We start from the raw sequence: 115,343 nt of genomic DNA on the forward strand, positions 1-115,343 counted from the left end.
TTTATTCAGCGCCTCTTCGTACTGGTATACTCATGTTAGATTGTTTATAAGCTTTTTTGGTTTGTGCCAGATCACGGAGTTTTGGTTTAATTAATTCCTGGAAAGCACAACATCAAGTTTTAACCCCTATGTCAAATGGCATGCGTAGCTATAGAGGTGCGTAAAGCATGTTAAAAAATGCTAAATCTTCAGCCTAATTATAATAAAACCGTATAATTGTATTTTACGTTTATGTATTAGAGGATATTGATAATGAAATTGAACAGAATACTGCCTTATATAATCTTCTTGTTTTTTAGTGTAAATGCTTTTTCACAAAGCAAGGATATTAAATTGCCACCCAACTGGTATAACCTTGATCTTTTGCAGAACGGTTTCTTTGGTATCAGTACTGAAAAGGCTTATAAAGAGTTATTGTCTGGCAAGCAACCTAAACAAAAAATTGTTGTGGCTGTGATTGATGGGGGTGTAGATATTAAACATGAAGACCTAAAGGATGTTTTATGGACAAATAAGAAGGAAATTCCCGGAAATGGTATCGATGATGATGGAAATGGATATATTGATGATGTTCATGGCTGGAATTTTATAGGTTCTAAGAAGGGTAACCTGGCTTATGACAATCTTGAGATGACCAGGATCAGAAGGGTATATTTGCCAAAGTTTATCTCCACTACTAAAATGACCGTACTTGATAGTGCAGAAAAGGAAGAGTTTGCTATCTATCAGAGGGCAACTAAGGAATTTGGTGAGAAATACAATGAAGCAGACAGGACCTTTGCAATCATAAGCATGATCAATAAGGTACTTGACTCTGTAGCGGTGGTAAATAAAAAGAAAATTCCATCCCTGGAAGATATAGATAAATATGAGGCTGAGAGCGAGGAGGAAGAACAGATTAAGAAGATCATCCGGGGCGGTGCTAAAGACAGCAAGGGGATTGATAAGTTTTATGAGGAAATGAAGGATGCTTATAAGCAATACGATGTAATGCTTAAGTATAATCTTAATATGGATTATGACCCCAGAAAAGAACTGGTGGGAGATGATTATTCCAATTCTTATGAGCGTAATTATGGAAATAGTGATGTTATGGGACCGAATGCAGATCATGGTTCTCATGTGTCTGGGATAATAGGAGCAATGAGGGAAAATGGAATAGGTATTAACGGAATTTCCAATAGTGTGAGTATCATGGCTATTAGGGTTGTACCTGAAGGTGATGAGCGCGATAAGGATGTAGCTAATGGGATAATATACGCAGTTGACAATGGTGCCAGAATTATTAATATGAGTTTCGGCAAGGGATTTAAATGGGATAAGAAGGCGGTTGATGCTGCCGTAAAATACGCTGAAGAAAAAGGTGTTTTGTTGGTTCACGCAGCGGGGAATGATAATGAAAACAACGATATAACAGACAATTTTCCAAATAAGTATTTCGAGACATCAGAAGCTATAGCTTATACAAAACAAAGAAAGGCTGCTGACCTGAAAGAACTGGTTGATAAAGCGAAGGATATTCAGCAACGAAATAACAATATGTATGGGCAGATGGGGAGAGGGCCTGTTTCATTTAAACCCAAACCTATTGATACAGCTAAATTTAAGTTGCCTCATGCTACTAACTGGATAGAGGTGGGCGCTAGTGCCTATAAAAATGATGCTGATTTAAAGGCTTCATTTTCTAATTACGGTAAGTATACAGTCGATGTATTTGCTCCGGGCTTTATGATCAACTCAACAATACCTGGTTCTAAATATAAAGAATTCGACGGGACGAGTATGGCTGCTCCGGTAGTTTCTGGATTAGCTGCTTTGATATTAAGTTATTATCCTGATTTGAAACCTCATCAGGTGCGGGAGATTATAATGAAGTCAGTATCAAGGGTGGCCCAAAAAGTTAAATATAAAAACGAACGTGATGAGACGATGAGAGTGCCATTTTCAGATCTTTGCGTAAGCGGAGGTATAGTGAATGCTTATCAGGCATTAAAAATGGCTGAGGGGTATAGCGGAAAATAAGCTTAGATTATGTAGAACAATCAACGCCCATTTTCGCCAAAATACCTAGAGTAGCTAAAGGAAGTATTAGAAAAAAACTAAATTAGCGGAATTTATAATACTTTTGGGAATTTAGTTCATGGATAGCTATAAAGAACTCTTGGATGCACAACTTATTCGCTTGCTGAAACAAGGAGATAAGGTTGCGTTTGCTGAGATATACGATCGTTATGCTATTATGGTCTATTATAAGGTAAATCAAATGCTTAAAGATGAAGAAGCTTCAAAGGATCTGATCCAGGATTTGTTTACTTCAATTTGGGATAAAGCTGACCATATTCGGGAAGAAGCCAATTTTGCAGGATATTTATATATTGCCTCAAGAAATCGCGTCTTAAAGTTGATTCAAAAACATAAAACTAAAAATGATTACCTGACAGAATTAGGGAAGTACAGTTCAGATATCAGCTATGAAACAGTGCATAAGCTGGACGAGAGGGAGATGATGCTCATCATATTAAATGAAATAACGAAATTACCGCCAAAAATGAGGGAGGTCTTTCAATTGAGTAGATTGGAAAACCTATCTCACAAGGAAATTGCCGCCAAATTGAATATCAGTGAAGCAACTGTAAGAAAGCAGGTCCAAAATTCACTCGGTATTCTTAAAACTACATTGGGAAAATATAGTCCATTGGGTGTGCTATTCCTTGCACTATTCAAAGAATAACTCCTTCCAAAAAATATTTTTATTTTTTTCTACCCCATAAGTTCTCCTCAGGGGTATTATTATTATACAGCTTAAATAACATATGCATACCCCGCTTGGAAAGGAACTTCTGAAGAAATATTTTGATGGCACGGCAACGGATTCCGAAAGGATGATTGTAGACCAGTGGTATGCGCAACGCTTGTTCACAAACTTGACTGAACCTAAGGAAGCAGATTATGAAAAGATCAAGTCTGAAGTTTGGGCATCGATAAAGATTGATGATAGAAACAAAATCAGACACTTTGATGTGTGGTTTAAGTACATCTCAGTGGCGGCTGCAGTAGCTTTGGTCGTTTTCGGCGTTTACTTTTTTAGCTATAACCCAACCGACGCTTTGAAGGATGTTGCGGAATCAGGTGTAGATATAGCACCAGGTAGCTATGGCGCCACACTTACATTGGCCAACGGAAAGAAAATAAGGTTGTCGGATGTTTCCGCAGGTGAATTGGCGAAGGAGTCTGGTGTATCGATCACAAAAACTGCAGATGGGAAACTGGTATATTCGATCGAAGAGACAATCGCAAACCCGAACACTGTAAATACATTTTCTACCGACAAAGGTGAGACCTACCAGGTGCATTTGCCTGACGGTTCAATAGTACATTTAAATGCTGCTTCAAGCTTAACCTATAAAACCTCTTTAATGGAAGAGGGTAAACGCGTAGTGAAACTTAGTGGTGAAGGCTATTTTGAAATTGCAAAGCAAACAACTGCAAAAGGCAGAGTGCCTTTTATAGTGGAAAGCAGAGGACAAAAAGTAGAGGTGCTTGGAACGCATTTTAATATAAATGCTTATCCCGAAAGTAATCAGATTAAGACAACTCTACTGGAAGGTTCAATAAAGTTAATCAAAGGCAAGTCCAGTCGCATATTGGTTTCCGGTGAGGAAGCCAATATAGATACTGTTACAGATAAGATCACAGTAGAGAGGTCCCCTGAACCCGAAATGTCAATAGCATGGAAAAATGGAAGGTTTAGTTTCGATATGACAACCATTAAAGAAGCCATGCAGCAAATTTCCCGCTGGTATGATGTAGAGGTAAATTACAAAGGTGATTTTTCTGATGTGCTGTTGACCGGAGATATAGCCAGAACAGAAAATGCGAGCGAGATATTAAAACTGTTAAAAGGTACTCACCAGGTAGATTTTATCATTAGCGGAAGAACAATAACGGTCATTCCTTATCCAAATAAATCAAACTAACCCAAGCTTTAAACCACAAACCAACAACTTATGATTCAACTTAGACTTTAACCTCATCCATCAACGTGAGCTAATGAAAAACGAAACCCGACGGACATCGGATTTCGTCAAGTAGTTAAGGTTCACCGAAAAAACGACATGCTAACATCTTAATTTACTAAACCTCAACTAATACAAAAGTATGCAACTTATTACGTATTGCAAAGCTTTGCGTGAGCAATGGTTTTTGCTACGCAACCCCCGAAAGGGAATGGGATTGGGAAATGTAGTGCTAAGCGGACATTTCCACAGAACGATATTGATCATGAAACTTACTTCTATTCTTATACTCGTTGCTTTTTTACATGTTAACGCCAGCTCTTTCTCCCAGAATGTTACAATAAAAGGAAATAACTTATCTCTTAAACAGGTATTTAAACAAATTGGCGAGCAGACCGGCTATGGATTTTTGTATAATCCAAAGCTGTTAGATGCAAATGCGAGAATAACACTTAATCTTAAAGATGTGCCTTTAAAGGAGGCGTTATCCTTGTCTTTAAAAGGAAAATCTTTAAACTTTTCTATTGAAAACAAAACCATATTGATCAGCCCTACACTGGATTTCAATAGCCCGGTAAGTCGTGCCCCGGCTGCTTTTGTGGTCAGAGGGATAATAACCAATGAAAAAGGGGAACCCTTAGTTGGTGCGAGTATTCAAGTGAAAAATACTAAAATCGGAACCAAGACTGCAGAAAGGGGAGCGTTTGAATTAACGATTCCCGATTCGACCAGGATTTTGGAGATCAGTTACCTTGGTTATGAAACACAGGAAGTTTTACCGAAGAGAAATATGTTGATTAAACTGCAGCCTAAAGTTGCAGGCTTAAATGATGTAGTGATCACAGGTTACTTCAAGAGAACAAAACAAAGTGTCACGGGCTCTCAGGTGGTCGTACAGGGTGACGATTTGAGAAAGGTGGGATCTCTGAACCTTATGCAGGCACTAAATGCATTTGACCCATCAATCCGAATGACGCCAAATTTAGAATTTGGCTCTGACCCAAACCGCGTACCTGAGATTACTGTCCGAGGTGAAAATGGCTTTGACTTGAGGTCAAGTGCCGACGATTCAAGAAGTAATCCCAATGCGCCACTATACCTGTTAGATGGTATTGAAGTAACAGCGACCCGCATCTATGACCTGGATATGAACCGTATTGAATCTTTCGTGATTCTAAGGGATGCTTCTGCAACCTCTTTATACGGATCTCGTGGGGCCAACGGGGTAATTTTGATCACGACTATTCCGCCTAAAGTGGGAGCTGTTCGTATATCTTTTAGCTCCAATGCAACCATTTCCGTACCAGATCTGAGGGATTATAATTTAATGAATGCAAGAGAAAAACTAGATTACGAGCGTCTTGGTGGTGTTTTTACCAGTCCTTCCAATAATCGCGAGGAACAAATTTCATTAGACATTAAATATAACGATAGGTTAGCTGAAGTGGCTCGGGGAGTAAATACTTATTGGCTGTCCAAACCCTTGCGTACAAGTGTTAATCAGCGTTACACTGCTTTTGTAGAAGGTGGGGATAGAAGTTTCCGATATGGGGTTAATTTAAATTACGACACAGATAAAGGGGTGATGAAAGGATCAGGTCGTGATCGTTATGGAATCAACGTAAGCTTTAACTATTACGTACGACCTGATTTTCTGATCAGGAATGATGTGACAGTCAATAACGTAAAAGGTTTCAATTCTCCTTACGGCTCATTTTCTACCTACGCGAGACAAAATCCTATTGAACGGTTGTATAATCCGGAAACTGGTGCGTTGATTCGTTCTTACGAATTCAATAGTGCAATTAATCCGCTGGTTAATGCATCATTACCCAATACCGATTTCAATCGCTACACAGAGATTCAGGACAACTTTAATATGGATTGGCGAATTAATTCTAATTTTAGAGTGACTGGTAGAGCCTCTCTAAGTAAGAACATAAGTAAAGCAGAAAAGTATCTGTCTCCGCTTTCCTCTGCATTCGATAAAGAAACGGAATCCAAAAAAAGGGGTAGTTACACGGTTTCTGATCGCGATGATTTGAACTTTGATGGTACTGTTACAGCCTCTTACAATAATGTTTTTTGGGATAAAGTAGCAACCAATGCTGGTTTAGGTGCCAATGTAGTGACAGTTAGAGGTATAGGTGAAGGCTATACAGCAACTGGATTCTTAAGCGATAACATGAATTTCGTTCAATATGCGCAGCAATTCCAGGAGAATTCCAAACCAACCGGCTATTTTGATAAATCCAGAATGATTGGGGTTTTTGCTAATGCCAATATCGGCTACGATAGCCGTTACTATCTGGATCTTTCCTTCCGTACCGATGGCTCCAGCCGATTTGGTAAAGAATCACGTTTTGCACCTTTCTGGTCTGTGGGAGTTGCATGGAATGTAGATAGAGAAGGCTGGTGGAAGAGTGACGTAACTTTGAAATTGAGAGCCTCTACAGGAAGTACGGGTTCGGTTAATTTCTCTGCTGATCAAGCGATCACCAAATACAATTATAACTCAGAATACGAATACAATGGATATTATGGTGCACAATTGCTGGGCTATGGTAACCCTGCGTTGAAATGGCAAAATACTATACAGAATAATATCGGCGCCGATTTGACAATGTTTAATAATTTCCTGGTCTGGAATATTGATGCATATATCAAACAAACCCAAAATCTACTGTTGCCTATTGATGTGGCTCCTTCTACAGGATTCTCCAGCTATACCGAAAATATGGGGTCAATGGAAAATAGGGGGATGGATATGCGTTTGCGCTTTAATGTACTTCGTGGTCAGAATAATTCTTTAAACTGGAATTTCACCTTAGGTGCAGCGACCAATAAGAACAAGATTAAAAAGTTATCCAATGCATTGGAAGCATTGAATGAGGAGGCAAATTCAACTGCTAACGTGACAGGTCCTAAGCCATTGCGTACTTATCAAGCGGGCAGATCGCAAAGTGCTTTGATGGTGGTGGAGTCCCTGGGGATTGATCCAATGACAGGTAATGAAGTTTATAGAAAATTAAATGGGGACCTGACCTTTGTATACGATCCCAAAGACAAGATCATTGTAGGTGATGTAAATCCTACGTGGATGGGAACTTTCCAATCTAATCTCCTTTATAAAGGACTTAATTTGTACTTTATTTTTGCCTATGAATATGGTGGTAAGATCTATAACTCAACATTGGCACAGAAAGTTGAAGGTTCAGACCCTCGATTCAATGCCGATAAACGTGTCTTATCGGATAGGTGGAAACAACCTGGAGATGTAGCGCTATTTAAAAGAATTGATGATACCACACCTCCATATCAAACTACGCGTCTGGTTCAAAAAAATGATTTCCTGCGACTTCAGACCTTGTCTTTATCATACGATTTACCAACCCGTACTTTGGAACGCCTAAAGATTGAGAGGGCAAGGCTTATGCTCTCGAGCAGTGATTTGTTTAGATTCTCTACCGTAAAAATGGAAAGAGGTACAGCTTATCCATATGCGCAGACATTTACACTTGGACTTAATTTGACATTCTAAAAATATTGCTATGAAAATAAAGTTTTTTATGATGATATGCTCGGTTATACTTTTCAGCTCTTGTAATAAGTGGCTGGATGTGGATCTGGCAGATAAAGTAACTGAAGAAAAACTCTTTAGTACACCTCAGGGCTATCAGGAAGCACTGGCAGGCGTTTATAGTTCGATGGCTTCTCCGAATTTGTACGGAAAGAAATTGACTATGGAAGATATTGATATCCTGGCTCAATATTATAGCTATGATGGCATATCGGCAAACTACGTAAAGTGGAAAATTTATGATTATGAAGATGCTGGATCTCAGGGCCGGATTTTAGCAACATGGAGAGGGATGTATAGTGCCATAAGTGGCGCTAATAATATTATCAAGTGGGCTGGCAAAGATGTTCAGGTACTGGATGCGGATACTAAAAATCAGGTTTTAGGTGAAGCCTATGCCTTGCGTGCTTATTTACATCTCGATTTGATACGCATGTTTTGTCCCGATGTCAAAAGATCGCCAAAGACCACTGGTATTCCTTACAACCTCGAGTTCGGCGTATCGCTACCACCGGTGTATACAGTAGAAGAAAACGTACAGTTGGTGGTCGATGATCTGAAAAAAGCAGAGGTTTTATTGGCTAAAGATCCCATTACATCAGCAAAACCCTACCAAATGGCGAGCAAAGACATGGCAGACAAGTATGTGGCCAGGATCAATCTCTTTGGGGTCAAAGCATTGCTGGCGCGTGTAGGTTTGTTGCGCGGCGATAAAGTCAGCGCCATTAAATATGCGAAGGAAGTTGTTGAATCCGAGCGTTTCAGGTTGCTGGATTTTGCTAGTGCAGATAAACCCGATAGTGAGATTGATATGCTTTTTTCAGATGAACATATTTTCTCCCTGAGAAATAAGAACCTTTCTGAATATACTATCGAATTGCATTATCCGGAGGTCACCGCAAATTCTACCCGGTTTGCTTATTTGCCCTTTGTAAATGTTTCAACAATGTATGAAGGTAATAATGATGATATCCGTTACAGCAAGTGGTTCTCCACTGTGAATGGGAACTTTGTGAAATTCAATGTAGACAACAAACTGAAATTCTTTTCAAAGATGCCTATGATTAAGCTTTCTGAAATGTATTTGATCCTGGCAGAATGCTATTTGGGTAAAGATGACCAACTTTCACAGTCTTACATCAATGCATTGAGAGACCATAGAATCCGGAACAACTCTCATTGGACCTACCTGACAATGGATTACATCATGCAGGAAAGTAAAAGAGAATTTGTAGGTGAAGGACAATTGTGGTATGCTTATAAAAGATTAAACCTGGGCGTGCAGACCAGTAGCGGGACTATAGGTTTAATTCCTCCAAGCGACAAAATATTCGTTTTCCCTATGCCTTTAAAGGAAATAGAAACAGGTAACCGTAACTAAAAACAAAGATTTTATGAAAAATAGAAATATTTTGATGTTGTGGTCATTTATGCTTGCAACAATAGCTTTATCCTCCTGCGATCAGGAAATTGATCATATGTACAAGGAGAAGGCAAGAATCCAATTTAAATACTATACGCTGGATTTTAATAAAAAGATGATCGTTAATGATAAGACTACCTTCTCATTCGGTATGAAAGACGATAAGATCATAAAGGATACTGCAAAGATTGTTGTTGAGTTTTTAGGCAGTGCTTCAGACAAAGACCGGACTTACAAAATTAAGGTAGTCGCCGATTCTACCACAGCTGTAGCTGGTATACATTATGAGCCTGTTTCCAATACACAGATTTTTAGAGCGGGCAGGTTGAAAGATACCCTGAAGATTGTGGTTGACCGGACTAAATTGAGCACCAGTTTTACAACTCCGGAAAATAAACGTTTGACGCTGGAAATGGAACCTAGTGAAGATTTTAACCTGGGTATGAAAGATGGTCTTAGAACCAATTTATACATTAACAATTATTTGTCTGAACCAGTTTGGTGGAAGGATGGATTGCGTTTGCCATATATCGGTTTTTATCATCCCAAGAAATGGAAGATTCTAATTTCTTTTAATGCGAGTTTCTCTAATTCAGAGACATGTGAATTTAATTATAATAATCAAGGAAGGTCTTATTTTCAAGGACTGGCCAGTTATCTGAACGCCATTCCCACGTTTGATGATGAAAGCGGTGCCCGGATCTATATTGACAGACTTGTACCTAAGATATAATTATTAACAATTTAAAGAACAAAACATGAAAAAGTGTAATATAATAATATTCATACTTTCGGGATTCCTCCTAAGTTCTTGCTATAAAGACTTGGGTGCCCCTGAGAGCCAATATCATGAGATAAATGAGCTTACAATTGAAGGCGTTAACGAACAATACGCAAAAGATGTAGATGATAGTTTGTCTATCCATCCCGGAGTTAAAGGTACCCTGTACAGTGATACCAGTAAATTCAGTTATGCCTGGGAGTTTAATAACAATATAGTTTCCAGAAAATTGAATCTCGATATAAAGGTAGATATGACTCCTGGAAACAAAATATCAAGGTTTATCATAGAAGATAAACAGACCGGGGTGAAAAAATTTGTAAGATTTAATCTGAATGTATCGTCTTCTACAGCCGGTAACCTGATTATGGTATTGAGCAAGTCGAAAGGTAAAGCAGAGCTTTCTTACCTGCGTCTGGATAAGCCAGCCAACTGGGCCGTGAATTATTTCGAATCCCGATATGGGTACCCACTGGGTATTAATCCACAACAACTAGGGTTTGTAATGGCAGAAGCATCAAGTGCAGCAAATGCACCTTTTGTAAATGGTTATGGAAGAATTATGGTGCTGGCAGACGATCAGCTAGCTTTAATCGACAAAAGAACGCTGGCTCCTGATCCGGTCCAGACTTTAACAGGAGCAGCTTTTACCGGAGTAGCATCTTATCCACCGCCGAATACATCAGGTTATAAACCGGAATTTTTTACTCAGGGAATCAGTATCTGGCGCAGTAATGCTTACGGAACTGGATTTCAGCATATGGTCGAATTTCCGTTAATATCAGGTGGAGCACTTTATTTTGCAACCCTGGCACCTTCCGTTTGGGCACCAAGTTTCTACTACAATAAAAAAAGTGTGTATGGCGAAAGTGGTTACTTTTCTCCTTTCGGTTATTATGATACCATGACTCCTACAGCCAATGGAAATCTTTTTCAACATGGTTATACTTTAGGTAATTTTATGGTCTTTGATAGGGTATTTGGACGCTTCGCCTATTCCAGTTATGGAACAAGCTATAATATCCCGACTACAAATGTAAAAGCATTCCCAGGGCATGATCTGATTTACGGATCAGCTACCAGTCAATCCGGAACTTCTTTTGCAGTATTAAAAACCTCAGCTAATGCACTTCGTTTTTTACTATTGGGTAAAGTCGGTAATGTATATTCACTTCCAGGTGAAGTAAGTGGCGGAGTAGCTACAGACAAGAGTAAGTTTTACAATATGAAAACTTCACCTTATCTATTCTTCACCGCTGGTAATAAATTGTACAAATACAATATTTTGGATATCATGTCTAACAACGTCCCTAATGAAGGTCATGCCGTGATATCTCTAACAACTTTAGGCTACTCTGCTGATGCCGTGATTACCAGTATGACTGTCTCCAGGACTGAAAAAAGTTTAATTCTGGGTGTGTCCAGGTATGGGACAGATAAGGACGGTAATGGCGAAGAGAATAAAGGTGATGTGCTGGTGTTCAATTTGGACAAAACGGGGTTGGGATTGACATTGAAGGAAAAGTATGTGGGCGTATCCGGAATACCAGTTGATGTGAAAATTAAGTATCAAACGCATTGGAGAGACGGTAAAGCTAACGGTGGATTGGTAGAATTGGACAATATTTAATTAAAAAAGTAGAAAAGCTATGAAAATATATTTTTCACTACTATTGCTGTCGCTTATTATCTTTTCTTCCTGTGTAAAGGATAAAAGCAGCTACCTCAGGCAAGAGAAGAAAGAAGTAAAGGTAGATGGTTATGAAGTTGATGGTAACCCTCCAGGTGAGGCTGAGGGCATATTATTGCCAGGGATTCACCAGATCAAACTAAAGCTAACCACCAATGGCGTAGAATCAGATAGAAGGTTCACGTATTTTATGCCGGTTTCGATCAATAAATCGAAACCTATATCTTTGATTTTTAACTTTCACGGGAGTTATGGCACTGGTGTAGACCCATTGCAGGATGTGTCGATGAACCATCCGCTTTCACAATTGGCGATCAAAGAAAACTGTATTGTTGTCTTTCCTGCGGGTGAGGATACAGGTTCGGCCGTGAACTGGCAGAATTCAGCTTATCATTTGCCTTTTGTAGATGCCATGGTGGACTACTTCAAAACGCATACACCTATGGCTGATGCAAACAGAATCTACACCTGTGGTCATTCCAGTGGAGCTATATTTTCCTTTGTCCTGGCCTATTCTCGTTCTGAAGTATTTGCAGCAGCGGTTCCGGTTTCAGGGCAGATGAAATTGTCTGCGCCAGATGTTCCGTCACGGGCAGTACCAATCAGGGCTTTTAATGGCACCACTGATGCTACGGTTATATATACTGCGGCTGTGGAAAATATAAAAGCCTGGTCCAATACCATTGGTGGATATTTCGCTACGGATGCGATGAACAGTGATACCTTAAAGATCGATAACTATAAATCTTATCTGACCACAAAATGGGGAGGTGGCAAAACTGACATTGAACTCTATTCCATAATAGACGAAGGACACGGTGTGAGCTGGTTTTACATTATGCCTTTGATGTGGGAGTTTATGAATGCCCATCCGAAAAATAAGGCTTCATCAGGTTTGTATTTGTCATCTCAGCTCAAAAAATTTGATGCTCAGGAGGGCCAGACTTTTAGTTCGGAAATCAGACTTACAGAAGGAGCTACGGTAAGTGTTGTTTCAGCACCCTCCGATTGGACGGTGAGCTATAGTAATAAAGTCCTCACCGTAAAGGCACCTAATGATTTTTTTGGATCGACTACCATCAACAGAAAAGGTAATATTAAATTAAAAGCAGAGCTAAACGGTACTTCTGCTGAAATTACGCTTCCCTATACTTTAAGTGCCCCTAAAACCTATTATGAAGTAGGCGATGTGATTTACGATGCGGCTTACAAGCCGACTGGTATCGTGTTCTGGGTAAATCCGGCGAACATCAAAGAAGCAAAAATCATTGCTTTAGAAAATGTGACCAGGAAGTTTGGACCTGTTGGTACTACTTTCTTTACGCCTGATTATAACGATGGTTATGGAAATACCCTTGCTTTGGTAGCACGTAATAAAGCGCTCAATCTGGGCCTTACATCGGCTACCAGTGCATTTATGTATGCTTACGAATATAAAGCAAGTGCCGGCACAACAGCGGGCTGGTATTTGCCAGCTATAGATGAATTGAAGCTGGCGGATGCAAATTTAGCAATTGTGAATGCGGCTTTGGCTAAAAACGGTACGGTTTTAGAAACGGCAAATTCAGCAAGTTCTTACCATATGTCTTCCACTGTGATAAGCCAAAGTGGTAAAAAGTTTTATACCTACGACTACCATACGAATGTAAGTTTTCACGGTTATTATGTAGTGGCAGAGCGGTCGGATGATACCGCTTTGATTTCGACAAGACCGGTAAAAAAAGTAACCAAACCATAAGGACAAATTTTTTAAGCCATTAGATATGAAAAAATTAAGTTTAATATTAATGATCCTTGTCGCATTTAAAGTAAATGCACAAGAGGGGATAAAATTTAATCAGACCAAAACCTGGAAAGAAAGTACTGAAGCAGCTACAAAAACGGGCAAATTGATATTTGTAGACTGTTATACGGATTGGTGTGGCCCATGCAAATGGATGGACCAGAATGCATTTACAGATGCAAAAGTTGCAGCGTTCTACAATGAAAATTTTATCAACGCTAAAATTGATATGGAAAAGGGTGAAGGGATAGAACTGCGTAAAAAGTATGGTGTGCAATCGTTCCCTACCTTTTTGTTTATCAACGGCAAAGGAGAAGTTGTACACAGAACCGGATCAAGGATGCCTATTGAAGAGTTTTTGGAAGAGGGAAGAAAGGCTGCAGATCCTAAGAAAAACCTTTCTTATTTAAACAAGAGATATGAAGAGGGTGCACGTGACCTTCCTTTCCTGCTGGATTATTATCTTGTATTAAACAAATCGGACCGCACAAATGCGGAAAAGATAGGCAGGGATATCGTTAGCGGAATCTCTGCAGCAGAATTAGGTACTGAATTGGGCTGGAAAGTGATCAAAGCGCTGGCAAAAAACGAAAGCGATAAGCTGGGTGCACATTTTATGGCAAACGAAAATGCCTATAATAAATGGAGTACAGCCGAAGAACGTGACCAGCTTAAGGATCGCCTGATTACGTATACTATTTACGGTTTAATGCGGGGCAGCAGTGAACAGGCTTTTATGGACAAGCTGGCCTATTTCAAAAAGTCAGATAAAATCGACCGCAGAAAACAGGGCGTAATGCTGGAGGCAGATTATTACCTGGGTGCGGGGAGGACGGATGATTATGTAAAGTTAACCAGTGCAGCCCTAAAAAATGAGTTAAAGGATGAAGCAGAGAAGCTGAGCTTCCTTGCCAGAAGGGCATCGGGCGGGAAAAGTTCGAATGAGCAGGTTTCACCTGCAATTATGCAGCAAGCTTACCTGATGGCAAAGAAAGCAGTTGAACTTGATCCCGAAGAATACAGTATCCAGTCTACCTTTGGATATGTATGCCTTGCAATGAAGAAGAAAGAAGAAGGACTAAAGGCAGCAAAGAAAGCTAGAGTTTTGGCAGATGCTGAGACTTCAAAGATCCAAAAGCTGGCCCAAGACCTTGTAGACAAGGTAGAACTTTTATAGCTCTCCTTAGCCAGGGTTATCCAGAGGATAATCCTGGCTAAGATTTTAAGACCAAATGTGCACTCCGGGTATTACCTCTATATCAGGATCATGCTGTCTTTTATTCGCAAATTTCCTCGGCTGGGAAAAGCGGTTTCAGGTATGTTCTGTCCAGGCGGGAACGCGAAGATATTGCACCGTCTTTGTTTAGCATAAAAGATTAGCCCTTGTGAAATAGAGGTGATGACGGGAAGCGTAGTCGAACCAAAATTATACTTTTTGTAAAATGTTTTTTGATAACTTTTAAGTGTAAGTGATTCAAAATCAAGATAGTAAAAGAAAAGCCTTGAAAGATTGTGCTTTCAAGGCTTTTTCTTGTTCTGGTAGCGGGGAGCAGGATCGAACTGCCGACCTCAGGGTTATGAATCCTGCGCTCTAACCATCTGAGCTACCCCGCCGAAGGGTCTTTTTTCTAAAGAGTTGCAAATATAGAATAAATTACTTTTCTTTAGAAACAAATGTTAAAAAATTGTCTAATAATTGAAGAAATAAGTGTTTAACGATGTCAGAGAAGAAAAAATTTACGTTGGAATATGAGTTGAGGTCGTCTCCGCGTATTTTGTTTAGTTTTATTAGCGAACCAAATGGTTTATCTCAGTGGTTTGCCGATGATGTAGTTTTCCGGGATCAGGTTTACACATTTACATGGGATGATGAAGTTCAGAAAGCAAAGCTGCTGAGCGTAAAAGAAAACAAGTCTGTAAAATTCAAGTGGGTCGATGATGAACCACATTGTTATTTTGAAATGGAGATCGTGCAGGATGAATTGACAAATGATGTCGCACTTTCTATAACAGATTTTGCTACGGATGATACCAAAGCCGAGCGTACTTTAATTTGGGATAATCAGATTAACTATTTGCATAGTGTAATTGGTGCTTAGTTTTTCGACTGCTTTGCCTACATTTGTATATTGAAAAAGATTCATTTACTTCTGCTCAAAGCATTCATAAGGCCTTTTTTCGTCACATTCTTTATTGTGATGTTCATTCTGCTTATGCTTTTTTTATTTAAATACGTAGATGATTTAATAGGAAAAGGATTTGAATGGTACATTATACTTGAGTTGATGTATTATGCATCGGCAGCGAATGTGTCTATGGCACTGCCATTGTCTATACTTTTGTCTTCTATAATGACATTTGGGACATTGGGAGAGAACTACGAACTGGTAGCTATCAAATCTGCAGGGGTCTCTTTACAGAAGGCGATGATGCCATTGCTGACGCTCATAATATTCATCGCAATAGGTTCCTTTTTCTTCTCCGATTACATGCTGCCAAAGGCTAATTTGAAGTATGGGTCTTTGCTATGGGATATCACCAATAAGAAATTATCGTTTTTGATAAAACCCGGTGTATTTAATAACAGCATTAATGGTTATTCGATCAGAGCAGATAAAAAAGGAGAAGACGGTACCTTGTATGATGTGATGATTTATGACCATACCAATACGAGTGGAGGATCAAAGATCATTCTTGCAAAGGAGGGAAAGATGTCAGGAGATGATAAATACCTGTTGCTGAAGCTTAAAAACGGCGTCAGGTATGAAGAATCGAGTGGTAGAAACAATTATAATCCACGGCAGGAGCTGACCCGAATGAGGTTTGAGGAGACGGATCAGAAATTTGACATTTCCAGCTTTAAGATGAGCAGGACCAATGAACAAGAGTTCAAAGGCAATACTCAGATGCTGAACTTAAAGGGATTAAAAAAGAAGGAAGATTCCTTATCAAAGGAGCTCGATAGTATTAACAAGTTCGCTGCTGTCAACGTTAATAGTTATTATAAACAGAATAACTATACAAAGGGATATACCAAAGTAAAGGCTCCTGTGAAAACTATCAAAGGTGAACTGGTAAAAGAATTACAGCCGACTCAGAGGCTATCGGTAATTCAAACTGCTTTGGATCAGGCAACCACAATTAAACAGACGACAGCGGGAAGAATTACTGATTTTGAAGACAGGACAAAGAATATCATAAAAGTCCAGATCGAATTTCAGAGGAAATTTACCCTGGCGGCCTCTTGTCTGTTGTTATTCTTTATAGGAGCCCCACTGGGAGCCATCATCAGAAAAGGTGGATTAGGGCTGCCCGTAGTGATGGCCATTGTATTTTTTCTTCTTTATCATATTATAGCAACGGTGTCCGAGAAATCGGCGACAACAGGATCGCTCCTGCCTTTTTTTGGTATGTGGCTGGCTATTTTTGTATTGTCTCCATTGGGGGCATTCCTCACTTACAAGGCAACGGTCGATTCTGCATTATTTGATATAGATTATTTCAAGCAATTGGCTGTTGGCTTTTTCAAAAAGAAAAAAACTGGTCATTCAAAGAATCTTCCTGCTAATTAGCAGCATCTTTTCATTACTTATTTATGATATTTAAAAGGTGATATTGAGCACGAAGGTTGTAACTTTGTATTTTAATTGTATAGTTGAAAAACCTGCAATTACTTTATAGACAATATTCTTAAAATGGAAATTAAACTAGATGCAATAGAAGATGCTATTGCTGATATAAAAGCTGGCAAAGTTATCATCGTTGTAGACGATGAAGATCGTGAGAATGAAGGTGATTTTTTGACAGCAGCGGCAAATGCGACTCCAGAGGTAATTAATTTTATGGCTACTTATGGCAGAGGGTTAATTTGTGCTCCTTTGACGGAGCAGAGATGTGACGAACTGGGTCTGGAGGCAATGGTTGGTAAAAATACAGCGGTTTATGAAACCAACTTTACTGTTTCCGTCGACTTACAGGGTTACGGCTGTACTACCGGTATTTCTGCATCAGACAGATCTAAAACTATTCAGGCACTTATAAATCCTAATATTGATCCCGCCGAATTAGGAAGACCGGGACACATTTTTCCATTGAGAGCGAAGGATGGCGGCGTTTTAAGAAGAGCGGGACATACTGAAGCGACAGTTGATCTGGCCAGGATGGCTGGAATGGAGCCTGCTGGTGTGCTGGTAGAGATTCTGAAAGAAGATGGTGAGATGGCCAGGTTACCGGACTTGATCAAAATTGCAGCTCAGCATCAATTGAAGATAATTTCCATTAAGGATCTGATTGCTTACAGATTGAGTAAAGAAAGCCTGATTAAGGAAGAAGTTACTGTAAACCTACCTACACAATGGGGAGATTTTAAAATGACCGCTTATACTCAGCTGGATACTGGTGCAACTCACCTGGCAATCAGTAAAGGAGAGTGGAAAGAAGATGAGCCGGTTTTAACCCGTGTTCACAGCTCTTGCATGACCGGTGATATATTTGGCTCTTGCAGGTGCGATTGCGGACCTCAATTGCATAAGGCGATGGAGATGATTGATAAAGAAGGTAAGGGCGTAATTGTATACATGAATCAGGAAGGCAGAGGTATTGGTCTTGTCAATAAACTACGTTCCTATAACCTGCAAGATGCTGGTTTTGATACTGTTGAGGCGAATATCAAACTTGGTTTCAAAGGTGATGAGCGCGATTATGGTGTAGGAGCACAGATATTGAGGCATCAGGGCGTTACAAAAATGAAGTTAATGTCTAACAACCCTACTAAAAGAGCGGGCTTGATAGGTTATGGTCTTGAGATCGTGGAAAATATTGGTATTGAGATAGAAAGTAATGTTCACAATGAGACTTATTTAAAGACTAAAAGGGACAAAATGGGACATCATATCATGAAGGGGTAGTTATTTTTTCTTAGACGATTTTTTGTCTGAGATAACACCTTCTTTATTCGATGAAGACTTAGTAGCGGGTTTGGATTTTTCCTCATCCGCTTTCTTTTTTTGTGCCCTTTTATACTCACCAGTAATTTTCTTCAAAAACTCGCTAAAGCTGTCGAACTGCTGAGTATATATTAATCCGAATGAGGTAACGTTATTGTTCTGACTCAATCCTGTGTTGAAGAAGTTAGTTTGCTGAGTAGGAGGTTTGTTCGCAAGTTTTCCAATTAATGTCCCATCTTTTTTAATAAGTGCCAGAACTTCAACTTCTCCACCCACATTATTTTTTGTAAAACCTATCGGAGAGAGATCGTTTGTGCTTCTCCTGTCTACTATTCCTGCATTCAGGATCACCCTGTCATTAAAAAATCTGAAAGAGGCATTGGCTTCGCTCAATGATTTGATGTTGATGTCTACAAAGTCGAGGTTTAGAGAAGAAAGCACATTGTTGAACTGATTAAATAAAAGTTCTGTAGCTGTACTCGCTACGCCAGAGGTCAGCTGCTTACCAAGGCCTTCTTTGCCAGTTCCGGGAGCAAAACTTCTCCTGATGATCAGACTTAGGGCCTGTAAGTTCCTATTATTGTCGTCATTAAAGTAAGATTGCATCTCCTCTTTAATAGCTGGGTTAGAAGGGAAGAAAATGTCTAGCTTGATATCCGGTTTTAATAACAAACCAGTTAACCCCATTTCTACTTCAGTAAGCACACGTTCATTGGCGTTTGTACCTCCATCCCGATTGGCAGCAGTATATAAATCTGTAAGGCTGGCTCTTAGTGCGTAGATGGCTTTTAGGTTGATCTGGGCTGTCGTCGGATTGCCCGTCCACCTGATCGTTCCGCCCTGCCGGATGTTAAATTTCTTATTGATAATTTCCTGAGCGGTGAAATCAAAACTTCCGGATTCAATGATATAGTCACCCGACATTTCAAAATCTCCCAGACTATTGATGTTTAAGGTTAGATTCTTGGAGTAACCTTTTCCGCTTAGATTGCCCAGCGTTGTAAAAATGTTTGCCGTACTGTTGGCATCGACGACAAGTTTCAGGTTCATGGTCAATCCATCGAAGCTTGTCTGTTTTTTAACAACGGCTGCAGTATCTTTACTAACGAAGGTGATGAAATCTTTACTTGAAACGGTCTCTGAGCTATTTAATGGTAGATTGAATACTGTGCCTTTTTCCGTCTTGGCATCTATATCAATAGACATTTTGTTTGTTGGCCCTTTAAATTTAAAGGTACCTGTCCCGTATGCCTTACCGAAGTATACGCTATTGTCTTTTTCGGTTGTATTCAAAGCCATGAAGTCAGTTGCTTTAACAATGACATCCAGCGTTGGATTGTTTAAATTGTTCAGATCTACTGTACCATTTGCTATTGCCTCATTGCCGTCTACATCTTTTAGCTTAAGGTCGTCAATGTTGATCACACTATTTTCCACAGCAACTTTATCATTTAAAGTATATGTTGTCTTTAAATAGTTAATGGTCATTTGTCCCTCATCAAATGATACTTCACCATTAATTGAGGGCTTATTGAAAGGGCCTTTTATCTCAAGATCGGTTGATATATGCCCTTTAAGGTTAGAAACCAGCTCATTAACGAAAGGTTCTAACACAGCCATTTCACTTTCATCCAGTTTGACATTAAGGTCTATTTCTTTCTTTTCAAGATCCAGATTTCCCTGGACTTTTAAGGTTTCCTTGTCAAATGCCCGGATGTTGGTATAAATATTAACCAGATTATTGGTGCGGTCATAAGACGATGTGTCTGTCAGGTTACCTATATATGTATTGTTGAATGCTAATGAATCGATTTTTAGGTTATCTGAAATCCTGGGTGATTTTAATATGTTGTAAAGCTTTGTTTCGCCATTGATATTTCCGGCTAACTTGATTCCCATCGCTTTTACAAAAGGATTAATGGTCGTCAAACTGAAATCTTTAAAACCTATGAGCAATAAGTCTTCGGGGTCATTTGAAAGTGTCCCATCAAGAGTCAGTAGCTGTTTTCCGTTGCTTAGATCAAAATTACTAATCTCTGTTTTACCCTGGTGGAAATTGATACGCACTTTTTCCTGTATTTTCCAGTCTTCACTGTTGATCTTAAGAATGGAAGGAAGAATACTGACGCGCGCTGTTGTATCATTTGCAAATTCTATTAAGCCATTTAGATCGAGTTGATTGGCGTCATCAGAATTTGATAATTTTACGTTTAGTGAAAGACTGTCGTTTCTAAGTATGTTAGATATATTGACATTCTTCATGTACAGGGAATCATTCAAATCAACCCTGTCAGATGTAATAATGGCCTGCAACTGATTTGTAGAGGTATTTTCATCGACAATAATGTTATTTACAATGATGCCTTTGTATTTGAGTTTTTTTACAAAACCGTTGACTGTAGCAATGTTGTTAGGAGAGTCAAAGTTTCCAATAAAAACTGCCTGATCTTCGATCTCAAGCCCGGGCATAATTAGTTCGGCAATGGGTTCAAATCTTTTAATCCGCAGGTCAAACTTAAAAATCTGATCTCCAAATGCTACGATATCTGTTTTAAGTGAAGGAATATACTTTTTTGCGAGTGCCTTATAGTACGAGGGAATGGTATTTAAATCATACTGGCCACTGATACTGGCATCGAGTATATCAGAATTGATGGTCAGGGTTCTGTCTCTTCCTATGCCATTTGCCTTGAGCTGAACGGAGTCGATGTTATAAACCCCTTTTACATTGTCCAGCCTGATCTGTTGGATCAGTAAATTGCCTTGAATGTTATTGAGATTATTACCGGAAAAATTGGTGCTAAACTTAGCATCGATCATTAGCGAATCCTTATATAATTTGAGGGCCTTAAGTTTCGCGTTGTTAATCGTCGCAGTAAAGTTAAATACCGGTAGTTTGGGATTTAAGTTTACTCCTCCGTCAAAGACCAGTTGTACATTTTTGTCATTTATTTTTAAGCTACCGTCAAAATACTTTTTGTCAAATGTCCCATCAATCTTAACATTCCTGTATCGATAGTCATTGAAGTCGATATAACTGATATCGCCGTTTATATTTTCAGAAAGGTTATTGATCTCTGTTCCCCGGCCTTTAACATATAAAGATGCAGATAACCTGCCTAAGCTCTTTTCATTAATTAATGTACCTAAATTAAAATCATAAGTTTTAACATTCCCGGTATAGGATGGAGTGCCTTTTTTGTCGATTTTCATGTTTACATCCGAGACGACTCTGCCAAGTTTGGTTTTGAACTCCCCATAGGCAATGAAATCATTTTGAAAGCCGGTAAAAGAACCATTGAAGTTGATGTTTCCAAACTTGTTGATGATTTCGGGAACTATCTTTTTCTTTTTGCCGGTAAAGTCGGTAAGGATTTCATCCAGGTCTTTTTTATTAGTGCCCGCAAGTTCAATCTTCAGGTCCATGAAGGTTTCTTTTAAATTGGGAAGACCCTGTAAGATAAAATCACCTTTTATATGTGTGGCCTTTCCGGCCTTGATCGAAAGTTTTTTTGCTTTCAGGTTATTTACCAGGCCTGTAACCTGACCGTCAACATCAATATTCAAATTCATGTTGTCCAGTTCAGAGGTGAAATAAGCAATGTCTCTGGAAGCAAGAAAACTGTTTTTAAATACAGCTTTCATTCTTACTTTATTGACATAGTCATTGAAATCCTTGTAGCTGTGGAAGCGCATTTGAAAATAGTCGGACAATCTGCTTTTGTTCGTTTCCAACATCAGGTGTTTCAGCTCGATCTGATTGGTGTCTACAGTGGTAAAAGCGGTTAGGTTTTTAAGATAGAAACCGCTTTTTTCTTTAAAGGTCAGGTTTTTAATGTCGGCCTGTATGATGTGATCTGTCGTATTTAGTTTTTCTAATATGCCGTTAAGACTGGTAAGGTGAACATCATCGAAATTTACCCCTTTAATAACTGTATCGACCTTAAAGTTTTTATATCTGAAAGCGAAGTTGTTCATGATCACGCGATCAAAAGAAATTTTATAAGGTTTTTTTTTCTTCTTAACTGTAGGTGCTCCGGAATCAAAGTAATCAATAATAAAGTCTATGTTTGTTGACTCATCTTGATATGATTTTAAGTAGAATGAACCATTGTTGATCTGTACTGTATTGATGTCGACAATTCGCTGATCAATAGAAAGCCGGTTAATGTCGACTATTAATTTTGGCGTATTTAATATCGTATCTTTCTGGAGATCTAAAACCAGCAGGTTTTCCAGTACAATGGATTTAAAAGGTTTTATATATAGACCTGTTAATGATATGGTTGTATTTAGCTCTTTAGATAGGTATGCGGCCGCTTTTTTTGCTACAAAAGTCTGTACCGGTTTAAATTGAAGTGAAAATAAAATGACAGCAAACAGTAATAATACCGATGCAATCACCCAAAGAAGTATTTTTAATAGTTTTTTAATAATTTTGTAGCTTAATAATAATAAACGTGTCTGTAATACTTGCTATTGAATCTTCCTGTGATGAAACTTCTGTTGCCATATGTAACAACGGCAAAATTACTGCCAATGTTATTGCAAACCAAACAATTCATCAAAATTATGGTGGTGTAATTCCGGAACTTGCTTCGAGAGTACATCAGCAGAATATAGTGCCGGTAATTCAACAGGCATTGATTGATGCTAAAGTTACTAAAAAGGAACTGAATGCAGTCGCTTTTACGCAGGGGCCGGGCTTATTAGGCTCATTGTTGGTTGGTGTGTCTTTCGCTAAGTCATTTGCGCTGGCATTGGATCTCCCCTTAATCTCGGTGAACCATATGCATGCTCATATATTGGCGCATTTTATTGATGATCCCAAGCCTGCATTTCCTTTTATTTGTCTTACTGTATCTGGCGGACACACTCAAATTGTGGTAGTCAGAGATTATTTTGACATGGAAATAGTAGGAGAGACCCTTGATGATGCGGCAGGAGAGGCATTTGATAAGACGGCAAAGATTTTAGATTTGCCATATCCGGGCGGACCTCTGGTAGATAAATATGCCAGGGATGGAAACCCTTTAGCATTTAAATTTGGAGAGCCTCAGATCAAGGACCTTAATTATAGCTTTAGCGGATTTAAGACATCCATTTTATATTTCATTAGAAATATGCAAAAGGAAAACCCTGACTTTGTTACTGAGCATCTAAATGATATATGTGCATCCGTTCAGCACAGTATTGTCAATATTTTACTAAATAAGCTTAAAAAGGCCGCGAAACAGTATGGCATTAGGGAAATAGCAATAGCGGGGGGAGTATCGGCTAATAGTGGGTTAAGGCTCTCTTTGCAGAAATTGGCAGAGGAGTTGAATTGGAATGTTTACATTCCTGCATTTCAATATTGCACCGATAATGCGGCAATGATCGCTATTGCCGGATATCATAAGTATTTAAATGAGGATTTTGTGGGGCAGGATGTTGCGCCCCTTTCCAGAATGGATTTTTAAAAATAAAGCTAGATAATATGACTACAATGAGTTTTGTGTTTTTTGGATTAATGTTGATACCATTGATTATTTTTCTTGTTTGGTTAATTAAGAAGGACAAGAAGAAAAATTATCTTGGACTTCTGGTTTTAGCCATCATGGCTATTGTTGCTTTGGTTGTTATCGTTAGGTTTGACTCACTTTTTCTAAAAGCTCAATCAGGAATATCTACAAAATCTCAGTCACCTAGTTATAGGTAATTCTGTTTTATAAATAAAAAGGGCCTGCTTTATTTAAAACAGGCCCTTTTTTTAATGTTGACGATATTTATTATAATTTTTCTTCTAATTTTTCACCTGTCACTTCAGCACGAATTTTTGCTTCTATTTCTTCAGATAATTCTGGATTGTCCATAAGCAATTGCTTAACTGCATCTCTGCCTTGTCCAAGTTTAGTATCTCCGTAAGAGAACCATGAACCTGCTTTTTTAATGATATTGAAATCAACACCAAGATCAATGATCTCTCCTGTTTTAGAAATTCCTTCTCCAAACATGATGTCAAATTCAGCTATTCTGAAAGGTGGGGCTACTTTGTTTTTTACGATTTTAACTTTTACCCTGTTTCCCGAAACTTCATCAGAATCCTTAATTTGAGAAGTTCTGCGGATGTCTAAACGTACAGAAGCATAAAACTTCAATGCATTACCACCAGTAGTGGTTTCAGGATTTCCAAACATCACACCGATTTTTTCACGCAACTGATTGATGAAGATACAGCAGCATCCGGTTTTAGAAATGGTTCCGGTTAGTTTACGCAATGCCTGTGACATTAAGCGTGCATGCAGCCCCATTTTAGAGTCACCCATTTCTCCTTCAATCTCAGCCTTTGGTACTAAAGCTGCAACAGAGTCAATTACGATTACATCTATAGCTCCCGACCTGATCAGATTATCGGCAATTTCCAATGCCTGTTCACCATTGTCCGGTTGGGATATCAATAAGTTATCTACATCTACACCAAGTTTTTTTGCATAGCCTTTATCGAAAGCATGTTCCGCATCAATTATCGCAGCCAATCCGCCTTTTTTCTGCGCTTCAGCTATAATATGCGTTGCCAGAGTCGTTTTACCAGAAGACTCAGGGCCATAAATCTCTATGATCCTTCCTTTTGGTACTCCGCCAATTCCTAAAGCAATGTCTAAGCTTATAGATCCGGTAGATATAGATTCAATCGGTTCTACAGCATTATCTCCAAGTTTCATTACAGTACCTTTACCGTATGATTTTTCTAACTTATCCAGCGTAAGTTGTAGTGCCTTTAATTTGTCTGCGTTTGCGCTCATATCTTAATTCTGTCTTGAGATAAATGATGTATTTATCTGTGTGCTAATTACGTTAGCAAATGTATTAATATTTAATTCAAAAAAACAAATAAAAATTATTGTTTTTTGATTTTCGTTTCTTTTTCGCTAAATATTTTAGTTTGTTTTTTAGTGTTTTGGAAATATTTGCAGAAATCTGTTATCTCGCATATTCCGCATTTTGGAGATCTTGCAACACAAACATACCTTCCATGTAGTATTAACCAATGATGGGCTACGTGTATCACTTCTTCAGGCAAGTATTTTACCAGCTCCTTTTCAACAGTCAAAGGCGTCTTTCCATTTGCAAGCCCAATCCGGTTGGCTACTCTGAAAACATGGGTGTCTACAGCCATTGCCGGGGCATTATAAATCACCGATGCAATTACATTGGCCGTTTTTCTGCCTACCCCAGGCATTTTCTGAAGGTCGTCTATGTCTGAAGGAACTTCATTATTAAACTCGTTTAGCAACATGTTGGCCATCCCTACAAGGTGTTTCGCCTTATTATTAGGATAGCTTACGCTCCTGATGTAATCAAAGACTATATCGGGGGTGACTTCTGATAATGCTTTGGCATCAGGAAACCGCTGAAAAAGTGCAGGTGTCACCTGGTTGATCCGTTTATCTGTACACTGTGCAGATAGTATGACTGCAACAAGCAATTGGAAAGGATTATTATAATGAAGTTCCGTTTCAGCATCAGGCTGCCTGGCGGAAAAGTGGGACACAAAAAGTTTATAGCGTTCTTTTTTGAGCATAGGCAAACTTAGATATAAACTAAGGAAATAAAAAAAGCCGCCAGTTTTTTTGGCGGCTTTAAATTCCGGAATTTAAATTACTTGGCTTTTGAGTAGGCTAAAATCTTCGAAATGGTTTCATCTGAAGGGTTTTTAGTTAATCTATTCAATTGTGGTTTAATGCTGTCATAAAACATTAAATCATTTGCTTCCACATCTTCCGCAGGATTGTTTTCCTGGTTTTGTTGTGTGTAATTTACTTTGTTAACTGAGGTAGAGGTTTTTATCATAAGCAATAAACGTATATTAGTTTTACTAATTAACGATATTGTTATTAATTTATTTTAACCCTAACTATAATTAATTGTAAATTATTTTTTACAAATGAAAAGATGTACAATAACAATAAATTTATAAAAGCGCTAAGATATTTCTTTGACTTTCATCATCTTACGAAGATTGCTAAGTGCATACCTCATACGACCCAGTGCCGTATTTATACTCACATCTGTTAAATCCGCGATTTCCTTAAAGCTTAAATCTGCATAGTGCCGCATAATCAAAACTTCTTTTTGATCATCGGGCAATAAATGGATCATAGCCCTCAGGTCATAGTGTGTTTGCTCTCTGAGTATCCGGTCCTCTGTACTTTCTTCCTGAAACTGCAGCAGGTTAAATACATCAGTACCATCGGCACTGGTAATTACCGGGCCACGTTTTTCGCGTCTGAAATAATCGATTACAAGATTATGTGCGATTCGCATAACCCATGGTAAAAATTTTCCCTCTTCATTGTATCGTCCGGATCTGAGGGTATTAATTACCTTGATAAAGGCATCCTGAAAGATGTCCTCTGCCAAATACTGGTCTTTAACCAATAAGTATATTGAAGTATAAATTTTTGATTTATGCCTGCGTAAAAGTTCTTCCAAAACGGCTTCATCGCCATTAAGGTATAATTTTACCAATTCCTGATCACTGTGCTGTTGTAATTTCATAGGAGTATCCTTACTAAATTCCCTTTCTGCTGTTGCTAAAAAATACTTAGTAGATGTTTGTTTCGATATCTTTTCTCCTATTAGTTTTTTGAGTGGTGGTGTAATCTGTTAGTTAACAATTCAAAAGAAGCATTTTTTTATTACAAATCAATAGAAAAAGTGTTAAAAAAATTCAAAAGTGACCTGAGAGCCTTATTTTTGCATTTCTCCAGAAAACTCAATATGTGTTTTTTGCGTTATATTAGCAGTATTCTATCAAGAAATCAATGAATAAGGAAATCGATAAAGATCCACATAAGAATATAATCATAAAGGGTGCCAGAGTTCACAATCTTAAAAATATTGATGTAGCCATTCCAAAAAACAAGCTGGTGGTAATCACCGGTATGTCGGGTTCTGGTAAGTCGTCGCTGGCATTTGATACGCTTTACGCTGAAGGTCAGCGACGTTATGTTGAGAGCTTATCTTCCTATGCAAGACAGTTCATGGGGAGAATGAATAAGCCTGATGTAGATTACATCAAAGGTATTGCTCCGGCTATTGCAATAGAGCAAAAAGTGATCACTTCAAATCCGAGGTCAACTGTCGGTACATCTACTGAAATATATGATTACCTCAAGTTGCTGTTTTCAAGGATCGGCAAAACGATTTCTCCGGTTTCCGGAGAGGTTGTAAAAAAAGATACCGTAAGCACTGTCGTAGATTTTATTTCGGGGTTAGGCGAGGGGAGCGTGGTTACCATATTTTGTCCGCTTTTCCCGCACAATAATCGCTCAGTTAAAGAAGAGCTTGCTGTACTTCTCCAAAAGGGTTTTTTAAGGGTTTCTTACCTGGATAAAATTGAAAAGATAGAGAATATCCTGGAAGACGAATCTTTTAAAGATTTTGAACTTACAGATGAGCATACCATCAAAATCCTTATCGACCGTATTGTCGTCGCTTCTGATGATGAAACACTAAGCCGGATCGCTGATTCGGTTCAGACTGCTTTTTTTGAAGGTAAAGGCGATTGTTTTGTTGAGGAGAACGAAAAATCAAATCACTTCTGCGACAGGTTTGAGCTTGATGGAATTCGTTTTGAAGAACCTACACCAAACTTTTTTAGTTTTAATAATCCTTATGGGGCTTGTAAGCGATGTGAAGGGTATGGAAATGTAATAGGAATTGATGAGGATTTGGTTATTCCGGATAAAAGTAAAAGTGTTTATGATAATGCAATCGCACCATGGCGCGGAGAGAAAATGCGGATCTGGCTGGAGAAGTTGATTGCTACTGCCAGTAAATTTGATTTCCCCATTCACAGACCTTTTAGTGAATTGACTGAAAAACAGCAGCAGGTACTATGGACGGGCAATAAATACTTCGCCGGACTCGATGCTTTCTTTAAAGAATTGGAGGAGCAAACCTATAAGATACAGTATCGTGTAATGCTTTCAAGATACAGAGGCAAAACAAATTGTCCGGATTGTAAGGGTTCAAGACTCCGCAAAGACGCATCTTATGTAAAGATAAACGATAAATCAATTATTGATATCGTATTGATGCCATTGTCTAAGATCCTGAATTTCTTTGATAACCTTAAACTGTCATCAAATGATGAAAAGATCTCAAAACGTTTGTTGGCAGAAGTTTCCAGCAGGGTTTTGTACTTAAATAACGTAGGATTAGGTTACCTGACCTTAAACCGTCTTTCTAATACACTTTCAGGTGGAGAATCCCAGCGTATCAACCTGGCCACCTCTTTAGGGAGCAGTCTGGTTGGATCTGTATATGTACTGGATGAACCGAGTATCGGCTTACACCCAAGAGACACCAATAAGCTGATAGAGGTATTGTTGTCGCTGAGAAATGTGGGTAACACCGTTCTTGTAGTCGAGCACGAAGAAGAGATGATGAGGGCTGCAGATCACATCATTGATATTGGCCCAGAAGCGGGAACTCATGGCGGAAACCTTGTATTCAGCGGAACATATGATCAGATTATTAAAGATAAAAAGAGCTTAACAGGCAAATATCTCTCAGGTGCAGAAAGTATTGCTTTACCGGGGAAGCGAAGGAACTGGAAAGATCACATTTTAATTAAAGGAGCCAGAGAAAACAACCTTAAAAACATCGATGTCAAATTCCCTATAGGTGTCTTTACCGTTGTAAGCGGTGTTTCAGGCTCCGGCAAGACCAGTTTGGTTAAGAAAATATTGTATCCGGCATTGCAAAAAGCGATAGGAAACTATGCTGGCGAGCAGACTGGAGCATATGATGGCATATTTGGTAATTATGAGCTGATCAGCCAGGTAGAAATGGTTGACCAAAATCCAATAGGTCGGTCATCACGATCCAATCCTGTAACCTATGTGAAAGCATGGGATGATGTAAGGGCCTTATTTGCTGCTTTACCAGCTTCAAAAGCCGGCGGATTAAAACCTGCGGCATTCTCTTTTAACGTTGAAGGAGGAAGGTGCGATGTGTGTCAGGGTGAAGGCGAGGTAAAAATCGAAATGCAGTTTATGGCAGATATCTATCTTCCATGTGAGGCCTGTGGCGGCAGGAGGTTCAAACAACAGGTTTTGGATGTTACCTACCAGGATAAAAATGTGGCAGACATTTTAGACCTTACCATAGAAGAAGCTGTTGAGTTTTTTAAGAGCGAACCAAAGATCCTGAACAAACTTCAGCCCCTGGTGGATGTTGGTCTTGGTTATGTTCACCTCGGCCAATCCTCAAATACCCTGTCTGGCGGAGAAGCTCAGCGGATCAAGCTTGCCTCTTTTCTGATTAAAGGTAATAATGCAAATAAGACCTTATTTATATTTGACGAACCGACTACCGGGCTGCATTTTCATGACATTAAGAAATTGCTGATTGCTTTGAATACATTGATAGAACAGGGCAATACCATCCTGGTGATAGAGCACAATATGGACATGATCAAGTCTGCAGACTGGGTGATTGACATCGGCCCTGAAGGTGGGGATATGGGAGGCAATATAGTTTTTGAAGGTACTCCTGAAGATCTTGTTGAGGTAAAAGCATCTTATACCGGTAAGTATTTAAAAGCTCATATGAAATAATTGTATCTTCGCGCATGCTTTTTTTAACCCTCTTTATTGGCATCATACTAAATGCCATTGGCTATATACCGCCAGGAAACATCAACCTGACAGTTGCGCAGCTTACCATTAACAAAGGTATGCGCCAGGCCTGGTCGTTTATCCTGTCTTTTTCCTGTGTAGAGGTTTTCTTCACCTTTGGAATGATGCGTTTTGCCCGTTGGCTCTCAAGCGATGTAAGCCTCGATTACAAAATCTATGGTTTTAGCATCAGTACCTATATAGATGCATTTATGGTGATGCTGTTCTTGATTATGGGAACGATTACCTGGATGCAGCGAAATAAAACGCCGAAAGCGAAGGATAGTAATTCAAGCAAAGGAGGGAGCGTATTTTATGGGATGTTGCTGGGTGTTTTAAACCCTGTACAGATTCCTTTTTGGCTGTTTTTTGGCAATTATGTGATCCTGCACGAATGGATTGAAATAGATTATCTTTCCCTGGTTATCTTTAGCTTGGGCTCCGGTATGGGGTCAGCTCTGGCGCTTTATGGTTACGCGCATTTCGCACGTTATATCCAGGAAAAATTTGCCTTAAGCAGTTATTTGATCAATAAGTCTATTGCTATCTTCCTTTGGGTGTTGGCATTGTACCTGATTGTCAAGCAAGTGGTTATCTACTTAAGATAAATTACTTCTTCAGAAATTCCAGGTTCCAGATTTTTTCAGCCCTGCGGCCTATCAGCCAAAAGGAAGCAGCCAATACGCAGAAGAATATGGCTTTATGCCAGGTGTCCCAGAAATACTCAAAATACCTGGTGTACAGGTTGATGAATAAAAATGTGATTCCAAATTCACGGGCAATGGGATCCCTGTATTTTAGTCCTACGAATATACTGGCGATGCATACTGCAGCAGAGATCAATCCCCAGTAGAACAGATGTAGCTGTTTGATGTTATACCATTCCTCTAGTGTGCCAAAATTGCCAAATACGGATAAAAGCCATAGGGAGATAAAAAGATAGATCATTCCGCAGATATAATTGGTTTGATAGAAGATGTCAAGTCGTTTGCTACGCTTCAGGAAAAAGGAAATTCCCGTAACAAAGGCACCAAAAAGAACGAAACGAAGCGGGTAATTCATTCCAAGGAAGTACCAGTTCCACCTGGATAAATACCCGGTTTCTGTGCCAAACCAGGCGCCTAATGAAATCAATACAAATGCCCAGATTAACCTTGATCTAAAGACATAAGCCAATGCCCCATAAATGATTACCGATCCGAGAATTAATAAAGAAAAATGTCCGCCTCCATTGTCCAATGCCTTACCAAGGTAGGCAATGGCATTTGCTGTGAGCATTACAGCTGTAAAGACCATCGCTTCATTACTGAAAACCTGATGAGCTTTAGATGCTTTCCTTTTAAATGCGAAAAAGTACAGGACAGCGGCACCTACAGCCGATAAGGCACTAATCATAAAATCAGAGGCATCAAAAAGCTGTTCCAGATAGGTCAAAATCTTCTTGTCGATCAGCAATGCACCGAGCGAAATCACTCCACAGGCCATAGCTATCCAGAAGGAGTACTGAGCCAGTCTGCGCCAATCAAATGATTTTGTTTCATAGCTGTTTCGAAGTTTGTCTGCATCTTCAGCTGAAAGCAGATTTTCTTCTTGCCAATGATTCAGCATCTCATCTAAAAACTCACTTTTTTCCTGATCTATCTTCATTACAGAATAATTGGGCTTAGATTACTTTAACAAATCTGGCACCTTTTTGTTGTTGCCCACAATCCAGACAATATCTTCATTTTCAAATACCATATTTGAATCAGGGTTTAAGATTCTCTCGCCTTTTCGTTCTATACCAACCACAAGGCCCTGAGTAGTTTCTCTGATGCCTGAATTCCGGATACTTTGTCCGAATACAGGAGAGTGACTATTGATCACCACCTTTTGAAGTGTCATGTCTTGCTTTGGAAAGCTGGAAGTATTATTTTCTTCAATGCTGCCTTCAAATAATTGTTTTACTGCAGCAAGCTGGTCATCAGTCCCGATGATTAGTACTTTATCATTCGGATAAAGGCGCTCATCCCTGCCAGGAGTAGGTATCATGATCTTACCTCTTTCGATCAAGGCGATATTGATTCCGTACTTTTCTCTCACTGATAATTCTACCAGTGTCTGACCTACCAGCCTCGATTCCGGTGCTACGGTTAATTCTGTAAGGTGCGTATCCCAGGGCAAAATTTCCGGTTGCGCGTTTTGGGCTTCCCTGGCATTTAAATTCAGAAGGAACCTGCTTTCCAGCCTGTTGTAGAAGCTTTGAAGTTTTCTTGAGAAAATGACCATACCTGAAACAATCAAGGCAAGTGCGATTAATATGGCTACCCAGGTGCTATAAAATTGATAGATGAGGAAACCGACAAAGAAGATTGCCAATGCAATTCGCACAACCTCCAGGGCAATTAGTGGTCCCCGTGTATATTTTTTATTGAGCCATAAATGGGTATAGGCTTTTCGCTCTATCCTCCTTATCGCAAGCGCCCATAAAAAAGGGGTCATGATTACTAAGGTGACTACCAGGCTTATGACGATACCATTATTGCCATTGATGATATTTTTAGTTACAAAAGGTTGCAGGTATCGTGAGCCTAGGAATGCGAGTGCTATTAATATCACCGAGTGGATGATGATGTTGAAGGTATAAGACTTAAGGAGTACTTTCCAGTCACTTAATGTGGTGATCCCAGCGGTACTTGAACTATAGCTGTTGATGCCCTCTACCCATTTTTTAGGAAGTGTACGTTCTAAAAACAGGTAAAATGGTTCGGAGAATTTTATTAAATAAGGGGTAGTAAAGGTTGTAATCGCTGATACCGCTACAGCGATAGGATATAGGAAATCACTGGTCACTTTCAGCGTCAAACCCAGCGTAGCGATGATAAACGAAAACTCGCCTATTTGGGCCAGGCTCAGGCCTGTTTGCACAGAAGTTTTTAAAGGCTGTCCGGATACCAGAGCTCCTAAACCGGAGCTGATGAATTTGCCAAATACCGTGGCTAGTGTAATGACCAGAATAGGAACAGCATAATCTACCAATATTTTTGGATCAATCAGCATTCCGACCGATACAAAGAAAATGGCTGCAAATAGGTCTTTTACAGATTTTGTCAGGTGTTCAATTCTTTCGGCCTGGGTAGTCTCAGCCAGGATAGAACCCATGATAAAGGCTCCTAAAGCAGGGGAGAAGCCTACTTTTACAGCAAGCAGCACCATGATCAGGCATAGCGCAATCGAAACGATCAGCATGGTTTCATCATTCATCAGTTTCTTGGTGGCTTTCAGGAATGTGGGAACCAGGAATATGCCTCCAATAAACCATAACACCAGGAAGAAACATAGCTTGAGTATAGAAATGAGCATTTCAGAACCGGCAAATTGTTGGCTTACAGCCAAAGTTGACAGCAAAACCAATAATAATATGGCCACTAAATCCTCTACGATGAGCACCCCGAATACCAGTCCGGCAAACTTCTTGTGTTTTACGCCCAATTCCTCAAAGGCCCTTATAATGATGGTCGTGGAGGATACTGATAGGATGCCACCCAAAAATATACTGTCCATGGTAGACCAGCCCATTGCCATTCCGGCTACGAAGCCAATAAGCAGCATAAATACAACTTCTACAATAGCTGTTATAGAAGCGGAGCCCCCAACTTTTACCAGTTTTTTAAAACTGAATTCCAGTCCTAAACTGAACAAAAGGAAAATAACACCTATTTCTGCCCATATATGAATACTTTCATTGTCCGTTACCGTTGGGATGAATTTTATATGGGGCCCAACAAGGAGACCGGCCAAAATATAGCCAAGAACCAGTGGTTGTTTTATTCTTTTGAAAAGTAAAGTAGTTATCCCGGCAGCGGCAAGTATTAAGCCCAGATCAGTAATTAAGACTGGTAAATGTATCATAGAAAATATGGGTTTCTCGTAAGATACGAAAAAAAGAGGCTTTTTTCCTAATTAGGAGGCATATTTGATGCGCAGACCACTGAGTCATGCTGTAGTCCGCTCGTCATCTCGAACGCAGAGAGAGATCTCTTGAACTATACTCAACCATGAGATCTCTCACTGCGTTCGAGATGAAGTGGCGTATAATTGACGACCGATGCAAACGCTAAAATCTTCTTACAACTTACTAAAATAACTCAGCGTATTTTCCTTGTCTTTTTGCAATTGCAACTTGAGTGCTTCCAGCCCCGTAAACTTAACATCATGTCTCAGAAATTCAAGGAAGGTCATGGTGATATCCTGCCCGTAAATCTCCTTATTAAAATCGAATATGTTTACCTCAATATTCCTGGTCATGCCGTTTATAGTTGGGCGCTGACCAATATAAGCCATTCCTTTAAAAAAGCCTTCTTCCATGCGCACTGTTACCGCATAAATGCCATCTGAAGGGATTAATTTATAAGTTTCTTCTACAAAAAGATTCGCTGTAGGGAAGCCGATCGTCCGCCCGATTTTGTCTCCTTTGATTACCCGGCCACTAAGAGAAAAATTATAGCCAAGATATGTCGCCGCTAAACCTACTTCTCCGTTTAACAATGCCTTTCTAATTTTGGTAGAGCTTACCGCAACATCATCAATATCCTGTTCAGGAATCTCTTCTATTTTATACTCAAGCACCTCCGAAAGATCTTCCAGCTCTTTTAGCCCACCCTTTCTGTCTTTTCCAAAGCGATGATCATAGCCAACAATAAGGTGTTTGATGCCTATGGTGTCAACGAGAATATTTTTAATGTACTCTTCCGGACTAAGGTTGGAAAAATCACGGGTGAAAGGAGTGATGATCAGGTGGTCAACTCCAAGTTCTTCCAGGATTTTTGCTTTTTCATGGATGGTGTTGATCATTTTAAGATCCTGATTCTCGGGATCAATGATCATTCTCGGATGAGGAAAAAATGTCAGGATTACACTTTCACCACCAGTAGTTTTGGCCAGCTCACAAAGTCGCTTAATGATCTTTTGGTGGCCATAATGCACCCCGTCAAATGTGCCTATAGTCGCTACCGCATTGTTCAGCTTCTTAAATTCAGAAAAGTTATGATATATCTTCAATATGAAATCAAATTAATGTAACGTTTGGCGTTTTACGACGCCGCCTTTAATATCAGCTATTTGCTGTTGGACGACAAAAGCATCAGCGTCAATTTGCCTGATTTCTGTTTGCAGTTTGCTCATCTCCAGCTTTGTAACTACAGTGTATAAGATGTCTATATCTTTTTTTATACCATAGCCACCCTCACCCTTGTATATGGTCACTCCCCGCTTCATCTTGTCGATAATAAACGCTTTTATCTCCTCATTCTTATCAGAGATAATCGTTACACCGGTATATTGCTCAAGTCCGTTGACTACAAAGTCTACAGTTTTTGAAGCCGAAAGGTAAGTAAGTATGGAATACATGGCAGTTTCTATTCCTAAAAAGATAGCAGCAAAGCCAAATATGATAATGTTTAGGATCAGGATAATATTGCCTACAGTCAGCATACTGTTCCTGCTGATGTATAATGCCAATACTTCGGTCCCATCTATGACACAGCCGCCGCGCATAGCCAATCCAATACCGGCTCCAAGAAACAACCCTCCAAATACAGCGATCAACAGTTTTTCATGCGTTATTGGTTCGAAAGGTATTACACTCAATGACACCGCAAGCACAACGATCGCAATCGAGGTTTTAATGGCAAAACTTTTACTGATCTGTTTATAACCCAATATAACAAAAGGAATATTGATCAGAATGATCAGATAAGAAAGGTTGTAGCCGGTAAGGGTTCTTATGGTCAAAGATATACCAGTAACTCCTCCATCGATAAACTCGTTGGGCATCAGAAAGCTTTTCAATCCGAAACAAGCAGATACAATGCCGCATGTAATCAGCAATAGATCTCTTATGAACCGTGTTTTTTTGCTTTTCAGATGGCTTTGCATATCATTTAAAAAGTGTTAATTATTGTCCTGATGTGGTGGCAATTCTTTTTTACTCCGCAAATGGCCTACCAAATCTGATACCTCAAATGCATTTTTTAATAAGAAATTTCCGCTTCTGGTCCTGGTAAGTTTTGAAAGATAAGCACCATTGTTCAGTTGTTTCCCAAAATCAGAAACTAAAGACCGGATATAGGTTCCCTTACTGCATACAATTCTAAAATCGATCTCAGGAAGGGCAATCCTGGTGATCTCGAATGCTGAAACCGTAACATCTCTTAAGCGCAGTTCAGTTTCTTCGCCTCTTCTTGCTTTAACATACAGGCGTTCACCATTTACTTTGACCGCAGAATGTGCCGGTGGGTATTGTTGTATGTTTCCTGTGAAGGGTTTTACAGCCTCGTATATAGCCTCGTCAGAAATGTCCTGGATCGAAAATTCCTCGTCTACCACGGTCTCCATATCAAAGGATGGGGTAGTGGCACCCAGGATCATTGTTCCGGTGTATTCCTTCTCTTCAGCCTGAAAAGTATCTATTTTCTTAGTTAACTTCCCTGTACAGATGATGAGCAGTCCTGTTGCCAGCGGATCCAAAGTACCTGCATGGCCAACTTTCAGCTTCAGTGGCTTTAACGAATTACGGATCTTGCCTACCACATCAAAACTTGTCCATTTGTATGGCTTATTGATCAGGAGTAATTCGCCTTCCGCAAAATTGAACTCAGGAAATTCAGGGGTTTTAGTTGATTCTTCGTGGTCTGTCATTACAATACATTCATTTCAACTCCCGAATAATAAAGTGCGATCAAAACTACGCCTATGATGATCCGGTACCAGCCAAAAATGCGAAAGCCATGTTTGGATAAAAATCCTATAAATGATTTTATGGCAATGATGGCGACTATAAATGCTACGATATTGCCAAACAGCAGGAGCTTAACATTCTCAGTGTTCAGCAAATGATACCCTTTCAGTAATTTATATCCTGTTGCAGCACACATAGTAGGCACAGCAAGAAAAAAGGAGAACTCCGCAGCTACATGCCTGGTTAATTTCTGCTGCATCCCACCAATAATAGTGGCAGCGCTTCTGCTCAATCCCGGAAAAACTACAGCAAGGACCTGAAAACATCCGATTTTGAATGCATTCATATTCGTGATGTCATGTTCACTTTCGATGGTTTGGGCTTTGAAGAATTTGTCGATAAACAAAAGGACTAATCCTCCAATGAGCAGCACTACTGCGATGAATAATGGATTGCCTAGGGTATTGTCAATAAAGTCATTTAGTAAAAAGCCAAAGAATAGGGCGGGTATAACCGCTATGATGAGCTTAATATAGAACTGCCATTTACTGAAGTCAAAGAATTTCTTCCAGTACAAAACTACCACAGCTAAAATTGCCCCTAATTGTATGGCTACTTCAAAAAGTTTTACGAAATCATCGTTGCCAATTCCCATAAAAGAACTTGCAATAACCATATGACCGGTCGATGAAACCGGTAAAAATTCAGTGAGCCCTTCTATTATCGCTAGAATAAGGGCCTGTAAATAATCCATGAAGCGCTCTTATTTTTTTAATATGGCATAAACGCCAAAACCGAACCCGGCCAATACAACCATAGGGGCCAGTAAAGTTTTTCTGAAATCGTAGATGTCAGTAGTACCTATCATTAAAATAAAGCCAAGCACTACTATCGCAATGCTGATCAACAATAACTGATAATTCTTTTTAGTGAATACCAGTTCATTTTTTGCTTCTTCTTTTATTGGACTTGTTTTTCTTTCTATCATTATCTTATCTGTAAAGATCGTAAATTTTTAAACGCAGATACCGGCTTACTGCAAAAGATGTACTGATACCTGTTATAAAGATACCCACACCTATTAAACCAAGTAAGACAAAACCAAATTCTGTATAGTTTCTTAAAAAAACTATTTCAGGAATTTCCCTTTGTACATAATACAATATACCTAATAATATCAATATTGCTATGAATGCAGCGATAAGACCGTGCAGGGCGGCAATCAAAATGAAGGGCTTGCGAATGAAATTTCTGGTAGCACCTACTAATTGCATGCTTTTAATCAGGAAGCGTTGAGAATAAATCGCCAGTCTGATGGTGTTGTTGATCAGGGCAACAGAAATGATCAATAAAATAGCCGCAAATCCTAAGATAATCAAGCCAATGGTATTGATGTTTTTGTTTACCATATCAATCAAAGAGCTTTGGTATATGACCTCTTTAACTACAGGGTTTTTTGCAATGCTGGCTTTAAGGGCGTCTATGCTCTTATTGTTGGCATAATCTGCTTTTAAATAAACATCAACGGTTGAAAGCAATGGATTATAGCCTAAGAAATTGACAAAATCTTCCCCAAGATCATTGGTTAGATTTCTCGCAGCCATCTCCTTATTTACGTATTGCGTATTTTTTACAGCGGGATTTAAGTTCAGCTCTTTTTGGAATTGCAGGACATCCGTTTCCTTTGCACCTTCATCCACGATGATGTTCAATACGATATTTTCTTTAACATAATTGGAAAGGTTTTTTGCATGTACCAGTATAAGTCCAAGCATACCCAGCATCAATAACACCAATGCAATGCTAAATATTGTAGAGATATAAATAGTTTTTGTCTTCTTAGAAGCATCGCTAACTTCAAATTCTTCCATAGCTTGTATTTATGTTTTGCGAAATTAAAAAAATATAAGCATATAATGCTTTAATGTATTTAAAATATAAAGCCTGTAGCCGTTATAACGGATTTGAATGGCAATTAGTTCAGTGCACGAGATATTTAATTCAAGAAAAACATAAAATTAAGAGGCATTGATATGTTTGTACCAAAACAAATTTTTATTCGTTAATTTTTAAAATTAATCATTTCTATTCACCTAAATCCCCCGAGTGGGTACATTTTTTTATGAAAAAACAATTATTTTTAGCATTCGCATTATTATTTGCCGTTGCAGTCGTTGGTTGTAAAAAACAGAATGAGGCAACCAAGCCATTAAGAACTAAAGCTATAGGCAGATGGGAAGCGGTAAAAATTGAAACTACAATTGGCGGAGCAGCTCCTGTTACCGTTACCTACACCTCGTCAGATTATTATGACTTTAAAGACGGAGAAGAAGACATCTTAGAACGTAAACTAGGTGCTGCAGTTCAGTCTGGTAATTATGTTTTTCTGTCCGGCAATAACTTCAACATCACAATTGATGGCAAAACTTATAATTGTGTAGCTAATACCATCACTGCCAACCAATTTGACTTTACTGCTAAAGAAGGCACCACTACTTTAAAAATATACCTGAAAAGGTAAAAAAATCTTATGTTTGGCATTTAAATCATGCAGCGTTTAAATGCCAACATTTTTTTTCTCTGTAAATGGGGGATATTGCTCCTAATCGTGGGCGGGGTATCCGGCACGTTGTCTGCACTTTTTTTAACTCTTTTAAATTTAGCTACTAATTTCCGTGTAAGCCACAGCTGGATGCTTTATCTATTGCCGTTGGCCGGTTTATTGATTGGCTGGTTTTATCAGCATATGGGAAAAGGTATTGAAAGGGGCAATAACTTGATTTTTGATACCATTCATAATCCGAAAGACATCATCCCTTTTAAAATGACTCCTATGGTGCTTGCCGGAACCATCCTCACCCATTTATTTGGAGGGTCTGCAGGAAGGGAAGGCACTGCGTTACAAATGTCAGCTGCTGCGGCAGACCAGCTGCATAAACCATTCCGGTTGTCTCCAAAAGAAAGAACGATCTTATTAATCGCAGGATTAAGTGCGGGTTTTGCATCTGTATTTGGTACGCCGCTTGCCGGGACAATTTTTGGAATAGAAGTATTATTGATCACAGGGATCCCATTTGTTTCTATTATCCCTGCGCTAATTGGCGCTTACCTGGCATCTTATGTCACTGGACTATGGGGCGTGGGACATACCCATTACCAAATTGACCTTATTCCTGCAATGAACTTAGTCGGTGCTGGATATACTGTTGTTGCCGGAGTGTTTTTTAGTATCGCTGCAGTCCTTTTTGTCAAATTTACACATCAGATTGCTGCTTTTTCGAAGAAAATTGACTACGCGCCTTTTCGCCCTTTAATAGGTGGCGTAGTGATCATTTGTTTGGTGCTGGCCCTTGATACCTATAAATATCTCGGGCTGGGTATCCCTATCATTGTTGATGCTTTTCAGCATCAGGCTTTGCCGCAGGATTTTATTTTAAAAATACTATTTACAGGTATCACACTTGGCGCAGGATTTAAAGGAGGAGAAGTTACGCCATTGTTTTTCATAGGGGCTACGCTTGGCAGTGCCTTGTCATTTATCCTGCCGCTTCCTGTCGGACTATTGGCTGGAATGGGATTTGTAGCTGTATTTGGTGCGGCGGCAAAAACACCCCTTGCATGTATCGTCATGGCCATGGAGCTGTTTGGTATATCATGCGGCCCTTATATAGCCATAGCCTGTGTCATTTCATTTTTATTTTCCGGCAGTTACAGCATCTATAACATCGCCGAAAATAAAACCCCTAAACACCTGATTTTTGGCAAATTTTCATTAACCCCTTTATTTCTTTATTTTCGCGCTATATTAAGGAAATAGCAGTAATGGACTACCAATTTAAAGAAATAGAGCAAAAGTGGCAGAAACACTGGGCTCAAAACCAAACTTTTAAAGCAGAAAAAGACAGTACAAAGCCTAAGTTCTATGTGCTGGATATGTTTCCATATCCTTCAGGAGCTGGATTGCATGTTGGCCACCCGCTCGGATACATTGCTTCAGATATATTTTCAAGATACAAAAGGTTAAAAGGATATAATGTCTTACACCCCATGGGGTACGATTCATTTGGTCTGCCGGCCGAACAATATGCTATCCAAACAGGGCAGCACCCGGCATTGACTACCGAAACAAACATAAATACGTATAGAACACAACTGGATAAAATTGGGTTTTCATTTGATTGGAGCAGGGAAGTGCGTACCAGCGATCCATCTTACTACAAGTGGACCCAGTGGATCTTTATGCAGTTATTTAATTCATGGTACAATCTGGAAACAGATAAAGCCGAGGACATCACAACCCTAATTGAGAAATTTAACGCTGCAGGAAGTGCAGATGTAAGGGCGGTTTGTGATGAAGATGTAAGATCCTTCCTTCCGAGCGACTGGGCTACGATGACTGATGAACAGAAGCAGGAAGAATTGTTGAAATACAGGTTGACCTATTTGAGAGAGAGTACTGTAAACTGGTGCCCGGCATTGGGAACTGTACTGGCCAATGATGAGGTGAAGGATGGTTACTCAGAGCGTGGAGGTCACCCGGTGGAGCAAAAGAAAATGATGCAGTGGAGTATGCGGATTTCTGCCTATGCGGATCGTCTGCTTCAAGGTTTAAATACCATTGACTGGCCGGAACCTGTAAAAGAAATGCAGCGTAACTGGATAGGCAAGAGCGTAGGTGCTTCAGTTAGATTTGCTATAGAAAATGCACCTGCAGGTATCGCAGATTATATTGAAGTGTTCACAACACGTGTTGATACCATATTTGGGGTTTCTTACCTCGTTTTGGCTCCTGAACATGAGTTGGTAACAGCGCTCACTACACCTGAACAACTCGATACTGTCAACACCTATATCACTCAAACCAAGAAGAAATCAGAGCTGGACCGTATGGCCGATACAAAGACAGTATCAGGTGCATTTACAGGAAGCTATGTGATTAATCCCGTAAGCGGAGAGCGCGTTCAATTGTGGATTGCCGATTATGTCCTCGCGGGATACGGTACAGGAGCAGTAATGGGCGTTCCAAGTGGTGATCAGCGTGATTGGTTATTCGCAACTCATTTTGGTCTACCAATTGTACAGATTCTGGATGCGCAGACGGACATCGCAACACAGGCAGATCCTACAAAAGAAGGTAAATACATCAACTCAGGGTTTATCAACGGCATGAATTATAACGAAGCTACCACTACGTTGAATGCCTGGCTGGAAGAGAAGAGCGCAGGAAAAGCAAAAGTGAATTACCGCATGCGCGATGCTATTTTTGGTCGCCAGCGTTATTGGGGCGAACCTATTCCTGTATATTTTAAAGACGGACTGCCTTATCTCATAAAAGAGGAAGAATTGCCTTTATTACTTCCCGAGATTGATAAGTATTTGCCTACAGAAACAGGAGAACCTCCATTGGGAAGGGCAGAAAACTGGAGTTATGATGATCAATATGAGTATGAATTGAGCACAATGCCTGGTTGGGCTGGTTCCAGCTGGTATTGGTACCGCTATATGGACGCAACAAATGATTCTGATTTCGCTGCCAATGAGGCAATCGAATACTGGAAAGATGTTGATCTATATATTGGCGGTGCAGAACACGCTACAGGACATTTGTTGTACAGCCGCTTCTGGAATAAATTCCTGAAAGATCTCGGTTATGTAAAAGAAGAAGAACCTTTTAAAAAGCTGATCAATCAGGGGATGATCCAGGGCCGGAGTAACTTTGTCTACAGAGTTGTAGATGAAGAAGGCAGGGGCACAAATACCTTAGTTTCTTATGGATTAAGAAAGGATTATAAAACTTCAGCATTGCATGTTGACGTAAATATAGTGGAGAACGAGGTCTTGAATATAGAGAAGTTTAAGCTATTCAGACCTGAATTTGCTAATGCAGAATTTATTCTTGAAAACGGTAAATACATCTGTGGTGTAGAAGTTGAAAAGATGTCAAAATCTAAGTTCAACGTGGTGAATCCTGATGTGCTGATTGAGAATTATGGAGCAGATACATTGCGTATGTACGAAATGTTTTTAGGTCCACTGGAACAAAGCAAGCCATGGAATACCAATGGTATTGAAGGCGTGTTTAAATTCCTGCGCAAGTTCTGGCGTTTATTCCATAACGAACAATGGGTATTTCACGTAACTGATTCAGTTCCTTCAAAAGCGGAACTAAAGGCTTTGCATAAAATTATTAAAAAGGTCCAGGACGATATTGAGCGTTTTTCATTCAATACATCAGTATCGAGTTTCATGATCGCCGTTAATGAGTTAACCGACCTGAAATGCAAAAATCGCCAGGTGCTGGAAGATTTGGTAATTGTGCTATCTCCTTATGCACCTCACATCTGTGAAGAGCTATGGTCATTATTAGGCCATGAAGGTGGAAGTCTTTCTTATGTTGAGTACCCTAAATTCAATCCTGCTTATCTGGTTGAAGATGAATTTAGCTACCCGATTTCAGTTAACGGAAAGACCCGTTTGAATCTGAACTTAAGTTTGGCTTTACAACCTAAAGAAATTGAGGAAACAGTGCTTGCAAATGAAGATGTTCAGAAATATCTGGAAGGAAAAGCCCCTAAGAAAGTAATAGTTGTTCCGGGAAGAATCGTCAATATTGTTATTTAGTAGGAGGATAGGCTGAGTTTGGTCTGTGCTCGGTATGCGTTCGTATCAACTAGGGTATTGGTTCGGTGTTGCTAGGGTGTTGGTTCGGTTCCAGTCGAACCAACACCCTAGCTGGTACGGAGTGAAAACGTAGTTGATATGAATGCACACCAAACACAAGGTAAGTCTTTTGCTATTTGTCCATAGGCTGATGGCTCAGAAAAAAATACCGCTATGCCTAATAGTCCCATTTTTTCATTAAAATATAAATTTAGCATCAGTAATTTTTAAAACTCCGGTTCATCTGCTTTTCCGTTTCCCGGTAAATCTTATTCATGATACTCTGGTGCCTGTCCGCTTCGGATTGCGCAGCCGGTCTGTAACCTGCCTGGGGAATGTTATTATTCGGCATCGGCCTGCTGTTCTGCGTACCACCTCTGCCATAAGTTTTCTCCCACCACTCGTTATATGCCGCATTTTCAGCCGTATAATCCCGGGCTTCCTGCTTTTCTAACCTCTGCTCCTTATAATCCGCATCAGGAAAACCATAATCCTGCAGTGTAATCCGTCTTGGCTGCGTATCATCTATCCTTTTCAGCTGAAGTAGTGCAAGGTCCCTGTCGTCATATAACAGCCAGTTGTCCAAGGCAAGTGTGTACCATTTTTTTGCTGCCGCTTTATCAACAGGAAGTCCCCATCCATATTGATACAACATACCCATATGAATCATTCCCCTGGCATCACCCGCTTCAGCTGATTTGGTCGCACAATACAGCGCTACTTTATAAGGACTTTCCGCATTAAAAAAAACATTCATAGCCCTGCCACATCCCGCATTTGCCGCCATTTTGTAATAAGCCAATTTTATATTGGATAAACTGTCATAAACTTTGATCAGTCTCGCTCCACTGTGATAGATATCATTAGCCGCATTGGCCTGCTTGTAATAGGCTTCCCCCATCCCATACATGGCAAGCCCGCTGCCAGCATCGATCCCCTTTTGAAAATAATATTTTGCCGTATCGATATCCACTCTGGCAACGACATCATGATAATTATCAAGCCATTGCCAGCCGATATAGTACCAGGCATCCGCATCACCTTCCGCTGCTGCTTTCAGAAACTGCGGATGCGACTTTTTAAAATCAATGTCTTTCCAGGCTTTCAGCCCTTTTTCAAAATACTTGCTGTGCTGCGCTGGTTTTTTACGTTCCACGAGCACCACATCATTTGCAGCTGCCTTTTTAACCTCCTGGCTACGACCCCATAAATTATCTGTTTTTATACCCGGCTCCTGTGCTGCCACCGAATTTTGAACCACAGCAGCACCGGTTTTCCCGGCAGGTATCGGTGCATTCTTACTATCCAAAGGATCCAATACTTTACCAGTTTTATCAATATGATAATACCCCTTATCAGTACTTACCATTGCAACACCATCCGAAAACGAATAAACAAATTTATACTGCACCGGGATTACCATTTTTCCATCTTTGTTGATGTAACCATATCCTGCACCCCATACGGGAGCAACCGAGGCCATACCCTCACTAAAATCATCCACTCTGTCATAAACAGGCGGTACAATTACTTTACCAACATGATTGATAAAGCCCCATTTTTTATTGAGCCTCACCTTAACCAAACCTTCATGAAACACCTTTGCTTCTTCGTAAGTAAACGGAATGACCTGCTTTCCGTTTTTATTGATAAATCCCCATTTCCCATCCAACTGAACCGCCGCCAGGCCTTCGCCAAATGCTTCTGCCCATTCATACATGAATGGAATTACGGCTTTATCATCCTTATTAATAAATCCACTTTTTCCATTTGCACTAACTGCACCCATTCCCTCCGAAAAATCAAGTGCAAAAGAATATTTATAAGGAATTACCAAATTGCCTTTACTGTCCTTATAACCGTAGCAATCGCAATCCTTATTCCATATAGCTTTTAAGTCTTGCGCCATTAGCGATGAGCTAAATACGACCAACAGTATGGTTAGTATTGGTTTTATCATCTTGTTTTTATTTTCCGTAAATAATGATCGTAAAATTACTTTTCCCTGCTTCTTCACTATTTCTATAGTAAATCGTTTGAAAAACAAGTAAGGGTTTGTTGGCGCCGAGGCCATAAACATTGGTAGTAATATCGCCTTCCTCTTCTGTGCCATCACTCACCGTTTTATATAGCTTGAGGTCAGCGAATTTCACTTTAATAAACTCCTTTACAGCCACCTGTACTCCCTTTGATTGTGCCAAAGGAGTGATCCAGTTTAAAGTGGCGGTATTTGGGAATATACCGATTTTTACTTCGCCGACATCAGCTTTGAGTTTGGAAGGATAAAATACTGAAGTTGTGTCGGTCTGTTCTCCTTTGATATCTGCAAAATTATTCCTGGCATTCAGACAAAATGTCCCGAGCAGGACTTTGTAATCCTGCGATTGTGCATATATATTAGTCGCAGTTCCTACAAAGAGGAACAGTAATAAAGAAAGTACTTGTTTCATCAGTATATAATTGTTGATTCTATTTTATTAGCCATCTGGTTAAATTTCAGAGCTATAATTTTTTTGCTGTAAAAGTACCTGAACCTTCTACGCCCCTTCTTTTCATGGTCCCGGTAAGCGTGCTGCCATCGCTGCTCAGTGTGCCGGTATTGTCCCAGAAATAATCGCCGCCTGCAGTATGCTCTTTAAACACGAAATTTACAGTACTGCCCTCTTGCGTCCAGGAGCCTGAATAGGTGTTGCCCGCTGCAATATGCCAGGCGAAAACGTTTCCATTTCCGCCAAATTCAAATATGTTTTCGGTAAATGAAATGCCGGTTACATTCATCGTAACGTGCCAGTTGGTGTTGTTTACCGATGCCTGCGCAGGAACAGCCTCTTTCTCTTTTTTGCAGGACAATAATGCAAATACTATAGCCGCTGCTATGAATAATCTTTTCATTTTATTTACGAAGGTTTACCGATAATTTTGCATGTGAGTTTGCAAAATTACCCTCTCTAAACATGTTTATATTATCGAATTTGACCTCTAATGTTCCGTTGGCAAATATTACCTGAATGGTTTGGTTCTCCTCTGCCCAGTGGATAACATCAATATTAGTGTTTGAATTTGTAGTAGAATTGATGGCTACTGCATTTTGCACCCTGGCCAGGTTGTTGTAAGATGTTACAGTATATGTTCCGCTGGGTGGTGGGCCTATGGTGTTGAAGTAAATTCTAAGCCAGCAACGATCTAATCCTAAATTATCATCGCCTTTCATGTCGAGCAACTGATACCCCTGTGTACTGAATGTACCTGATATTTGTGTATATACTACTGACGATTTCATAGAGCTGTTATCTACATCAATGCGCCAGGTATTAAGTGCTAATGATGATTTGCCTTTGTCGTCTTTTTTACAGGCATTGATAGACAACAGCGTAATCAATCCGAGTGTTAAATAAATAATTTGTTTCATGTAGTGTTTCTATTTTATTATGGATTAAGTTTTACAATTTCCAATCTGAACCTGGGGTCGTTAATGCTAAAGAGATCTTCTCTTTTTTGATAGACTACGGCATAATAAGCCCCGTTATAATACTGGCAGGTGGCCAGGCCTATCTGTTCATACTGCTGGTTTGGATAATCGGCTGTTGCATATTTGCCTACTGTTTTGGCGCCCTGTGCATTGACGATGGCTAATGCTGTATATTTACTGCTTTGGATGCTGTTGTACAGCATATAAGCAGAATAATCAGGGGTAAACTTTACGGCAGCATCGGCCCCCTCTACCGGCCGGGTACCAATAGCTGCCCTGCTCATAAAGCTGCTGCCTATATCGGCAGGGAGGGCAATGTCACCGTAAAGTTTGGTAAACTGTGTAGTCCCCTTTTGCCATTGGTAGCAATGTACTTTGTTAAAACCTAAACCGGCTCCTCCAGGCGCTGTTTCACCTATCAGCACCGTGTACTTGTCATTTACCACAGTGCTGGCAATAATCATGTTCGCACTTGTGAAATTAGCTGCGTTTAAACCCGGTATTTCCTGCCTGGTCAAGGTGAAAAAACTTTGCTCCATACCAGTTCTGGATATAAAGTCAGGATTGTTCTTAAGAATGGAGAAGTAGACTTTAGCGCCTTCTGTAGACACCAGGAACTGATTGATTTCTCCGCCCGAAAGGCGCAGCGCGTCAAAGGCTTTCCAGTTGGTAGGATCAAGACGCCATACGTTTTCAGTAACTGAAAAATTGCCGGTATTCGGAAAAGTATAAGAAAGCACATATGCCTGTTTATTGCCTCCCGGGACACTCATCGTTAATCCGCCATCACCATACCAGTTGATGGGCCTTATAGCAGGTGTTGTGTAATCGGTGTTATTACCAGCAATAAGTGCATCATCAGTATATATAGATACAGTATAGTTACTGCCCTCCATTTTCATATAAACCGGGGTAAAAGTCCCTGGAATAAACCTGGTGCTGTAGAAAAATGCCCAGCCGCCCCTTTTTAGCGGAATGCTTGCGGGAATTGCAGATCCGGGAGTAAATTTAACCTTGTAGGTTAGCGTGCCTTGTACTCCGGTCATTTTGTAATCTTCGCTGTAGAGCAATGCCAGCTGATTGTCTACCACTGTAAGGTCGTAAGGGGTTATTGCATTTGAGCCTGCAAAAGCATACACTGCATGAATGAAAGGAATAGTGCCCACTTTTTTCCAGCCAGTTGATTCGTTGATCAATGAACCGGATGATGCGTTTTCGCCTTCACCCGAAGCATTGTTTTTTTTACAGGCGCCTGTAAGCATCAAAACTGCAAGCGCGGCATAAGCTATATTTTTATTTTTCATCTGTTTGGATTAATCATTTTTGGCAAATATCCAGGACATGTTGAATGAAACATTCCTGGTTTTTATGTTGGGGTCGGCAACCTCGTATTGAACATTGGCCAGGCCCCAGTCGTACTTAAAATGGAAACCTAATTTTTTGCTAAGTCTGAATCCGATGAGGAATTGCAGTCCTGCATCCATTTTCTTAAAATCGGTACTGTTGAATTTTCTTTCAGAAGTACTGTCGTCAAACTCTACCGTTTCGCTTTTTCCGCCTGAGAGGTATCCCAGAAAGGGAGCAGCTCCAATCTCAAAATCATATTCATCATTTACTGGCAAAGCCACTATAGCCGGTATGGTAAGCTGAATGTAGTTGAGGCGATTGAGGCGTTTCATAGGGCCTGTAAAGCCAATGGGATAAATGTAATAGATTCTTGTGCCCTTTACCGTATAACTTAATTCAGGTAACAGGTACAATTTTTCAGTGAGCGATTTCTTGTATTGCAAACCAAAATTGTAAGACATGATGGTTTTTCGCTCTACATCAAATGTCGTTTCGGCATATTTATACTTGGCCAGGTTTACACCGGCATCGATACCCAACTGTGCGAAAGCACCAAAGGTGAGCCCGATGAGAGAGATTGTTAAAATTAGTTTTTTCATCTGTTTAATGGTTTTAATAAACAGCTGTAAAATTATCTCTATCTACCTCAAACCATGTGTGATATTGCCCGATACATGTCTCATCTTGCTGGATATTTGTCTCAATAAACGGGTTTGAGCACAGTGCAGCTATGAATTTGCAGAGAATAAAATGCTTGTGGGCTGGCTCAGGTATTCAGAGGGGGTAAGTGACGTACATTTTTTAAAGGCCCGGTAAAATGATGCCCGGCTGTTAAAGCCAGCTTCGTAAGCAATAGCCTCAATCGTGAGGAGGTTTATTTTGTTCCCCAAAAGTTCTTTGGCCTTATCAACCCGTTTTTCATTGATCAGGTCGAAGAAGTTTTTATTCATCTCTTTGTTGATCGCTGCGGAGATCTTTTCAGTTGAAATGTGCATTTCCCTGGCCAAAATTCCAATCGTGAGGTCTGGGTTGGTGTAAATGCCGGATCGCATTAGATGTTCTTCAATGCACCCGGCCAAGACCTGTAGCTCAGACCCTGGAACCGTAGTCAGTTTTATTTCATCCATTTTCATTTCCTCACTGGCCGGCAAAGTATCCTTCAAGAACTGCCCGTAGGTTTCAGTAGTAAAAATGGCATGGTGCCGAAAAGTATAAAATAAAATGAAAAAATAAATACAGGTGATCAGGCAGGGTAGGTATAAATACTCTACCAGGTATTGCGGTAAGATAATGTATAGGACGATTGTTGCTGTGGTAAGTACAAAGCCGAGGGCTACAAACTGGGTAATAAAAATTAACTTGGTTTTTTCAAGGTTAGATACAGTACTGATCAGCCGCTTTTTGTATTGAACCAGCTTAGAAGCTGAGGCAAACATACTGGATAAAATCGTCAGCATTCCAAATATATTGATTACTGTCATTTGCCAGGGCAGGGGTTCATTTAGTAAGGATGTGACAAAACCCGGACGCTCCGTTAACGGAAGCATTAGGTAAGTTGCAGGGAATGTAAGTCCAAAAGCCGATAGGAGGAAGCCAATAATCCAGATTGGATGTTTCAATTTTAAATGGGAGCCGGTAAACAAACAAGTGTAGGTAAAAAATAACGGGCCGAAATAGGAAGATGTGCACCAGGAGAGAAAAAACAGGTAAGGGAAATCTGTAAAATAGCCGCCTACAATTGTCGCATTACCAAGAAAGGAAATGGCTGTATCCAGTAAAATAAGTGCCAGTATTTTATTGGGCAGGGTATTGTTTTTTCTGAAAAAGAACGCAACAAATAAAATTATTAAATTAAGCGCAAGACAGATGTTTAGAGCGAACATATTTTATTTATTTGCCGATTTTGATAATGGTACAATAATGTATGAAAGGGATTCCCTAACATTCTCCCTTTCAAAGCAAATATATGCTATCTATCATCTCATCAGGAAAAAAAAATGTTTAAGTTTATATTCATGACAGATAAAAATAAATCAAACATACTTCCTTGTGTAGTATTTATCCTATGGATTTCTTTGTTCAATATTTCTTCTTATGCTCAGGTAGTAAAGCCAGTAACCAAATCTAATGACAACCAAGCTGATAAACCCTGGGTATCGACAGGAAATATTGAAAATGAAGAGTGGCATGGGTTTAAGATACATAAATTCCATATCGATAAGTTTATTATTCAGATAGCTGAACCGAAAACACCTCTTAAAAGTAAAGTTTGGGTGATGAGCATTGGTGAAATTGGCGATGGTTTTCATTGGGAAATCGATGACCGACTATTAAAATCAGGCGCTTTCGTCGTTGCTATAAATTCTTATAATACCTATGGTTCAGATTATGGTCTGAACCTTATGGATAGTGTGTATAACCTTGCTCGCAAAAAATTTGAATTACCCGAAAAATGTAATTTGTTTGGTGTTTCCAGAGCCGGGCTTTCGGTCTACCGTTGGACCATACGCCACCCAGAGCGCGTAGCATCTATTTACTGTGAGGGTCCGGTGTTGGATTTTAAAACATGGCCTATGGCTTGGCAGCCATCAGCCGCTAACTGGACTGAATTGAAGCAATATTATGGTTTTGCGAGTGACGCTGAGGCTATGTCGTATACAGGGAATCCTATTGACAATATGAGTATTATCGCAAAAGCAAAAATACCTATCAGGCACGTGATTAGCCTTACGGATGACCATGACACGAAAATTGTTCCAAATGAAAAGAATACGCTGAAGGCTCAGCAATATTTGAAAGAGAACGGACATGCTATGGAGGTTATAATTACACCTAAGGATATGAAAGTTCCTTACGCATTCGATAACGAGTCGGTGCGATTTATGATTTCAAATGGATACAAAGATGTTTTGGGCCTTGAGAAGAAATAGTAAGCGGGACTTTCGGCGAAATACCACACAGTCTAGTTAAAATGTATTCTTTTTATGAAAAAAAGATGATCACTATCAACATTATAAAGAAAGCCACCACCTGAATTTTCCAATCATAATGGTTTCTATATGTTGTCCAGGGATGGTTTTTCCAGTCCTTCTTTTGCTTATTCTCCATACATAAATATACAAAGTTTTTCTTAAAGATCTAAATATGAACCATTATCGATTATCCTGCTTGTTTTATTATAGCAGGACTGAAGCGGTGTACAGGGCAGGATGTGCTTTGATGTATGTGTTTCTGTGATTCTGAAGATAGGTCGGAGGTAGCGGATATTAGGTGTTTGGAGAGGTTTGTGGTTTAGTTTACATAAGGGGCTTTGTGCAAAACGAAGGCGTTTTTTGAAAAATTGCTTACCTTGCGAGAGCGGGTTCCGGAAGACAAAAAATAGCGTGTGAAGGATTCCCGATAAATCGCGGCAAGCTCTGAAACAAGTTCAGGATTATGAAGGAAAAAGAGACAGTGATATAGGCATAGTATAAAATCATGAAGAAAAACATCGTAAGCAATATTATTACAGGATTACTTATCGTATTCGCCTTGATCCTGGTATTTAGCCCTGATGCAAAAGGCTGGATGATCCAGAACCTAATGAAAATTGGTCTTTTTCAGCCGGAAGTGCCATCAAAAGTGGTGACTGAACAATCAGATTTAACCAATGGCACAGCCGTGTTGTTTAAAGATGCTAATGGAAAAGTGATTGATTTGACTTCACTGAAAGGCAAAGTCGTGTTCATTAACTTTTGGGCAACCTGGTGCCCTCCCTGTATCGCAGAAATGCCTTCCATCAACGGACTTTACAAGAAATATAAGGACAATACAAGTGTGGTATTTATTATGGCAGATGTGGATGGTACCATAAACAGTTCAACTGCATTTATGAAGAAAAAAGGATATGTTTTGCCAGTTCATATACCGGCAAGTAGTATGCCCAGAGAATATTTCTCAGGTTCCATGCCCACTACAATTATTCTTGACAAGCAAGGAAGACTATCATTTAATCATGTAGGCGGTGCAGATTACAGCAATCCGGAAGTAGCAGCATTTATAGATAAACTGCTGAAAATGAATTTATAGTTTAGCATACCCTAAGAATTCAATCTCTTTGATGTCTTTGGTCAGATGTGTTCGCCCCTCTGTCAGCAGATAGAGATCATCGCTGACGTCAATGATATCTCGAAACATATGATCAGTAACCAGAAGTCCCTTTGCTTTTTTCGTTTCCACTAATAATTCTTTTACTGTTTCAATCATTGCCGGACTCAGGTGTGAAAATGGTTCGTCAAGCAGGGCGAATTTAGAGCCAGATTTTAGTACAATATAGATTTCCACTAATCTGCGTTGCCCTCCCGAAAGATTTTTGATCCGGCTATTGTATTCTGTTTTAAACTCAGGGAATAAGGCTTCGAACTCGTTATACTCAAGATTGAAATCTGAAAATATGGATTTTAACTTTAAAAATTTAGGGATAAAATTGAACTGCGGTAAATAGAGTAATATTTCAGGCTTTTTGTACGCCTCAAGCAAGGGCAGTCCATCTAATCTGATTGATTTATCTGTGGTGTTTAGCGTTCCGTAAATGATGTTCATCAGGCAAGATTTGCCATTTCCATTTCTACCCAGCAGGCCTGTTATTTTTCCTGTTTCACATTTGAGATAGATGTTTGAAAGAATTTTTCTGTTCCCAAATTCCAGATTGATTCCGTCAGCTTCTAAAGTATGCTTCATATTGGCAGTATGGCTTGTAAGTATGCTTGATTTTGAGTATATATGAATATAAGCAGCAGGTAAACTATCATATCTAAAGCCATGGTATACCACCACAGTGTTTTTTTAGAATATCCGAGGTTTTGGTAATAGTAAAAATCGCTCTTCTTGTACTTGCTGAGGTACAAATAAATTATACCCAGGGTGGCCGCTTTAAACCAAAATGCGAACGCAAACCCTTTCAATCCTACCATCATGACAAAAAATGCACATACGTTGGAAATGATCAGCGAGAGCAATGCAAAGTTTTGATAAAAACGATAGAGTATGTTTATAGTCTTCCGGTTCATGAGTGCGCGTGGACATTTGGTTCTTGTGATGTAATGATAGTGAAATTTGACCGATAAAAAAATGCATTCTGCCGGCTTCAGTTGGTGTATGATCAAAATAGTATAGGGCAGGGGCTGTAACAAACTTAGCTTTACATCGACTAATTGTAGTAAATAAAATTTATGAAACGAATATTACTATTGCTGGCAGGTGTCGGGTTAATGTTGAATACTAAAGCTCAGTTTCCGATTGGTGGACTGGCGCCGGCCAAGTCTAAAATAACAGGCCGTATTACCGCTTTAATTCTTGATTCAGCTACAAAAAAACCAATTGATTACGCCAGTATATCTCTGACTAAAGCAAAGAAATCTGTAAATGGTGGCGTAAGCGATAGTAAGGGTAAGGTAACATTGCAAAATGTAACACCTGATGAATATAGCTTTGTGGTGGGTTTTTTAGGATATAAAACAAAAATAGTTACTGTAAAAACGACACCTGAAAAGCCCGATCAAAATCTGGGAACAATTTATTTGACCTCAAGTACAGGAAGCCTGAAGGAGGTGGAGATTTCCGGACAGAGAGCATTAATTGAAAATAAGGTAGATAAGCTGGTGTATAATGCAGAGGCGGATATCACTAATGCAGGAGGTGATGCGTCAGATGTGATGCGTAAGGTGCCTATGCTTTCGGTTGATATTAACGGCAACGTACAACTTCGCGGAAGTTCAGTCAGGGTATTGATTAATGGAAAACCTTCGGGTACTATGGCGAATAGTGTTGCCGATGCTTTAAAAATGATTCCGGCAGAACAGATCAAAAGTGTAGAAGTAATTACGAGTCCATCAGCGAAATATGATGCAGAAGGTTCAGGTGGTATTATCAATATCATCACTAAAAAAAATACAGCAGAGGGAACAAGTGGTAGCGTTAATGCTTCGGCCGGAACGCGTTCGAATAACGGGGCTTTTAATCTGAATGTTAAAACCGGACGTTTAGCTGTGACAACAAGTTTAGGGGTAAATCATGCCTATCCGCAGAATTCCAGTGTGGTCACGCTAAATAATTCGGTGGTAAACGGGGAATCAAATACAATTTCTCAAAATGGTTTTTCTAAGTGGTCGAGGCTGGGGTATAACGGTAGTGCCGGGTTGGACTATGACTTAAATGGTTATAATAACTTCAGCACTAATGTTAAAATCAATAATTTTTCCAATGGAGGTCCTGGAAGTTCTGATGTTTTGGTGAATGGTGTTTTTTCGCAGAATATCAGGGATATGGATATGAGTTTTAATAACCTGGACTGGAGTGCCGACTACAGAAAAACGAGTAAACGCGAAGGGGAGGAGTTTAGCGTATCTGCCCAGCTTTCTACAGGAAGAAACGGGAGTGATTTTTCTAACAGATTTTTAAGTCCTGGCATTGCAGATGTGATGGTGCTCGGAAGCAATACCGGTAAAAACAACGAATATACATTTCAAAGTGATTATACCTATCCGTTTAGTAAAACGACGACATTGGAGACTGGGATAAAAGGAATATTCAGGGATATTTCCAGTGACTATGATGTCAGCACGCAAGATTTTGACTATAATCAAAATGTCGCATCTGCTTATGGAGTTTTGGGTTTTAAGCTGACAAAGAAGATTACTGCTAAAGCCGGACTAAGAGCTGAGTATACCAAAATTGATGGGCTTGCCGGCAATACGTTGAATTTTGATAATGATTATTTCAACTTGTTCCCAAGTTTGATTTTGTCTCAAACACTAAAAGGCATGACTACGGTTAAGTTAAGCTATAACCGTAGGATACAGCGTCCGAGTTTATTTTACCTGAACCCATTTAGAAATGAGAGTGACGTGTTTAACCCGATGGAAGGAAATCCCAAATTGTCTCCTGAACTTACAGATAACATAGAACTTGGTTATTCAACTTATATCAAAGGATCGGTGATCAATGCTTCTGTGTTTTACAGGAATACAAGAGATGTAATTGAAAGCGCTATCCAGCCTTTTGTCGATGATCAGGGAGTGGGTAAAAATCTGACTACTTACATAAATGTCGGGACAAGTCAATCTTATGGATTTAATGTTTTTGGATCATATAATCCGAAGCCGAAATGGACGCTGATGGCAAACTTCGGGCTGAATACTTATGAAGTGAACAATGCAGAAAGCGATTTGAATACTGGGACATTCTTGAATTATAATGCATTTGCACGATCTGCTTATTCATTATCGGGTGGTTGGAGCACTGAGTTATGGGGAGTTATCAATTCACCAAAACGGACTTTTCAGGGTAAAACAGATATGATGTATTTTTATGGGGGTGCAGTGAAAAAAGAGATCCTTAAGAAAAAAGCGACAATTGGTGTGAATGTATTGAATCCCTTCAGCAGAGATTTGAATATTAAAACAACAAATAAAACCGCTACTTCTTTGCAAAGTACGAATATTCACTATCCGCTGCGGTCATTCGGTCTGAACTTTAGCTATAACTTTGGTAAACTGAAGTTTACACAGAAAAAGTCAATTAAAAATGATGACCTTAAGAAAGAAGAAAATCAGCAGCAAGGAGGGGGAATGGGAGGTTTACAGGGAAACTAGTTTTTAAATAATTCATTATAATTTGTTGCCATCAACTCAGGAATACTAATTTTGTCAAAATAGTAAATAAACAGGTATGACTTTTTTTGATGCAGTTATAAGCAGAGTTGAAGATTTGGTGGTTCGTGAAGAATTGCAGGAGCGGGTAGATATTGTTCAGCATAAAATTAAGTTTATGGATAAAGTACCTGTTGTGTGCATGTCTTCGGACAATGAATATCAAAATGAACTCGAAGATGTTATCACAGCGGCGGGAGGTATTTTGGAAAAGGATGTGATGTTGGCCAGGGTTTTAATTTACCATGAAAGAGATACGAACATGTTGCAGCTGATGGGGTCTGTGCCTTCATTACTGCAAAATGAATGGCCATCTGTAGCCTACAACAGGGTTTATTTATACGATGACCGCCCTGTGATTGCAGATGCTGTAACTGCAGTTGATGCTTTAGAAGATCTGGCCGAAATGCTTTATCCTGGTTTTTTTGTTTTTGGTAATGAAGGGAAAACCTGGATGAGTTTTAAAACGCAATAAACTTATCCATTTGCTGGTGGGTAAATTTCAAAGTGTCTTCTTTATGCAGATCGCCATTTTCATCCAGTTCCAGTTTTATTGAAGAAATGTGGATTCTTAAAGGCAAAACGTTTAGGTGCAGATAACTACATACCCCTCCGAAATGATCGATGCCTCTTATGTTTCCGTACTTTCCTGACGAGAGGCCAACAAGGGCAGCCTTCTTGTCGTAGAAGCTTTCAGGGAAATTGCAGGCGTCAATAAATGTTTTGAGCACTCCGGGAAAACTTCCATTGTATTCAGGGATGATAAAAAGGAATTTGGAGGTCTCAGCAACCATTTGCTGTATTGGCTCAAAAAGAGCGGATCTTTTTCCATAGAGATCTGTTGCAATTAGGGAGGAAGGTAATTCTTCCAGGCTGAAAAGATTGGTTTCCAGGCCTTTTAATTTCAAAGTTTTCTGATAATATTTGGCAACTTTCAGCGTATTACTTGCAGGTCTGTTTGTGCCTGATATGATGGTGATCATTTGTAAATTGTTAATAAGATGTGTAAAACACTTATGGCTTTAATACTAACTTTGCCATTTAGTTTGTATCTTAGCTATTCGTTAAAATATGCCTAAATCCATACAAAAATAGCATTTTTTTATAGATTTACGTCGAGTAAAAACAAGCCTTAAGAGATTAATTGTAAATATTAATAAGATAAATGAGTAAAATTATCGCATTGGCAAATCAGAAAGGTGGCGTAGGTAAAACTACATCATCCATCAACTTAGCCGCAAGTTTAGCCGTATTAGAATATAGAACGTTATTAGTAGATGCTGATCCTCAGGCCAATTCAACTTCAGGTATTGGTTTTGATCCAAGAAGTATAAAGAATAGTATTTATGAGTGCATTATCAACGATATAGATGCTGTAGATGCAATTCAAAAGACGGAGACGCCTAACCTTGATTTGCTTCCGGCGCATATAGATCTTGTTGGTGCTGAGATTGAAATGATCAACCTGAACAACAGAGAGTATAAAATGAAGGCTGTGCTGGAGAAGGTGAAGGATCAGTATGATTTTATCATCGTTGATTGTTCGCCGTCACTTGGTTTGATTACGATCAATGCTTTGACTGCTGCTGACTCTGTAATTATACCGGTACAATGTGAATATTTTGCATTGGAAGGTTTGGGTAAATTGCTGAATACGATAAAAATTGTACAAAACAGGTTGAATCCCGATCTTGAAATAGAAGGTATCTTGCTGACGATGTATGATGTGCGTCTGCGTCTTTCTAATCAGGTCGTTGAAGAAGTAAAAACTCATTTCCAGGAATTGGTTTTTGATACCATTATTCAACGGAATACACGTTTGAGTGAAGCGCCAAGCTATGGTGTATCTGTAATTATGCATGATGCAAATTGTAAAGGAGCAATTAATTATCTGAATCTGGCGCGCGAGATTGTCCGTAAAAACGGCATGGTGAAAGAAGAGGCGACAGAAACTACAGCAATTATATAAATTATTCTTAATGACATCTTTTCAGCGAAAAACAGGTTTAGGTAGAGGATTAAGTGCGCTTTTGGATGACACTGAGGCAGCGAACCCACCTAAAAACGGAGTAAACCCTGTAAGCGAAACCAGGCAGGAAGGTAATACAAAAAATAATATAGGTCATATCAATATCAGTGATATTGAAACCAATCCTTACCAGCCCAGGACTGAATTTGACCAGGTGGCTTTGAATGAACTTTCGGAGTCTATAAAAGTACAGGGACTAATTCAGCCGATTACTGTAAGGGCGCAACCTAATGGAGGTAAATATCAACTGATCTCAGGAGAGCGCAGACTGAGGGCATCTAAGCTTGCAGGTCTGACTGAAATACCGGCGTATATTCGTACCGCCAATGATCAGCAGATGCTGGAGATGGCATTGATAGAAAACATTCAGCGCGAGAATTTAAATGCAATTGAGATTGCATTGAGTTTTCAGCAGATGATGGATGAATGTAATCTTAAGCAGGAACAGCTTGGCGAACGTGTAGGTAAGAACCGGACAACGGTGACGAACTACCTGAGGTTGCTGAAACTTCCACCAATTATCCAAATCTCTATAAGAGACCAGAAAATATCTATGGGGCATGCCAGGGCATTGATCAATGTTGACCAGGCGGATAAACAGCTTTATATTCACGACGAAATCATCGAAAAAGGACTTTCTGTTCGCAAGGTAGAGGAGTTGGTAAGGAGCATCAATAGTGTTCAGGTTAAAGCTAAACCAGCCAAAAGAATTCCTGCAGCTTCTTTCGAGTATCAAAAACTACAAAAAGACCTGGCTTCCAAATTTGCTACCAAAGTAAAATTGAAAGTCGGTGAAAACGGAAAAGGAGCCATTGAGATCCCTTTTGTATCTGAGGATGACTTAAGCCGTATCTTAGAGCTATTAGACTGGTAATGTATAGAGCTGTCCTTGTATCGGTACTGTTTTTATTTACTGTATTTACTGCGGTAGCCCAGGTTCCTGTGAAGGATAAAAAGGATAGCCTTAATAGCCTGAAGGATACTACTGAAAAGGCTAAACCGATGGTTCTTAATGCAGGTAAGCAGGTCAAAATAGCAGTTGATACAGGAAAGACGAAGTATGTAAACCAGGGGAAGATAGCAGGTAGAAGGGCGGCCATTAGTTCAATGATGTTGCCGGGCTTAGGCCAGATTAGAAATGGTGTAACTGTATATCGTTTGGCTAAAGTTGCGGGTATATATACGGGAGCGACTTTTTTAACACTTTCGTATATTGACAATAACAAAATGTATAAGGTTTTTCTGAAAGAACTTCAATACCGCAAGGACAATCCGGGGAAAACACAAAACGTTGATTATGCACGCGTTCCAACAGATGGAATGATCCTGGCAAAAGATAATGCAAGAAGGAACAGAGAAGTAGTTACTTTTTCTTTTGTAGGTTTGTATTTACTGAACGTAGTTGAGGCGTATATAGACGCAAGACTAAAGTATTTTGATGTTGGTGATATCGCTGGGATTAAGCTGTCTCCCGGATTAATAAATACAAATGACATATATGGGTTTAATCAGGTTACGCCAGGAATCAAACTTAGCATGTCGTTTTAGGCAAATAATGGATATCAATATATATTCATTACAATTAAAAAATAATAGATACTAAATGAAACCTGCGCAGCAAGCTTCATTACAAAAAAGCAATAAATACTAAATGAAAATAGCATTACTCGGTTATGGTAAAATGGGGCAAATCATAGAACGGTTTGCGCTGGAAAGGGGACATGAAATAGTCCTGAAAATTAGTATTGACAATCGCGAGGATTTAACTACATCAAATCTTCGTAAGGCAGATGTTGCAATTGACTTTAGTTCGCCTGATGCTGCAATTAGTAATATTTATGCTTGTTTTGAAGCAAATTTGCCTGTTGTAGTTGGAACCACAGGCTGGTATGGTCAGTTACAGGAAGTGAAGAATGAGTGTCTATCCCGTAACAATTCATTGCTTTATGGATCAAACTTTAGTATTGGAGTTAATTTGTTCTTTCACATCAATAAGATAACGGCCAGATTAATGAATAATTTCCCTGCTTACGAGGTTCAGGTGGAGGAGATACATCATACTCAGAAGCTGGATTCGCCAAGTGGTACCGCTATGACATTAGCAGAGGGCATCATTGATAACCTGGATAGAAAGTCGGAATGGGTAAATGAATTGGTAGGAACGCCATTTGAAGATGTTGTAAAGAAAGAACAGCTGCTGATTGAGTCTCATAGAATTGAGAATATACCAGGAACACATACTGTGGTTTACAGTTCAGAGGTAGATGAGATTGAGTTGAAGCATACTGCGCACAATAGATCTGGTTTTGCGCTCGGCGCGATAGTAGCTGCAGAATGGCTGGAGAGAAAGCAGGGTTTTTACAATGTAACCGATATGTTTGATTTTAAATAACGCAGATCATCACGATTTTTAGACCATGCAGTGGGATGAGCAAATCTGATGACTTCATCAAAATTGAAAGACAGTATATATATAAACGAAAAATATGAGTTGGAAATTCTGGCAAAAAAATAAGGATGCCGAGCCAAAGAAAAAAAAGACTAAAACAAGAGAATGGGTAGATGCTATTCTTTTTGCGGTTATTGCAGCAACAATTATCAGGGTATTCTTTATAGAAGCATATACTATACCAACCGCTTCAATGGAGCGCTCGTTGTTGATCGGTGATTTTCTTTTTGTAAGTAAAGTAAATTATGGTGCCCGTATCCCTATGACACCTGTGGCATTTCCATTTGCACATCATACGATGCCTTTAACAGGTACCAAAGCATATTGGGATGGCGTACAATGGAAATATCGCAGACTGCCAGGAACTTCTGACATAAAAAGGAACGATGTAGTGGTTTTCAATTATCCGCAGGGAGATACAGTTGCTTTGGAGCAACAGGATGCTGATTACTATCAAATGGTGAGGAATAGTAGTTGGAAATCAGTCAACACTCAATACACTATCATCAGCAGGCCTGTAGATAAGAGGGAAAATTACATCAAAAGATGTATCGGAATAGCTGGTGATGTAATTAGTATGAAAGGTGGTCTTGTTTCTGTAAATGGAAAGCAGGAAAAATTGAAGAATACCGGGCAAATGACTTATGAAGTTGTTTTTAAAACAACGGACATAAATTTCTCTCTATTTGAAGATATGGGCTTTAACATTCAGGAAGACATTTCTCAAAGAGGAAGTTTGTTCTTCTTTAACGCTACAGAGGACATGATGGTTGATGTGAAAAAGCTTGATTTTGTTCAATCTGTAAAGCTGGATGTAAAGGCTGAAGGCGAAAGAGAATCAGATGTTTTTCCTTTTGACCCAAACAGAAATTGGAACGTAGATAACTTTGGACCATTCGTTGTGCCGAAAAAAGGCTGGACAGTAGCATTAGACAGCGCCACGATGCCGCTTTATGAAAGAAGCATCAGAATTTATGAGGGTAACACGGTTGTGAAATCTGGTAATGGATGGCTGATTAATGGTAAGCCTGCAACCAGTTATACTTTTAAAATGGATTACTACTGGATGATGGGGGACAACAGACACAGGTCACTCGATTCCAGGTATTGGGGATTTGTTCCAGAAGACCACATTGTTGGAAAGGCACTGTTTATCTGGATGAGTTATAATACCAACGGATCATTCTTTAACAAGATAAGATGGAACAGATTGTTGAGAGGAATTAAATAGTCTTATTTACTTTTTTTTGAGAATGGATATATAAAAATATATCCATTTTTTTTTGCGTCAGATATGTGCGTAAAACACCTTTTTCTTTAAAGGAGCCGAAACTTTAAAATTTTTTTAAAAAGCATTGTATTTTGTGGTAAATAAAATTTAAGTTTATACTAATTAACGTATTAAGAGGTGTCAGCTAGCAATAAAAAATATCACCAATTAAGAAAAGAAGTCATTAAGCAGCTGTATTTTAACAAGATGCTTACTTTGACTGAGCTCAGTACGCGTACGCACAAAAGCCTTCCTCTGGTGACGAATACAGTTGGCGATCTTGTTCAGGACGGTTATGTAGTTGAGTCAGGTTTAGCGCCATCTACCGGAGGAAGGAGAGCATCTACTTTTTTATTGAATTCCCAAAAAAAACGATTTGTTGTGTCTGTAGCAATGGATCAATTAACCACACAGGTTGTTATCTATGACCTGATGATGAATAGGATAAAGCAACCTGAAATTCTTGAATTCCCATTGACTGAAGATTCTGCAGACTTAACAAAACTCGTCGGTTTTTTGAAAAACTATATCTCAGGTTCAGGAATCGCTGCGGACGAGATTTTGGGAGTCGGAATTGGAATGCCAGGTTTTGTAAACTCCAAGCAGGGGATTAATTATACTTTTTTCAAGTTAAAAGGAAGTGCCACTTTACGGGGATACCTTTCTAAAGAGCTAGGTTTTCATGTATATATAGATAATGATTCAAGTCTTATTGCTTTAGCAGAGTTGAAATTCGGTGCTGGTGCGGGTTTAAAGGATGTACTGGTTGTGAATATTGGATGGGGAACCGGGTTGGGTATGATCATTAATGGCAGTATCTTCAGAGGTCACAGTGGCTATGCTGGTGAATTTAGCCATATTCCACTGTCTGATAGTAACAAACTGTGCTCCTGTGGAAAACGGGGATGTTTGGAAGTAGACACCTCTTTACTGGTGCTGGTTGAGCGGGCGAAGAACGAAATGGCAGCTGGCGTGAGTTCTAAATTAGAACATTTATTTAAAGATATAAGTAAACTACCTGGAGACCATTTTCTGGAAGCAGCCCAGGCGGGAGATCCTTTAGCAGTTTCAATACTGTCTGAAGCTGCGTTTTTAATTGGTAAGGGACTGGCGACTTTAATCCATATCATGAATCCAGAACTAATTGTTTTGGGGGGAAGGGGCTCTATAGCGGGCAAAATATTGATGGCGCCAGTACAACATGCAATTAATGAATTTTGCATTCCAAGATTGGCAGAGCAAACTACGATAGCAATTTCTACCCTTAATACATCTTCGGAACTTCTCGGTGCAGCAATTCTCGTAGTGGAGAACTGCGAATTTGCTTAGCACCTGTTTTTTAGTATATAGAACTATTAATAACTACTAATAATTACTAACCTAAAAACTAATCAAAATGAAACAATTTTACTTGAGGTGTTTTACAGTACTGTTATTTAGCCTAATAGCAGTTGCTGCTTATGCACAGAAGAACGTAACCGGAACGGTAAGAGATCCGGAAGGGCTGCCCGTGCCAGGGGCTAGTGTCCTTCAAAAAGGCACTAATAATGGTACAATAACTGATGCTGCTGGAAAATTTGCTATTACGGTTCCAGAAACGGCAACTCTGGTTGTAAAATATGTGGGATATCTCACTAAAGAGGTAAGTGTTGGGGGTAGTGCCGTGATTAACATCCAGTTGGTTGCGGACGAAAAAGCACTAAATGAAGTTGTAGTGACAGCCCTTGGAGTGAAAAAAGAGAAAAGGGCACTTGGTTATGCCTCAACAACAGTTAAAACAAGTGAGCTGGAGAATGATGGTTCTCCATTGAACAGCTTAAGTGCTTTATATGGTCAGGCACCGGGTCTAAGGCTCAGTTCTACAGCTCTTGGGCCATCAGGAGGATTAAATGTCAATATTAGAAATGCTGTTGCCCTTATTGAAGGATCTTCAACCAAGCCTTTGTTCGTAATTGATGGTATCCCTATGTTAGACGGACCTACCGATATCAACAGAAGTACTGGTAATGGTTTAAATGATCTGAACATGAATGATATCGAATCATTCGAAGTATTGAAAGGCGCTAAAGCATCAGTATTGTATGGTTCAGAAGGTGCAAATGGGGTAATCTTAATTACCACAAAGAGTGGGGGTAAAAAAAATGGCTTGGGAATTGATTTTAGCTATAGCAGGTCTTTTGATGATCCATGGATCATGCAGGAATTTCAAAATGAGTTCGGATCCGGCTTTCCGGCGCCGTGGAGCAATCCTGGAACCGTCGATGCTGAAGGGTTTTTCATAAGAAATAGTCAGCAGGCATATTATGCGACTAACTATAACTTCGGGCCTAAGATGGATGGACGTGAAATTTTGTGGTATGATGGTGTCAAAAGGCCATACGTTGCTCAGCCAGATAATATAAACGCTTTCTATCAAAATGGTTTTACAAATAATGTGAACGTATCGATACAAGGTGGCGGAGACTTGGGTAATTTCAGAACATCATATAGCAGAAATGACTATAGAGGTATTTTTAAAGGATATGACCTGAATGACAATAAATTTATGTTTAGTGGTGATATCAAAGTAACAGATAGGGTTAAATTTAAGTTGGTGAGTACCTACGTTAATACATTTAGTCACAATTCCCCTAGTCAAAACCAGGATGCTTTTGTAACCTATGGTATACCCCGTAATTTAGACGTAGAACGTTTAAGTAAAGAGCAGATTGTTGATCCTGAGACCGGATATTTTTGGTGGTATGTTAATAATCGACAAGCACAGAATCCAACAGGAGGAATTGTAAGAGATCAGTTGGCATTGAATTATTTCTGGAAGCAAACGATGAATTCTTATGATAATACACGCGAACATTTTATCAATTCTGCAACAGTAAGCATTAATTTAGCCAAAGGTTTAAGCCTTGAAACTCTTGGCGGCTTCGATTTAGTTTCAAATCATGGGGAGACCAAAGAAAGGGTGACCCGTCCTTTAATTGAAGCTGCAGGTGGATATTATGGCATTAATAATAATAAGGAAATGAGAATTAATGCTCAAAGTTTACTACACTATGATAAACAGCTTACTGAAAATCTTGCATTAAATGCATTTGTAGGTGGTGTAATTCAGAGAAGAACCTATGAATCCGTTGGCAGATTTACCCGCGGTGGATTTATCACAAGAGACTGGTTCTCATTGAATAACAGTAAAAATGATGAGTTTTATAATTCGGGTGACAGAGCATATAGCAGAAGGTTGAGTAGATTAGTTGGGTTATTAGCTTCAGCTCAACTAAGTTATAAAGATTGGTTGTACGTTGAATTACAAGGTCGTAGAGATGCATCCTCTATCCTACCACCCGCAAACAACGTTTACTTCTATCCTGGTGTAAGTGCTTCATTTATATACTCGGACGCACTTAAATTGCCAGATTGGCTTAGCTATGGTAAATTAAGGGCTTCATGGGCAGATGTTGGCAGGCCAGGACCTGAGTATTTCTCGAATGTAATATATGGAATTGGCAATTATGGTGGTGTGATTACCAATAGTCCTCCTGGAGACCTTCCTCCAATTAACTTACAGCCTGAAAGAAAACGAGAGTTTGAAATAGGGCTGGAGAACAGGTTCTTGAAAAACCGTGTTGGGTTTGAATTTAACGTATATCATGCCTCTACTTATAATCAAATTATGGGATTGAGCGTTGCGCAGGCAACAGGAGTAGGTTCTCTAAGAATCAATGCCGGAGAGATTACGAATACTGGATTTGAGTTGAACATTTACGGTACGCCAATTCAGACCAGAGATTTTAGTTGGAATGTGGTGTTTAATGCCAGTCAATCAAAGCCTATGGTGAAAAAATTGGATAAAGGAGTTGATGAACAAATTTTATGGGGTGCTCAGGGAGCCACTGTAGTTGCTTATAAAAACGAGCCTTATGGTCAGATTAAAGTGAATTCTTATACTACAGATCCGGTAAGTGGCAAAAGAGTTGTTGGTGCAGATGGGTTTTACAGTAACGATGCGACAAAAAAGGATGTTTTAGGAACCGTTATCCCAACTGCAGTCGGCGGATTAAACAATACCTTATCTTATAAAGGAATATCACTAGATTTTAATTTAGATTATTCGTTTGGAAGTAAAATGGTCTCTCAAACCAACATGTACATGGTAGGTAATGGTTCTGCTAAAAATACAGTAGAGGGTAGAGATGAGGCTCATGGTGGACTTCCTTACTATGTTAGAAATGACGGAAAATTTGTTGGGTTGCCAAGTCACAGCAGTGCCCTTCCGGCTGACTCACAATATCCTTTCATCATGCACAATGGTGTTATACTTGATGGTGTTAAAGCAGACGGGTCACCTAATGACATTATTATTACTGCTGAAGATAAATATGCATACTATTGGAGAAGCTTTATGGATATTCAACCTGATATTGTTTACAAAAACGATTATATCAAGTTAAGAAACATAACTGTTGGTTATACTTTACCTAATAAACTTACCAGCAAAATGAAAATCCAAAAACTAACCGTCTCTGTGTACGCAAATAACCTGGCATACCTTTATAAAACTATGCCAAATGTTGATGCGGAGTCTCTTAATGGTACAAATGCATTCTATGAAAATAATGCGTGGCCTGCAGTGAGAAGTTTTGGTGCAAGCGTTAGGGCATCATTCTAAAATCAGTAATAATTAATTATGAAGTTGTCATAATAACTAAAAAATATTCTAATGAAAAGTACATATTTTAAACCTATAGCGAGGAAATCTGTGATTATTGTAGCAATAGTCTGCAGCATATTCACCTCGTGTAAAAAGACGCTTGAGAGCGACTATCTGAATCCGGATGGCTTTACAACTCCTACACCTGAGGGATTTTACACTAATATTCAACAGGAGCTTGGTATATTCAGAACCAGTTATGGAGAGTACTTCCATAATTTTGAAGCCTTTAACAGAACACTGGGAAGTGGTGGTACTGTTAATGATGGTGCCGCAAATACCTATGGATGGGGACATTCTCCATATGGCGACGTTTATAGTAAGCTAAGATCAATTAGAGCAATGAATGATGCGCTTGCAAAATTGCCTGCTGATCAACAAAAGGAATATGAGGTATTTTCCTGGACAGGAATTGTAATTAAGGATTACTTATTTTATCAACTTGCTGATGCGTATAACGATGTGCCTTATACAGACGCAATGAAAGCTCAGGACAATAATTTCTTCCCGAAATTTGATAAACAACAGTTTATCTATACATCTATATTGGCTGATCTAAAAGATGTTTCTGCAAAACTGAAAAACTATACGCTTGGCACAAGTGCTATACAGCAGCTAATTAAGAAAAATGACATATGGTTTGCTGGAGACCTTATTAAATGGCGCACATTTATCAATAGCTTGAGATTGCGATTGGCTATGCGTCTCGCTCTTGCAGATGCTCAGTTAGCTAAAACAACCATTCAGGAGGTATTGCAGGATGGGGTTTATGCAAAAGACAGAGCTAGCTCTATAACTTATGTCGATTTGCAACAAGACAGGGCATTTGAGTTTTTAATAAACCGAGCCTTAGAGGAACTAAGGACAAGAGGTGGTGGTTATTTATGGCTTCCTCAAAATATGATGAATGTATTGAGAAAGGCAGGCCAGCCAGATGATCCCCGTATCAAAGTATTGTTTCAGCCTGATAAAAACGGGAATTATACACCAATGCCGGCTGAAGCAAATGATGTTTCGACAATAAGAAATCAAATTGATCAGACAAACTTGGCAGCAACGTTTCCTTCGTTGTACAATAGAACAACGTTTGAGCGAAATACAGCATTTCCAGCTATGGTGTTAACCTCAACGGAAGTACATTTAATTTTGGCAGAAGCAGGACTTCGCTGGGCAGATCTGGGAATTTCAGTAACAGATCAGCTTAGAGCAGGAATACAAGAATCTATAGATATATATTATGAAATAAATGATAAGAATAAAGCCGCTGTATACACTGGAGTTATGCCTGCAGCTGCACCTGCAAAACCTAATCAGGTAACTATTGATCTTTTTTTAGCTGCGAAAATTGCCGAATTTAATATTGCAAGTAGCACAGAGAAGCTTGGATTGATTTATGACCAGCGCTATGTTCATTTCAATATGTTAAAGCCGTATGAGTTATGGGCGGATACCCGTAGGCTTACTAAAGAGCTTGGTACAAGAGTTAAGAAATCTGCAAGTAACTTTTTGTTAATGGAAAGAACGGTATATCCTAGTACTGAGGAATCAAATAATAGTGAGAATTTTCAAGCTGTTCGAGCTCAGAATAATTATACCAGTCCGGTATGGTGGACAGGTAGGTAAACAAAAAAAGCGCACGAAGTGCGCTTTTTTTTGCTCATTAAAATAACCAAATTTTGAAAAGAAGCTAGATGTAATTGGTAAAGTGCAGTATACTTAAAAAATAAATTAAAAAGTATTATGTTTTTTAATATTATTATTTTAAGTTTATACAACTAAACCAAATAAAGTGTCAGCAAGTCATAAAAAATATCACCACTTACGTAAAGAGGTTATTAAGCATTTATACTTTAATAAAATGCTGACACTAACTGAGCTAAGTGCGTTTACTCATAAAAGCTTGCCGTTGGTAACCAATGTTGTCAATGATTTAGTTAATGATGGTTATGTTATAGAATCTGGACTTGCGCCTTCTACTGGGGGCAGAAGAGCATCGACATTCTTATTGAATCATGAAAAGCAGCGTTATATTGTCGCTGTTGCGATGGATCAACTGACCACTCAGGTTGTAATCTATGATTTACTAAGTAATATTAAAACAGAACCAGAAATTCTGACATTTTCTTTAAGCGAAGAGCCTGCTGATTTAAAAATGCTTATAGAATTTTTAAAAGATTACATTCATCGTTCAGGACTTCCCTCAGATAAGATATTAGGCATCGGTATAGGAATGCCTGGTTTTGTCAGTGCAAAACAGGGTGTTAATTATACTTTTTTTAAACTTAAAGGTCATAACAGCTTAAAAAGTTATTTGGGTAAAGAATTGGGCTTCCCTGTGTTCATAGATAATGATTCCAGTCTGATTGCATTGGCTGAATTGAAATTTGGTGCCGGCAGAGACCTTAAGGAAATACTGGTTGTTAATGTGGGATGGGGAATAGGGCTTGGGATGGTCATTAACGGCACATTATTTAGAGGTCATAGCGGCTATGCAGGCGAGTTTAGTCATATTCCATTGTCTCAAAGTAATAAGTTGTGTTCATGTGGTAAGCGTGGATGTTTAGAAGTAGACACTTCTTTGCTGGTGTTGGTTGAACGCGCAAAAAATGAGATTGCCGCCGGAGTAAGTTCTAAGTTGGAACATTCATTTAAAGATTCAAGTAAGTTACCTGGAGATCATTTTTTGGAAGCTGCAAAAGAAGGAGATCCTTTAGCGGTTTCTATTTTATCGGATGCTGCTTTTTTGATAGGGAAGGGTATAGCTACGCTTATTCATATCATGAACCCGGAGGTTATTGTAATTGGGGGACGAGGTGCGACGGCGGGGAAGATATTAATGGCCCCTGTGCAGCACGCCATTAATGAATTTTGTATACCAAGATTAGCTGAGCAGACAACGATTGCTGTTTCACAGCTGGCTAGTGAATCAGGATTGCTGGGGGCAGCAATTCTTGTGATTGAGAATTGTGATTTTACTTAGCAAGTAAGAATCTCTTTTAATATAAACTACTAAACTAAACAAACACTAACAACTAAATTTAAAAACCATGAAACAGATGTACTTAAAGTGTACGGCTCTGTTGTTATTTAGCCTAATAACAATGTCAGCCTATGCACAAAAAACCGTTACTGGAAAAGTAACCGACGAATCTGGAGCACCCTTGCCGGGAGTGAGTGTGCTTGAAAAAGGAACAAAAAATGGAGCTTCTACGAATGCCAGCGGAAGTTTTAGCATTTCAGTGAAGGAGGGGGCTACACTTAGTTTTACCTCTATTGGATTGATCACCAAGGAGATTGTTGTCGGAAGTTCAACGAGTCTAAACGTAGTTTTGAAATCTTCAACGAGTGACCTTGATGAAATTGTAGTAACAGCTTTGGGTGTAAAAAGAGAAAAGCGGGCTTTAGGCTATGCTACTCAAACGGTGGAAGGAAAAGACCTTACGATTGCCCAGGCACCTACTATTGCACAAGGTTTAATGGGTAAAGTTGCCGGCTTGATAATTACCCAGGCTGGGGGTGGTGCAGAAGGCGGGTCGTCTAGAATTGTAGTGCGTGGAAATACTACGATTACTGGCGATAATAGGGCATTGATCATCGTGGATGGAGTTGCAATTAATAACGACCCTATAAATGTAAACAACAATTCAGGCGGTGGTAGCGTGTTAGGTGCTGTAGGTGCTGATGTTAGTGGCTATAAAGACTGGGGTTCCGGTATGAACATGGTCAATCCCGAAGATATTGAAAACATAACCGTTTTAAAGGGACCTGCAGCTGCAGCTTTATACGGAGCGCGCGGAGGTAATGGTGTTATTTTAATTACACGCAAAAAAGGAAGCAATCGCCAAGGACTTGGCGTGGATTATTCTTTTTCTACCCGTAACACAGATGCGTTTTCGATACTGGATTTTCAAAATGAATATGGTCAGGGTGGTGTGGCGTCTATGACTTCCTCTGATCAAACCAAATGGTTTCCTAAAAACGGTGCAGGTCAGCGTATGCAAGTAGGTAACAACACGAATTCTGCTGGTAACTATACCAACAACTCTCATGGCCCAATGCCTTATCCTAATGCACAAGATTTTTACAGTTATTTTAGTTACCCGGGTAGTTACTCATGGGGGGCACGTTTTGATAACCAGCCAATTATGTTTTACGATGGAGTACAAAGACCTTATGTTGGAAAACCTGATAACTGGAAGGCATATTTCCCTGAAGGCTCAGTAACCTCTCACAATATTGCAGTTAATGGTGGTAATGAAATTGCGACAGCACGTCTTTCATATACAAGGAACGATACAAAGCCTAATATGATTAACAGTAATATACAGAGCAATAATTTTAATCTTGGCTCTACATTAAAAATCAGCAGTAAAATGTCAGCGGAAATTACTTCCAGCTATACTAATTTCAAACGTCTGAATGCAGCAGGACAAGGTGCAGGCTGGCAGGCGGCACCTGTTTATTCTATGGCGAGGGATTATGATCCTGATTTGGTTTTCTCGCAGCAATTTGGTCCAAATGGCGAACGTGTTGATTTTGGAGCGATCCCTACCTTGGCCAATGGGCCAGCATACCCTTGGTCTACAGGGTACCTGAATAACCAGTACTGGCAGTTGTTAAAAAATAATGCAGATTATACACGTAACCAGTTCGTAAGCAGTCTTAAACTTACAGCAGATGTAACAAGTTGGTTAAACGTAACAGCGCTAGGGGGTTTAGATAATTCTAATGATGTGCTTGAGGTAAGAAATACACCGATAGATGTTCTTGGTCAGATTGAGGGTAAATATGCGCAGACATTGTCGAAATATTTGAGTAGAAACTTAAATGCCTTTGCTCGTTTACATAAAGATAACCTGTTTAAAGATATTAATGCCAGCCTTACTTTAGGTGGGGAATCTTTTTACAGAAATGATTATGCAGTGAGCAATTCAACTTCTGGAAATTTTGTTAAGCCATTTATTTATGCATTAAATAATGGAGCGACTGCACCAGCTGCTGGAGATGAAGTAAGATATACTAAGAAAATTAACTCGGTATTTGGATTTCTGAATCTTTCTTATAAAAATTATTTGTTCTTAGAAGGTACCTTAAGAAAGGATTGGTTTAGTACATTGCCAATGGCAAACAATAGTATCGCTTACCCATCAGTTAACCTGGGATATGTATTTACTGATCATATTGAAGGGCTGCAAACCAGTATGCCATGGTTAAATTTTGGTAAGCTTAAACTTTCTTATGCAGAAACAGGCAGTGATGGTTCAATTGATCCTTATTCTATCTTTAATACGCTTGACGGAACAGTATATAATGGATCACAAGCTCAAAGTCTTCCGTCAAATTTGAAAATTGATGGTATTAAGCCAGCAAAAAGCAGGTCTTTTGAAGCGGGCATTAATCTGGGGTTATTTAATAATCGCTTGAATATTGACTTAACAGCATATTCAATGAAGAGCTTTAACCAGATATTGGGTAATCCACTTCCATTATCATCAGGATATAGTACCATTACAATTAATACCGGCTCATTGGGAAATAAAGGTCTCGAGTTTATTGTTGGTGGTTCACCTATTAAGACTAAAGATTTTTCTTGGGATATATCGCTTAGCGGAGCTAAATCAAGCACAAAAGTATTGGGGCTTTCGGATGGAGTTAATGAGTTAAATCTTGGTAATTATTTTGGAGGAGCAGGCGTATCGCAGCGTGTTAAAGTTGGTGAAAGCTATGGTACTATCTACGGTAGAGATTTTGTTTACGTAGATGGCCAGAAGGAAGTAAAGCGTGCTTTGGGTACAGACGGCTTACCGGTAACATATTCAGTTGGTGGTAAAACCTATTATGCAGGTACACAATGGGCACTTACTGCCGCTGAAGTTCCAATTGGAAATTCGCAACCTTTTATGACAGGAGGTATTTCTAATACTTTCCGTTATAAAAACTTCTCATTGTACCTGTTGGCTGATGCCAAAATAGGCGGCGATACTTATTTCGGATCTTATGCAGCAGCTATGGGAAGCGGTACGATTAAAGAAACATTGAAAGAACGTAATGGTGGCGGTTTGCCATATACTTATCCAGATGGAACAACAGCGAATGTTGGTGTTGATTTTGGAGGTGTTTTTGTTGCACGGGATAATACTGGCAAAATACTAAGTACTACTCCAAATACTGATGTTGTGCATTACCTCTGGTATTATGCAGGCACTTATTCAGCATGGAACCATTTGGGCAGACCAACTTCAGCAAGTGTGTTTGAAAACTCATGGTTGAAAATGAGAGAAATTGCGCTTACTTATAGGCTGCCAGAAAAATTAATACAGAAGACAAAAGTATTGCAGAACCTTTCTGTATCGTTGATTGGACGTGACCTGTTTTATATCTTCACCACAATACCAAAGGGGTTGAATCCTGAAGGTGTAAATGGTATCGGTAATATTCAGGGTATTGAATATTCTTCTATGCCGAGAGTACGTTCCTTTGGTTTCAGTATAAAAACTTCTTTATAAGCTTTTATACATTTTCAATTATGTGTTAAACTAAAAATATAAGCGTTATGCAAATACAACATAAAATTATACAGGGTATGCTTGGGCTTACCATGATAATAACGGGTGTTTCGTGCACCAAGGATTTCAAAGATTTAAATACACCGTACAAGGATGTTTCAGTGTCAACTGCTTCACCCGCTGGTCTTTTTAATAACCTGGCTAGCCATGCAACCGATGAGGATTATACCTTATACACGGGTTTATTTATGCCTATTACTAATCAAATGGGTACACAAAATGTAGTAATCAATACAACCAATTACACACGTTCGTATTGGAACAACTATTATCCTGATCTGGCAGACTATAAACTATTACTCAAACTAGTTGCAGCCAGTCCTAGCCCTGCATCCTATGACAATGTGAAATCGATGGCAACTATTTTAATGGGATATAAAACATTACAGATGCTCGATAGATATGGTAGCATACCTTATTCAGAAGCAGGAATAGGAAGTGAAGGGCCAAGCAAATACCGTCCTGCTTATGATGACCAGGCCACTGTGTATAAATCAGTTTTGGCAGATCTTGAAACGGCAGTGAACACGATGAAAACAGGTGGTGCCGCCAGCTCACAGGTTTCAATAGGCGCTAATGAGTCTTTACTGAACAATGATTACAATGCATGGGTAAAGTTTGGCAATGCCATCAGATTACGCTATGCCGTTCGTTTGTATCTTAAGGAGCAGGCTTTGGCATCGGCAATTATTGCAGATATTGTAGGTGGTAATAAGCCCCTGCCGAATGATATGTCATACGGTAATGATCAGATTAATATGCGGAAAAACAATTTTGGTACCTACCCGAAACTCCTTACCGGCAATTTGCCTAGCGGTTGGGGTGATAGGTTTTTTTATGCATTCCGTGAAAAGTCGGTAAGCAGTATCAGGCTGAGCGATAATGTATGGAACCAGATATCATCAAGCAATGCCGACGATGGTTCAGGTATATTTGATCCTCGTAGTGCTGTTTGGTTTATGCCCAACAATTTTGGTAAATGGGTGCCGCAAAAACAAGACAAATCTCAACAGGAAGGGGAAACTAATATTTATGTCAATGCCGATGTTCCTTTGGCGCCTAATACTGCTCCCGATAATAAATTTGCCGGGTTTAACTGGTATATCATGCGGGATTGGCAACAATTTCCATATATCCTGATATCAGAGGCAGATGTTCATTTCCTGAAATCGGAAATATATGCTAAAGGAATGGGTGTTGCAGCAGATTGGGCGAAAGCTGAAGTTGAATACAAGGCAGGATTAACCTCTTCTGTTAACTATTGGTATAGTTACGTGGCGAGTAATTCCGGCTCTATTTGGCCTGCTGCTAATAGACCTACATTAGCCCCAACCGCTATAGCCACTTTCCTGGCAAATCCAAAAGTGGCGTTTGTACCAGCTGACAATACAGGGAATCTTCAAAAGATCATCACCCAGGCATGGCTAGCAGCTATTTTTGAAGCACCGGAGGCTTGGGCAATCGTAAGAAGAACAGGAATGACTCCAAGGACGATACCTGCGACTACGAAGTATAATAAATTGCCGTATCCGACTGATGAAGAAACAAATAACCGTGAGAATTGGCTAAAAGCAAGTGGTGGTGCTGATCCTGATGCTGAAATGTTGAAAAAAGTTTATTGGATGCCATAAATTAAAATTCCTAATTTATAATCCTATTTTTAGCTTTAAATCCCAGTTGCAGGTCAACTGGGATTTTTTAATAAAGCAGAATGAAAACCATGGTGATTTTGCGATCACACAGATAAAAACAAATTATATGCAGATGAAAACCAGACTCCTTATTTTTTTTAGCGCTATTTTTCTTTTCATTGATTCCAAGGCTCAGGACAACGGGGTTCACCAGCAATCCACCATATACGAGTGGCCTACTGACCCGCTTGTAAAACAAAAGCTCGACAAGTGGCAGGATCAAAAATTCGGAATGATCATTCACTGGGGACTATATGCGGTACCCGGAATCATGGAATCCTGGAACCTGTGCTCGGAAGACTGGATCTCTAGAGACAGTACCATTACCTATGAGGATTACAAAAAATGGTACTGGGGATTAAATGCCAAATTTAATCCAGTCAATTTCAATCCTGAACAATGGGCTAAAGCGGGTAAAGATGCCGGTATGAAATACCTTGTTTTCACGACGAAACATCACGATGGCTTCAATATGTTCGATACCAAAGAATCAGATTTCAGCATTGCCAAAGGTCCTTTTAAGGATAATCCAAAAGCAGATGTGGCTAAATATGTGTTTGATGCTTTCCGCAAACAGGACTTTATGATCGGTGCTTATTTTTCTAAGCCAGACTGGCACTCGCAGTACTACTGGTGGTCTAAGTATGCAACTGCAGACAGGAATAACAACTACGACATCCGCAAAAATCCATGGCGCTGGAATCAGTTTAAGCAGTTTACCTTCAATCAGATTAGCGAGCTGATGCACAACTATGGTTCGGTTGATATCCTATGGCTTGACGGAGGATGGGTGAGGCCTTTGGAAACTGTAAATGCTGAAGTGCTATCCTGGGGTGCAAGAATCCCCGAATGGAGTCAGGATATCAATATGCCTAAAATAGTGGGTATGGCACGCGAAGCGCAACCAGGATTGTTGGTGGTAGACCGCACGGTACATGGCCCTTATGAAAACTACCAGACACCCGAACAGCGGGTACCTGAAAAGCAATTGGATCATCCCTGGGAAAGTTGCATGACCTTAGGCGGAGCATGGGGCTTTGCGGCAGGCGATCAATTTAAAACAACTGCCAAGGTAGTTCATACACTTATAGAAGTGGTTGCCAAAGGCGGAAGTCTGTTGCTGGGTATAGGCCCAAAACCGGACGGAACGCTTCCTCAGAATGCCATCGCAAGATTGGAAGATATAGGCAAATGGGTAAACAAAAATGGCAAGGCACTGTATGGAACGCGCATCACGAAAGATTATCATGATGGAGACACCTGGTTTACGCAAAGCAAGGATGCCAAAACAAGATATGCGCTAACTTGTATTAAAGAAAAAACTACAGTTCCAGAATATGTGATATGGAACGGGAATGTCCCAGCTAAAGGAGCTAAAATGACATTATTGCAAACAGGGAAAAATGTGAAATGGGAAAAAACGGATGCAGGAGTAAAGGTATGGTTGCCTAAAGGCCTGCCGTCAGACTTACCTGCACTTGCATTCTCATTTACAGCCCAATAATTAGGATAGGGGAGCGATTCCCAATTTAGCTGCCAGTTCATTCAGGTCATTCACCACAACATCAATGAGGGGAATGCCCTGAATTTTTCTTTCCTGCTCAAAATTGTATTCAGGTTCACCTGGAATGATTACTTTTTTATTTTCATCTATTGTCTTAGCATTTTTAAAGCGGGTGATCCAATTGTCCAGATGGTCTTTAAACTCCTGTGCCGGCCTGAAGCCATCAATCCTCATTGCACCCAGGAAATGACCAATTCCTTCTCCTACAGGGTCTGTGGGTGGTTCCAGAAAAGCTACGAACGGAGGAACCCAGGGGCCATAATTTGCGCCAGACAAAACCGCAGACAGGATATCCACGGTAGCGCTTAACCCATAACCTTTATGACTGCCATGTTCCTTATCACTCCCCAAAGGCAGCAACGAACCACCTTGTTTCAATTGATGAGGGTCTGTAGATGGATTGCCTGAAGCATCTTGTGCCCAGCCTTCCGGAATAGGGGAGCCTGAACGCTGCGCAATCTCTAATTTTCCGTTTGCCGCCGCCGCAGTCGCCATATCGACTACCAATGGAGGATACGTTCCAGCCGGAAAGGCATAACACATTGGGTTTGTTCCCAGTAAACGTTCGTTGGCATAGGTAGGGGCTACAAGCGGACTTGCATTTGTCATGCTGATGCCGATCATCTCTTCTTTTACAGCCATCAGCGAATGATACCCCGCTATTCCAAAATGATTTGAATTCTTAACAGATACCCAACCACTTCCATAAATCTTTGCTTTTTCTATGGCCACTTTCATTGCAAATGGCGCGACAACCAAACCTAGTCCGCCGTCACCATCTACGGTCGCTGTTGTGGCTGTTTCGTGAACCACACGTACATTGGGTGTCGCATTGATCCTTTGCTTTTCCCATAAGCGTACATATCCGCTCAAACGTGCTACTCCATGTGAATCAATTCCCCTAAGGTCTGATTTTAGCAATACATCAGCTGCAAGGTCGGCGTCAGCATCAGGGCATCCCATCTTAAGGAATACATTTTTAGTGAAAAGGCGTAATTTATCTTCTGGAAAAGTATAAAAGGTCATGGTATCTAGGCAAAGAGTACGGTAAATTGATGATCCAGGGGTTTAAATGTTCTGATCAGAGCGTCTATAAAATCATCACCGTATAAAACAAACATAGGTGCGATATTTAAAACCCTTTCTTGTAAAACACCAGTAGGGAACAGTTTTTCTTTCAGGCTTTCTATTTGAGAAAATGAAGTAACATGTTTTCTTTTCTCGGCCCTGAGCATTTTTTGCTCTAGTGCCGAAATCAGCTTCAGCGCCTTGGTTTTTGCCGCATCTGCAGATTGAGAAAGTGTCTTGTCTATTTTGTAAGCATTCAGTTTTATCTGGTCAAATACTGCTCTCACAGCTCTTTCCTCATCATCAAGCGTAAGCTGTAGATTAACATGGGATTTGATCCAGTCTGTTTTCAAAGTTTCTGTATTGCTAAACAATTGTTTGTGACTAATGCCTAAAATCTGCATTCTGTTTTCACTTCTTTTGTCTATGACCAAAGCAGAATTTCGCAGCATCAATACAGGGTAATCAACTTTATAGTGATCGAAGCTCGCTTTTAATTCCAGCCAGTAAGTAACTTCTGCGCCACCGCCAATATATGCCAGGTTAGGTAATATGACTTCCTGATAAACTGGCCTCATCACCACATTCGGACTAAATCTTTCGGGATGTTCATTGATTTCAAGTTGCAGGGCTTCCTTACTGAAACTAATGTCAGAATGCATCACTTTATACACATTGTCTTCAGCTACGATTCTTTCCCTCAGCCCGTCAACCATATAAAAAAAGTTAATTTCCCTTGGGTTTACCTGTATCTTATAACCTAGTTCTTCCAGCTTAGTATTGGTGTTTTCAATATGTTTAAAGCTGTTTTCTTCGGTGATGTCTCTATATATGATTTCGGCAAATTGTCTTTTCAGGTCAATCTCATCTGCATCTACACAAACAAGCCCGTATTCACCAAAAAGTGCGTCTACCAGTTCACGGGTAGCATCACTCAGTTTCGCATTATTTGTATAGGCATCTTCTACCAGTCTTGATAACATCAGACCGTTTTTACTGATGCCCAGGTAGCCTTTGTAGGCAGTCAGGGCTTCAATGATATCCTTGGTATCTAATCTGCCAGTTGCCCCTGAGGCCTTTTTATTCCAGGTAATCCTTTTGTCTTCTACTTTCACATGATTGATTTCTTCAAAGTCATGATCTTCAGTAGCCATCCAGTATACAGGTACAAAATTATATTCAGGAAATTTGGTTTTCAGGTCTTTAGCTAAATTTATAGCGGTAACTATTTTATAGATAAAATAGAGGGGCCCGGTAAATATATTGAGCTGATGGCCTGTAGTAATGGTAAAAGTCTTCTCATCAGACAGGAGTTCAATATTTGTCTTGACTGGAGAAGAGGGGCTGGCAGAGGCATATTGATTTTTTAAAGTCTGTACTAAAACAGACCTTTCGCCCATAAAATTGCGATTTTTTATAGCCTCAGAGAAGCCGGCAAAATCCGGAGTATACCTGTAAAATTCTCTAAGCTGCGCTTTGCCGCCAATGTAATCCAGTACAGTGGAAGAGAAAGCGTTTGTTTCCTGATAAGTGATGTATTTGGCCTCCATTGCTACGAATTTAAGTTAATAAACCATAATTCTTAATTTGAAGCCTTTATTTTACAATCCGTCCATATAGATCAAAATCCTCGGCGCGGTCTATCGTTACATTTACAAAACTACCATTTGCAGCATATCCCGTTGCAGCGTCAATCAAAACCTCATTGTCTACCTCAGGAGAGTCAAATTCAGTACGTCCGATAAAGAAGTCGCCCTCTTTTCTGTCTACCAGAACCTTATAAGTTTTGCCAACTTTTTCCTGATTGATGTCGAATGAAATGCCTTGTTGTAATTCCATAATGGCGTCCACGCGTTCCTGTTTCACCTCATCAGGAACATCATCCACCAAATTATGTGCATGTGTTTTCTCCTCGTGCGAATAGGTAAAACATCCCAATCTGTCGAAACGTGTTTCTTCTACCCAGCTCATCATTTCCTCGAAATCTTCTTCTGTTTCTCCAGGATAACCGCAAATCAGGGTAGTACGCATAGCGATGCCTGGTACTTTATCTCTGATCTGGTTGACGATATCTATGGTCTTTTGCTTCGTGATACCACGGCGCATTGATTTCAGCATATTGTCTGTGATGTGCTGTAAAGGCATGTCCAGGTACTTGCAAATATTCTCACGCTCATTCATGGCATCCAGTATTTCCATCGGGAAACCAGAAGGGTAGGCGTATTGCAACCTGATCCACTCGATGCCTTGCACATCAGATATCCGGCGCAATAATTCGTCAAGATTACGTTTCCCATAAATGTCCAGTCCGTAGTAAGTAAGGTCCTGTGCAATGAGGATCAATTCTTTAGTGCCATTGGCAGCCAGAATTTTCGCCTCATTCACCAGCTCGTTCATATCGCGTGAAACGTGCTTACCTCTCATCAAAGGAATGGCACAGAAAGAGCAGGGACGGTTACAGCCTTCTGCTATTTTAAAATAAGCAAAATGAGAAGGTGTGGTCAGCAAACGTTCGCCAATCAACTCATGTTTATAGTTTGCACCCAGGGAGTGCAGTAAATTATTCAGGTCATTGGTGCCGAAGAAGGCATCAACGTTAGTAATTTCAGCTTCAAGTTCGGGTTTGTAACGTTCAGATAAACAACCTGTCACGATTACTTTTCCCACTTTTCCTTCCTCTTTAAGCTGACTGTATTGTAAAATAGTATCTATAGATTCCTGCTTGGCATTGTCTATAAAGCCACAAGTGTTAATCACCACAATATCATCCTTGCCAACTTTATTGGCTTCATGAACAACGTCCAGGCTGTTACCACGCAACTGACCCATCAATACCTCTGAATCATAGGTGTTTTTTGAACAGCCTAGTGTGATGACATTGATTTTAGGTTTCTTAACGGGGATAATGGTGGATCTTGTTTTTGTATTCATATTTTTATTTAAACAAGCTTTCTACAAAAGCTTTTTTGTCAAATAGCTGAAGGTCATTTACACCTTCGCCAACGCCTATATATTTTACGGGTATTTTAAATTGATCAGAGATGCCGATTACAACACCACCTTTGGCAGTACCATCCAGTTTGGTGATGGCCAAAGCATTCACATCTGTAGCTTCAGTAAACTGCTTGCATTGCTCAAAAGCATTTTGACCGGTAGAGCCGTCCAGAACTAGTAAAATCTCATGAGGAGCACCTGGTACAACCTTCTGCATTACATTTTTGATCTTACCAAGCTCATTCATCAGTCCGACTTTATTGTGCAAACGACCAGCGGTATCAATGATCACGACATCTTCGCCATTCGCTACGGCCGACTGCAAAGTATCAAATGCTACAGAGGCAGGGTCAGAACCCATGGCCTGTGCTACGACACGGACGCCAACACGTTCACCCCAAAGTTTAATCTGTTCTACCGCAGCAGCCCTGAAAGTATCAGCAGCGCCCAGCACAACTTTTAAATTCTCTGCTTTAAGTTTGTGGGCTAGTTTTCCGATAGTTGTAGTTTTTCCTACACCGTTTACACCAACCACCATAATTACATAGGGTTTGTGCTGACTGCCATATTCGAAGCTGCGGAAATCATTGCTGTTGTTTTCTGCAAGGAGCAGTTGAATCTCATCACGCAATAAGCCATTAAGTTCGGAAGTAGAAAGGTATTTGTCTTTAGCTACACGCTGCTCTATACGCTCAATAATCTTTAATGTCGTGCTTACACCCACATCAGAAGTTACCAAAACCTCTTCAAGATTATCAAGTACATCATCGTCAACTGTAGATTTTCCTGCTACAGCTTTGGTGATTTTGCTTAAAAAACCTTCTTTAGTTTTCTCTAATCCTTTATCAAGAGCCACTTGCGCTTCAGGCGCGGTCTCCTTTTTTTTGAAAAAATCGAATAAACCCATATGAATGTATAACAAAACAAAAAAAGCCCTCCCAGAATGAAGGGACGGCTTTAATATCGTAAAATATTAAAATTATTTTTTAGATGCGATAGCATCTTGAACGTGATCGTTGTGAACAATAACTTCTTTGAAAGAATAAGCACCTTTAGGTGATTTAGTCATTGTAATAACTTTTGAATATTCTTTTCCTTTACCCGTTTTTAGGGTTGCAACTACTTTTTTTGCCATGATCTAAATAGATTTGTATTTAGTAAATACTATTACTTAATTTCTTTGTGAACCGTTACTTTTTTCATTACCGGGTTGAATTTTTTCAATTCTAAACGCTCAGTAGTGTTTTTACGGTTTTTAGTAGTGATGTATCTTGACATACCAGGCATGCCACTGGTTTTATGCTCTGTACACTCTAGAATAACTTGTACTCTGTTACCTTTTTTTGCCATTTTCTTAATATTACGGTTGATTTCACATCAACCAATTTTTTCTATAAATATCCTTTTTTCATGAAACGATTGATCGCTTCAGAAATACCAATTTTGTTGATGGTTTTGATAGCTGAAGTAGATACTTTAAGTGTTATCCAACGATCTTCTTCAGGAATATAAAATTTCTGAAGTTGTAAGTTGGGATAAAACTTACGCTTAGTTTTAACGTTCGAGTGAGAAACATTAAAACCTGTCATCGCCATTTTTCCGGTTAAATCACAAACTCTTGACATGCCTTTATTATATATTGTTAATTGTTCTTCGCTTAATTTTTTTAAGAGTGTGCAAATATCATTAAAATATTTGTAATCATCAAGAGCGGGTGCAAAATATTTTTCATTTTCCTGGTCACACCTCAATTGCAAGCCAGCTGTTGTTCGGCAGATAGTGCACTGGTAATACATTTGGTGCAGGCATGTTCGGAAAAAGGTACCTGTTTTGCGAACATGCCTGGAACCAGCCTGCAAGCAGTGTAGTAGCAGGTATATAAATTTAGCAATGAAAATTAAAATTTATTTTTCTTTTAGTTGGTTTATATGAAGGAACTTATATAATATTTGTAGGAGTAATTGCTTAACTTTAAGATTACGGGGGTAATACATTAGGCTGCTTATAGCACATATACCGATCAGGAACTGTTGTCTTTATTGAAAGAGGGAGAACATGCAGCTTTTAATGAGGTGCATCACCAGTACTATGCTTTGCTGATTCGTTATGCATATAACATTATTAAGGATAAGGAAGCTTGTAGTGATTTGGTGCAAGATGTACTGGTGTGGTTTTGGGAGCACCGTGAGCAACACCAGATGAGCAGTATAAAAGGCTACCTGATTATGGCTGTAAAGTATAAGGTTTCTAATGTAATCAGAAAGGGTAAGGTGCGGGAAAATTATGTGCTTTCTGCTTTGAATCCCCCAGGTTATTCATTAAATGAAGAAAGCCTGGAGCTAAAGGAGTTGCAGGCTGTAATCGAAAGTTTTATACAGCAGCTCCCTGATAAATGCGGTGAGATCTTTAGGATGAGCAGAGAAGAGCAGCTGACCAATAAGGAGATAGCGGCTAAACTGGGTATATCGGAAGTAACGGTAGCTGTACAGATTAAGCGAGCTTTGGATAAATTAAGGGCTAACCTTGGTAAATTGCATTTCTGGATAAATTTCTTTGTTTAGGATGCTAAACGCGTTTCTTTTTACTGAGCTTATATACCAAAAAGGCGCCGCCGCCTATGAAAGCCAATACCATTAAAATTGCCGTCAGATATCCAACTACAGCTCCAATCATCAATGCGGCGGAATTTTTATTTCCTTGAATTGTCTTTTTATCTGCAATTAATAATAGCGAATTGAAGAAGCGATCTCTTTCCTTCTTTGTGGCCAATTTATGTTCAGGCGATGTCCAGAAATGAAAAGAAAAGGTAAACTGATTTGTGAAAATAAAGCGTTCGAACCTTAAGCTAGGCAGATTTGGATTGATAGTGGTTGTATACTCAATGTCTACTCCCTTTACTCCGTTAATTTCAAATGCATTTCTACTAATTAATTTGCCTTTTGTTGCCGAAAGTACCCCATTTACACAACCGTCATATTTGTTGTTGAGATTAAGACCCAAAAGTGGCTGTAAAAAAGTAATAGGATTCTTTATTATGGCTAAATATACTGCATTTGAATCTCTGCAAACATAGGTTTTACAATCCATGGTGTCTGTTTGGATTGGTTTGGAAGGAAAGACAACTGAAAAAATATCTGATAGGTTCTGTTTATATGTGCTTTGTCCTTTTACATGGCATATGCTAAACAATAGCGAGAAAAGAATGATGATCCATTTCATAAGAGCGTATTTGCATTTTTTAACTATTGTAAAGTTAAAATAAACATTTATAAATACGGGTTTCAGTAGATGTTTAAGAAGTAATTGGAATATTAATAAAATTTATTTTCAATTCTTGTAAATAAATACCTCGCGAAAGTTACTTACTCATACAAAGCAGGTTTCAAAATTACCTGGCTACTATTGCCGAAACCTCCAGCAGTAAGTACGAGTGTGTATCTTGGACAGATTTCGGTAAATTTCTGAATTTTCCATTTCTTACCGGTAAACCTTGACACTTCATCACTTAAAATGATTCTTTTTTGTAATTTTTTTAAATCTCTCCATTGATGCTGTAACAGATTTAAGTAAGTTTACAGTTTAGTAGTTGACCTAACCAAATTATGCAAGTTAAATCATTTGAAGAGTATCAAAAAACATATCAGTACAGTGTAGATTACCCGGAACAGTTCTGGGAAGGTATTGCGAATAATTTTCAATGGAGAAAGAAATGGAATAAAGTATTGTCCTGGAATTTCTCTGAGCCTAACATTAAATGGTTTGAGGGTGCTAAGCTAAATATTACTGAAAATTGCTTAGACCGTCACCTGGCAGAAAATGGTGATAAGCCCGCCATTATATGGGAACCAAACGATCCGAACAAAGAAAGTATTACTTTAAGTTATAAAATATTACATGAGCAGGTATGCCGTTTTGGTAACGTGCTAAAAAAGAATGGCGTTAAGAAAGGTGACAGGGTTTGTATTTATATGCCGATGGTACCTGAACTGGCAGTAGCTGTGTTGGCTTGTGCCCGCATCGGAGCTGTTCACTCTGTGGTGTTTGGTGGTTTTTCTGCCAAATCAATTGCAGATCGTATCAATGATGCAGAATGCAAAATCGTTATCACAGCGGATGGAGCTTTCCGCGGTGCCAAACAAATCCAGTTAAAGGAAGTAATCGATGATGCATTAATCGGCTGTCCTACGGTAGAAAAAGTAATCGTTCTGACCCATACAAGAACTCCTGTTTCCATGTTAAAAGGAAGGGATCTTTGGTGGGAAGATGAGATAAAGCTGGTAGATACCAATTGTCCGGCTGAAGAAATGGATGCTGAAGATCTATTGTTTATTCTCTATACCTCTGGTTCTACAGGTAAGCCAAAAGGCGTAGTGCACACCTGCGGAGGTTATATGGTGTATGCGGGTTATACGTTCTCTAATGTATTTAACTACCAGCCTGACGAAGTATTTTTCTGTACGGCAGATATTGGCTGGATTACCGGTCACTCTTATATTGTATACGGGCCACTTTCACAAGGTGCTACGTCGTTAATGTTTGAAGGTATTCCTACTTATCCTGATGCTTCAAGAATGTGGAAGGTAGTGGAAAAACATAAAGTAAATATTTTATATACAGCACCAACAGCAATACGTTCCTTAATGAGCTTTGGCCTGGAGCCGGTGCAGGGTATTGATTTAAGTTCTTTGAGGGTTTTAGGATCTGTTGGAGAACCAATCAATGAGGAAGCATGGCATTGGTTTGATGAAAATATAGGTAAGAGCAAATGCCCTATTGTAGACACCTGGTGGCAGACAGAAACGGGAGGTATTATGATTTCTCCGATTGCCTATGTTACGCCAACAAAGCCAAGTTTCGCTACTTTGCCTTTACCGGGTATACAGCCTATACTAGTAGATGAGCAGGGTAATGAAATACAGGGCAATGGTGTTAGTGGCAACCTTTGTATCAAATTCCCATGGCCTGGTATGCTGCGTACTACTTATGGAGATCACGAACGTTGTAAACTGACTTATTTCTCTACTTATCAGGATCTTTATTTTACAGGAGATGGTTGTTTGAGAGATGAAGATGGTTATTACAGAATTACCGGAAGGGTAGATGATGTCATTAATGTGTCAGGACACAGAATCGGTACTGCCGAGGTTGAAAATGCAATCAATATGCATGCGGGCGTAGTAGAAAGTGCAGTAGTAGGTTATCCTCACGATGTAAAAGGACAAGGTATTTACGCTTTTGTAATTTTCCCGAATACACATAATGATGAAGACCTGACACGCAAAGATATTCTACAGACTGTAACCCGTGTAATAGGGGCAATTGCGAAACCAGACAAAATATTGTTTGTTTCAGGTCTTCCTAAAACAAGGTCTGGAAAAATCATGCGCCGTATTTTGAGAAAAGTAGCGGAAGGTGATACTTCTAACCTTGGGGATATTACAACCTTACTGGATCCTGCGGTGGTTGAGGAGATCATCGAAAAAGCAAAGAAATAAAACAAATCAATTCTGTTTTCTGTTCTTCATGCATCTATCTAATTGTAAAACAAAAAAGAAGTGATCATGGATAAGTTAGAATTAAAAGGAAAATGGAATGAGATTAAAGGTAAAGTAAAACAAGCATATGCTGACTTAACCGATGATGATTTGAAACACGAAGAAGGAAAAGACGATGAATTGCTGGGCAAACTTCAGCAGAAAACAGGAAAGACCAGAGACGAACTGGTGACCTGGATAAAATCTTTATAAGATCCGTAAATAAAAAGGCCTCGCAAAATGGGGCCTTTTTATTTGCCCTTTACTTCAAATGAATACTCTGCATGTGCAACGTCATTCTGGCTTACACCCTGAACAACAATTCTAAATTTACCAACGATATCGCCGGTATAAAAAACAATTTCTTTGTCCTTGTTGGATAAGACAGTTCCGTGGTTCCAGAATAAAGTGGAAACAAAAGCAGGCTCGAGTGGATCGGTATAACTATCAGCGTAGAATTCCTTTTTTGTATATATGCCATTTACTTTTGTGATAAAACTCCGGAGGTCTTCAGGATCGCATCCTCTGTATACAATTGTAAATCCATGATCCTTATAACTTCTGCCTTTGATCGGCTGCGTATTTGAAGGGTCTGATATGTGATTTGTGCAATTGAGGATGCCGTATTGACATACATAGTCTCCACAAGCATTTGCACCTCTTTTATATAGCATATTGTCATTCCCACTGGTTATTTTTACTTCCTTAAGCCTAAGAATTTTCTCATTGGATTTGAGTGCCAGCTCAGAATTGTTTTGAACATTTGATGGGATTCCGATCTTTTCTGCAGATATGAACCTCACGTACTTTTTGTTGAGACTGGTGTAAGGATCATAAGCTTTTATTGAATAAGTATCCTGGTTTTTCCCCAAGACAATGGCTTGCATTTTTTCGCCGGATTGAAGTAACAGGTCTTGGGTATTTAATATTAATGTGCCGGTTTTGCTGGTTGCTTTAATATCTAAATGCATTCCGCCAATTATGCTTACCTCAACTGGTGTTTTTATTGTTTTATCATGTTTTCTGATGTCCAGTGTTAAGTCAAGCGGATCATAAACCTTCACAGTGTCTTTTGCCATTGCCTGTAGTATGTTTTGCCAGGTATACCGCCGCCATCCCTTAACCAATAAAATATCTTCCATGTACCTTTTATCGGAATAACCATTTCCATTGAGCGCAACAGGTAAACTTTTCAGCTCATTTTCAAGATAGCCATAGCGTTCTATGTCAGAAGATAATCTTGATGAAAGCCTGTTGTCTTGTACACAAGCAATGGAAACTATACCTATCGTGTCAGGCTGTTTTAAAGAGATTTTTAGCGTGACTTTCTCTCTTTGTCCGTAAACAGGTTTACCTGTTGTAAGTGCAATTTTAGGTTCAGGATTATAGTGGGCGAAGAAGATTCTTTCAGCAAGTGGTCTTCCGAGGCTATCAGAAATAGTAATGGTGTTGAGTCCTTTTGGTACTTCATTTAGTGGGATCCTAAGTAATTTGTTTGTAGAGCTGAAGTCCAGTTCATCATATATAAATGTCTCTTTAAAATTATGTATTCTCAAAGCAGCATGTTGTGGAGCGGTGTTTATAACCCTTATTGTGAGCGTATCTACGGCTGCTGCGTTTGCAATAGAAATGCTAAGCCCCTTATCAAGCGGTTTTGGTAATTGATAAATACTGTCTGTAAATGCAGAGTGTAACAGCTTTACTTGGTAGACAACGTCTTTCTGGGGAAGTAAAATAAAACTTCCGATCCCATAACTATTGGTTTCAATTGTATCTACCACTTTATCATTTTTATATAGCAACGCTTTTGTTGTCACAAGAGCCGACTGATTATCTTTAACCTCCCAGGCTACTGCAGAAGGAATGTCCTGAATCAGGTTTCCGCCTTCGGGGTAAAAGCCAACGCTTGCTTTCCTTCTAGTTACTGGTAATGTCAAATTCAAGAAGCTACTGTCTTTACCATGTTTTACCTTAACGTAGAGATTGGGGTCTGAAATATTTTCCTGTTCTGGTATTTCCATTACCAATTCGCCTGACGCATTCGTCTTTCCTTTTTTTAAAAAGCCTCCATATTTATAACTGACATCAGCAGGCTTAGACAAAAAACGTGCATCACGTGTGAGCACAGATAAAATAGCCTGATGTGGAGATTTTCCTGCAATTCCCTCCTTGAGCAGTTTGATGCCGGCATTAAATGCTGGGTCGATATTGGTTTTAATAGTGATGTTCTGAATAAAAGTAATGTCTGGAATTCCTTTGCTTACCTGGTTTGTTGTGGCCAGAAAATGGTAATCGCCGGCTAGCAAGGAATCTGGTAATAGCATATTTCCAAATGAAATACCACCTGTGATGAGGTATTTGTCTTGTTTAATAATAGCGCTGTCGATATCTCGGATGAGTGCTAAGGAAAGTACCTCATTGCTTCTTAGCTGTTGAGTACGGGTATTTAACAAATACCCGGTGAACCATACCGTTTCGTTATTGGTGTAAATACTTTTATCAAAATGAATAAACAGTGATGCTGAAGAATTTGACAGGTTGTAATATCCCATTTTTTGACTCAATTCCAATTGGCTTTTCCATTGTGCCTTTGTGGTATTGAACATAGAGGTTATTATCAATAGGCAGAAAGAGAGTGCCAATAAAATTTTTCGCATAAGTTAAAGTTAGAATAACCATGCTGAATATACAAGTTTTTTATGAACCTGAAAATGAGTGAATAAAATTGAACCCATAGTGAGGCTGTCTAAAAAGGCATTATTTTACACTTTTTTAGACAGCCTCTGAGATCAGTTAAATTTACGCGATAGTTGCAGTAAGTGTGGTTCCGCTTATTGCCGTTGCGTAGATTTTTAAAGTTCTGGTATTTCCCGTGGTATTCTGAGGGCCCTGGATTACTGTGCCATTGGTCGCATATTCTGAAAAATGCAGCTGGCACTGTACTCTGTTTTGAGCCTGTTTCCATACAAGACCGCCTCCCTGGTGGGGACATACTGATTCAGTAGCAACAAATGAGGCTGTTGAATTTCCTGTGGCAATTCTAAAAAACAGAACTCCGTTTACAATAGCCTGGTCTCCAATAGCCATTAGCTGGCTAGCCAGATTTACTGAAGCTGTATTGTTATTGCCTCCAGGGTTTGGATTGGGATTCGGATTTGGATCAGGTTTAGGGTCATTGCCCTTACTTCCGCATCCTGAAAGGCAGGATCCAGTGCATACCAGTGCCAGACCAAATCCTAATGATTTGATGAATTCGTCACGTTCCATGATTTTAAGTTTTTAGGTTAGTAAATTTTTGATTGTTTATCGGGGTCTTTGTTCTTGGATTTAAACAGTGTGAAATTTCTCGATATGGTAAATCCAAAACGAACGCCTCCGTCTTTCCAGGATTTCTTCGTATTGGAGATGAAATTGTTTTCAACTATGTATTCAGAATTCATGAAGTTGAGTGAGAAGATGTGTCCGCCAGTTTCAATTTCCAAACCAACACCTAAAGGATTATAATAAGCCTGGTTTAGGTCTTTAGGTCTGGATAGTCCTTTTACCAGTGTGTAATCGGCAATAAAAGAAAGCCTTTTGGTTAATTTCATTCTTCCTGCAAAGCCAAGAGAAAAAATATTATCGGGGTCTCTGAGCTCTGTTTGGTTCTTTCGCATTAATAATCCAGGCATAATTTCAAGCGAAAGTTTGGAAGAAATCTTTCTCGAGATGAGCGCTTGTATAAAATAGGAGAACCTATTAGCGTAGTTACTAAATTCGGTTTCTGTAAATGGTTCACGTGCTATCCATCCCATTTGTGCCAGTAAGGTAAGGTTGACAGGCACACTGCCTTCGTTTTTTTGCTTTAGTAATTTATACTTGGCAGAGAAATTAAAAAGTTCGTCCTGTTTGCTTCTTCCTACTGCAACAGTAAGTTCATCCGTGATGCCGTAATCAAATCCTATAAACAAATCAGATGCAACATCGAGTCCATATAAGGTATGTGCATTGCCAAAACGGCCACCTATGTCCCCAAAGTGATGACGTATCCTCATATCCAGGTCATGCTTTTTTTGTGTTTCTGTTGAATGCGATAATACCACCCTGGTAGCTTTAAATGTAGCATCAACAGTCCTTGCCGCTTCTGGTCCTGTGATGGATTTTAATAAAGAATCGGCTTCCTGTGCTCCGGCATGAAGACTAAATAAAGTCAGTAGCGGAATTAGCAATTTAATTTTGTTCATGGCCTTAGGGTTATTTTATGGGGTTTAATTTGCCGTCAACCTTTATAGTGATTTGCTCAGCGATTTTGGTAAATACCAGTTTAGGGATTTTAATGTGATGATCAGCACAGGCTACCTTAAACTCTGTGTTGATTTGTATCATGCCATTTTTGATACTGATTTTGCCTGGGATGGATCGTTTTTGATCAACCCCATGGACAGAAAGAGTTCCGTTTACCACTACCGTGTAGTCTCCATCTTTACCAAAATCTATTTGCTGGGCGATGACCCCTTTAAATTTAGCATACGGATATTGATCACTTTCCATATAATTTTCATTAAAATGCTCTTGCATCAGCTTTTTATCAAACTCCAAAGTTTTTATAGGAACCTGGATTGCGATCTCCTTAGTCTTTCCAATGATAACTCCGCTACATTGATCAGTTGCCGCTTTGATGTCTTCCAATGGAGTAGAGGAGAATATGCCTACCCTTATGTTTTTACCTGCGTAAGTCTGCGCTGCTGCATGAAAATGGAGCAACAAGAATATAGCTGATAATAAATAGCTAGTTATTTTTTTTGTCCAGATCATAACTTAGTTTTAAAGAAATACCACTTGATTTTAAATTAACTTTTCCTTCTCCCACACCCGTTAACGGGACTTTTACAAAGGGCTCGATACCTGCTTTCAAATTGCTGCTCTTAAGTCTGATAAAGTAAGTTGCCGATAGGTCTAGTACACTTAGGAAATGTTGATTTTCATTTCTCTTATTTACCAACCTGTCTTTTATACCTGACTGTGGCGTATATTTAAATACATAATCTTCCTTTAGCATCAGGTAACTGGATATACCTGTATTTAAATGCAGACTCCCATTCCTATGATCAGCTATCTTATAAGATGCGATAACTGGAATTTCCAGTACAGCACACGAGGCATCTACACTTGAGATCAGATTTTGAATGCGCTGACTATTGAATTTATAGGCATAGTTATTTGTGTAATAATCTTTAATGCTATATCTAAGCCCGGTTTGCAGGTTTAATCTTTTAGTTATTCCTACGCCAAAAGTTAAACCTGCTGTAAATCCAGGCTGCCCCCCAACTAATGAACTTGCCGAGTTAAATTCAGGCCCAGCACTGATGGCGAGGTTCATGGGTATTGTCCTTTTATATCTGATTGTATTTTCAGATGTATTATTTACAGCTAAAGTTGTGATTACCGGGGTAAGCGCGACTTTAACATTCTGGGGTAGGTTTGGTTCGATGTACACTTGATTAACAAATGCTAAAGATTTTGATTGCTCTGTGGTTTTAAAACCAGGAGCTGTATCCAAACCCAAGCTTGTTTTTTTAATAGAGAAAATTTCTTTTCTTACTTCTTTAAATTTATTTGCTGACTGGCGCGCTGTAATTAAACCTTTATTGGTTTGTTTAGCAGTTGTTTTTGTGTTTTTTGCAATAGCATTTTGTACAGCATCATTTTTAACCGATGATGCTGAAGGAATTTTTAAGGCAAAATACCCAGCTAGAGAGACAAAAAATATCAAGCATACAAGAGTTATTTTTCTGAATAATACTACACGATCCCTTCTTCTGAGTTTTTGCTCCATTTTATCCCATGCCGCTTCCTCGAATTGTGGTTCGGCATCAAAAACCTTCTCTCTGAAGGTGGTATCAAACTCTTTGTCGTTTAACTCCATGATGGATGATTATTTATTGGTGCTGTTTTTAGCATTTTTTTCAGTTGCTCTCTGGCTTTAAATAAATTGGATTTTGAAGTGCCGACTGATATGGAAAGCATTGATGCAATTTCTTCATGTGAATACCCATCGATAGCAAAAAGATTAAATACTGTTCTATATGCTATAGATAACTGTTGAACCATTCTGATGAGGTCTTCATAATGGATGTGAGAAAGAATATTTTCCTTATCTTCTATCTCATGCTTTGCATTTAATTCTTCCATCTCAATACGTTTTATCTGCTTACGGTAGTGATCTATAGAAGTATTGATCATAATGGTACTCAACCATGGTTTAAAAGGCCTTGATTCTTCATATTTATGGATATTTGTAAATACCCGCATGAAGCCATCATTGACAAGTTCTATAGCTTCTTCTTTATCTTTTGCGTAACGCATACACATTTTCATAGAATGACCATAAAAAAGCTGATAGAGTCCTTTTTGACTTTTTCTGTCTTTTCTTTTACAGCCACTAATTAATACTGGTATGTCTAGTTCGTTCACGTAAAAATTAATTTATCTATATATACTATTACGTATGCCACTGAAGGAAGGTTGCCTCAAGGAAAAATTTTTATACAAATTAGCTTTTAAAATCTAAATAATGCAGGCCGGAGGAAGTCTGATATTATAGAGTTGGGGTGTCCGATGAAGATATCCAGAGTTTTATTTAGTTATATATACCTATATACTATATAATAGTATATAGGTTGTGTACTCTTTCAGTCTGCTGGTTTTGCAGTTCACATATGCTTTAGCAATTATAATTGCTTTATACGAATGATTTTGTTTTGAAGTGATGGCGTTTGTTGTTGCTGCTATGATTTTGGTAGAAATAATTTAGGATTTGTATGTTGCTAGTGTGCTGTGTGGTTAATAAATGTCGGTAATTTCATGTTTTTCTTCCCTTTATTGACGATTTGTGAGAAAAACACATCACACTTGTTGTGTAATGATGTGCACAAAGCTGTGAAGTTAGGTGTGTATCTTGCACAATCTATTTCACAATTGAAAAAATGGGCAATTTTAATAACAATTAGTCCCTAAATTTAATTCATAATATTTAAGGCATCATTTAATCGTGTTAATCTAAATTACTTGTTATGAAATTAAACTATATTTTATGTTCTTTAAGCTTAATAACCTTAATTGGGTGTTCAAGACAAAGGAATTTGGTCTATTTTAGTGACCTAACTTCAAAAAGTGAGACCTCTAACATGGTAATGAACGATGGCGAACCGAGGATTCTTAAGAATGATGTGTTAAGTGTAACGGTTAACAGTACAAGTCCGGAATCGAATGTGATGTTTGCCGCGAATACCAACAACGTGAATGCAAATGGATTTTACGAAAAAGAGGGATATAGAGTAAACGAACAAGGCAAAATCAAATTTCCAGTACTTGGAGAAATTAAGTTAGACGGGTTAACTGTTGTTCAGGCTCAGGGTCTTATTGAATCCGAATTAAATAAGATGGTGAAGAATGCGGTGGTGAATGTTAAGTTTATGAATTTCAGAATTACTGTAATAGGAGAGGTAAATCATCCTTCAACATTTACTGTTCAAAATGAAAAGATCAATCTTTTAGAAGCCCTGGGTATGGCAGGTGATATGACGCCGTACGGAAAGAGAGAAAATGTCTTATTGATCAGGGAAACCGATGGTAAACGTACGATGGTAAGGGTCAATCTCAACAATAAAGATGTCCTCAACTCACCTTATTTTTATCTGAAGCAGAATGATGTTGTTTATATAGAGCCGGATAAGGCCAAGTCTGTGGAATACAGCAATAGTAACAGGATGATGCCACTCATTGTAGCCACGATATCGGCAGTCGCAGTATTGGCCACCACTTTCCTTAATAAATAATTGATCATTGTTCACCTTAATACAGAAACCATGTCTTTTAATCAAAAATCAATAATGAAACGGCCGGATTTAAAAGATCAGATCATGAAATATTTTAAATACTGGTACTTATTTTTAATCACATTGTTGTTGTCTTTAGGAGGTGCTTATCTGTACCTGCAAATTACAGTTCCGCAATACAAAGTAACCAGTACTTTACTAATTCAGGATGATGCAAAAGGAGATGGTATATTAAAGGGAACAGCTTTCAGTGATTTGAATATGTTCAGGTCATCCAGAACCGTAGACAACGAGATGGAAGTATTACGTTCAAAAGACCTGATCTATGAGGTGCTGGATGATCTTGCATTGCAAGTCCGCTATTCTAAAAAATTACCTTTAAGATCAAAAGAATTATATGGAGACTCACTTACTTTTAAAATTTTAGTGAATTCAATTAAAGATGGAGCTTATTCTAAAAAGAATTTGTCTGTGCAAATATTAGATGATGAGAAATTGCTTTTCAAAGAAGGTAGCAAGAAATATATATACAGGTTTAATCAGGCGATCATTCGTCCTGAATTTAACATCACAATTGTAAAGGGACCTGCATTTAAACAATCTGGAAAGCCGGTAGAAGTTGCTTTTGTGAATTTACGCAGACTTGCAGAGGCATACAGTGCATCTCAATTGATCGTGATGCCTGTAGTAAAAGATGCGAATACCATTGTACTTAGTCTCATGGATGCCGTTCCGCAAAGGGGTATTGATATTCTTGAACATCTTATCGAAACCTATAACATGGAGAATGTAAGCAATAAAAATATTATGGCCATGAACACCATCAAATTCATTGATGGAAAGCTAAGATATCTCTCAAAAGATTTATCTGGAGTGGAGCAGGATGTAGAAGATTATAAGAAATTTAACAGAGTAACAGAGTTAAGTACAAACGCTCAGATGGATTTGCAATCATCTGGTGAATATGATCAACAGCTTGCTTCAAGTGAGGTTCAGCTAGGATTGGTGCAATCAATGATCTCCTATTTAACAGATAGCGAAAGTAAATATGAACTTGTGCCTACAACTTTAGGTTTGAAAGATCCTACTCTTCAGAATCTTACTGATAAATACAATAACCTGCAAATAGAAAGACAAAGATTGTTACGCACCAATCAGGCGGGTAATCCGCTGGTGATCAATCTCACTGAGCAGCTCTCTGGCTTAAAATCTAATTTGCTGGAGAATTTAACAGTAATAAGAAAAGGGCTGCGTCTCGAAAAAAATAATCTTAACCGTAAATCTGCAATGTTTGAAGCCAGGTTAAGAAGTGTTCCGGTACTGGAAAAGGGTCTTCTGGAAAGGAGCAGGGAGCAAAGCGTGAAAACTACGTTATATCATTATCTGTTGCAGAAAAGAGAAGAAACAGAACTGTCGTTGTCAGCCACTATTCCAACCTCTCAGGTCATAGACAAGCCAGCTTATATATCCATACCTGCTAAACCTAAAGTACAGATTATTTACCTGATGAGCTTTGTTTTGGGTTTGGTTATTCCAGCCTCAGTAATATATACCAGGAATAAACTAAACAATAAAGTAAAAGATATTTACGATGTAGAATACCTAACAGGAGGAGCAAGGATTTTAGGCGAGCTGAGTCATAAAGGTATTGGTGAATCTATTGTCGTACACAAAGATAAAAGTACAACCATTTCAGAGTTGTTTAGATTTATCAGATCTAATCTTCACTTTATGGATACGAATAAGAGTAATCAGGTGATGCTGGTAACCTCCAGTACTAAAGGGGAGGGTAAAACTTTCTTTAGTGTAAACCTGGGGATCACCCTGTCACTAATAGAGAAAAAAGTGGTCATGCTTGAATTTGATCTTCGTAAGCCTGATATGCTCAATAGCATGAATATGACCTCAGAAATTGGATTGTCCGATTATTTAACATCGGAAAGCCTAACTGTGGATGACATACTTTTACAATCGCCAACCTCGAGTAGTCTTTCTGTAATAGGCTGTGGTAAGATTCCTGAAAATCCAGGGGAGTTACTAATGAGCAACAGACTGAACATATTGTTTCATGAGCTCAGGAAAAGATTTGATTACATCATTGTAGATACCTCACCTGTGGGGCGTGTAGCTGATGCTTTTAGTCTTGCTGAGTTTGCTGACGCGAGTATTTATGTGGTGCGGTATAATTTCACCAATAAAACAGAATTAGGAATATTCGAAGATATCTGTGAGAATCACAAACTAATTAATCCGATGCTGGTATTTAATGATGCCAAGAAAGAAAATAGAAATGTATATAGGTATGGAAGATATGCCTATTCTGCCTGAGCTGTAGCTCGAAGTTATTGTATCGTAAGGGATATGTGTTATTGAATGCCGGCAACCAAGGCCGGATGTGAAGTTGGATCGGGAGACGACGACTGTCTAAAAATTGGCAATCTTTTCAAGATTGCAGGTAGGGAATCAGAAATAGAAAAATTTAAAAAAGCAATCATGTAAGTGAGGTAGCGAAGCTGTATCCGGACTGTTCAAAGTAATCTAAATACTCTAAAATAATAGCTCATATGGAAAATTTATTACCCTTCAAATCATCGTCAACAAGAAACTGGTTTGTCATCTATACCCGTCCGAGATGGGAAAAGAAAGTAGATCAGTTACTTCAAATGCAAGATATTACTTCTTATTGTCCGGTAAGAAAAGTGAAAAACCAATGGGCTGATAGAATCAAAGAAGTAGAGTTGCCATTGTTTAGTTCTTATGTGTTTGTATACATCAATCCCAAAGAAGAATTGAAAGTAAGATTGACGATGGGAGTGGTAAACTTTATTTACTATATGGGTAAGATGGCACGTATCCGTGAGTCTGTAATTGAAGATATTAAACATTACCTGGAGTTTTATCCGGAGGCTGAGGTGGAAGATATGCGTGATATGGAAGTAGGAGACCGTGTAAAGATAAAAGAAGGTATTATGACAGATAAAGAAGGACAGATCATTAAGTTACATGGTAAAAATGTGCTGGTAGTTATCGACAATCTAAATTGTGCCTTGGTAACTAAGGTATCTGTGTCTGTATTGGAATTAATAAACTAAGCTTGTTATAGATGCAAGAAAGGTTGAAGAAAGGATAAACAGGCTTAAGGCCGGTTTCGATATAATCGTGAAATTGACATTCTGAAACTGTGGTATATAGCGTTAAATCGATGCTTCCGGATATGGTAGTAAATATGCGCCTCTGAGCGTTCTGCGGCTTTAGCCTTCAATTATGAGTTTACGAAAAAAGACAATGTCCGGACTGGTCTGGACTTTTGTTCAACAGTTTAGTGTCCAGTTCATCAGCTTCGGGATTACGATTATACTGGCCAGGATATTATTGCCTTCAGAATTTGGATTGATTGCCATGCTGAGCTTGTTTATTGCTATTGGTAATTCTTTATTGGAGAGCGGGCTTGCATCTTCATTGATCAGGTCTTCGGAATTGACCCAGGAGGATTATTCCACAGTATTCTTTTTCAATTTGGGTGGAAGTATAGTGATTTATGGAATTGTCTACTTTTTGGCCCCTTATGTGGCACTTTTTTATCATCAGGAAGTGCTGATTCTGATACTTAGAGTTTATGCCCTTGACTTTATTCTCAATGCATTCTTCGGTGTACAGAACGCCAGATTAACAAAGGAGATGAATTTTAAAATTCAGATGAAGATCCAGATACCTTCTGTGTTTATTGGCGGATTACTGGGTGTTTTTTTAGCGCTGCGGGGTTATGGAGTTTGGAGTTTAGTTTGGATGGGCTTATTTCAGTCCTTCCTTTCTACAGTAATGCATTGGATATATTCAGGATGGTTGCCCGATTTGATTTTTAGTCGTAAGTGCTTTAAAAGACATTTTCATTTTGGTTACAAAATGACATTAACAGGTCTACTTGAAATTCTTTATAAGAATATCTATGTTTTGATTATTGGTAAAAGCTATTCTGCGGCACAGCTGGGTTTTTATTCTCGTGCAGAATCGGTAAGTCAATTGCCTGTAGGCAATATTGCAGCCGTGATCAATAAGGTTACTTATCCCATGTTCGCTTCAATAGTAGATGATGACGTAAAGTTGAAAATGGTTTATAAAAAGCTGATGCAGCAGGTACTTTTCTGGAATGCACCAGTGCTGATATTGCTGGCGGTAATAGCAGAGCCACTATTTCGGTTTTTGTTAACAGATAAATGGCTGCCTGCAGCACCTTATTTTCAGATTTTGTGTTTTGCTGGAATTATGTATCCACTACATGCCTATAATCTTAATATCCTTAAAGTTAAGGGGAGAAGCGACTTGATTCTTAAACTCGAGTTTATTAAAAAGGCAATATGTGTGGGGGGGATTGTATGTGTAATTCCATTTGGAATATACGGATTACTTTATTTTCAGTTGATGTTTAATTTTTTGGGCTATTACATTAATTCAATTTATAGCGGCAAGTTAATTAACTATTCTATTAGAGAACAATTGCAAGACATTACTCCAATTATAGCGACCTCAGCGTTTGCCGGAATATTATGTTATCTCGTAGATACTTTGTGTTTACGGCCTTTTCAACTGCTGGATATTACCCGAATAATTATAAATGCATTGTTTTTCTTCCTGATTTATATGGGAAGCAGTACAGTGTTGAGACTTACAGCAATTAATGATTTCAAACAACTAATTCTAAAAAGATGATACCTGTAACCAAACCTTTTCTTCCAAAGATTCAGGACTTTGAATCTTATGTAAATAGCATATGGGAACGCCAGTGGCTTACTAATAATGGACCATTGGTTAATGAACTCGAATTGAAACTTAAGAATTATCTGGGGATTAAGCACTTGCTCTACGTTTCGAATGGAACAATGGCACTTCAACTTGCTATCAATGCACTTGAACTAAAGGGAGAGGTAATTACTACACCATTTTCTTTTGTCGCTACCTCAAACAGTTTAGTTTGGGAAGGTTGTAAACCTGTTTTTGTAGATATTGATGGGGAGACTTTTAATATAGATCCTAAAAAGATAGAGGAAGCAATTACTCCTCAAACGTCAGCAATATTAGCTACTCATGTTTATGGAAATCCTTGCGACATTGATGCCATACAAAGGATAGCTGACAGGTACTCTTTAAAGGTTATTTATGATGCAGCACATTGTTTCGGTACTAAATATAAAAACAAATCAATATTTGAATATGGTGATATCAGTACTACAAGTTTTCACGCGACAAAACTCTTTCATACCATAGAAGGTGGTGCCGTATTTACTCAATGTCCTGAACTTTTAAAGAAAATGGCGTCTATGAGGAATTTTGGTCACAATGGACCGGATGAGTTTTCTGAACTGGGGATCAATGGGAAAAACTGTGAATTTCATGCTGCTATGGGATTGTGTAATCTGAAACAGGTAGATGAAATATTGGATAAAAGAAGATTGCTTTCATTTTATTACTGGAGAGCCTTAAGTACGTTGAAAGCAACTTATCCTAAGCTTAATGCAGATCTGGATTATAACTATGCCTATTTTCCAGTATTGTTTGATGATGAGCAGCTCATGCTCAAATGCATGAAAGCTCTAGAAAATGAAAAAATCTATTGCCGGCGATATTTCTATCCTGCACTTTCTGCTTTGCCATTTTTAAATCCTGCATTTATGCCTGTGTGTGAATCAGTTGCTAAAAGAATTCTTTGTCTTCCATTGTATCATACCTTAACAAGCAGTGATCTTGATCTGATCACAAGAATCATGTTGAGGGTTCAGAACTATGACATGCAAAATGAAATAATCCCATCCAGTTTGACAGTGACAAAGAACGGACAGTTGGACACCGCTTATTAATCTTAATAAATATGAGTAAAGTACAACAAGATGAAATCCTGGTGAGCGTATGCTGTATTACCTATAATCATCAAAAATATATTGCCCAGGCATTGGAAGGCTTTTTAATGCAGGACACAGATTTTAGGTATGAAATTATAATTGGAGAAGATCATTCAACGGATGAAACAAGAGCGATCATTCAAAAGTATGCATCAAAATATATTGATGCGATTAAGGTCGTTAGTCATTCACGGAATGTTGGTGCAATAAAAAATCAACTTTCTGTTTTTGAGGCAGCAAAAGGAAAATACATTGCCATGTGTGACGGTGATGATTTTTGGACCGATCCCCTGAAACTGCAGAAGCAGGTTGATTTTCTGGAGAGCCATCCTGACTATGTGATTTGCTGTCATCATACAGAGGTGATCAACGATAGGGATGAGACAATTTACCTGAAGGAAAAACCGGAAGCGCTAGAATTTAATTATGGCGATGTTTTACTTGGAAAAAGAGAAGAAACGCGGATCTGCTCACTTATGATGCGTAATCTGGACGAAGTAAAAGAAATAGGCAAACAAGGTTGGTATTTTAAAACCCATGGTTCCGATACATTGCTGAAACTATATGCAATGGCAAGTACCGGCAAAAAGATGTATGTTCTTCCCCAGGTAATGGCTTGTTACCGGTTACATACCGGGGGCGTATGGAGCATGATTGATTCCAGGGTAAGAAAAAAAAGAATGGTAAGTGATTTTAATCTGATGGTAGAAAATTTCAACTATTCCGCCAGTTTAAAAAGAGAGCTACTCAAATTTTATCTCCGTCAATACTTCCTTTTTGATATAAGGAATCTTAGGTTAAACGGGGCCCTCACAACAATTATGAATTTATTATAAATGAATTATGCCTGGATTGAAACTGGTATTTGTAATCTATACGCTCCAAAAAGGAGGAGCAGAAAGGGTTCTGTCTACGCTTAGCAATAGCTTTAGCGAACGAGCATACGATGTAGTTATTATCTGCATGAATGATGCCGCACATGGATATCCGCTATCTGAAAATATTCGAGTGGTTTCCCTGCTTAACAGAAAACGTAATGAACATTTGTTCCGTCGGATTAAATATGGGGTAATTACGTGTTTGAGGATGGTGAAGATATTGATGAAGGAAAAACCCCATTGTGTAATTTCATTTATGACAAGTGCTAATTTGTGGACGGGTATCACTTGTAACTTACTTAAAATACCATATATCGTTTCTGAACGGACCACTCCAAATCATACAATCAATAGGTTTAATTACTTTCTAAAGTGGTTGTCATACTTGATCTATAGAAAATCGAAAGCTATAGTAATACCTGCGAAAGGGATTGAGGATTGTCTGAAAAGAAATGAAGCTTTTAGTCATTTGAATAATTACAACATCATTAAGAACCCGGTATATGTATTTAAATCCTCTTCGCACAAGATTGTACATCACAGGAAATTTGTTCTTGCGGTAGGCAGACTTTCTTACGAAAAGGGATTTGACAGATTAATTGAGGCTTTTAGTAAAGTTAGAATAAAGAATATCGACCTGCTGATCGTTGGCCAGGGAATAGAAAAGCAAAATTTAGAAAACCTGATCCATAAGTTGAGGCTGGACGACAGAGTTATACTCGCTGGGGCAAAGGATGATCTGCAGCATTATTATAATCAGGCAGAATTATTTGTTCTGCCATCAAGAAATGAGGGCTATCCAAATGCACTAATTGAAGCAATGAGCGCCGGGTGTGCGTGTGTTGCCATGGACTGCGAATTTGGCCCATCTGAAATTATCGAGCATGGCATAAATGGTGTTTTGGTTGAAAACGGAAATATAAGTATGCTCACCAAGTCCATTTTTAATATCCTGTTTAATGTTGGGCTTAAACATCGCCTGGGCAACAATGCCAAGGCAATAAATAAAACAAATTCTCTGGATGTCATTTCCGACATGTGGGAAGAACTAATACTCGCAAAATAAAATTTAAGACTATGAATATTCCTTTCTCACCTCCGTTTATTGATCAGGCAGTTATAGATGAAGTGGTAGACACGCTTCAAACGAATTGGATCACTTCTGGACCTAAAGTTAAAGCCCTGGAATCTGAAATATTAACTTTAACAGGTTCGGAAGCTGCTGTGTGTGTTAATTCCTGGACCTCAGGAGCCATTATGATGCTAAAGTGGTATGGCATAGGAGAAGGTGACGAGGTAATTGTACCGGCATACTCTTATTGCGCGACAGCATTGTGTGTTTTGCATTGTGGGGCAAATCCTGTAATGGTAGATATCCTGGACGATTGTACTATTGATCCTGAAAAGGTGAAAAGTAAGATTACTAAGAAGACCAAAGCAATCATTGCGGTGGATATTGCAGGATTACCGTGTATGTACAATGAGTTGAACGCATTGGTAAATGACCCTGATGTTAAAGCTCAGTTTGTGCCAGGTTCCGGAAGACAAGAATTGCTGGGAAGAATTTTGCTGATTGCTGATGCGGCACATTCTATAGGTTCCTATTATGACGATGTACCTGCCGCAAGGAAAAGTGACGTAACTATATTCTCATTTCATGCTGTAAAAAATATTACTACTGCTGAAGGTGGCTGTATTTGTCTTAATCTTCCTTCTTGTTTTGACAATCAGGAAGAATATAAGTTCCTGAAACTTTTCTCTATGAATGGGCAGAACAGAGATGCCTTTGCCAAGTCTAAGGGAGCAAACTGGAAGTATGATATTTTATTTAAAGGGTTTAAAATGAATATGCCTGACATCTGTGCTGCAATTGGACTGGCCCAGTTGAGGAAATATAAAAACACATTGCTTCCTTTAAGAAAGATTGTGTATTTGAAGTATTGCAACTCGTTTGATAGCTATAATTGGTTTATAAAACCGGTTATGAAAGACGATCATAGAGAATCTTCATATCACCTGTTCCCTTTACGGATAAAAGGTATAACAGAAGCTCAAAGAGATCAGATCATAGAAGAAATGGTAAATAGGGGAGTAGTAGTGAACGTACACTTTATACCTATGCCAATGCTGACTTATTTTAAGAGTATTGGCTATGATATAGACAATTATCCAAATAGCTATAAACAATATGCCTGTGAGATTTCATTGCCTATATATCCTCAATTGTCAAATCTGGAGATTGATTTCATTATTGAATCTGTTATTGCCAGTGTGAGATTGGTAGTCGGAATAAAAGAATTAGTTAAAGTTTCATCTTAGCCATTTACCGGTATGTTAGTGAAAAGATTATTCGATGTGTTTTTTGCTTTAACAGGAATGTTGTTATTATTCCCTGTTTTCATTGCTGTAGCTTTTTTGATAAAAATAGGTTCTAAAGGCGGTGTTTTCTATAAACAGGTACGTGTTGGTTTGAATCAGAAAACTTTTAAGTTGGTGAAATTTAGGACGATGTGTGCTAATGCTGATCAAAACGGATTACTTACTGTTGGTGATCATGACATGAGAATAACGAAGATAGGCTACTGGCTAAGGAAGTATAAAATTGATGAGTTGCCACAGTTGATCAATGTCTTGAACGGCGATATGAGTTTTGTAGGTCCGAGGCCGGAAGTATGTAAATATGTAGAATTATATAACAGCTTTCAAAAAAGGGTACTTACTGTAAAACCAGGAATAACAGATTGGGCATCTATTGAGTTTATAGATGAGAATCGCTTGCTTGCTAATGCTGAGGACCCTGAAAGCTTTTACATCAACACAATCATTCCATTAAAGATTGATCAGAATTTAAAATATATTGATCATCACAGTATTTGGATTGATCTGAAAATTATCTCTTATACTTTAAAAAGCATCCTTATCAGGTGATGAAAATATTAAAGATACTTGATTGGCCCGAAAAGAGATACTATGGTGAAACACATCCGTTTTACAGATGGGCCAGCCAATTAAGAGCTAATGATATTAAAGTACAATTTTACTATGATCACCAGGATAAAGCATTGAAAGATGCAGACTGTCTGCTGATCCATTCCAGGTACTTTTCTGGTTGGCAAAATTTAAATACCAGATCTGAACAGAACGAACATGAGCTCTTAGCTTTTCTTTTGGAAATGAAACAGTGCTCGGGCAAGTTGATCTGGTTTGATGCAGCAGATTCTACAGGATCGGGCGATTTTTCTATTATTCCTTTTGTAGATGTATTCCTCAAAAAGCAGATACTTAAGAATAGTGAATATTATAGCGCAGAGAACGGCATAAAGGACTTGAGAATATGGTTGAATTCTAATGACCCTAAAAATTCAAAAACAGCATTTGTTCGCTGTCCCGAAGAACAGGTTAATAAAATAAAGCTTGGTTGGAATCTTGGATTGAATGACTACAGGTATTTTGGCTATAAAATGAGCAGATTGAGTAATTTTTTAAATTACAATATTTATCCGCTTCGTTTTTCATCATCAGATAAACAAAGAAAATATGATTTGACTTTTAGAGGGACAATTCATCAGGATAATCATACGATGAACAGGATCTCTTATCAAAGAAATCATATTATTGGACTTTTTGATCATTTGAATTTTAATATTGCCAAGGGCTGTAACGTAAGTAAAGCCAGGTATTGGAAAGAACTTCGAAACTCAAAATTGAGTGTTAGTCCTTTTGGATGGGGAGAGATTTGTTACCGTGATTTTGAAACATTTATTTCCGGTTCTCTATTGGTAAAACCTTTAATGAGCCATATGTTGACTTTTCCTGACGTCTATATACCTGACAAAACCTACATTCCTGTGGCCTGGAACATGATTGGGACAAAAGAGTTATTGGAGCAGTTGATCGTCAATTATAAAGAAGTAAGGTATATCGCTCAGAATGGTCAGGATACCTACAGACATGCTATGAATGACGCTCAAGGGTTTATCGATGTTTTAAAGCAAAATGTAACTGGTTAAAAATCACTAATTGATTTAGAAATGAAAATAATTGCCGCCATTTTTCTGGTATTGTACCTGTATGTCCTGGCTTTTGGAATTTTTATGACAGATTTGTTTAGAATTCCTGCTCCATTGATTTTTTGTGTCCCTTTGGTATTTTTTTTTAAAGAGAAAGATAATACAGAGTTCATCTATTGGAAAATCTTATTGCTGCTTGCATCAGCTGGTTTCCTTTATTACGTAGTTGGCTTATCAGTTCTTAACGGTTTTGCTGCTAATATCATTTGTATAATAGTTTGCGCATTGTTCTTTAATCATTTTGTAGGAATAAGCAAGGAGCGTTTTAATTATGTTGTAGCGGTATTTTTTGGTTTACTAACCGTATCATGTATTGTTCTGGTATTTGATCATTTTTATGAGATCAGTAAATGGAGGGCAATGCTCATGGGAGAAAGAGTAATGCAAAGTCCCTCAGGTATTGCTATTTATCAGTTTAATTTTGGTTATCAGGTAGCGGCATTGACCCCATTTGCATTTATTTATACCTGTGTATTTAATAAATCTTTGCTGGTAAAAGGACTTGTACTTGCTGTGTGTCTTGGATTCTTGTTCTTATGTATGCAACGTTCTGCATTTGTGGCCTTTATTTTTTGCGTAGTTCTGTTTATGCTGCTTTATTACAGAGGTAGGGCAGTCATCTCCCTTACCCTGATGGTACTCGTTTGTGCAGGAGTTTATAATTATGTTCTTAAAGATAATCTGGATAATGTAGAGAACATTATTACAAAGAATGTCCATAATGACGCTGCATATAACAGGGGGGGGCTGGTAGAAGAAAACTTAAGGATTTATATTGACTATCCTTTCGGATTGATTTTTTATGGCAAAAACTGGGGTGACGTCATTTACAGAGACTATGTGTTCTCTTCAGGAATAACTTCTCATAATGCCTATCTAATGTTTTTTACTTATCTCGGCCCTTTTTTAGGACTAGGGTTACTAGTTGGGATTTATTATAAAGTAAGCGCTATCTGTATCCATGTTATGGAGTTCATAAGAATGAAGGAAAATGCAATGTTGGTTTGTTTGTGTTTTTCATTTATAGGAGTGTCAATTAATGCTTTGTCACATAATCCCTGGTTGATCGGAGCTGATGGTCCAACTATTTTTTTGTATTTCGGGATACTTCATCTGTATTGGCAGCAAAAATATCAGGCTGCAGACTTGATGGTACCTGAACAATCTCATGCATATGCTTAAACTAAAAATTGTGCACATTATTGGTAACCTGGGGTTAGGTGGTGCAGAACGTTTTGTAATAGATCTTTGCAATGAAATAGCGAAAAATGAATGCTATGAATTGTGTATTGTTTCTTTATGTGAGAATCAGGATAAGAATTCTTTTGTGAAGGATATTGCTCCAAATGTTAACTATTTGTCTTTTAATAAGAAAAAGGGTTTTAGTTTGGCAGTTCTTATAAAGCTCACCAATTGGTTGAAGATGTATCGCCCGAATGTCGTGCACAGTCATTTAAACAGTTCGGAGTACTTAACGTTATATCGGCTCTTTAATAATCAAACTGTTTTTTACCACACGATTCATAATGTCGCGGAGGTGGAATGTACTGGTTATTTTCTAAAAAACTTCAGGAGATTATATTATTGGATGAACAGGGTAATTCCTGTGACGATATCTACGAATGCAAGCAGGACTTACAAAGAATATTATAACCTCAGTAATGATGTGCTGATCGAAAACGGAAGACCTCCTTTGAAAATAACAGAGGCTTATCAGGATATCTTTCATCAGTACAAGTCTACAGATAACGAGTTTCTATTGGTTCATGTTGGACGGATCTCAGCAGAGAAGAACCAACTGATGTTGATCCGTGCTGTACAAGCATTTAACGCCAAAGAAGATAAAAAATGCAGACTACTGATCATTGGTGAAGTACATGATGAAAAATTATTCGGGCATTTAAAAGTTCAGGCGGATGGAGATGACCTTATCGAGTTTCTCGGCGGCAGGAGTAATGTCGCAGATTACCTCAGTATAGCAGATGGGTTTTGTTTGCCAAGTATTTTTGAAGGTATGCCAATTACCATTATCGAAAGTTTGTCTTTGGGATGCATTCCTATATGTACACCTATTGGAGCTCTAACACTAATGATTGAAGATGGGGTGACAGGGTTTTTAAGTGAAAATCTTGGTGTGGGAAGTTATTGTGACGCGATTAAAAGAGCCGTTTATAGTCCGGATAGAAAAATAATAAGACAAAATGCCATCGCTGATTTTCAAAATAAATACCATATAGAGATTTCAGCAAAGAGACATTTGAAAACTTATATAAGCATGTTTAAGCATGCAGAAAGTAAAGAAGATGCTGCTATGTTATTGTTGTACCCGTCAAAATTTAAAAGAAATGATAAAGTTTACTAAAGACGAACTACAGATTGTAAAAAGGCTGGAAATTTTGAAAAATGAGGCGGGTTCACACTCTCCAAGTATTATCACATTCAGACAGAAACTGCCTGAGGTGGAGATTAAAGTAGATGCCTGTTTTCTTTCTAATCCGTATGCTACTGATCTGTTTCTGGAGTATTTTGATGACGAGATTTTGAAGAGCGGTAAAATCAGGGATCTTTTGGAATGCTACCCATCTCAAAATGGTGTAATAGCTGAGATTCTTGCTGAATTTCTCCAGATCAATGCAAAAAATATTTTTATAGGAAATGGTGCCATTGAAATCATTCAGGCCGTAATACATAATTTTACCCGTCGAAAAATTATGATCAATATTCCTACTTTTTCTTCTTACTATGAATACGTAAAAGCGGGGGTTGAGATAGTTTACAATGAACTCTCTAAGGATAACGATTATGGTCTTGATGTAGACAGTTATATAGAACTGGTTAAATTTCACCGTCCCGATACGATTGTATTAATTAACCCAAATAATCCGAATGGCGCCTATACTAGGATCAAAGATGTGCAACGAATACTGGATGAGCTTTCTTTTGTAGATAATGTGATCATTGATGAGAGTTTTATTCATTTTGCTTATGAAACGGAAAACTATCAATTGGTTTCTTTGGCTCATTTGGTAGAAAAATATCCAAATCTGATTGTCCTTAAAAGTATGTCTAAAGACTTTGGAATTGCAGGAATAAGGGCGGGTTATGGTATTATGAAAGAGTCTTATGTGAAATCTCTGTTAGACAGTGGGTACTTGTGGAACTCGAACGGCTTTGCAGAGTATTTTTTCAGACTATATACTCAGAAGGATTTTGCTGTAAAGTATGATAAAGTAAGAATTAAATATATTGTTGAAACACTTGAATTCATTCAGGAACTAAAACAGTTGCCGGGAATAAAGGTATATCCAAGTATGGCTAATTTTGTGTTAATAGAATTGATGGATGGAATTAAGTCTACTGATTTTGTATCTAAATTATTAATTACCTACGGCATTTACATCAGAACCTGTGATGACAAAATAGGGTTAAAAGGGCAATTCATCCGGCTGGCATCCCGATCAAAAGTGGAGAATGATTATATCATTCAAAGTGTAAAGGCTTGTATTGAAATGAATGTAGTTTTGGATCTGGTCAATGAAACAACGGGCTAAAATCATTTTATTCTCAGTATTCGGCCTCTATTTTAAAAGGAAGTTTAGAAAGCTGATCAAAGGTGTGTCAAAATGCTCCAGGATTTATCTGGTTGATATTGATAATACCCTTGCTCATACCTGGCCCTCATTGAAAGATTATGTCTACCGTGGCGAAAACCATAGGTATCGCTCACTTTCTATATTTCTGGGTATGCGAAAATTTATCATTGAAAAAATCAGAAATGATGAAAAGATAATTTTTATTTCGGCCAGAAGCTATTTTAATTTTCGTACTACACGTGACTGGTTAAAAAGTAACGGTCTGCCAGGAGATCAAGTGATTCTTGTGGCAAATCCTGATGATAAATTAGAGTACATCAGTGAATTACTTTATCGAGGTATCAATGTGGTTTACATAGACGATTTAAGTCACAGCCATGAGTATGGGTCTGTCAAGTTATATGGAGAGCTTATTTTGGATGTCAAGGAATTACCAATAGAGTATTTGGGAATTGATGAAATAGAATTAATTAACTCAACTTATGAAGGAAATAACAAAAGTACTTAAAAGATTAGCGCGTGTTTTTAGAATTGTTGTGACGGTGAAGTGGCTTAAATTATGGGGTAATTATGATTCAAATGCTACTATAATACTTTGGATTCCAGGTGGATCATTAAAGTATTTTGGATCGGACGCCTTTATATGGGATATGGCCACTTTAGCTGGCCTGTTGGAAGAGGGTAAAAAATTTAAAGTAGTATATGGGAAATCGATTGGGAAATATCACGATAAGAAGATTTTCTTTTCAATAAGCAATTACTATAATGTTTATGGGTTTGATGACTATACAGATATTCTGCAGCATGTGACAAAACAACTAGAATTTCAGGGTAATTCAGTTTTTCCAAAACACAGTGAGACGATTTTCTGGGAGAATAAATCATATATGCATGGTGTTTTTAATGATGTAAAAGTAAACGAACCGAAAACAACGATTTTTAATGATTTTGAAGCGCTTTTGAATACAAGAATTAGCTTTCCTTTTTTAATTAAAGCGGAGCACTCGTGTTCTTCAGAAGGCCTGTATAAAATTTCTTCCTGGTCTGATCTTGCTGATCTGATTTCTAATAAGAAATTCGTGAGAGAAAATAAAAATATCATTGTACAGGAGTTGATCAACATGCGAAAGGACTTAAGGGTAATTTTGGTTAAAGATGATATTGTACTCCATTATTGGCGGATAAACCAGTCGGAAGAGTGGAAACCTACCTCGACAAGCTACGGAAGTAAAGTTGATTTTGATTTCTTCCCTGAACAATGGAGACAGCACATTATTCAAACATTTAGGTCTTTGAAATTAACGACAGGTGCTTTTGATATTACCTGGCAGAATGATGACCTGAATACAGAGCCGATTTACTTGGAAGTAAGTCCTTTTTATCAGCCAAATCCAAAGATGAACATCAAAAAGAAGGCGTATGCATTTTATAAACAACATTTTAGTTTGTTCAACTCCTGGGATGCGAAATATGTGGATGTTGTTTTTAAGATCAAACAAAAACAGGTTAAAGCATATCTGCAAGACTTGATAACAGTGTAAAACTATGAAATCCGGTAAACGAGTGATTTTGATGACGCCATCTATGAGTAAAGGTGGTGCGGAAACTCAGCTTCTTAAAGTTGCGCTTTTCTTAAGGGATAACGGCCATAAAGTATTGATTATTTCTCTTAAGCCCATTGATGAATTTAATGGCGTGCTTGAGGAATCAGGTGTGAGTCTTGTTTTTCTGAGAAAATGGAGTAGGAATCCATTCTCAAACTTGAGAATGTTGTGGGATGCTGTTAATATATTTCGGCCAGATGTTGTTGTCGCTTTTATGTTTATAGCCATCATATTCGCCCGTCTTCTTAAATTGGGGGTTAAGTTTCGACTTATTTCTACGATAAGAATATCTGTAATTCCTAAAAAATGGTATTTGCTTTTCAAAGCTACCTCGGGACTTGATGATGCAGTGGTTTATAATTCTGTAGCCTCCAAAAATAATTTTGAGTTTAAGAATTTTGGATTAAAAAATGGGTTGGTGATTAATAATGGTATTTCTATTCCTATGAGTTCGACTGAAATAAGAGAAAAAGAGAGTTCGTTTACATGGCTATGTGCTGCGCATTTTAGATGGAATAAAGATTATCTGACTCTTTTTAAAGCTGTCGCTCTGATTAAAGAAAGAAAGTTCAGATTAGACATCATAGGTGAATTAAATAATGAAACATGGCCTTATGAAGTTATAAAAGAAATGGGGATCCATGAACATGTTCGTATTCTGGGCTTTAAGCCGAATGCTTCTTATTATTTGGAGCGATCAGATGCATTTGTTCTTTCCTCTTTTTCTGAAGGAATGCCTAATGCAATTCTTGAGGCAATGGCTTATGGAAGGCCGGTAGTAGTGACCGATATTGATGGTAACCGAGAATTGGTACAACAAGCTGGCTGCGGCTTTCTATGTGAGCCACAGAATGAGTACTCAATGGCGGCAAACATGTTAAAGATAATGGATATGCAGAATGTTGAGAGAGATGAATTGGGCTCGAGTGGTAAAATGCATATAGAAAAGAGTTTTGGAGAAGAGAAGGTGATGAATGAATGGATGCAATTGATTGAGCAGCTTACCAGTTAAAAATCAGAAACTATGTGTGGAATATTTGGAGCAATTAATTATAATGTAACGTTACCTGATGAACGCATTTTTGAAGGTTTGTGGCATCGTGGGCCAGATCAGCAAGGACAAATAAATATAAGTAATGTAAAACTTTATCATACGAGGCTAGCTATTCAGGATTTGAGTATTTCCGGACAGCAGCCGATGGAATATAACGGATTGGTTATTGTATTCAATGGCGAGATTTACAACCATATGGATCTGCGTATCAAGTATGGGCTAAAAGCAAGCTCTAAGTCGGACACATTAACTATTTTGATGATGTTTGAATTAATGGGCATGAAGATGCTCAATGAGTTTGACGGAATGTTTGCTTTTGCAATTTATGATACACACAACAGGAGAGTATATCTTGCAAGGGACAGAGCCGGTAAAAAGCCTTTGTATATTTATGGCAAAGGAGGATCTTATGTGTTTTCTTCGGAACTCAATACATTATACCAAGTGGTTCGTCCAGAAGTAGATTATGCTTCGCTTTCCGACTATTTGTATCTGGGCCACCACTACCGTAAATCTACTCCCTATTTGTTTGTTGAGGAGCTGGAGAATGGCCATTTTTTGAAAATTGACACACTTACGGGGGTAGTTGAAAAAACCACCTGGTTTAGAATGGAAGATCATTATATGGCAGAAAAAGAACTGGGATATGAAGACTCAATTGCATGTCTGGATGAACTATTGCTAACGTCGGTGAAGCGCAGAATTGATAGTAGCGATCTGGACGTAGGATCTTTTTTAAGCGGGGGTATTGATAGTGGATTAGTAACAGCAATGGGAGCACAGTCCTCTCCGAAGCTTAAAACATTTACCGTAAAAATGGAAGGTGCTTTTGATGAATCTGCATTGGCACAGAAAGTAGCAGATAAATACAATACAGATCATACAGTCGTCGAGATAAATTTTTCAAATCTTAAAGATGATGTAGAGAAAATACTTATTAATCATGGAGAGCCAAACTCAGACAATTCTGCGATTCCAAGTTATTATGTAGCAAAAGAAGCAAAGAAGCACATTACAGTTGTATTAAATGGGGATGGTGCTGACGAACTTTTTGGCGGTTACAGACGATATGTGCCTTTTAAAAGTATCGATTTTTTTAATACAGGGCACTTTACAAAAATCGGCTCAAAAATACTCACGGGAATTTTGCCGGTAGCCCATAAAAAGCAAAGTAATTACACATACATATACCGGCTGCTGAAGTTTGCAGGCTATTCAGATATTGTTAAGATGTACTGTTCAGCTTCATCAGATCTATTTGTTGGTTATGAAGATCAGTTTTTGGTGAAGCCTTTAATGAAAGGTATTACAGAAGATATCAATAGGCTTAACTCTTATCCTATTTCATCTTTGAAGAAGATGCTGCTGATGGACTTTGAATCTATGCTATTCGGACGATTACTTCCAAAAATGGACATTGCTACTATGGCTCATTCACTTGAGGGACGTAGCCCATTTCTTTCTAAAGAAGTATTGGAATTTGCACCAGGACTTGCTGATGATTTCAAAATAAAAGGCATACGAACTAAGGCAATTTTGAGAGATCTCGCGAAAAAATACCTGCCTGGAGAATTGATCACTCAGCCTAAAAGAGGATTTGAAATTCCTTTGAGCAAATGGGTAGACGGCGAGCTTAAAGAAATTATGGATGTCTATCTTCTTGCTTCTGACGCTTTATATCCGGGCATAATCAAGAGGAAATTTATTGAAGACCTGATAGCGAATAAGGTCAGAATATCTGCAGAAAAAAGAGCCAAGATACTGTTTTGCATTTTTGGCCTTGAAGTTTGGTATAAGAATTTATAGCCTCGTCTTTCTTATCTGATTTAACACTTTAAACTTATATATTATGAAAGTATTGGTTACTGGTACAGCCGGTTTTATTGGTTTTCATTTGGCAAAATATCTGCTTGAAAGAGGAGATGAAGTGATAGGCGTCGATTGTATAAATGACTATTATGATGTTAATTTGAAGTATCGAAGGCTTGCTGAAACAGGTATTTCTGAGGATTGTATTCATTATGGGGAAGTTGTACAGAGTACCAGGTATGCCAATTATAAATTTATCAAGCTTGATATAACTGATCACGGTAAGTTAAAAAAGGTGTTTAAAAATTGTCATTTTGATGCAGTTTGTAATCTCGCAGCACAAGCTGGTGTTAGATATAGTCTGACGAATCCTAAAGCTTATCTCGATTCCAATATTATAGGCTTTCTTAACATTCTGGAATGTTGCAGGGTGCATAATATTAAACATTTAGTATATGCAAGTTCATCAAGTGTATATGGATTAAACGAACACATGCCGTTCTCAACTGATCATCATGTGGACCACCCTGTTTCGCTTTATGCTGCATCTAAAAAAAGCAATGAATTAATGGCGCATGCATACAGTCATCTATTTGGTCTGCCTACTACAGGACTGCGTTTTTTTACAGTTTATGGCCCATGGGGTCGGCCAGATATGGCTTTATTTATTTTTACTAAGGGCATTTTGGAAAATAAGCCAATTGAGGTATTTAACGAAGGTAAGATGAAGCGTGATTTTACATATATTGATGATATCGTCGACGGAATTGTTAGGGTTATAGATTCTCCAGCTAAACGTGATTCAAAGTGGAATGCGCTCAAACCAAGGCCTGCAACATCGAATGCGCCATATCGCATTTTTAATATAGGCAGAGGACAGTCCGTTGGGCTTATGGATTTTATCACAGAAATTGAAAAAAATACAGCTAGTATAGCTCAGAAACATTACTTGCCGCTTCAGAGTGGAGATGTGACCGAGACATGGGCTGATATATCAGATATGAGACAGCTTATGAATTACGATCCTAAAGTTTCAGTAGAAGAAGGGGTGAGAAATTTTGTTTCCTGGTACAAGAATTTTTATACAGGTTCAGAAATTCTAGATAAAATGAAGGAATCGGTTCTTGCCTCCTGAAACAGTAAATTCCTTATAAAAACAATACTAAAAAATACTGATATTTAAGAATAAAGCCACGATAATTTTACCAATTGTCATAAGTAATCTAATGTTTATGACGTAAAAATTACAAAAATATGAATGTTGTAACATCATTTTTGAGCCTTTATTTTTAATTTTTAAATAAAACTGTAGCTTTTTTATATTTTCCGTTGAAATTTATCACTGAAAATTTTTTTCTTATTTGTTTCATGAAGATCATCCTTATTTTCTTTGATTAATGTTTTGTAAATTATTGTTAATGTTGAAAAAATACTAGACATAAATGATTAAATAGTTCAGATCAGCTAATCGTAGTTTGTCTGGTTTTGTGTTGGTTCTTTACTGAAAATCAGTATGTTTCCATAATTTTTAGAGTGTATAATGCTTGCTTTTTAAGCGTTACCATTGTATACTTTAAAAAAATAATATGGAAAGAAAAAACAAATTAAAAAATCACTTGCCCATGAGCCTTCTGTTACTTCTGGTTTTATTAACTTTTAGTAAATGTAAAAAAGATTCGGATGTGGCAAAAATTGACAGCTCTTCCAATACAATTGAATCCGAGATTAGTGCAGTCAGTACGTCAGGATCATCGCGTACTCTCTCAGTAACTAAAGCAGTAAAAGATGAAGGATTTTCCTATAAGGTCTATGCTGATTTGGGGACTACAAGTGATACCCAGTCACAGCCTACAGTATCAACTCTTAAAATATTTGAAAATGGAGTAGAAATTGGTCCTGCCCATTCGCTGCATTCGGATATAAGAACTATAGGTAAAGGTCGATTCAGCCATTGGTCTGGCAGTTTATATTTTTCAACGTCGGATAACAGTGATCCAAGAACAAATGGAAGAACCTATACTTATACTATAGACGGTACTTCCAGCGTTGTAAAACCTCCACAAGTTGTTGAGCCTGTTGTACCGGTGGTTCCACCGGCTTCTTCCAGTTCTGCAATTATAGGTTATGCCTCTGTAGGTGGTACTACAACAGGTGGTCTGGGTGGCAATACTATAATTGCTACGACACTTGCGCAACTGAAATCGGCCACTGAATCAAATTCTCCACTGATTATAAAAGTATCAGGAAAAATTACCGGTACTGGCTTTATCAATGTAAAATCTAATAAAACGATATTAGGGCTTAGTGGTTCGAGTGTGGAGGGTGTTGGTCTGATGATTTATGGTACAAGTAATATCATTATTCAGAATATGACCATTAAAAATGTAGTTACTTATTCTAACATCATTATAAAAGAAGGAGCACATCATATTTGGGTTGACCACTGTGATCTTTCTTCTGACAGAAACCATGGTTGGGATTATTATGACGGGTTGTTAGATGTTGGAAAAAGGGCGGATTATGTTTCTTTGTCATGGAATAGGTTGCATGATAGTCACATTCCAATGTTAATCGGTTTTGGCGATCAAAATACCGATGATACTGGCCACCTTCGTACTACTGTTTACAATAATTATTTTTACAATGTTTCAGAACGTCAGCCAAGTACCAGATTTGGTTACATGCATTGCTTTAATAACTACTTATCTAATGGAAGTGGTTATGGAATTGGAGTAACAATGGGAGCGACGGTTCGTACCGATAATAACTACTTTGAAAACCAAGCAGTTCCTATTTACACGGAGTATAATGCTAAGCCCGGCTACGTTAGTGGGGCAAATACAAATATTTACAAAGGTTCTGGAGCAAACAGAATATCAACTTCAGCATCAGATTGGGTACCATCTTACGAGTACAAATCTGTGCTAATTCCTGCAGCTAATGTGCCAGCTGTTATTTCAGCAGGTGCGGGTGCTACACTGAGC

At 38.7% G+C, this 115,343-nt stretch carries 92 protein-coding genes and 1 tRNA gene (1 of these 93 running past the window's edge); 56 read left to right on the top strand and 37 right to left on the bottom strand.

The window, feature by feature from the left end:
* Positions 1-252: 252 nt before the first annotated feature.
* From R2Q78_RS10610 to R2Q78_RS10650, 9 genes are all read left to right on the top strand, one after another.
* Positions 253-2,022, top strand: a complete 1,770-nt coding sequence (locus R2Q78_RS10610) for a S8 family peptidase (protein WP_316791599.1) — start codon at positions 253-255, stop codon at positions 2,020-2,022.
* Positions 2,023-2,140: 118 nt separating this feature from the next.
* On the top strand, positions 2,141-2,731 hold the full coding sequence (locus R2Q78_RS10615; protein ID WP_316791601.1) for an RNA polymerase sigma-70 factor: 591 nt from the start codon (positions 2,141-2,143) through the stop codon (positions 2,729-2,731).
* 82 nt (positions 2,732-2,813) lie between these two features.
* Positions 2,814-3,977 (top strand): FecR family protein, encoded by a 1,164-nt coding sequence (locus R2Q78_RS10620; RefSeq protein WP_316791603.1) that lies wholly within the window; start codon positions 2,814-2,816, stop codon positions 3,975-3,977.
* 181 nt (positions 3,978-4,158) lie between these two features.
* Positions 4,159-7,557, top strand: coding sequence for a SusC/RagA family TonB-linked outer membrane protein (locus R2Q78_RS10625; protein WP_316791606.1), 3,399 nt, complete (start codon positions 4,159-4,161; stop codon positions 7,555-7,557).
* Between the two features lie 10 nt (positions 7,558-7,567).
* Positions 7,568-8,977 (top strand): RagB/SusD family nutrient uptake outer membrane protein, encoded by a 1,410-nt coding sequence (locus tag R2Q78_RS10630; RefSeq protein ID WP_316791610.1) that lies wholly within the window; start codon positions 7,568-7,570, stop codon positions 8,975-8,977.
* A 13-nt stretch (positions 8,978-8,990) separates the two neighbouring features.
* On the top strand, positions 8,991-9,752 hold the full coding sequence (locus R2Q78_RS10635) for a DUF4843 domain-containing protein (protein WP_316791612.1): 762 nt from the start codon (positions 8,991-8,993) through the stop codon (positions 9,750-9,752).
* A gap of 25 nt (positions 9,753-9,777) precedes the next feature.
* A complete protein-coding gene (locus R2Q78_RS10640) occupies positions 9,778-11,430 on the top strand; it encodes a PKD-like family lipoprotein (protein ID WP_316791614.1) in 1,653 nt (550 codons plus the stop codon).
* 19 nt (positions 11,431-11,449) lie between these two features.
* Entirely contained in the window at positions 11,450-13,228 is a 1,779-nt protein-coding gene (locus R2Q78_RS10645; RefSeq protein WP_316791615.1) for a hypothetical protein, read from the top strand.
* 25 nt (positions 13,229-13,253) lie between these two features.
* Complete coding sequence (locus R2Q78_RS10650) at positions 13,254-14,450, top strand: thioredoxin family protein (protein WP_316791616.1); 1,197 nt, start codon at positions 13,254-13,256, stop codon at positions 14,448-14,450.
* Positions 14,451-14,810: 360 nt separating this feature from the next.
* Here R2Q78_RS10650 and R2Q78_RS10655 read toward each other — a convergent pair.
* A tRNA-Met gene (locus R2Q78_RS10655) sits at positions 14,811-14,887 on the bottom strand.
* Positions 14,888-14,991: 104 nt separating this feature from the next.
* On the opposite strand from R2Q78_RS10655, the gene R2Q78_RS10660 reads away from it, so the two are divergent.
* The 3 genes from R2Q78_RS10660 to R2Q78_RS10670 all read left to right on the top strand — a co-directional run bounded on the left by R2Q78_RS10660 (position 14,992) and on the right by R2Q78_RS10670 (position 18,180).
* Positions 14,992-15,372, top strand: coding sequence for an START-like domain-containing protein (locus R2Q78_RS10660; RefSeq protein WP_316791618.1), 381 nt, complete (start codon positions 14,992-14,994; stop codon positions 15,370-15,372).
* Between the two features lie 30 nt (positions 15,373-15,402).
* Positions 15,403-16,845, top strand: coding sequence for an LptF/LptG family permease (locus R2Q78_RS10665; protein WP_316791621.1), 1,443 nt, complete (start codon positions 15,403-15,405; stop codon positions 16,843-16,845).
* Between the two features lie 123 nt (positions 16,846-16,968).
* Positions 16,969-18,180 (top strand): bifunctional 3,4-dihydroxy-2-butanone-4-phosphate synthase/GTP cyclohydrolase II, encoded by a 1,212-nt coding sequence (locus R2Q78_RS10670; protein WP_316791622.1) that lies wholly within the window; start codon positions 16,969-16,971, stop codon positions 18,178-18,180.
* Here the strand turns inward: R2Q78_RS10670 and R2Q78_RS10675 are convergent, their stop codons facing one another.
* Positions 18,181-22,623, bottom strand: a complete 4,443-nt coding sequence (locus tag R2Q78_RS10675; RefSeq protein ID WP_316791624.1) for a translocation/assembly module TamB domain-containing protein — start codon at positions 22,621-22,623, stop codon at positions 18,181-18,183.
* Positions 22,624-22,679: 56 nt separating this feature from the next.
* Here R2Q78_RS10675 and tsaD point away from each other — a divergent pair, with 56 nt between their 5' ends.
* Positions 22,680-23,681 carry a tRNA (adenosine(37)-N6)-threonylcarbamoyltransferase complex transferase subunit TsaD gene (gene tsaD / locus R2Q78_RS10680; RefSeq protein WP_316791625.1) on the top strand — a complete coding sequence of 334 codons (1,002 nt, stop codon included), beginning with the start codon at positions 22,680-22,682 and terminating at the stop codon, positions 23,679-23,681.
* A gap of 309 nt (positions 23,682-23,990) precedes the next feature.
* Here tsaD and recA read toward each other — a convergent pair whose 3' ends face one another.
* From recA to R2Q78_RS10700, 4 genes are all read right to left on the bottom strand, one after another.
* On the bottom strand, positions 23,991-25,004 hold the full coding sequence (recA, locus tag R2Q78_RS10685) for a recombinase RecA (RefSeq protein WP_316791627.1): 1,014 nt from the start codon (positions 25,002-25,004) through the stop codon (positions 23,991-23,993).
* Between the two features lie 95 nt (positions 25,005-25,099).
* On the bottom strand, positions 25,100-25,783 hold the full coding sequence (gene nth, locus R2Q78_RS10690) for an endonuclease III (RefSeq protein ID WP_316791630.1): 684 nt from the start codon (positions 25,781-25,783) through the stop codon (positions 25,100-25,102).
* A gap of 77 nt (positions 25,784-25,860) precedes the next feature.
* A complete protein-coding gene (locus R2Q78_RS10695; RefSeq protein ID WP_316791633.1) occupies positions 25,861-26,052 on the bottom strand; it encodes a hypothetical protein in 192 nt (63 codons plus the stop codon).
* A gap of 132 nt (positions 26,053-26,184) precedes the next feature.
* A complete protein-coding gene (locus R2Q78_RS10700; protein WP_316791636.1) occupies positions 26,185-26,760 on the bottom strand; it encodes an RNA polymerase sigma factor in 576 nt (191 codons plus the stop codon).
* A gap of 266 nt (positions 26,761-27,026) precedes the next feature.
* Here R2Q78_RS10700 and uvrA point away from each other — a divergent pair, with 266 nt between their 5' ends.
* Together uvrA and R2Q78_RS10710 are read left to right on the top strand one after the other, a co-directional pair.
* Positions 27,027-29,828 carry an excinuclease ABC subunit UvrA gene (uvrA, locus tag R2Q78_RS10705; protein ID WP_316791638.1) on the top strand — a complete coding sequence of 934 codons (2,802 nt, stop codon included), beginning with the start codon at positions 27,027-27,029 and terminating at the stop codon, positions 29,826-29,828.
* 14 nt (positions 29,829-29,842) lie between these two features.
* Positions 29,843-30,496, top strand: a complete 654-nt coding sequence (locus R2Q78_RS10710; RefSeq protein WP_316791639.1) for a LysE family transporter — start codon at positions 29,843-29,845, stop codon at positions 30,494-30,496.
* A gap of 1 nt (position 30,497) precedes the next feature.
* On the opposite strand, the gene R2Q78_RS10715 is transcribed toward R2Q78_RS10710, so the two are convergent.
* From R2Q78_RS10715 to R2Q78_RS10750, 8 genes are all read right to left on the bottom strand, one after another.
* Positions 30,498-31,535, bottom strand: a complete 1,038-nt coding sequence (locus R2Q78_RS10715) for a DUF2157 domain-containing protein (RefSeq protein WP_316791641.1) — start codon at positions 31,533-31,535, stop codon at positions 30,498-30,500.
* Between the two features lie 21 nt (positions 31,536-31,556).
* Complete coding sequence (locus tag R2Q78_RS10720; protein WP_316791643.1) at positions 31,557-33,779, bottom strand: cation:proton antiporter; 2,223 nt, start codon at positions 33,777-33,779, stop codon at positions 31,557-31,559.
* 216 nt (positions 33,780-33,995) lie between these two features.
* Positions 33,996-34,928 carry a bifunctional riboflavin kinase/FAD synthetase gene (locus R2Q78_RS10725; protein WP_316791645.1) on the bottom strand — a complete coding sequence of 311 codons (933 nt, stop codon included), beginning with the start codon at positions 34,926-34,928 and terminating at the stop codon, positions 33,996-33,998.
* 12 nt (positions 34,929-34,940) lie between these two features.
* Entirely contained in the window at positions 34,941-35,804 is an 864-nt protein-coding gene (locus R2Q78_RS10730; protein ID WP_316791647.1) for a YitT family protein, read from the bottom strand.
* Between the two features lie 15 nt (positions 35,805-35,819).
* Positions 35,820-36,566 (bottom strand): tRNA pseudouridine(55) synthase TruB, encoded by a 747-nt coding sequence (gene truB / locus R2Q78_RS10735; RefSeq protein ID WP_316791649.1) that lies wholly within the window; start codon positions 36,564-36,566, stop codon positions 35,820-35,822.
* Positions 36,566-37,360 (bottom strand): undecaprenyl-diphosphate phosphatase, encoded by a 795-nt coding sequence (locus R2Q78_RS10740; RefSeq protein ID WP_316791652.1) that lies wholly within the window; start codon positions 37,358-37,360, stop codon positions 36,566-36,568. The genes truB and R2Q78_RS10740 overlap by 1 nt, the downstream gene beginning before the upstream one ends.
* Before the next feature lie 9 nt (positions 37,361-37,369).
* Positions 37,370-37,594 (bottom strand): DUF3098 domain-containing protein, encoded by a 225-nt coding sequence (locus tag R2Q78_RS10745; RefSeq protein WP_136837766.1) that lies wholly within the window; start codon positions 37,592-37,594, stop codon positions 37,370-37,372.
* A gap of 4 nt (positions 37,595-37,598) precedes the next feature.
* The gene (locus tag R2Q78_RS10750) at positions 37,599-38,477 is read right to left on the bottom strand and encodes a cell division protein FtsX (protein WP_316791656.1); all 879 of its coding nucleotides are present in this window, start codon (positions 38,475-38,477) and stop codon (positions 37,599-37,601) included.
* Positions 38,478-38,728: 251 nt separating this feature from the next.
* On the opposite strand from R2Q78_RS10750, the gene R2Q78_RS10755 reads away from it, so the two are divergent.
* The 3 genes from R2Q78_RS10755 to leuS are packed head-to-tail and all read left to right on the top strand — an operon-like array spanning position 38,729 to position 43,227.
* Complete coding sequence (locus R2Q78_RS10755; RefSeq protein WP_316791659.1) at positions 38,729-39,127, top strand: hypothetical protein; 399 nt, start codon at positions 38,729-38,731, stop codon at positions 39,125-39,127.
* Positions 39,128-39,154: 27 nt separating this feature from the next.
* On the top strand, positions 39,155-40,423 hold the full coding sequence (locus R2Q78_RS10760; protein WP_316791661.1) for a chloride channel protein: 1,269 nt from the start codon (positions 39,155-39,157) through the stop codon (positions 40,421-40,423).
* Positions 40,424-40,428: 5 nt separating this feature from the next.
* Entirely contained in the window at positions 40,429-43,227 is a 2,799-nt protein-coding gene (gene leuS / locus R2Q78_RS10765; RefSeq protein ID WP_316791664.1) for a leucine--tRNA ligase, read from the top strand.
* Positions 43,228-43,483: 256 nt separating this feature from the next.
* Here the strand turns inward: leuS and R2Q78_RS10770 are convergent, their stop codons facing one another.
* The 7 genes from R2Q78_RS10770 to R2Q78_RS10800 all read right to left on the bottom strand — a co-directional run bounded on the left by R2Q78_RS10770 (position 43,484) and on the right by R2Q78_RS10800 (position 49,965).
* Positions 43,484-45,226 carry an SEL1-like repeat protein gene (locus tag R2Q78_RS10770; RefSeq protein WP_316791666.1) on the bottom strand — a complete coding sequence of 581 codons (1,743 nt, stop codon included), beginning with the start codon at positions 45,224-45,226 and terminating at the stop codon, positions 43,484-43,486.
* 7 nt (positions 45,227-45,233) lie between these two features.
* Entirely contained in the window at positions 45,234-45,716 is a 483-nt protein-coding gene (locus tag R2Q78_RS10775; protein ID WP_316791668.1) for a hypothetical protein, read from the bottom strand.
* 52 nt (positions 45,717-45,768) lie between these two features.
* Positions 45,769-46,158 (bottom strand): hypothetical protein, encoded by a 390-nt coding sequence (locus tag R2Q78_RS10780; RefSeq protein WP_316791670.1) that lies wholly within the window; start codon positions 46,156-46,158, stop codon positions 45,769-45,771.
* Position 46,159: 1 nt separating this feature from the next.
* Positions 46,160-46,675, bottom strand: coding sequence for a hypothetical protein (locus R2Q78_RS10785; protein WP_316791671.1), 516 nt, complete (start codon positions 46,673-46,675; stop codon positions 46,160-46,162).
* Between the two features lie 17 nt (positions 46,676-46,692).
* On the bottom strand, positions 46,693-48,039 hold the full coding sequence (locus R2Q78_RS10790) for a hypothetical protein (protein WP_316791674.1): 1,347 nt from the start codon (positions 48,037-48,039) through the stop codon (positions 46,693-46,695).
* Positions 48,040-48,048: 9 nt separating this feature from the next.
* Positions 48,049-48,681, bottom strand: a complete 633-nt coding sequence (locus tag R2Q78_RS10795; RefSeq protein ID WP_316791676.1) for a porin family protein — start codon at positions 48,679-48,681, stop codon at positions 48,049-48,051.
* A gap of 129 nt (positions 48,682-48,810) precedes the next feature.
* Complete coding sequence (locus R2Q78_RS10800; RefSeq protein ID WP_316791679.1) at positions 48,811-49,965, bottom strand: AraC family transcriptional regulator; 1,155 nt, start codon at positions 49,963-49,965, stop codon at positions 48,811-48,813.
* Positions 49,966-50,097: 132 nt separating this feature from the next.
* On the opposite strand from R2Q78_RS10800, the gene R2Q78_RS10805 reads away from it, so the two are divergent.
* On the top strand, positions 50,098-51,012 hold the full coding sequence (locus tag R2Q78_RS10805) for a hypothetical protein (RefSeq protein WP_316791681.1): 915 nt from the start codon (positions 50,098-50,100) through the stop codon (positions 51,010-51,012).
* 547 nt (positions 51,013-51,559) lie between these two features.
* Positions 51,560-52,150: a TlpA disulfide reductase family protein gene (locus R2Q78_RS10810; protein ID WP_316791683.1), complete on the top strand. Its 591-nt coding sequence runs from the start codon at positions 51,560-51,562 to the stop codon at positions 52,148-52,150.
* Here R2Q78_RS10810 and R2Q78_RS10815 read toward each other — a convergent pair.
* Entirely contained in the window at positions 52,145-52,801 is a 657-nt protein-coding gene (locus R2Q78_RS10815) for an ATP-binding cassette domain-containing protein (protein ID WP_316791686.1), read from the bottom strand. The genes R2Q78_RS10810 and R2Q78_RS10815 overlap by 6 nt on opposite strands.
* A gap of 491 nt (positions 52,802-53,292) precedes the next feature.
* Between R2Q78_RS10815 and R2Q78_RS10820 the strand changes: the two genes are divergently transcribed.
* Positions 53,293-55,713, top strand: coding sequence for an outer membrane beta-barrel family protein (locus tag R2Q78_RS10820; protein WP_316791689.1), 2,421 nt, complete (start codon positions 53,293-53,295; stop codon positions 55,711-55,713).
* A gap of 76 nt (positions 55,714-55,789) precedes the next feature.
* Complete coding sequence (locus tag R2Q78_RS10825) at positions 55,790-56,245, top strand: hypothetical protein (protein WP_316791690.1); 456 nt, start codon at positions 55,790-55,792, stop codon at positions 56,243-56,245.
* Here the strand turns inward: R2Q78_RS10825 and R2Q78_RS10830 are convergent.
* The gene (locus tag R2Q78_RS10830) at positions 56,232-56,753 is read right to left on the bottom strand and encodes an NAD(P)H-dependent oxidoreductase (RefSeq protein WP_316791692.1); all 522 of its coding nucleotides are present in this window, start codon (positions 56,751-56,753) and stop codon (positions 56,232-56,234) included. The two genes, R2Q78_RS10825 and R2Q78_RS10830, sit on opposite strands and share 14 nt — an antisense overlap.
* 182 nt (positions 56,754-56,935) lie before the next feature.
* On the opposite strand from R2Q78_RS10830, the gene R2Q78_RS10835 reads away from it, so the two are divergent.
* The 12 genes from R2Q78_RS10835 (at position 56,936) to R2Q78_RS10890 (ending at position 75,984) form a co-directional block, all read left to right on the top strand.
* A complete protein-coding gene (locus R2Q78_RS10835; RefSeq protein ID WP_316791694.1) occupies positions 56,936-57,739 on the top strand; it encodes an AAA family ATPase in 804 nt (267 codons plus the stop codon).
* A gap of 10 nt (positions 57,740-57,749) precedes the next feature.
* Complete coding sequence (locus R2Q78_RS10840; protein ID WP_316791696.1) at positions 57,750-58,673, top strand: ParB/RepB/Spo0J family partition protein; 924 nt, start codon at positions 57,750-57,752, stop codon at positions 58,671-58,673.
* The gene (locus tag R2Q78_RS10845) at positions 58,673-59,347 is read left to right on the top strand and encodes a DUF5683 domain-containing protein (protein WP_316791699.1); all 675 of its coding nucleotides are present in this window, start codon (positions 58,673-58,675) and stop codon (positions 59,345-59,347) included. Before R2Q78_RS10840 ends, R2Q78_RS10845 begins: the two co-directional genes overlap by 1 nt.
* Before the next feature lie 103 nt (positions 59,348-59,450).
* On the top strand, positions 59,451-60,191 hold the full coding sequence (gene dapB, locus R2Q78_RS10850; protein WP_316791702.1) for a 4-hydroxy-tetrahydrodipicolinate reductase: 741 nt from the start codon (positions 59,451-59,453) through the stop codon (positions 60,189-60,191).
* Between the two features lie 94 nt (positions 60,192-60,285).
* Positions 60,286-61,479 (top strand): signal peptidase I, encoded by a 1,194-nt coding sequence (gene lepB, locus R2Q78_RS10855; RefSeq protein ID WP_316791705.1) that lies wholly within the window; start codon positions 60,286-60,288, stop codon positions 61,477-61,479.
* Positions 61,480-61,725: 246 nt separating this feature from the next.
* Complete coding sequence (locus R2Q78_RS10860) at positions 61,726-62,847, top strand: ROK family protein (protein ID WP_316791707.1); 1,122 nt, start codon at positions 61,726-61,728, stop codon at positions 62,845-62,847.
* Positions 62,848-62,914: 67 nt separating this feature from the next.
* A complete protein-coding gene (locus R2Q78_RS10865; protein ID WP_316791709.1) occupies positions 62,915-66,181 on the top strand; it encodes a SusC/RagA family TonB-linked outer membrane protein in 3,267 nt (1,088 codons plus the stop codon).
* Positions 66,182-66,232: 51 nt separating this feature from the next.
* The gene (locus tag R2Q78_RS10870) at positions 66,233-67,846 is read left to right on the top strand and encodes a SusD/RagB family nutrient-binding outer membrane lipoprotein (protein WP_316791711.1); all 1,614 of its coding nucleotides are present in this window, start codon (positions 66,233-66,235) and stop codon (positions 67,844-67,846) included.
* A 166-nt stretch (positions 67,847-68,012) separates the two neighbouring features.
* Complete coding sequence (locus R2Q78_RS10875) at positions 68,013-69,203, top strand: ROK family protein (protein WP_316791712.1); 1,191 nt, start codon at positions 68,013-68,015, stop codon at positions 69,201-69,203.
* A gap of 121 nt (positions 69,204-69,324) precedes the next feature.
* Positions 69,325-72,729, top strand: a complete 3,405-nt coding sequence (locus R2Q78_RS10880; protein ID WP_316791714.1) for a SusC/RagA family TonB-linked outer membrane protein — start codon at positions 69,325-69,327, stop codon at positions 72,727-72,729.
* A 47-nt stretch (positions 72,730-72,776) separates the two neighbouring features.
* Positions 72,777-74,420 (top strand): SusD/RagB family nutrient-binding outer membrane lipoprotein, encoded by a 1,644-nt coding sequence (locus R2Q78_RS10885; RefSeq protein WP_316791717.1) that lies wholly within the window; start codon positions 72,777-72,779, stop codon positions 74,418-74,420.
* 133 nt (positions 74,421-74,553) lie between these two features.
* Positions 74,554-75,984: an alpha-L-fucosidase gene (locus tag R2Q78_RS10890; RefSeq protein WP_316791720.1), complete on the top strand. Its 1,431-nt coding sequence runs from the start codon at positions 74,554-74,556 to the stop codon at positions 75,982-75,984.
* Here the strand turns inward: R2Q78_RS10890 and R2Q78_RS10895 are convergent, their stop codons facing one another.
* From R2Q78_RS10895 to rpmB, 7 genes are all read right to left on the bottom strand, one after another.
* On the bottom strand, positions 75,985-77,070 hold the full coding sequence (locus R2Q78_RS10895) for an Ldh family oxidoreductase (protein WP_316791723.1): 1,086 nt from the start codon (positions 77,068-77,070) through the stop codon (positions 75,985-75,987).
* Positions 77,071-77,075: 5 nt separating this feature from the next.
* Positions 77,076-78,662: a bacillithiol biosynthesis cysteine-adding enzyme BshC gene (gene bshC / locus R2Q78_RS10900; RefSeq protein ID WP_316791726.1), complete on the bottom strand. Its 1,587-nt coding sequence runs from the start codon at positions 78,660-78,662 to the stop codon at positions 77,076-77,078.
* A gap of 46 nt (positions 78,663-78,708) precedes the next feature.
* The gene (gene rimO / locus R2Q78_RS10905) at positions 78,709-80,043 is read right to left on the bottom strand and encodes a 30S ribosomal protein S12 methylthiotransferase RimO (protein ID WP_316791729.1); all 1,335 of its coding nucleotides are present in this window, start codon (positions 80,041-80,043) and stop codon (positions 78,709-78,711) included.
* A 4-nt stretch (positions 80,044-80,047) separates the two neighbouring features.
* Positions 80,048-81,013 carry a signal recognition particle-docking protein FtsY gene (ftsY, locus tag R2Q78_RS10910; protein ID WP_316791731.1) on the bottom strand — a complete coding sequence of 322 codons (966 nt, stop codon included), beginning with the start codon at positions 81,011-81,013 and terminating at the stop codon, positions 80,048-80,050.
* Between the two features lie 72 nt (positions 81,014-81,085).
* Positions 81,086-81,241, bottom strand: a complete 156-nt coding sequence (locus tag R2Q78_RS10915; RefSeq protein ID WP_133577168.1) for a DUF4295 domain-containing protein — start codon at positions 81,239-81,241, stop codon at positions 81,086-81,088.
* A 32-nt stretch (positions 81,242-81,273) separates the two neighbouring features.
* Positions 81,274-81,456, bottom strand: coding sequence for a 50S ribosomal protein L33 (rpmG, locus tag R2Q78_RS10920; RefSeq protein ID WP_136837740.1), 183 nt, complete (start codon positions 81,454-81,456; stop codon positions 81,274-81,276).
* A gap of 41 nt (positions 81,457-81,497) precedes the next feature.
* Positions 81,498-81,731 carry a 50S ribosomal protein L28 gene (gene rpmB, locus R2Q78_RS10925; protein ID WP_131597730.1) on the bottom strand — a complete coding sequence of 78 codons (234 nt, stop codon included), beginning with the start codon at positions 81,729-81,731 and terminating at the stop codon, positions 81,498-81,500.
* Between the two features lie 405 nt (positions 81,732-82,136).
* Between rpmB and R2Q78_RS10930 the strand changes: the two genes are divergently transcribed.
* On the top strand, positions 82,137-82,667 hold the full coding sequence (locus tag R2Q78_RS10930) for an RNA polymerase sigma-70 factor (protein ID WP_316791735.1): 531 nt from the start codon (positions 82,137-82,139) through the stop codon (positions 82,665-82,667).
* A 4-nt stretch (positions 82,668-82,671) separates the two neighbouring features.
* Here R2Q78_RS10930 and R2Q78_RS10935 read toward each other — a convergent pair whose 3' ends face one another.
* On the bottom strand, positions 82,672-83,325 hold the full coding sequence (locus R2Q78_RS10935) for a hypothetical protein (protein ID WP_316791736.1): 654 nt from the start codon (positions 83,323-83,325) through the stop codon (positions 82,672-82,674).
* Positions 83,326-83,708: 383 nt separating this feature from the next.
* Between R2Q78_RS10935 and acs the strand changes: the two genes are divergently transcribed.
* Positions 83,709-85,601 (top strand): acetate--CoA ligase, encoded by a 1,893-nt coding sequence (gene acs, locus R2Q78_RS10940; protein ID WP_316791738.1) that lies wholly within the window; start codon positions 83,709-83,711, stop codon positions 85,599-85,601.
* 66 nt (positions 85,602-85,667) lie between these two features.
* Positions 85,668-85,853 (top strand): CsbD family protein, encoded by a 186-nt coding sequence (locus tag R2Q78_RS10945; protein WP_136837737.1) that lies wholly within the window; start codon positions 85,668-85,670, stop codon positions 85,851-85,853.
* 38 nt (positions 85,854-85,891) lie between these two features.
* Here R2Q78_RS10945 and R2Q78_RS10950 read toward each other — a convergent pair whose 3' ends face one another.
* The 6 genes from R2Q78_RS10950 to R2Q78_RS10975 all read right to left on the bottom strand — a co-directional run bounded on the left by R2Q78_RS10950 (position 85,892) and on the right by R2Q78_RS10975 (position 92,093).
* A complete protein-coding gene (locus tag R2Q78_RS10950; protein WP_316791741.1) occupies positions 85,892-88,297 on the bottom strand; it encodes a hypothetical protein in 2,406 nt (801 codons plus the stop codon).
* A 142-nt stretch (positions 88,298-88,439) separates the two neighbouring features.
* Entirely contained in the window at positions 88,440-88,907 is a 468-nt protein-coding gene (locus R2Q78_RS10955) for a ubiquinol-cytochrome c reductase iron-sulfur subunit (protein ID WP_316791744.1), read from the bottom strand.
* 17 nt (positions 88,908-88,924) lie between these two features.
* The gene (locus R2Q78_RS10960; RefSeq protein WP_316791745.1) at positions 88,925-89,863 is read right to left on the bottom strand and encodes a DUF5777 family beta-barrel protein; all 939 of its coding nucleotides are present in this window, start codon (positions 89,861-89,863) and stop codon (positions 88,925-88,927) included.
* A 10-nt stretch (positions 89,864-89,873) separates the two neighbouring features.
* Complete coding sequence (locus R2Q78_RS10965) at positions 89,874-90,434, bottom strand: YceI family protein (protein ID WP_316791748.1); 561 nt, start codon at positions 90,432-90,434, stop codon at positions 89,874-89,876.
* The gene (locus tag R2Q78_RS10970) at positions 90,409-91,545 is read right to left on the bottom strand and encodes an outer membrane beta-barrel protein (protein ID WP_316791751.1); all 1,137 of its coding nucleotides are present in this window, start codon (positions 91,543-91,545) and stop codon (positions 90,409-90,411) included. The genes R2Q78_RS10965 and R2Q78_RS10970 overlap by 26 nt, the downstream gene beginning before the upstream one ends.
* Positions 91,536-92,093, bottom strand: coding sequence for an RNA polymerase sigma factor (locus tag R2Q78_RS10975; protein ID WP_316791753.1), 558 nt, complete (start codon positions 92,091-92,093; stop codon positions 91,536-91,538). Before R2Q78_RS10975 ends, R2Q78_RS10970 begins: the two co-directional genes overlap by 10 nt.
* Positions 92,094-92,806: 713 nt before the next feature.
* Here R2Q78_RS10975 and R2Q78_RS10980 point away from each other — a divergent pair.
* The 19 genes from R2Q78_RS10980 to R2Q78_RS11070 form a co-directional block, all read left to right on the top strand.
* The gene (locus R2Q78_RS10980) at positions 92,807-93,457 is read left to right on the top strand and encodes a polysaccharide biosynthesis/export family protein (protein ID WP_316791755.1); all 651 of its coding nucleotides are present in this window, start codon (positions 92,807-92,809) and stop codon (positions 93,455-93,457) included.
* 84 nt (positions 93,458-93,541) lie between these two features.
* Entirely contained in the window at positions 93,542-95,785 is a 2,244-nt protein-coding gene (locus R2Q78_RS10985; RefSeq protein ID WP_316791757.1) for a polysaccharide biosynthesis tyrosine autokinase, read from the top strand.
* 236 nt (positions 95,786-96,021) lie between these two features.
* Positions 96,022-96,549, top strand: a complete 528-nt coding sequence (locus R2Q78_RS10990) for a UpxY family transcription antiterminator (RefSeq protein ID WP_316791759.1) — start codon at positions 96,022-96,024, stop codon at positions 96,547-96,549.
* A 172-nt stretch (positions 96,550-96,721) separates the two neighbouring features.
* On the top strand, positions 96,722-98,164 hold the full coding sequence (locus R2Q78_RS10995; protein ID WP_316791761.1) for a lipopolysaccharide biosynthesis protein: 1,443 nt from the start codon (positions 96,722-96,724) through the stop codon (positions 98,162-98,164).
* A complete protein-coding gene (locus R2Q78_RS11000; protein WP_316791764.1) occupies positions 98,161-99,309 on the top strand; it encodes a DegT/DnrJ/EryC1/StrS family aminotransferase in 1,149 nt (382 codons plus the stop codon). Before R2Q78_RS10995 ends, R2Q78_RS11000 begins: the two co-directional genes overlap by 4 nt.
* An 11-nt stretch (positions 99,310-99,320) precedes the next feature.
* On the top strand, positions 99,321-100,187 hold the full coding sequence (locus R2Q78_RS11005; RefSeq protein ID WP_316791765.1) for a glycosyltransferase family 2 protein: 867 nt from the start codon (positions 99,321-99,323) through the stop codon (positions 100,185-100,187).
* A 7-nt stretch (positions 100,188-100,194) separates the two neighbouring features.
* Positions 100,195-101,295 (top strand): glycosyltransferase, encoded by a 1,101-nt coding sequence (locus R2Q78_RS11010; RefSeq protein WP_316791767.1) that lies wholly within the window; start codon positions 100,195-100,197, stop codon positions 101,293-101,295.
* Positions 101,296-101,306: 11 nt separating this feature from the next.
* Positions 101,307-102,548 (top strand): DegT/DnrJ/EryC1/StrS family aminotransferase, encoded by a 1,242-nt coding sequence (locus R2Q78_RS11015; protein ID WP_316791770.1) that lies wholly within the window; start codon positions 101,307-101,309, stop codon positions 102,546-102,548.
* Between the two features lie 12 nt (positions 102,549-102,560).
* The gene (locus R2Q78_RS11020; protein WP_316791773.1) at positions 102,561-103,157 is read left to right on the top strand and encodes a sugar transferase; all 597 of its coding nucleotides are present in this window, start codon (positions 102,561-102,563) and stop codon (positions 103,155-103,157) included.
* Positions 103,157-104,239, top strand: coding sequence for a glycosyltransferase family 1 protein (locus R2Q78_RS11025; protein WP_316791775.1), 1,083 nt, complete (start codon positions 103,157-103,159; stop codon positions 104,237-104,239). Before R2Q78_RS11020 ends, R2Q78_RS11025 begins: the two co-directional genes overlap by 1 nt.
* Positions 104,240-104,260: 21 nt before the next feature.
* Positions 104,261-105,481, top strand: coding sequence for an O-antigen ligase family protein (locus R2Q78_RS11030; protein ID WP_316791778.1), 1,221 nt, complete (start codon positions 104,261-104,263; stop codon positions 105,479-105,481).
* On the top strand, positions 105,474-106,661 hold the full coding sequence (locus R2Q78_RS11035; RefSeq protein ID WP_316791781.1) for a glycosyltransferase family 4 protein: 1,188 nt from the start codon (positions 105,474-105,476) through the stop codon (positions 106,659-106,661). Before R2Q78_RS11030 ends, R2Q78_RS11035 begins: the two co-directional genes overlap by 8 nt.
* Positions 106,645-107,850 (top strand): histidinol-phosphate transaminase, encoded by a 1,206-nt coding sequence (locus tag R2Q78_RS11040; RefSeq protein WP_316791783.1) that lies wholly within the window; start codon positions 106,645-106,647, stop codon positions 107,848-107,850. Before R2Q78_RS11035 ends, R2Q78_RS11040 begins: the two co-directional genes overlap by 17 nt.
* Positions 107,834-108,400 (top strand): hypothetical protein, encoded by a 567-nt coding sequence (locus tag R2Q78_RS11045; RefSeq protein ID WP_316791786.1) that lies wholly within the window; start codon positions 107,834-107,836, stop codon positions 108,398-108,400. The genes R2Q78_RS11040 and R2Q78_RS11045 overlap by 17 nt, the downstream gene beginning before the upstream one ends.
* On the top strand, positions 108,375-109,433 hold the full coding sequence (locus R2Q78_RS11050) for a hypothetical protein (RefSeq protein ID WP_316791788.1): 1,059 nt from the start codon (positions 108,375-108,377) through the stop codon (positions 109,431-109,433). The genes R2Q78_RS11045 and R2Q78_RS11050 overlap by 26 nt, the downstream gene beginning before the upstream one ends.
* 4 nt (positions 109,434-109,437) lie before the next feature.
* On the top strand, positions 109,438-110,508 hold the full coding sequence (locus tag R2Q78_RS11055; protein ID WP_316791790.1) for a glycosyltransferase: 1,071 nt from the start codon (positions 109,438-109,440) through the stop codon (positions 110,506-110,508).
* 12 nt (positions 110,509-110,520) lie between these two features.
* On the top strand, positions 110,521-112,356 hold the full coding sequence (gene asnB / locus R2Q78_RS11060) for an asparagine synthase (glutamine-hydrolyzing) (protein ID WP_316791792.1): 1,836 nt from the start codon (positions 110,521-110,523) through the stop codon (positions 112,354-112,356).
* Positions 112,357-112,399: 43 nt separating this feature from the next.
* The gene (locus R2Q78_RS11065; RefSeq protein WP_316791795.1) at positions 112,400-113,494 is read left to right on the top strand and encodes an NAD-dependent epimerase; all 1,095 of its coding nucleotides are present in this window, start codon (positions 112,400-112,402) and stop codon (positions 113,492-113,494) included.
* Positions 113,495-113,945: 451 nt separating this feature from the next.
* Positions 113,946-115,343 carry the 5' portion of a pectate lyase gene (locus R2Q78_RS11070; protein ID WP_316791796.1) on the top strand. Its footprint extends 6 nt past the window's final position, so 1,398 of the gene's 1,404 nt are visible here — the first part of the coding sequence; it begins with the start codon at positions 113,946-113,948; its stop codon lies off the right edge, out of view.

The organism is Pedobacter frigoris (genome assembly GCF_032678645.1).
Taxonomy (GTDB): domain Bacteria; phylum Bacteroidota; class Bacteroidia; order Sphingobacteriales; family Sphingobacteriaceae; genus Pedobacter; species Pedobacter frigoris_A.

Excerpts from the sequence above, each read along its gene's own strand:
- R2Q78_RS10610 (WP_316791599.1), top strand. The coding sequence starts at position 253 with ATGAAATTGAACAGAATACTGCCTTATATAATCTTCTTGTTTTTTAGT.
- R2Q78_RS10615 (WP_316791601.1), top strand. The coding sequence starts at position 2,141 with ATGGATAGCTATAAAGAACTCTTGGATGCACAACTTATTCGCTTGCTG.
- R2Q78_RS10620 (WP_316791603.1), top strand. The coding sequence starts at position 2,814 with ATGCATACCCCGCTTGGAAAGGAACTTCTGAAGAAATATTTTGATGGC.
- R2Q78_RS10625 (WP_316791606.1), top strand. The coding sequence starts at position 4,159 with ATGCAACTTATTACGTATTGCAAAGCTTTGCGTGAGCAATGGTTTTTG.
- R2Q78_RS10630 (WP_316791610.1), top strand. The coding sequence starts at position 7,568 with ATGAAAATAAAGTTTTTTATGATGATATGCTCGGTTATACTTTTCAGC.
- R2Q78_RS10635 (WP_316791612.1), top strand. The coding sequence starts at position 8,991 with ATGAAAAATAGAAATATTTTGATGTTGTGGTCATTTATGCTTGCAACA.
- R2Q78_RS10640 (WP_316791614.1), top strand. The coding sequence starts at position 9,778 with ATGAAAAAGTGTAATATAATAATATTCATACTTTCGGGATTCCTCCTA.
- R2Q78_RS10645 (WP_316791615.1), top strand. The coding sequence starts at position 11,450 with ATGAAAATATATTTTTCACTACTATTGCTGTCGCTTATTATCTTTTCT.
- R2Q78_RS10650 (WP_316791616.1), top strand. The coding sequence starts at position 13,254 with ATGAAAAAATTAAGTTTAATATTAATGATCCTTGTCGCATTTAAAGTA.
- R2Q78_RS10660 (WP_316791618.1), top strand. The coding sequence starts at position 14,992 with ATGTCAGAGAAGAAAAAATTTACGTTGGAATATGAGTTGAGGTCGTCT.
- R2Q78_RS10670 (WP_316791622.1), top strand. The coding sequence starts at position 16,969 with ATGGAAATTAAACTAGATGCAATAGAAGATGCTATTGCTGATATAAAA.
- recA (WP_316791627.1), bottom strand. The coding sequence starts at position 25,004 with ATGAGCGCAAACGCAGACAAATTAAAGGCACTACAACTTACGCTGGAT.
- nth (WP_316791630.1), bottom strand. The coding sequence starts at position 25,783 with ATGCTCAAAAAAGAACGCTATAAACTTTTTGTGTCCCACTTTTCCGCC.
- R2Q78_RS10695 (WP_316791633.1), bottom strand. The coding sequence starts at position 26,052 with ATGATAAAAACCTCTACCTCAGTTAACAAAGTAAATTACACACAACAA.
- R2Q78_RS10700 (WP_316791636.1), bottom strand. The coding sequence starts at position 26,760 with ATGAAATTACAACAGCACAGTGATCAGGAATTGGTAAAATTATACCTT.
- uvrA (WP_316791638.1), top strand. The coding sequence starts at position 27,027 with ATGAATAAGGAAATCGATAAAGATCCACATAAGAATATAATCATAAAG.
- R2Q78_RS10710 (WP_316791639.1), top strand. The coding sequence starts at position 29,843 with ATGCTTTTTTTAACCCTCTTTATTGGCATCATACTAAATGCCATTGGC.
- R2Q78_RS10715 (WP_316791641.1), bottom strand. The coding sequence starts at position 31,535 with ATGAAGATAGATCAGGAAAAAAGTGAGTTTTTAGATGAGATGCTGAAT.
- R2Q78_RS10720 (WP_316791643.1), bottom strand. The coding sequence starts at position 33,779 with ATGATACATTTACCAGTCTTAATTACTGATCTGGGCTTAATACTTGCC.
- R2Q78_RS10730 (WP_316791647.1), bottom strand. The coding sequence starts at position 35,804 with ATGCAAAGCCATCTGAAAAGCAAAAAAACACGGTTCATAAGAGATCTA.
- truB (WP_316791649.1), bottom strand. The coding sequence starts at position 36,566 with ATGACAGACCACGAAGAATCAACTAAAACCCCTGAATTTCCTGAGTTC.
- R2Q78_RS10740 (WP_316791652.1), bottom strand. The coding sequence starts at position 37,360 with ATGGATTATTTACAGGCCCTTATTCTAGCGATAATAGAAGGGCTCACT.
- R2Q78_RS10745 (WP_136837766.1), bottom strand. The coding sequence starts at position 37,594 with ATGATAGAAAGAAAAACAAGTCCAATAAAAGAAGAAGCAAAAAATGAA.
- R2Q78_RS10750 (WP_316791656.1), bottom strand. The coding sequence starts at position 38,477 with ATGGAAGAATTTGAAGTTAGCGATGCTTCTAAGAAGACAAAAACTATT.
- R2Q78_RS10755 (WP_316791659.1), top strand. The coding sequence starts at position 38,729 with ATGAAAAAACAATTATTTTTAGCATTCGCATTATTATTTGCCGTTGCA.
- R2Q78_RS10760 (WP_316791661.1), top strand. The coding sequence starts at position 39,155 with ATGCAGCGTTTAAATGCCAACATTTTTTTTCTCTGTAAATGGGGGATA.
- leuS (WP_316791664.1), top strand. The coding sequence starts at position 40,429 with ATGGACTACCAATTTAAAGAAATAGAGCAAAAGTGGCAGAAACACTGG.
- R2Q78_RS10770 (WP_316791666.1), bottom strand. The coding sequence starts at position 45,226 with ATGATAAAACCAATACTAACCATACTGTTGGTCGTATTTAGCTCATCG.
- R2Q78_RS10775 (WP_316791668.1), bottom strand. The coding sequence starts at position 45,716 with ATGAAACAAGTACTTTCTTTATTACTGTTCCTCTTTGTAGGAACTGCG.
- R2Q78_RS10780 (WP_316791670.1), bottom strand. The coding sequence starts at position 46,158 with ATGAAAAGATTATTCATAGCAGCGGCTATAGTATTTGCATTATTGTCC.
- R2Q78_RS10785 (WP_316791671.1), bottom strand. The coding sequence starts at position 46,675 with ATGAAACAAATTATTTATTTAACACTCGGATTGATTACGCTGTTGTCT.
- R2Q78_RS10790 (WP_316791674.1), bottom strand. The coding sequence starts at position 48,039 with ATGAAAAATAAAAATATAGCTTATGCCGCGCTTGCAGTTTTGATGCTT.
- R2Q78_RS10795 (WP_316791676.1), bottom strand. The coding sequence starts at position 48,681 with ATGAAAAAACTAATTTTAACAATCTCTCTCATCGGGCTCACCTTTGGT.
- R2Q78_RS10800 (WP_316791679.1), bottom strand. The coding sequence starts at position 49,965 with ATGTTCGCTCTAAACATCTGTCTTGCGCTTAATTTAATAATTTTATTT.
- R2Q78_RS10805 (WP_316791681.1), top strand. The coding sequence starts at position 50,098 with ATGACAGATAAAAATAAATCAAACATACTTCCTTGTGTAGTATTTATC.
- R2Q78_RS10810 (WP_316791683.1), top strand. The coding sequence starts at position 51,560 with ATGAAGAAAAACATCGTAAGCAATATTATTACAGGATTACTTATCGTA.
- R2Q78_RS10815 (WP_316791686.1), bottom strand. The coding sequence starts at position 52,801 with ATGAAGCATACTTTAGAAGCTGACGGAATCAATCTGGAATTTGGGAAC.
- R2Q78_RS10820 (WP_316791689.1), top strand. The coding sequence starts at position 53,293 with ATGAAACGAATATTACTATTGCTGGCAGGTGTCGGGTTAATGTTGAAT.
- R2Q78_RS10825 (WP_316791690.1), top strand. The coding sequence starts at position 55,790 with ATGACTTTTTTTGATGCAGTTATAAGCAGAGTTGAAGATTTGGTGGTT.
- R2Q78_RS10830 (WP_316791692.1), bottom strand. The coding sequence starts at position 56,753 with ATGATCACCATCATATCAGGCACAAACAGACCTGCAAGTAATACGCTG.
- R2Q78_RS10835 (WP_316791694.1), top strand. The coding sequence starts at position 56,936 with ATGAGTAAAATTATCGCATTGGCAAATCAGAAAGGTGGCGTAGGTAAA.
- R2Q78_RS10840 (WP_316791696.1), top strand. The coding sequence starts at position 57,750 with ATGACATCTTTTCAGCGAAAAACAGGTTTAGGTAGAGGATTAAGTGCG.
- R2Q78_RS10845 (WP_316791699.1), top strand. The coding sequence starts at position 58,673 with ATGTATAGAGCTGTCCTTGTATCGGTACTGTTTTTATTTACTGTATTT.
- dapB (WP_316791702.1), top strand. The coding sequence starts at position 59,451 with ATGAAAATAGCATTACTCGGTTATGGTAAAATGGGGCAAATCATAGAA.
- lepB (WP_316791705.1), top strand. The coding sequence starts at position 60,286 with ATGAGTTGGAAATTCTGGCAAAAAAATAAGGATGCCGAGCCAAAGAAA.
- R2Q78_RS10860 (WP_316791707.1), top strand. The coding sequence starts at position 61,726 with ATGCTTACTTTGACTGAGCTCAGTACGCGTACGCACAAAAGCCTTCCT.
- R2Q78_RS10865 (WP_316791709.1), top strand. The coding sequence starts at position 62,915 with ATGAAACAATTTTACTTGAGGTGTTTTACAGTACTGTTATTTAGCCTA.
- R2Q78_RS10870 (WP_316791711.1), top strand. The coding sequence starts at position 66,233 with ATGAAAAGTACATATTTTAAACCTATAGCGAGGAAATCTGTGATTATT.
- R2Q78_RS10880 (WP_316791714.1), top strand. The coding sequence starts at position 69,325 with ATGTCAGCCTATGCACAAAAAACCGTTACTGGAAAAGTAACCGACGAA.
- R2Q78_RS10885 (WP_316791717.1), top strand. The coding sequence starts at position 72,777 with ATGCAAATACAACATAAAATTATACAGGGTATGCTTGGGCTTACCATG.
- R2Q78_RS10890 (WP_316791720.1), top strand. The coding sequence starts at position 74,554 with ATGAAAACCAGACTCCTTATTTTTTTTAGCGCTATTTTTCTTTTCATT.
- R2Q78_RS10895 (WP_316791723.1), bottom strand. The coding sequence starts at position 77,070 with ATGACCTTTTATACTTTTCCAGAAGATAAATTACGCCTTTTCACTAAA.
- bshC (WP_316791726.1), bottom strand. The coding sequence starts at position 78,662 with ATGGAGGCCAAATACATCACTTATCAGGAAACAAACGCTTTCTCTTCC.
- rimO (WP_316791729.1), bottom strand. The coding sequence starts at position 80,043 with ATGAATACAAAAACAAGATCCACCATTATCCCCGTTAAGAAACCTAAA.
- ftsY (WP_316791731.1), bottom strand. The coding sequence starts at position 81,013 with ATGGGTTTATTCGATTTTTTCAAAAAAAAGGAGACCGCGCCTGAAGCG.
- R2Q78_RS10915 (WP_133577168.1), bottom strand. The coding sequence starts at position 81,241 with ATGGCAAAAAAAGTAGTTGCAACCCTAAAAACGGGTAAAGGAAAAGAA.
- rpmG (WP_136837740.1), bottom strand. The coding sequence starts at position 81,456 with ATGGCAAAAAAAGGTAACAGAGTACAAGTTATTCTAGAGTGTACAGAG.
- rpmB (WP_131597730.1), bottom strand. The coding sequence starts at position 81,731 with ATGTCAAGAGTTTGTGATTTAACCGGAAAAATGGCGATGACAGGTTTT.
- R2Q78_RS10935 (WP_316791736.1), bottom strand. The coding sequence starts at position 83,325 with ATGAAATGGATCATCATTCTTTTCTCGCTATTGTTTAGCATATGCCAT.
- acs (WP_316791738.1), top strand. The coding sequence starts at position 83,709 with ATGCAAGTTAAATCATTTGAAGAGTATCAAAAAACATATCAGTACAGT.
- R2Q78_RS10945 (WP_136837737.1), top strand. The coding sequence starts at position 85,668 with ATGGATAAGTTAGAATTAAAAGGAAAATGGAATGAGATTAAAGGTAAA.
- R2Q78_RS10950 (WP_316791741.1), bottom strand. The coding sequence starts at position 88,297 with ATGCGAAAAATTTTATTGGCACTCTCTTTCTGCCTATTGATAATAACC.
- R2Q78_RS10955 (WP_316791744.1), bottom strand. The coding sequence starts at position 88,907 with ATGGAACGTGACGAATTCATCAAATCATTAGGATTTGGTCTGGCACTG.
- R2Q78_RS10960 (WP_316791745.1), bottom strand. The coding sequence starts at position 89,863 with ATGAACAAAATTAAATTGCTAATTCCGCTACTGACTTTATTTAGTCTT.
- R2Q78_RS10965 (WP_316791748.1), bottom strand. The coding sequence starts at position 90,434 with ATGATCTGGACAAAAAAAATAACTAGCTATTTATTATCAGCTATATTC.
- R2Q78_RS10970 (WP_316791751.1), bottom strand. The coding sequence starts at position 91,545 with ATGGAGTTAAACGACAAAGAGTTTGATACCACCTTCAGAGAGAAGGTT.
- R2Q78_RS10980 (WP_316791755.1), top strand. The coding sequence starts at position 92,807 with ATGGTAATGAACGATGGCGAACCGAGGATTCTTAAGAATGATGTGTTA.
- R2Q78_RS10985 (WP_316791757.1), top strand. The coding sequence starts at position 93,542 with ATGAAATATTTTAAATACTGGTACTTATTTTTAATCACATTGTTGTTG.
- R2Q78_RS10990 (WP_316791759.1), top strand. The coding sequence starts at position 96,022 with ATGGAAAATTTATTACCCTTCAAATCATCGTCAACAAGAAACTGGTTT.
- R2Q78_RS10995 (WP_316791761.1), top strand. The coding sequence starts at position 96,722 with ATGAGTTTACGAAAAAAGACAATGTCCGGACTGGTCTGGACTTTTGTT.
- R2Q78_RS11000 (WP_316791764.1), top strand. The coding sequence starts at position 98,161 with ATGATACCTGTAACCAAACCTTTTCTTCCAAAGATTCAGGACTTTGAA.
- R2Q78_RS11005 (WP_316791765.1), top strand. The coding sequence starts at position 99,321 with ATGAGTAAAGTACAACAAGATGAAATCCTGGTGAGCGTATGCTGTATT.
- R2Q78_RS11010 (WP_316791767.1), top strand. The coding sequence starts at position 100,195 with ATGCCTGGATTGAAACTGGTATTTGTAATCTATACGCTCCAAAAAGGA.
- R2Q78_RS11015 (WP_316791770.1), top strand. The coding sequence starts at position 101,307 with ATGAATATTCCTTTCTCACCTCCGTTTATTGATCAGGCAGTTATAGAT.
- R2Q78_RS11020 (WP_316791773.1), top strand. The coding sequence starts at position 102,561 with ATGTTAGTGAAAAGATTATTCGATGTGTTTTTTGCTTTAACAGGAATG.
- R2Q78_RS11025 (WP_316791775.1), top strand. The coding sequence starts at position 103,157 with ATGAAAATATTAAAGATACTTGATTGGCCCGAAAAGAGATACTATGGT.
- R2Q78_RS11030 (WP_316791778.1), top strand. The coding sequence starts at position 104,261 with ATGAAAATAATTGCCGCCATTTTTCTGGTATTGTACCTGTATGTCCTG.
- R2Q78_RS11035 (WP_316791781.1), top strand. The coding sequence starts at position 105,474 with ATGCTTAAACTAAAAATTGTGCACATTATTGGTAACCTGGGGTTAGGT.
- R2Q78_RS11040 (WP_316791783.1), top strand. The coding sequence starts at position 106,645 with ATGATAAAGTTTACTAAAGACGAACTACAGATTGTAAAAAGGCTGGAA.
- R2Q78_RS11045 (WP_316791786.1), top strand. The coding sequence starts at position 107,834 with ATGAAACAACGGGCTAAAATCATTTTATTCTCAGTATTCGGCCTCTAT.
- R2Q78_RS11050 (WP_316791788.1), top strand. The coding sequence starts at position 108,375 with ATGAAGGAAATAACAAAAGTACTTAAAAGATTAGCGCGTGTTTTTAGA.
- R2Q78_RS11055 (WP_316791790.1), top strand. The coding sequence starts at position 109,438 with ATGAAATCCGGTAAACGAGTGATTTTGATGACGCCATCTATGAGTAAA.
- asnB (WP_316791792.1), top strand. The coding sequence starts at position 110,521 with ATGTGTGGAATATTTGGAGCAATTAATTATAATGTAACGTTACCTGAT.
- R2Q78_RS11065 (WP_316791795.1), top strand. The coding sequence starts at position 112,400 with ATGAAAGTATTGGTTACTGGTACAGCCGGTTTTATTGGTTTTCATTTG.